Annotated in this window: 94 protein-coding genes and 2 pseudogenes (1 of these 96 running past the window's edge); 39 read left to right on the plus strand and 57 right to left on the minus strand. The window is 71.6% G+C overall.

Features of this window, described 5'->3' with window-relative positions; all coding sequences use genetic code 11:
• Window positions 1-298: 298 nt before the first annotated feature.
• Window positions 299-1,348: a hypothetical protein gene (locus tag O0S08_RS11100; RefSeq protein ID WP_269039051.1), complete on the plus strand. Its 1,050-nt coding sequence runs from the start codon at window positions 299-301 to the stop codon at window positions 1,346-1,348.
• Here the strand turns inward: O0S08_RS11100 and O0S08_RS11105 are convergent.
• On the minus strand, window positions 1,336-2,142 hold the full coding sequence (locus O0S08_RS11105; protein WP_269039052.1) for a class I SAM-dependent methyltransferase: 807 nt from the start codon (window positions 2,140-2,142) through the stop codon (window positions 1,336-1,338). The genes O0S08_RS11100 and O0S08_RS11105 overlap by 13 nt on opposite strands.
• Complete coding sequence (locus tag O0S08_RS11110; RefSeq protein WP_269039053.1) at window positions 2,139-2,621, minus strand: GbsR/MarR family transcriptional regulator; 483 nt, start codon at window positions 2,619-2,621, stop codon at window positions 2,139-2,141. The genes O0S08_RS11105 and O0S08_RS11110 overlap by 4 nt, the downstream gene beginning before the upstream one ends.
• Window positions 2,622-2,934: 313 nt before the next feature.
• Here O0S08_RS11110 and O0S08_RS11115 point away from each other — a divergent pair, with 313 nt between their 5' ends.
• Window positions 2,935-3,408, plus strand: coding sequence for a hypothetical protein (locus O0S08_RS11115; RefSeq protein ID WP_269039054.1), 474 nt, complete (start codon window positions 2,935-2,937; stop codon window positions 3,406-3,408).
• Between the two features lie 28 nt (window positions 3,409-3,436).
• Here the strand turns inward: O0S08_RS11115 and O0S08_RS11120 are convergent, their stop codons facing one another.
• A complete protein-coding gene (locus O0S08_RS11120) occupies window positions 3,437-4,054 on the minus strand; it encodes a glutathione binding-like protein (protein WP_269039055.1) in 618 nt (205 codons plus the stop codon).
• A 66-nt stretch (window positions 4,055-4,120) separates the two neighbouring features.
• On the opposite strand from O0S08_RS11120, the gene O0S08_RS11125 reads away from it, so the two are divergent.
• The 3 genes from O0S08_RS11125 to O0S08_RS11135 are packed head-to-tail and all read left to right on the plus strand — an operon-like array spanning window position 4,121 to window position 6,552.
• The gene (locus O0S08_RS11125; protein WP_269039056.1) at window positions 4,121-5,053 is read left to right on the plus strand and encodes a LysR family transcriptional regulator; all 933 of its coding nucleotides are present in this window, start codon (window positions 4,121-4,123) and stop codon (window positions 5,051-5,053) included.
• Window positions 5,017-6,087: a hypothetical protein gene (locus O0S08_RS11130; protein ID WP_269039057.1), complete on the plus strand. Its 1,071-nt coding sequence runs from the start codon at window positions 5,017-5,019 to the stop codon at window positions 6,085-6,087. The genes O0S08_RS11125 and O0S08_RS11130 overlap by 37 nt, the downstream gene beginning before the upstream one ends.
• A 45-nt stretch (window positions 6,088-6,132) precedes the next feature.
• Window positions 6,133-6,552, plus strand: coding sequence for a DUF6508 domain-containing protein (locus O0S08_RS11135; RefSeq protein ID WP_269039058.1), 420 nt, complete (start codon window positions 6,133-6,135; stop codon window positions 6,550-6,552).
• Window positions 6,553-6,701: 149 nt separating this feature from the next.
• Here O0S08_RS11135 and O0S08_RS11140 read toward each other — a convergent pair whose 3' ends face one another.
• From O0S08_RS11140 to O0S08_RS11155, 4 genes are all read right to left on the minus strand, one after another.
• Window positions 6,702-7,706, minus strand: coding sequence for an alpha/beta hydrolase (locus O0S08_RS11140; protein ID WP_269039059.1), 1,005 nt, complete (start codon window positions 7,704-7,706; stop codon window positions 6,702-6,704).
• A gap of 264 nt (window positions 7,707-7,970) precedes the next feature.
• Complete coding sequence (locus O0S08_RS11145) at window positions 7,971-9,014, minus strand: protein kinase family protein (RefSeq protein WP_269039060.1); 1,044 nt, start codon at window positions 9,012-9,014, stop codon at window positions 7,971-7,973.
• 238 nt (window positions 9,015-9,252) lie between these two features.
• Window positions 9,253-10,485 carry an ADYC domain-containing protein gene (locus O0S08_RS11150; RefSeq protein WP_269039061.1) on the minus strand — a complete coding sequence of 411 codons (1,233 nt, stop codon included), beginning with the start codon at window positions 10,483-10,485 and terminating at the stop codon, window positions 9,253-9,255.
• Between the two features lie 270 nt (window positions 10,486-10,755).
• A complete protein-coding gene (locus tag O0S08_RS11155; RefSeq protein WP_269039062.1) occupies window positions 10,756-13,887 on the minus strand; it encodes a serine/threonine-protein kinase in 3,132 nt (1,043 codons plus the stop codon).
• A gap of 412 nt (window positions 13,888-14,299) precedes the next feature.
• Between O0S08_RS11155 and O0S08_RS11160 the strand changes: the two genes are divergently transcribed.
• On the plus strand, window positions 14,300-14,641 hold the full coding sequence (locus O0S08_RS11160; RefSeq protein ID WP_269039063.1) for a response regulator: 342 nt from the start codon (window positions 14,300-14,302) through the stop codon (window positions 14,639-14,641).
• A 170-nt stretch (window positions 14,642-14,811) separates the two neighbouring features.
• Here the strand turns inward: O0S08_RS11160 and O0S08_RS11165 are convergent, their stop codons facing one another.
• The 4 genes from O0S08_RS11165 to O0S08_RS11180 all read right to left on the minus strand — a co-directional run bounded on the left by O0S08_RS11165 (window position 14,812) and on the right by O0S08_RS11180 (window position 19,320).
• Window positions 14,812-16,272, minus strand: coding sequence for an SBBP repeat-containing protein (locus O0S08_RS11165; RefSeq protein WP_269039064.1), 1,461 nt, complete (start codon window positions 16,270-16,272; stop codon window positions 14,812-14,814).
• 720 nt (window positions 16,273-16,992) lie between these two features.
• Complete coding sequence (locus O0S08_RS11170; protein WP_269039065.1) at window positions 16,993-17,526, minus strand: hypothetical protein; 534 nt, start codon at window positions 17,524-17,526, stop codon at window positions 16,993-16,995.
• Window positions 17,527-17,980: 454 nt separating this feature from the next.
• Entirely contained in the window at window positions 17,981-18,364 is a 384-nt protein-coding gene (locus O0S08_RS11175; RefSeq protein WP_269039066.1) for a hypothetical protein, read from the minus strand.
• Window positions 18,365-18,978: 614 nt separating this feature from the next.
• Window positions 18,979-19,320, minus strand: a complete 342-nt coding sequence (locus O0S08_RS11180; protein ID WP_269039067.1) for a hypothetical protein — start codon at window positions 19,318-19,320, stop codon at window positions 18,979-18,981.
• Window positions 19,321-19,674: 354 nt separating this feature from the next.
• Between O0S08_RS11180 and O0S08_RS11185 the strand changes: the two genes are divergently transcribed.
• Together O0S08_RS11185 and O0S08_RS11190 are read left to right on the plus strand one after the other, a co-directional pair.
• Window positions 19,675-21,081 carry a multicopper oxidase family protein gene (locus O0S08_RS11185; protein WP_269039068.1) on the plus strand — a complete coding sequence of 469 codons (1,407 nt, stop codon included), beginning with the start codon at window positions 19,675-19,677 and terminating at the stop codon, window positions 21,079-21,081.
• Between the two features lie 23 nt (window positions 21,082-21,104).
• Window positions 21,105-21,554 (plus strand): fibronectin type III domain-containing protein, encoded by a 450-nt coding sequence (locus tag O0S08_RS11190; RefSeq protein WP_269039069.1) that lies wholly within the window; start codon window positions 21,105-21,107, stop codon window positions 21,552-21,554.
• A 200-nt stretch (window positions 21,555-21,754) separates the two neighbouring features.
• Here the strand turns inward: O0S08_RS11190 and O0S08_RS11195 are convergent, their stop codons facing one another.
• The 3 genes from O0S08_RS11195 to O0S08_RS11205 all read right to left on the minus strand — a co-directional run bounded on the left by O0S08_RS11195 (window position 21,755) and on the right by O0S08_RS11205 (window position 23,363).
• The gene (locus O0S08_RS11195) at window positions 21,755-22,189 is read right to left on the minus strand and encodes a hypothetical protein (RefSeq protein WP_269039070.1); all 435 of its coding nucleotides are present in this window, start codon (window positions 22,187-22,189) and stop codon (window positions 21,755-21,757) included.
• A gap of 102 nt (window positions 22,190-22,291) precedes the next feature.
• The gene (locus O0S08_RS11200) at window positions 22,292-23,095 is read right to left on the minus strand and encodes a hypothetical protein (RefSeq protein WP_269039071.1); all 804 of its coding nucleotides are present in this window, start codon (window positions 23,093-23,095) and stop codon (window positions 22,292-22,294) included.
• A gap of 13 nt (window positions 23,096-23,108) precedes the next feature.
• Window positions 23,109-23,363 carry a hypothetical protein gene (locus O0S08_RS11205; RefSeq protein WP_269039072.1) on the minus strand — a complete coding sequence of 85 codons (255 nt, stop codon included), beginning with the start codon at window positions 23,361-23,363 and terminating at the stop codon, window positions 23,109-23,111.
• Here O0S08_RS11205 and O0S08_RS11210 point away from each other — a divergent pair.
• Window positions 23,244-25,826, plus strand: coding sequence for a serine/threonine-protein kinase (locus O0S08_RS11210; protein ID WP_371879600.1), 2,583 nt, complete (start codon window positions 23,244-23,246; stop codon window positions 25,824-25,826). The genes O0S08_RS11205 and O0S08_RS11210 overlap by 120 nt on opposite strands.
• Window positions 25,827-26,009: 183 nt before the next feature.
• Here the strand turns inward: O0S08_RS11210 and O0S08_RS11215 are convergent, their stop codons facing one another.
• On the minus strand, window positions 26,010-27,164 hold the full coding sequence (locus O0S08_RS11215) for a hypothetical protein (RefSeq protein WP_269039074.1): 1,155 nt from the start codon (window positions 27,162-27,164) through the stop codon (window positions 26,010-26,012).
• Window positions 27,165-27,297: 133 nt separating this feature from the next.
• On the opposite strand from O0S08_RS11215, the gene O0S08_RS11220 reads away from it, so the two are divergent.
• From O0S08_RS11220 to O0S08_RS11230, 3 genes are all read left to right on the plus strand, one after another.
• Window positions 27,298-28,131, plus strand: a complete 834-nt coding sequence (locus O0S08_RS11220) for an alpha/beta hydrolase (RefSeq protein WP_269039075.1) — start codon at window positions 27,298-27,300, stop codon at window positions 28,129-28,131.
• A 67-nt stretch (window positions 28,132-28,198) separates the two neighbouring features.
• Window positions 28,199-28,660 (plus strand): hypothetical protein, encoded by a 462-nt coding sequence (locus tag O0S08_RS11225; RefSeq protein ID WP_269039076.1) that lies wholly within the window; start codon window positions 28,199-28,201, stop codon window positions 28,658-28,660.
• Window positions 28,661-28,982: 322 nt separating this feature from the next.
• Window positions 28,983-30,725 carry a hypothetical protein gene (locus O0S08_RS11230; RefSeq protein ID WP_269039077.1) on the plus strand — a complete coding sequence of 581 codons (1,743 nt, stop codon included), beginning with the start codon at window positions 28,983-28,985 and terminating at the stop codon, window positions 30,723-30,725.
• An 82-nt stretch (window positions 30,726-30,807) separates the two neighbouring features.
• Here the strand turns inward: O0S08_RS11230 and O0S08_RS11235 are convergent, their stop codons facing one another.
• From O0S08_RS11235 to O0S08_RS11245, 3 genes are all read right to left on the minus strand, one after another.
• The gene (locus O0S08_RS11235) at window positions 30,808-31,332 is read right to left on the minus strand and encodes a hypothetical protein (RefSeq protein WP_269039078.1); all 525 of its coding nucleotides are present in this window, start codon (window positions 31,330-31,332) and stop codon (window positions 30,808-30,810) included.
• A gap of 375 nt (window positions 31,333-31,707) precedes the next feature.
• Complete coding sequence (locus O0S08_RS11240; protein WP_269039079.1) at window positions 31,708-34,206, minus strand: FG-GAP repeat domain-containing protein; 2,499 nt, start codon at window positions 34,204-34,206, stop codon at window positions 31,708-31,710.
• Between the two features lie 802 nt (window positions 34,207-35,008).
• On the minus strand, window positions 35,009-35,932 hold the full coding sequence (locus O0S08_RS11245) for a terpene synthase family protein (RefSeq protein ID WP_269039080.1): 924 nt from the start codon (window positions 35,930-35,932) through the stop codon (window positions 35,009-35,011).
• A 300-nt stretch (window positions 35,933-36,232) separates the two neighbouring features.
• Between O0S08_RS11245 and O0S08_RS11250 the strand changes: the two genes are divergently transcribed.
• The 3 genes from O0S08_RS11250 to O0S08_RS11260 all read left to right on the plus strand — a co-directional run bounded on the left by O0S08_RS11250 (window position 36,233) and on the right by O0S08_RS11260 (window position 40,573).
• Window positions 36,233-36,985, plus strand: coding sequence for a hypothetical protein (locus O0S08_RS11250; RefSeq protein WP_269039081.1), 753 nt, complete (start codon window positions 36,233-36,235; stop codon window positions 36,983-36,985).
• Window positions 36,986-37,054: 69 nt separating this feature from the next.
• Window positions 37,055-38,497, plus strand: a complete 1,443-nt coding sequence (locus O0S08_RS11255) for an IS1380 family transposase (RefSeq protein ID WP_371879576.1) — start codon at window positions 37,055-37,057, stop codon at window positions 38,495-38,497.
• Window positions 38,498-39,178: 681 nt separating this feature from the next.
• Complete coding sequence (locus tag O0S08_RS11260; RefSeq protein WP_269039082.1) at window positions 39,179-40,573, plus strand: hypothetical protein; 1,395 nt, start codon at window positions 39,179-39,181, stop codon at window positions 40,571-40,573.
• 171 nt (window positions 40,574-40,744) lie between these two features.
• Here the strand turns inward: O0S08_RS11260 and O0S08_RS11265 are convergent, their stop codons facing one another.
• The 3 genes from O0S08_RS11265 to O0S08_RS11275 form a co-directional block, all read right to left on the minus strand.
• Window positions 40,745-41,368, minus strand: a complete 624-nt coding sequence (locus tag O0S08_RS11265; protein ID WP_269039083.1) for a hypothetical protein — start codon at window positions 41,366-41,368, stop codon at window positions 40,745-40,747.
• Between the two features lie 54 nt (window positions 41,369-41,422).
• A complete protein-coding gene (locus O0S08_RS11270; RefSeq protein ID WP_269039084.1) occupies window positions 41,423-42,772 on the minus strand; it encodes a cytochrome P450 in 1,350 nt (449 codons plus the stop codon).
• A gap of 332 nt (window positions 42,773-43,104) precedes the next feature.
• Window positions 43,105-45,075 carry an ATP-binding domain-containing protein gene (locus O0S08_RS11275; protein WP_269039085.1) on the minus strand — a complete coding sequence of 657 codons (1,971 nt, stop codon included), beginning with the start codon at window positions 45,073-45,075 and terminating at the stop codon, window positions 43,105-43,107.
• 278 nt (window positions 45,076-45,353) lie between these two features.
• Between O0S08_RS11275 and O0S08_RS11280 the strand changes: the two genes are divergently transcribed.
• The 4 genes from O0S08_RS11280 (at window position 45,354) to O0S08_RS11295 (ending at window position 51,879) form a co-directional block, all read left to right on the plus strand.
• A complete protein-coding gene (locus O0S08_RS11280) occupies window positions 45,354-45,848 on the plus strand; it encodes a hypothetical protein (protein ID WP_269039086.1) in 495 nt (164 codons plus the stop codon).
• A gap of 528 nt (window positions 45,849-46,376) precedes the next feature.
• Window positions 46,377-47,804, plus strand: coding sequence for a group II intron reverse transcriptase/maturase (ltrA, locus tag O0S08_RS11285; RefSeq protein WP_269039087.1), 1,428 nt, complete (start codon window positions 46,377-46,379; stop codon window positions 47,802-47,804).
• A 131-nt stretch (window positions 47,805-47,935) separates the two neighbouring features.
• On the plus strand, window positions 47,936-49,336 hold the full coding sequence (locus O0S08_RS11290; RefSeq protein WP_269039088.1) for a 3' terminal RNA ribose 2'-O-methyltransferase Hen1: 1,401 nt from the start codon (window positions 47,936-47,938) through the stop codon (window positions 49,334-49,336).
• Window positions 49,333-51,879 (plus strand): polynucleotide kinase-phosphatase, encoded by a 2,547-nt coding sequence (locus tag O0S08_RS11295; RefSeq protein WP_269039089.1) that lies wholly within the window; start codon window positions 49,333-49,335, stop codon window positions 51,877-51,879. The genes O0S08_RS11290 and O0S08_RS11295 overlap by 4 nt, the downstream gene beginning before the upstream one ends.
• A gap of 30 nt (window positions 51,880-51,909) precedes the next feature.
• Here the strand turns inward: O0S08_RS11295 and O0S08_RS11300 are convergent, their stop codons facing one another.
• The 6 genes from O0S08_RS11300 to O0S08_RS11325 all read right to left on the minus strand — a co-directional run bounded on the left by O0S08_RS11300 (window position 51,910) and on the right by O0S08_RS11325 (window position 59,584).
• On the minus strand, window positions 51,910-52,347 hold the full coding sequence (locus tag O0S08_RS11300) for a hypothetical protein (RefSeq protein ID WP_269039090.1): 438 nt from the start codon (window positions 52,345-52,347) through the stop codon (window positions 51,910-51,912).
• 141 nt (window positions 52,348-52,488) lie between these two features.
• On the minus strand, window positions 52,489-54,333 hold the full coding sequence (gene ligD, locus O0S08_RS11305; protein ID WP_269039091.1) for a DNA ligase D: 1,845 nt from the start codon (window positions 54,331-54,333) through the stop codon (window positions 52,489-52,491).
• Window positions 54,334-54,657: 324 nt separating this feature from the next.
• Window positions 54,658-55,506 (minus strand): ADYC domain-containing protein, encoded by an 849-nt coding sequence (locus O0S08_RS11310; protein ID WP_269039092.1) that lies wholly within the window; start codon window positions 55,504-55,506, stop codon window positions 54,658-54,660.
• Window positions 55,507-55,813: 307 nt separating this feature from the next.
• Complete coding sequence (locus tag O0S08_RS11315) at window positions 55,814-57,658, minus strand: putative metal-binding motif-containing protein (RefSeq protein WP_269039093.1); 1,845 nt, start codon at window positions 57,656-57,658, stop codon at window positions 55,814-55,816.
• Between the two features lie 143 nt (window positions 57,659-57,801).
• Window positions 57,802-58,344, minus strand: coding sequence for a hypothetical protein (locus O0S08_RS11320; protein ID WP_269039094.1), 543 nt, complete (start codon window positions 58,342-58,344; stop codon window positions 57,802-57,804).
• A gap of 319 nt (window positions 58,345-58,663) precedes the next feature.
• Window positions 58,664-59,584 (minus strand): LysR family transcriptional regulator, encoded by a 921-nt coding sequence (locus O0S08_RS11325; RefSeq protein ID WP_269039095.1) that lies wholly within the window; start codon window positions 59,582-59,584, stop codon window positions 58,664-58,666.
• Between the two features lie 109 nt (window positions 59,585-59,693).
• Here O0S08_RS11325 and O0S08_RS11330 point away from each other — a divergent pair, with 109 nt between their 5' ends.
• Entirely contained in the window at window positions 59,694-60,308 is a 615-nt protein-coding gene (locus O0S08_RS11330; protein ID WP_269039096.1) for a glutathione S-transferase N-terminal domain-containing protein, read from the plus strand.
• Window positions 60,309-60,471: 163 nt separating this feature from the next.
• On the opposite strand, the gene O0S08_RS11335 is transcribed toward O0S08_RS11330, so the two are convergent.
• The gene (locus O0S08_RS11335; protein ID WP_269039097.1) at window positions 60,472-61,404 is read right to left on the minus strand and encodes a TetR/AcrR family transcriptional regulator C-terminal domain-containing protein; all 933 of its coding nucleotides are present in this window, start codon (window positions 61,402-61,404) and stop codon (window positions 60,472-60,474) included.
• 67 nt (window positions 61,405-61,471) lie between these two features.
• On the opposite strand from O0S08_RS11335, the gene O0S08_RS11340 reads away from it, so the two are divergent.
• The gene (locus tag O0S08_RS11340) at window positions 61,472-62,728 is read left to right on the plus strand and encodes an FAD-dependent monooxygenase (RefSeq protein WP_269039098.1); all 1,257 of its coding nucleotides are present in this window, start codon (window positions 61,472-61,474) and stop codon (window positions 62,726-62,728) included.
• A 120-nt stretch (window positions 62,729-62,848) separates the two neighbouring features.
• On the opposite strand, the gene ybiA (O0S08_RS11345) is transcribed toward O0S08_RS11340, so the two are convergent.
• Complete coding sequence (gene ybiA, locus O0S08_RS11345) at window positions 62,849-63,292, minus strand: riboflavin biosynthesis intermediates N-glycosidase (protein WP_269039099.1); 444 nt, start codon at window positions 63,290-63,292, stop codon at window positions 62,849-62,851.
• A gap of 278 nt (window positions 63,293-63,570) precedes the next feature.
• Here ybiA (O0S08_RS11345) and O0S08_RS11350 point away from each other — a divergent pair, with 278 nt between their 5' ends.
• Complete coding sequence (locus O0S08_RS11350) at window positions 63,571-64,464, plus strand: TFIIB-type zinc ribbon-containing protein (protein WP_269039100.1); 894 nt, start codon at window positions 63,571-63,573, stop codon at window positions 64,462-64,464.
• Window positions 64,451-65,434 carry a TFIIB-type zinc ribbon-containing protein gene (locus O0S08_RS11355; protein WP_269039101.1) on the plus strand — a complete coding sequence of 328 codons (984 nt, stop codon included), beginning with the start codon at window positions 64,451-64,453 and terminating at the stop codon, window positions 65,432-65,434. Before O0S08_RS11350 ends, O0S08_RS11355 begins: the two co-directional genes overlap by 14 nt.
• Before the next feature lie 575 nt (window positions 65,435-66,009).
• Here O0S08_RS11355 and O0S08_RS11360 read toward each other — a convergent pair.
• A complete protein-coding gene (locus O0S08_RS11360; RefSeq protein ID WP_269039102.1) occupies window positions 66,010-66,921 on the minus strand; it encodes an SDR family oxidoreductase in 912 nt (303 codons plus the stop codon).
• A 241-nt stretch (window positions 66,922-67,162) separates the two neighbouring features.
• Between O0S08_RS11360 and O0S08_RS11365 the strand changes: the two genes are divergently transcribed.
• Window positions 67,163-68,917: a thiamine pyrophosphate-binding protein gene (locus O0S08_RS11365; RefSeq protein ID WP_269039103.1), complete on the plus strand. Its 1,755-nt coding sequence runs from the start codon at window positions 67,163-67,165 to the stop codon at window positions 68,915-68,917.
• Window positions 68,914-70,053: a 3-oxoacyl-ACP synthase III family protein gene (locus O0S08_RS11370; protein ID WP_269039104.1), complete on the plus strand. Its 1,140-nt coding sequence runs from the start codon at window positions 68,914-68,916 to the stop codon at window positions 70,051-70,053. Before O0S08_RS11365 ends, O0S08_RS11370 begins: the two co-directional genes overlap by 4 nt.
• Before the next feature lie 37 nt (window positions 70,054-70,090).
• Here O0S08_RS11370 and O0S08_RS11375 read toward each other — a convergent pair.
• From O0S08_RS11375 to O0S08_RS51535, 6 genes and pseudogenes are all read right to left on the minus strand, one after another.
• Window positions 70,091-70,204 (minus strand): annotated as a pseudogene (locus O0S08_RS11375) (transposase); the annotation flags it as partial.
• Window positions 70,205-70,312: 108 nt separating this feature from the next.
• Window positions 70,313-71,554: a class I SAM-dependent methyltransferase gene (locus O0S08_RS11380; RefSeq protein WP_269039105.1), complete on the minus strand. Its 1,242-nt coding sequence runs from the start codon at window positions 71,552-71,554 to the stop codon at window positions 70,313-70,315.
• Between the two features lie 427 nt (window positions 71,555-71,981).
• On the minus strand, window positions 71,982-72,968 hold the full coding sequence (locus tag O0S08_RS11385; protein ID WP_269039106.1) for a sulfotransferase family protein: 987 nt from the start codon (window positions 72,966-72,968) through the stop codon (window positions 71,982-71,984).
• 772 nt (window positions 72,969-73,740) lie between these two features.
• Entirely contained in the window at window positions 73,741-74,031 is a 291-nt protein-coding gene (locus O0S08_RS11390) for a hypothetical protein (RefSeq protein ID WP_269039107.1), read from the minus strand.
• Window positions 74,032-74,139: 108 nt separating this feature from the next.
• A complete protein-coding gene (locus tag O0S08_RS11395) occupies window positions 74,140-75,750 on the minus strand; it encodes a leucine-rich repeat domain-containing protein (protein ID WP_269039108.1) in 1,611 nt (536 codons plus the stop codon).
• A gap of 209 nt (window positions 75,751-75,959) precedes the next feature.
• Window positions 75,960-76,070, minus strand: a pseudogene (locus tag O0S08_RS51535) (NADAR family protein); the annotation flags it as partial.
• Window positions 76,071-76,295: 225 nt separating this feature from the next.
• Here O0S08_RS51535 and O0S08_RS11400 point away from each other — a divergent pair.
• Window positions 76,296-77,108, plus strand: coding sequence for a hypothetical protein (locus O0S08_RS11400; protein ID WP_269039109.1), 813 nt, complete (start codon window positions 76,296-76,298; stop codon window positions 77,106-77,108).
• Between the two features lie 152 nt (window positions 77,109-77,260).
• Here the strand turns inward: O0S08_RS11400 and ybiA (O0S08_RS11405) are convergent, their stop codons facing one another.
• Both ybiA (O0S08_RS11405) and O0S08_RS11410 read right to left on the minus strand, forming a co-directional pair.
• Window positions 77,261-77,782: a riboflavin biosynthesis intermediates N-glycosidase gene (ybiA, locus tag O0S08_RS11405; protein ID WP_269039110.1), complete on the minus strand. Its 522-nt coding sequence runs from the start codon at window positions 77,780-77,782 to the stop codon at window positions 77,261-77,263.
• A gap of 249 nt (window positions 77,783-78,031) precedes the next feature.
• Window positions 78,032-78,229, minus strand: coding sequence for a hypothetical protein (locus tag O0S08_RS11410; protein WP_269039111.1), 198 nt, complete (start codon window positions 78,227-78,229; stop codon window positions 78,032-78,034).
• A 521-nt stretch (window positions 78,230-78,750) separates the two neighbouring features.
• Here O0S08_RS11410 and O0S08_RS11415 point away from each other — a divergent pair.
• Together O0S08_RS11415 and O0S08_RS11420 are read left to right on the plus strand one after the other, a co-directional pair.
• The gene (locus tag O0S08_RS11415) at window positions 78,751-79,572 is read left to right on the plus strand and encodes a GNAT family N-acetyltransferase (protein WP_269039112.1); all 822 of its coding nucleotides are present in this window, start codon (window positions 78,751-78,753) and stop codon (window positions 79,570-79,572) included.
• Between the two features lie 9 nt (window positions 79,573-79,581).
• Window positions 79,582-80,217: an alpha-ketoglutarate-dependent dioxygenase AlkB family protein gene (locus tag O0S08_RS11420; protein ID WP_269039113.1), complete on the plus strand. Its 636-nt coding sequence runs from the start codon at window positions 79,582-79,584 to the stop codon at window positions 80,215-80,217.
• A gap of 132 nt (window positions 80,218-80,349) precedes the next feature.
• Here O0S08_RS11420 and O0S08_RS11425 read toward each other — a convergent pair whose 3' ends face one another.
• From O0S08_RS11425 to O0S08_RS11435, 3 genes are all read right to left on the minus strand, one after another.
• On the minus strand, window positions 80,350-81,795 hold the full coding sequence (locus O0S08_RS11425) for a sensor histidine kinase (protein ID WP_269039114.1): 1,446 nt from the start codon (window positions 81,793-81,795) through the stop codon (window positions 80,350-80,352).
• A gap of 18 nt (window positions 81,796-81,813) precedes the next feature.
• Window positions 81,814-82,590, minus strand: a complete 777-nt coding sequence (locus O0S08_RS11430) for a response regulator transcription factor (protein ID WP_269039115.1) — start codon at window positions 82,588-82,590, stop codon at window positions 81,814-81,816.
• Window positions 82,591-82,745: 155 nt separating this feature from the next.
• Window positions 82,746-84,428: an MXAN_6577-like cysteine-rich protein gene (locus O0S08_RS11435; protein WP_269039116.1), complete on the minus strand. Its 1,683-nt coding sequence runs from the start codon at window positions 84,426-84,428 to the stop codon at window positions 82,746-82,748.
• Between the two features lie 286 nt (window positions 84,429-84,714).
• Here O0S08_RS11435 and O0S08_RS11440 point away from each other — a divergent pair, with 286 nt between their 5' ends.
• Window positions 84,715-85,365 (plus strand): SIMPL domain-containing protein, encoded by a 651-nt coding sequence (locus tag O0S08_RS11440; RefSeq protein WP_269039117.1) that lies wholly within the window; start codon window positions 84,715-84,717, stop codon window positions 85,363-85,365.
• On the opposite strand, the gene O0S08_RS11445 is transcribed toward O0S08_RS11440, so the two are convergent.
• The 5 genes from O0S08_RS11445 to O0S08_RS11465 form a co-directional block, all read right to left on the minus strand.
• Window positions 85,352-85,636 carry a hypothetical protein gene (locus tag O0S08_RS11445; RefSeq protein WP_269039118.1) on the minus strand — a complete coding sequence of 95 codons (285 nt, stop codon included), beginning with the start codon at window positions 85,634-85,636 and terminating at the stop codon, window positions 85,352-85,354. The genes O0S08_RS11440 and O0S08_RS11445 overlap by 14 nt on opposite strands.
• 194 nt (window positions 85,637-85,830) lie before the next feature.
• Window positions 85,831-86,340, minus strand: coding sequence for an SRPBCC domain-containing protein (locus tag O0S08_RS11450; RefSeq protein ID WP_269039119.1), 510 nt, complete (start codon window positions 86,338-86,340; stop codon window positions 85,831-85,833).
• A complete protein-coding gene (locus O0S08_RS11455; RefSeq protein WP_269039120.1) occupies window positions 86,337-86,678 on the minus strand; it encodes an ArsR/SmtB family transcription factor in 342 nt (113 codons plus the stop codon). Before O0S08_RS11455 ends, O0S08_RS11450 begins: the two co-directional genes overlap by 4 nt.
• The gene (locus tag O0S08_RS11460) at window positions 86,668-87,135 is read right to left on the minus strand and encodes a VOC family protein (RefSeq protein ID WP_269039121.1); all 468 of its coding nucleotides are present in this window, start codon (window positions 87,133-87,135) and stop codon (window positions 86,668-86,670) included. Before O0S08_RS11460 ends, O0S08_RS11455 begins: the two co-directional genes overlap by 11 nt.
• A 110-nt stretch (window positions 87,136-87,245) precedes the next feature.
• Window positions 87,246-88,547, minus strand: a complete 1,302-nt coding sequence (locus O0S08_RS11465) for a hypothetical protein (protein ID WP_269039122.1) — start codon at window positions 88,545-88,547, stop codon at window positions 87,246-87,248.
• Window positions 88,548-88,621: 74 nt separating this feature from the next.
• On the opposite strand from O0S08_RS11465, the gene O0S08_RS11470 reads away from it, so the two are divergent.
• Window positions 88,622-90,286 (plus strand): hypothetical protein, encoded by a 1,665-nt coding sequence (locus O0S08_RS11470; protein WP_269039123.1) that lies wholly within the window; start codon window positions 88,622-88,624, stop codon window positions 90,284-90,286.
• 3 nt (window positions 90,287-90,289) lie between these two features.
• Here O0S08_RS11470 and O0S08_RS11475 read toward each other — a convergent pair whose 3' ends face one another.
• Window positions 90,290-90,856 (minus strand): type 1 glutamine amidotransferase domain-containing protein, encoded by a 567-nt coding sequence (locus O0S08_RS11475; protein ID WP_269039124.1) that lies wholly within the window; start codon window positions 90,854-90,856, stop codon window positions 90,290-90,292.
• Window positions 90,857-91,321: 465 nt separating this feature from the next.
• Here O0S08_RS11475 and O0S08_RS11480 point away from each other — a divergent pair, with 465 nt between their 5' ends.
• The 3 genes from O0S08_RS11480 to O0S08_RS11490 all read left to right on the plus strand — a co-directional run bounded on the left by O0S08_RS11480 (window position 91,322) and on the right by O0S08_RS11490 (window position 95,734).
• Window positions 91,322-92,962: a hypothetical protein gene (locus O0S08_RS11480; RefSeq protein WP_269039125.1), complete on the plus strand. Its 1,641-nt coding sequence runs from the start codon at window positions 91,322-91,324 to the stop codon at window positions 92,960-92,962.
• Between the two features lie 550 nt (window positions 92,963-93,512).
• Window positions 93,513-95,159, plus strand: a complete 1,647-nt coding sequence (locus O0S08_RS11485; RefSeq protein WP_269039126.1) for a hypothetical protein — start codon at window positions 93,513-93,515, stop codon at window positions 95,157-95,159.
• 113 nt (window positions 95,160-95,272) lie between these two features.
• The gene (locus tag O0S08_RS11490; protein WP_269039127.1) at window positions 95,273-95,734 is read left to right on the plus strand and encodes a UPF0158 family protein; all 462 of its coding nucleotides are present in this window, start codon (window positions 95,273-95,275) and stop codon (window positions 95,732-95,734) included.
• Between the two features lie 12 nt (window positions 95,735-95,746).
• On the opposite strand, the gene O0S08_RS11495 is transcribed toward O0S08_RS11490, so the two are convergent.
• Both O0S08_RS11495 and O0S08_RS11500 read right to left on the minus strand, forming a co-directional pair.
• A complete protein-coding gene (locus O0S08_RS11495; RefSeq protein WP_269039128.1) occupies window positions 95,747-96,904 on the minus strand; it encodes a molybdopterin-dependent oxidoreductase in 1,158 nt (385 codons plus the stop codon).
• A gap of 564 nt (window positions 96,905-97,468) precedes the next feature.
• Complete coding sequence (locus O0S08_RS11500) at window positions 97,469-98,206, minus strand: VOC family protein (RefSeq protein WP_269039129.1); 738 nt, start codon at window positions 98,204-98,206, stop codon at window positions 97,469-97,471.
• 115 nt (window positions 98,207-98,321) lie between these two features.
• Between O0S08_RS11500 and O0S08_RS11505 the strand changes: the two genes are divergently transcribed.
• Entirely contained in the window at window positions 98,322-98,963 is a 642-nt protein-coding gene (locus O0S08_RS11505) for a hypothetical protein (protein ID WP_269039130.1), read from the plus strand.
• 131 nt (window positions 98,964-99,094) lie between these two features.
• Window positions 99,095-100,825: a c-type cytochrome gene (locus tag O0S08_RS11510; protein ID WP_269039131.1), complete on the plus strand. Its 1,731-nt coding sequence runs from the start codon at window positions 99,095-99,097 to the stop codon at window positions 100,823-100,825.
• A 9-nt stretch (window positions 100,826-100,834) separates the two neighbouring features.
• Here the strand turns inward: O0S08_RS11510 and O0S08_RS11515 are convergent, their stop codons facing one another.
• Window positions 100,835-101,677 carry an AraC family transcriptional regulator gene (locus tag O0S08_RS11515; RefSeq protein WP_269039132.1) on the minus strand — a complete coding sequence of 281 codons (843 nt, stop codon included), beginning with the start codon at window positions 101,675-101,677 and terminating at the stop codon, window positions 100,835-100,837.
• A gap of 114 nt (window positions 101,678-101,791) precedes the next feature.
• On the opposite strand from O0S08_RS11515, the gene O0S08_RS11520 reads away from it, so the two are divergent.
• Window positions 101,792-102,685, plus strand: a complete 894-nt coding sequence (locus O0S08_RS11520; RefSeq protein WP_269039133.1) for an NAD(P)-binding domain-containing protein — start codon at window positions 101,792-101,794, stop codon at window positions 102,683-102,685.
• A complete protein-coding gene (locus O0S08_RS11525; protein ID WP_269039134.1) occupies window positions 102,685-103,446 on the plus strand; it encodes an SDR family oxidoreductase in 762 nt (253 codons plus the stop codon). Before O0S08_RS11520 ends, O0S08_RS11525 begins: the two co-directional genes overlap by 1 nt.
• Window positions 103,447-103,551: 105 nt before the next feature.
• On the opposite strand, the gene O0S08_RS11530 is transcribed toward O0S08_RS11525, so the two are convergent.
• The 5 genes from O0S08_RS11530 to O0S08_RS11550 all read right to left on the minus strand — a co-directional run bounded on the left by O0S08_RS11530 (window position 103,552) and on the right by O0S08_RS11550 (window position 107,539).
• The gene (locus O0S08_RS11530; protein WP_269039135.1) at window positions 103,552-103,770 is read right to left on the minus strand and encodes a helix-turn-helix domain-containing protein; all 219 of its coding nucleotides are present in this window, start codon (window positions 103,768-103,770) and stop codon (window positions 103,552-103,554) included.
• Between the two features lie 96 nt (window positions 103,771-103,866).
• The gene (locus tag O0S08_RS11535; RefSeq protein WP_269039136.1) at window positions 103,867-104,868 is read right to left on the minus strand and encodes a hypothetical protein; all 1,002 of its coding nucleotides are present in this window, start codon (window positions 104,866-104,868) and stop codon (window positions 103,867-103,869) included.
• A 361-nt stretch (window positions 104,869-105,229) separates the two neighbouring features.
• On the minus strand, window positions 105,230-105,604 hold the full coding sequence (locus O0S08_RS11540) for a cupin domain-containing protein (RefSeq protein WP_269039137.1): 375 nt from the start codon (window positions 105,602-105,604) through the stop codon (window positions 105,230-105,232).
• Between the two features lie 176 nt (window positions 105,605-105,780).
• Window positions 105,781-106,866, minus strand: a complete 1,086-nt coding sequence (locus O0S08_RS11545) for an alkene reductase (protein WP_269039138.1) — start codon at window positions 106,864-106,866, stop codon at window positions 105,781-105,783.
• Window positions 106,867-107,254: 388 nt separating this feature from the next.
• Window positions 107,255-107,539, minus strand: a complete 285-nt coding sequence (locus O0S08_RS11550) for a hypothetical protein (RefSeq protein WP_269039139.1) — start codon at window positions 107,537-107,539, stop codon at window positions 107,255-107,257.
• Between the two features lie 16 nt (window positions 107,540-107,555).
• Between O0S08_RS11550 and O0S08_RS11555 the strand changes: the two genes are divergently transcribed.
• Window positions 107,556-108,215 (plus strand): ribulose phosphate epimerase, encoded by a 660-nt coding sequence (locus tag O0S08_RS11555; RefSeq protein WP_269039140.1) that lies wholly within the window; start codon window positions 107,556-107,558, stop codon window positions 108,213-108,215.
• Between the two features lie 169 nt (window positions 108,216-108,384).
• Here the strand turns inward: O0S08_RS11555 and O0S08_RS11560 are convergent, their stop codons facing one another.
• Together O0S08_RS11560 and panB are read right to left on the minus strand one after the other, a co-directional pair.
• On the minus strand, window positions 108,385-110,238 hold the full coding sequence (locus tag O0S08_RS11560; RefSeq protein WP_269039141.1) for an FG-GAP-like repeat-containing protein: 1,854 nt from the start codon (window positions 110,236-110,238) through the stop codon (window positions 108,385-108,387).
• 510 nt (window positions 110,239-110,748) lie between these two features.
• Entirely contained in the window at window positions 110,749-111,567 is an 819-nt protein-coding gene (panB, locus tag O0S08_RS11565; protein WP_269039142.1) for a 3-methyl-2-oxobutanoate hydroxymethyltransferase, read from the minus strand.
• 785 nt (window positions 111,568-112,352) lie between these two features.
• Here panB and O0S08_RS11570 point away from each other — a divergent pair.
• Window positions 112,353-113,362, plus strand: the 5' portion of a protein-coding gene (locus O0S08_RS11570) for an ankyrin repeat domain-containing protein (protein ID WP_269039143.1). It continues 484 nt past the right edge of the window; only the first 1,010 of its 1,494 coding nucleotides appear in the window; the start codon lies at window positions 112,353-112,355; its stop codon lies off the right edge, out of view.

Consider the following 113,362-nt stretch of genomic DNA (forward strand, 5'->3'; position numbering starts at 1 on the left):
AGACTGCACTCGCGGTTCGTGGCTGCACGCGCTTGACGAGGGCCTTGTCTCGAGGCCCTCGTTCGCGACAGGGTCGCTGCAAAGCTCGGCGGCGACCTGGCGATAAATTGCGCGAAAACGCTTGGCGCGAAAACGCTCATGGGCTATCGTCGCGCCCATGAGCCAGAAACAGCACCGTGGCGCCCAACGTCGGGCCGAGAAGCGACACCGTCGGGAGGTCGAGCGCAGGCGAGCCCGGACGGCTGCGCGCAAAGAGGGGTCCGTCGCGCACGACCGACCGCTCGCAGACGAGGAGCTGATGCCGAGCGCGGACGAGGAGACCGTCGTGCATCCGTACCTGACCCAGCGCTCGCGTGAACGCGCATTCCTGGTCGATGGCACACCGTGGCGCTGGCGGCGGGAGATGCCCGGTTTCTGGTCGCACGCCGAGGTCGCCGCGCTCGACGACGACGCCCTGTTCACCGCCCTCGCCGACCGCGGCCTCGTCGTCACGCGGACCGACGTCCTGGCCCACATCGCCCGGATGCCCGCCGGAGGCTCGGCCTGGCGAATGTCGCGGATCCACTGGTTGCCCAACATCTCCTCGCGTTCGCTGTCGGCGGCGGACCGCGACTTCCTCGGGCTCGCCGCCGTCGAGCTGTGGCGGCGCCTTCGTCCCGACGCTCCGTCGCTCGAGTCTCTGCTCGCGGTCCTCGCGGACGCCGAGGATTGCCAGCCGGGCGACAGGGCGGGATACCTCGCCGGCCTGATCCGCTTCTTCGCGGCCGTGCGCTCGCGGGGCGGGCCGGACGGAGCCGGCGAGATCGGCGGCGTCGTGGTTCCGCTCGGCGCTCTGCGCACGCGATTGGTCATGTTCGCCCTGGACCTCGTCGCCGAGCACCCGGAGCTCGGCGCCGCGGCGATCATCGAGACGGACCACTGGGCCGACCACGTCTTCGCCGACGACGGCGCCACGGAGCGCGATTTCCTGGCGCGCATGCTCGTCCTGATCTGCAACGATCTCGGCCGCCATTCCGAGGCGGAACAGCGCCTCCGGGCCGTGCTGGCGCGGCGGCCCGACGATCGGGCGACGCGCAGACTGCTCGCAATGCAGCTCCACGAGCACTCCGAGGGCGAGCGGGCGCGCCTGGCCGAGGCGCTCGAGCTGTGGGATTCGTCTTGCGACGACGACGACGACGACGACGACGACGAGCGTGAGGACTTCTTTCGGCGGACGCGCGACGAGATCGTCGAGAGCCTCCGCCTCCATGACGCCGCCGTGGGAGCCGCCGCCAGCGGGCCCGTCCCTGCGATGGCCGCGGCGTCTGTCCCTGAGGACAGCCGACCCGTCCCGCGTCAGAACGAGTAGCGGTACATCGGATTGAATTCTCGCATCGGCCGGATCGCCGCGCCGAGGCGGTACAGCAGGCGGTGGAACCGAGCGGGGACCCGCCGGTACTGCTGGATGCCCGACGTCGCGGCCAGGAAGCGGAGGCGAGGGTTCCAGCGCTCGATCAGGTGTGGGTCGGCGAGGCCCCAGACGAACAGTTTGACCACGCGGGCGACCCATGGCGCGACGCCGTCGAACATCACCTCGCCGGCGGGGAAGCGGTCGGTCACCCGCCGCAGCAGGGTGCGGGCCTCGGCCTCGCTGAGGTACGGCAACAAGCCCTCGGCGATCACCAGAGTGGGGCGGTCGTTCGGCAGCTGTTCGAGCCAGCCCGGCGCGGTCACCGAGGTGCCGAGCATGCGATAGCCGTCGCGCTCCTCGTAGAGCTGCCGGCGCAGCGCGATGACCTCGGGCACGTCGACGTCGAACCACTGGACCGTCGCCGGCGGCGCCAGGCGCAGCGCGCGGCTGTCGAGGCCGCAGGCGAGGTGAAGCACCGTCGCGTCGGGGTGGCGAGCGAGGAAGTCGGCGGCCCACTCGTCGAACTGGCGGGCGCGCAGGGCCACCGTGAACTGGTTCGAGCGCGGATTGGTCGCCTTGTGAATCTTCGCGAAGTCGTAGTCGATGCGCTCGACCGCCGCGGCGGCGAACCGGTCGCCGAGGATCGGCCGCGGCGACCGGCTCTCGTAGGCACGCAGGTAGAGCGTGCAGAGCATCGTCCATTGCACCGAGCCCCACGCGATGTGCGTGAAGTCGACCTTGTCGCCCGTCATCGCTTCCTCCGTTTCTTCGCCCGGTACTGCTCCCAGCGGGTCAGCAGCTCCTGGCCGACCTCGTCGGCGGTGAACTCGCAGAAGTCGCGGAACTCGGCCAGGCGCTCGCGCTGGGCGGCGCGGTCCTTGCCGAGCACCGACAGGCCGAACTCGGCCACCTCGGCGCCCAGGCGCATGCGCGCGAACTGGACCTGCAGCATGCGCGTGACCCCGCCGGGCGCGACCCGGTAGCTGTGCTGCCGCCCCGGCGCCGGCAGCCGGAGGGCCAGGCCGGCCTCCTCCATCGGCCGGATGACCGTGCTGATCGACGCCTTGCTGACCCCCAGCGCCGCCGCCAGCTCGGTCAGCGACTGCTGCTGCGCCCCGCAGATCATCAGCCAGGCGTAGATGCGCCCCATCGTCCGCGTGCCGCCGAGCTTCTCGAAGCACAGACCGAAGCGGTCGATGAACTCCAGCTCCTTCGCGGTGGGCCCCGGCATGCTGCGTCCTGGTCTGATCGTTCAGAACTTTCTAAACGTACGCTACGATCGCCGCGAACCACAGTCAAGCGCGGCGCGCTCCGATGAGCGTCGCTTCATCGAGCCCCTCCGTGATCGCCCGAGGCGCTCCGAGATCTCCGCTGCCGAGCCCGACGATGGGCCGCGATGATTCGCGACGATCGGGTGCCGGCGCAGCGGGAGCGCCCTGCGAATCGCCGGAGCGGCCAGTCCGCGAGCGCCGGACGCCCGAACGGAGCGGTTCGCGTGACGAGCCCGCTCCCCGGCGCCGCGGAGTCCGGTACCATCGCGCGCCATGGAGCTGGCCCCCGCGTTCTCCGAGCAATTCCCGATCTCCTCCGACCGCTTCGCGCTCGAGTTCAGCGAGGAGAAAGTCGGCGACGGCGAGGCCTGCGCCGCGTGCGTCCTGAACGAGCGGGGCGACCTGGTGGCGACGATTCGTGTGCTCGTCTGGGACGTGAGCGGCGACGAGCGATTGATCCGCGACATCAAGGAGCAGCAGGTCACCATCGTCCCCGCCGCGCACCTCGACGATCCGCGGGTCCCCGCCTACTTCGCCGGCTGGGCCGCCGCGCTCCGCTTCGCCTTCGAGCGCCTCAGCGACGCGATCGCCCAGGGCAGCGCGGCGCTGAGCGACAGGATCGAGAGCGCCTACCCGTACAAGATGTTCTGCCCGGAGGTCCTCGGGCTGAGCCGCCCGCAGACCGCCGACGACTTCACCGAGGTGCTGCTGTCGAACCGCAAGCGGCTCGGCTGGCTGCTGCCGTAGGCGCCGGCGGCGCGGGCCGCCGCCTCGCTCACGCCTTCAGGCCCTCGGCGGCGAACGCCGCGACCACGCTGGGCCGCTCGGCGACGCGGGCGAGGAACGCCGCGAGGTTCGGCGGCGGGGGGGCGAGCAGCTTCTGGTAGGTGCGCAGGGCGAAGAAGGCGTAGGCGTCGGCCACGGTGAACGACTCGCCGTGGAAGAACGCGCGCTCGCCGAGGTCGCGCGCCAGCACCTCGACGCGCGCGGCCAGGCGCTGGGCCGCCCAGCGCTTGGTCTCCTCGCCCGGGTTCGGCATCAGGGTGAACGGCGCGAAGCCCTTGTGCAGCTCGGTGGCGATGAAGAGCAGGCGCTCGTCGAAGCGGACCCGCTCGCGGCCGCCGTGGCGCGGCGCGAGCCCGGCCTCGGGCCAGGTGTCGGCGATGTACTGCAGCAGGAGCGCGGTCTCCGTCAGCACGCCGCCGTCGGCCAGGCGCAGCGCCGGCACGTAGCCCTTGGGGTTGATGTCCGCGAAGTCGTCGCCGGCCTCGGTCTTGCGGGTGCGCAGGTCGACGCGCACCAGCTCGAACGCCGCGCCCGCCTCGCGCAGGGCGATGTGCGGGGCGAGCGAGCAGACGCCGGGGGTGTAGTAGAGTCGCAGCGGTTCGGTCATGGGCCCGGTCTACGCCACCGGCCCCGCTTGAACAATCCTCGCGGATTGATCACATTGTTCAGCGCCATGAACAGCCGCCCCGACTTCGCCGCGATCGAGGCGTTCGTCCGCGTCGCCGAGGCCGGCAGCTTCCGCGCCGCCGCCCTCGCCCTGGGCGCGCCGGTGTCGACCGTCAGCGTCCAGGTCAGCCGCCTCGAGGAGCGCCTCGGGACGCGCCTGTTCGAGCGCACGACCCGGCGCGTGCGCCTCACCGACGAGGGCGAGCGTTACTTCGAGCAGGTCCGCGCCGGCCTCGACGTCGTCACCGAGGCGGGGCGCGCGATCGCGGAGCGCCGCGGCGAGGCGCACGGTCGCCTGCGGATCGCCGCGACCAGCGGCTTCGGCGAGGTGCTCGGGCGCGTGCTCGGGCCGTTCACGCGCGAGCACCCGCACGTCGACGTCGAGATCGAGCTCGCCGCCGGTCAGCTCGATCCGCTGCGCGACGGCTTCGACGTCGTGATCCAGGCCGAGCCGGCCGCGAGCGCGTCGCTGGTGGCGCGCAAGCTCGGCGCGCCGACCAAGTACCGCCTGGTGGCCAGCCGCGAGTACCTGGCGCGCCGCGGCACGCCGGCTCACCCGCGCGAGCTGGCGAAGCACGTGTGCCTGGTGATGGGCACCCGCCGCGAGGCGACGACCTGGCGCTTCGTGCGAGGCTCGGCCCGTCCTGCGGTGGTGCACCGCCACGCGACCGCCAACAGCTGGCCGCTGATCCGCGACCTCGCGGTCGCCGGCTGCGGGATCGCCAGGTTGCCCGACTACCTCGCCGCGCCCGCGGTCTCGGAGGGCCGACTCGTGTCGGTGCTCGACGACTACTGCCCCGCGGTCGAGCAGATGTACGCGGTCTACGCCCGCAGCCGCCACGTGCCGGCCCGACTCAGCAGCTTCGTCGCGGCGCTGCAGCGCTTCCTCGCGGTGTGGCCCGGGTGCCTGCCGCCCCCGCCGGGGCGCGCGAAGGCGTGAGGCGCGGCGGAATATCGCCGCGCGTGGCCGCGTTCGGGGCGACGATGCGCCTGGTGCTCGTCGGTCTCGCTGCCTCGCTGGCGTGCGTGCGTGCGCCGGGCGGCGCGACGAAGAGCGTCACGCCGACGGCGACCCCGCCGCGCGCCCCGGAGCCGGCGCAGGTGCCGGTGGAGACGGCGCCGAAGCCCGCCCCCATCCACGAGCCCGCGGAGCCGGTCGAAGCGACGGCCCGGCTGCTCGCCGAGGTCGAGGCGATGGAGGTCGCGGCGCGCTGGACGTGGGCGATCGCGACGATGCCCGAGCTCGCCGAGCACCGTGAGGCCGGGCCCGCGTCTGCGCAGTGGGCGGAGCTCCGTCGCCTCGCAGCCGGTCGATCCACGCTGTGGGTGCGGGCCCGCGGCGAGCGCTGCTTGTCGGTCCGCGGCGCGTGGGACGATGAGGGGTTCGCCGGCCGCGCGCGCGAGGTCGTCGAGATCGAGGGCGACGTCAAGACCGTGCGCTACGAGCTGATCGACATCACCGAACGCGGGATCTCGGCCTCCGGACCGCACGGCGAGACCTTCAGTCGTGACGCGCGAGGTCGCTGGCAGTCGGCCGGCGGCTACGGCCTCGGCTCGTTCGCCACGATCGTCGACAGGCCCATCTTCGAGGTCGCGCGAAAGGCCGCGTATTACGGCGCGACCACCTACACGTTGAAGATCGAGTGCAGCGAGACGAACGTGCAGGAAGAGCACTGCACGGACGGCACGACGCGTCGCTGCTCGCAATGCGTGGCCGTGCGGGCTCGCCGGTACGTTCCGGGCCTGGGCACGGGGACGACCGGCGTCTTCCGCACGAACCGACAGGTGGATTGCAGCCTCGCGTGTCCGCCGGATCTGCACACCCCGCAGCTCGCGGCGCTCAACCTGGCGGTGCAGGGGCGCACCTTCGTCACGGCCGAAGCACCGGGCGCGGCGGTGTACACGGACGCTCGCGCGTGTCGTGACGATCGACGGATGCGCCGGGCCGCGAGCGACGAGGCCGGCCCGATGTAGCGACGGCGGTTGTCAGGGCGGCCCGTCCGTGGTCCCCTCGGCTTCATGGTCCCTGCCGATGGCCCCCGGTCACCCTCCGCGGCGGACATCGACGCCGTCCTGGCCTTCCTCCCGGTCCTCGAGCGCGCGGACTTTCAGGCCAGCCGGTGGTCGCGCGAGGGCTCGTGGATCCCGCGCCTCGTCGATGCGCCCGAGGTCCGGCAGCTGCAGCAGGTGCTGGCCGAGCGCGGCTTCGTCGTCCGGTTCGATTCGCAGGCGTGGCGCGTCGAGGCGGAGCACTACCAGAGCGATCCAGAGGCGCTCGCCCGCGCTCCGCTGGTCGACGTGTGCAAGCTGTTGACCGTGCATCTGCGCACCGACCGCTTCGTCGGCGGGCACTTCGCATCGGCCGTCGCGTCGGGCCAGATCGCGGCGCTGCTCCGGCGCCTGCGGGCGATCCGCGACGAGGACCTCGCGGGGCGGTGAGCCCATGCGACGGCTCGCTCGCCGGTCACGCGAGTCGAAGCTCGCAGGAGATGAGGCCGCGGATCCTCGCGCTGATGTAATATGTCCTCAGGGACATGGTTGATGAACGCGCGCGACCGGCCGCCGCCGCGCTCGCGGTGCTTCGCGGCTCAGCCGCGCGGGACGCCGTGCTTGCGGACGAAGCCGACCACGGCGGCGGCGAATCGCGGGGCTGCGCGCTCGAGGTGGGCGGCGTGGTCGTAGCCGGGCAGGACCTCGAGCTGGGCGCCGCCGGGGAGCTGGGCCAGGCGCTCGTTCAGGCAGCTCTGGTCGACGACCGGGTCGCGGTCGCCGTGGATCGCCAGCACGGGGTTGCGCAGCGCGCTGAAGTCGATCCACGCGTCGACGTCGCGCCAGTCGGCCTTGATCGGATCGGCGGCCAGGGCCGCGGCGACGAAGGCGTCGGCGACCCCGGGCTCGAGCGCCTCGGGGGTGATGAAGTCGGAGCGCGCGGCGGCCTCGGTGTTGGCGGCCTGCGCCGGCGGCTTGGGCGGGCGGGGGGGCGCGGCGGACGGGCGCGCGGGGGTCTGCGGCGGGCACGGCGAGCCGTAGAGGATCAGCGGGCCGATGGCGTCGCGGTGGCGCTGGGCCGCGAGCGCGGCGATCCGGGCCCCGAGCGACCAGCCGAGCACGGCGGGCTTGTTCGCCAGATTCTCACCGGCGAGGCCGACCACCGCCGCGAGATCGTCGGCCGCCTGGAATGAATCGGTGTAGCCGCTGGGGTCGCGCGCGGTGGCCCCGTAGCCGCGCAGGTCGACGGCGTAGACCGCGAGGCCCTCGGCCGCGAGGTTGTCCATCAACGACACCCGCGCGCCGGGCACCTGCAGGTCGAAGTCGGGCAGGGCGCTCCACGTGCGGCCGTGGACCAGGACGATCGCGCCCCACGGCGCCGGCGGCCGCTTGACGTGGACCTGGATGCGGTGGCCGCCGACGGCGACGCCGAGGTGCTCGAGCGCCGGCGGTGAGATGTCCGCGGGGACAGGTGCGATCGGGGCGGCCGCGGGCGCCTCCGGCGGCGGAGAGGCCGGCGGCGGCGCGACCTCGGGGGGCCTGGTGGCCTCGCCGGCGCAGGCGAGGAGCGAGGCGGTGACGAGCGCGGCGACGCGGCGGAGCATGCCGCGAGGGTCGCAAGGACCAGCGGCCGGACGCAACGGCGATCCGACGACCGGCGACGACGGCCAACGAGCCATCGACCGGTTCGCCACGCAGGAGCTTGCGGCGCATGCCGAACTCACAGGCGCGTCACGCCGCGTCGCGGGTCGCGACAGGCCGACCGCGGCGGGTCGTCCTCGACGCCCGATCGGCGCCGCGGAGGTGCGTCGAGACGAGAGAACGACGAGCGCGAGGGGCCGCGGGCCTTGGGGTGGCGGAGCCGCCGATCAGCGCAGCAATTCCTCGCCGCAGCGCCGCAGCAGGGCCGGCCACGAGTCCTCGGGCCAGTCGGTGTCTCCGGGCGCGATCGAGATCCACGCGCCGTAGGCGATCCAGTACACCGCCCAGGCGCGGGCCGCCCGGTGCTGCTCGCGGGTGAACGGCTCGCCGCGCGCGGCCTCGTAGTCGGCGATGAAACCGAGGATCCCCTCGGGGGTCGGCACGCGCCGGACCTGCTCCTGCGACCAGTCGGCGGTGTGCCCGTGCGCGTCGACGCCGACGATGCACACCTCCGGGCGCGCCGCCAGGGAGTCCCAGTCGTAGGTGGCGACCAGGCGATCGTCCGCGAAGCGCAGGTGCTCGACGCGCCAGTCGCAGTGCCCGAGCACGAGCGGCGAATCTGCGGCTCGCGTGATGTCCCGCGCGCGCCGGCCGAGCGCACGAACCCAGCCGGTGTCCGATTCGCTCGGGCTGAAGATCTTGCCGTGCGGCGTGGGGAACAGGCGTTCGTCGGGCACCGCGAAGTGGCCGATTCGCGGCGGGTCCGGCATGTTGCGGAGCAGCCCGATGTGTTCGACAAGGGCGGCGGCGATCAGGCGCCGCCCGCGAGGATCGTGACCGTCGACGAGCCGGCCGGCGTCGAGGTAGGTCTCGATCGTGGCGAGACCGCGACCGATCGGCTCGGGCTCGAGGATCGGCTCCGGGCACGGGTAACCGCGCGCGGCGAGGAATCGCTGGACCCGCGCGACCTGCCGCAGCGACTCGCGGTCGAGCGGGAGGTCGGGGTTGGTCTCGGCCGGCGGCCTGGCCTTGAGCACGACCCGGCGGCCGTCGGCGAGCAGCAGCCCGTGCGTGCTGCCCACGCTCGAGCCGCAGAACAGGTAGGCGGCGACGCCAGTGCCGAGGTGCCGCCGGACGAAGCCGTCGACCTGCTCGACGATCGCCGCGGCGTCGGCGGTGCCGAACACGTCGAGCTCGACGTGGGGCACCTCCCACTCGGCGAGGTTCTCGCGGACGACCGCGACCGGGTCGCGCGCTTCCCGAGAGGTCATGGCCAGGGAGGATAGCCGGTGACGCGAGCGAGCAGGTTCTTTATTTCAGGACATGTTCGTAAAGACTTGCCTCGGCCGCGGCTCCCCCGCGATCTGCGAGGCGCCATTCCTCAAGGACATGTCGCAAGGACCGGCGGCCGGACGCAACGGGGACGCGACCGCGAGCGCTCGCTCTCGGGGTCGCTGCCCGCGGAGAACCCGGCGAAGCGCCAGGGCTCGCGCTCACGGTGCTCGCGTTCTAGGAGCCGTCGTCGACGTTCGTGGCGACGAACTCGATCACGTACGCGGCGACCGAGCCGTGATCTGCGAGGTCGTGGGTGCTGTCGTCGCAATTGTCCATGGCGTCCCAGGCGTCATGGGCCGGAGGGGCGAACACGAGGCCGGGTGGCGAGTAGGAGGCGTTGCGATGGACGCCGAGGGGAAATGCGGCGGTGTACGCTCTGCATGCCGCGCCGGACGTGCCCTCATAGACCGACTCGAGGAAGAAGTCGTAGTACCCGAGGAGCGAGTTCGGCGGGAGGTAGCCCGGGTCGACCTGGTCGAACAGCGGCGGGCTGTTCGCCACGTCCTTGAAGAAGACCTGCGTCCCCTCGAGCGTCCTCGCGTCACCGGAGTAGAACGCCCTGTACGCGTTGATCAGGGCGTTGTAGTTGCTGATACCGTAATTTCGGCTCACCGTGGCGCCGTCGTGAGCGATGTTCGACCCCGAGTTCGGCAGGACCTCCAGGTTCGTGGCGCCCTTGGCGAGCGCTTGCCGCTCGCAGGCCAGCACCACGGTCTGATCGTCGCTCGACAGCGCGGCCATGTTGTCGTCGTGCTGGAGGAGCACGTGCTTGAGCACGATCGCCTTGTTCGCGCCGTTCACCTGCGGGCAGACGTGATACCAGCCCGGGCGCTGCGGATCCTCGGGGAAGGTGTCGGTGTCGTCCGGGACGAGGTCCGTGAGGATCTCGTATCGCGGCACGTCGAAGTACGTGCCCGAGCTCGGCGTCGTCTCGCTCTTGATGACGACCTGCGCGGTGCTGCTCGGGTCGCCGTCGGTGGGGTCGATGGTGAACCTAAACGTGGTACCGGTGACGCTCACCTGTTGCAGGTTGTCCGTCCGCCGCGCCTTCAGCAGCCCTTCGTCGCCGACGACGAGCGTGACGTCCTTCTCCACGTCGTCGATGACCTTCTTCGCGGCGGTCATCTCGAAGGTCGCGTGGCCGTAGGGGTCGGGCTTGGGGTTGTTCGCGTACCAGGGGATGTTCGAGAAGGCGTAGCCGCCGACCCAGGGCTCGCCGATCCAGGGCGAGTTCTCGAGGCAACGAATGTCTCCCGGGCATACGTAGTCGCCGGTGTCGCGAAAGTCGATCGAGTCGTCGTCCGCTTGCCCGAAGCCGTCGGAGTCGGCAGAGAGGCCCGCGCAGGCGCCGGCGTTGAGGGCGAGCACGGTGTTGATGGCGAGTAAGGTATTGGTGAGTGTACGCATGGTTCGTGGTCTCGAAATGGTCTGTGAGAAGGTGCGTCGAGCGAACACGTGACTGGCCGAACGCCGGCGCGCCCACCTGCCGTCGGGCGAGTGTATCCGCGAGGCTCAACAATTTCTCCGGACCCGAAAGAGACGTCGATTCGGGCGTCGTGAGGGCGGTTCCGACGATTCGTATAGGGGTCCGCCGGGCCTGTCTGCTGCACGGCGGATGACAGGCGCAGAGGCGCGCAGCGAGAGGTCGGCGCGATGATCGTCGCCGATGGCCGATGATTACTTCAGGACATGTCCCGAGAGCCATGCGTCGAGTTCGCCGCGGAGCGGGGCGAAGGCGTCGCCGGGGCCGAGCAGGGCGCGGGCCTCTTCGACCAAAGCGTGGGCCTCGGCGCGGGCAGGCGGTTCGGGCCACAGCGCCTCGGCGAGGGCCAGGCGCAGGCGGGCGGACACCTCGGGGCGGGCGGGGGCGTGGTCCTTCGGCTCGGCCGCGAGGGCGCGGCGCAGCGGTTCGCGGGCGGCCGCGGGGTCGCCGGCGTCGAGGGCGGTGCGGCCGAGGCCGAGCAGCAGCGGCTGGACCCGCGGGTGGCCGTCGCCGCCGGGCTCGGCGATCGCCAGGGCGCGGCGGAAGGTCGCCTGGGCGGCGGCGAAGCGGCGCTCGCGGCGGGCGACCTCGCCGAGGTCGTGCAGCAGGTCGGCCAGCTCGGGGTGGGTCGGTCCGAGCATGCGCTCGCGGATCGCCAGGGCGCGGCGGAGGATCGCCTGGGCCTCGCCGAGCGCGCCCTGGCGCAGGCGGATCTGGGCGATGCTGCGGAGCGTGGCGGCGACCGAGAGGTGGTCCGGGCCGAACGCGCGCTCCTTGATCGCCAGGGTGCGGGCGTGCAGCGCCGCGGCGTCCTCGTCGCGGCCGGGGTCGGCCAGGGCGGCCGCGAGGTTGCCGGTGAGCACGGCGGTCTGCGGGTGGTCGGGGCCGAAGAACTCCTCGGCGAGGGCGACCGCGCGCCGGTGGCTGGCCTCGGCCTCGGCGCGCAGGCCGAGCTCGCCGAGGGTGTTGCCGAGGTTGCTGAGGGTGCCGATCAGCGCCGGCGGGTCGGGCCGCTCGGGGCGGTCGAGCAGGGCCAGGGCGCGCTCGTGGAGCTCGCGGGCGGCCGCGAACTCGCCGCGGATCTGGCGAACGATGCCGGTGTGGCCGAGCCGCTTGGCCTCGAGGACATGTCCTTCGGGACCTAGCCTTTGGACCATGGCGGCGGCGAGCTCGGACCAGCGCAGGGCCTCGGCGGTGGCGGTCTGGTAGACGCCGACGCAGGCGATCAGCTCGACCATGGCGCGCGCGGCCAGCTCGTCGAGCTTGCCGGCGACTGCGGCGAGGGCGGCGCGGGTCAGGGTGGCCTCGGCGGCGCGCGGGTCCTTGGCCCGGTTCTGCAGCAGGCCGAGGATGTAGCCCGCCTCGGCGTCCAGCGGGGGGTAGCCGACGCGGGCGGCGGCGGCGGCGGCCTCCTCGGCGCGGGCGAGGCCGTCTTGCAGGCGGCCGGCGTCGAGCAACGCCTTGGCGCCGGCGACCTGCTGGCGGACCGCGTCGATCTGCGCCGGCGCGGCGGGGTCGTCGGGCAGGGCGGCCGGGGCGGTCAGGACGGCCGGGTCGGCGCAGCGCTGCGCCGGGGTGAGGGCGGCGGCCGCCTGGACGGCGCGGTCGACGACGTCGGGACCTGTCCGAACGAGCAGGTCGGTGAGGGCCGCGAGCTCGCGCCGGCGCTCGTCGAGGCAGGTCATGCGCAGCTCGAGCAGCGCCAGCGACTGCTCGTGGCGCAGGTGGGTGGCCCGGCAGGCGTCGGCGTGGCCGGCCAGCCAGGCGACGGCCCAGGTGTCGAGGGTGGCGACCACGCGGTCGGCGGTGGCGCGGGCGTGGGCGCGGCCGGTGGCGAGCAGGGCCGCGTGGACCTGGGCGCGGCGGGTCGGGTCCCACGCGCCGTGGAGGGCCAGGGCGCCGCCGCGGCAGACTTCGTCCTGGCTGCCCGATCGGGCATAGCCCCAGAGACCTGTCCCGAGGAGCAGGCCGAGCGCGAGCCCGGCGACGCCGGCGGCCCGGGCCCGCCGCGAGCGCAGGGCCCGGCGCTCGAGCACGTCGAGCAGGGCGCCGACGTCGGGCCAGCGGGCGCGCGGGTCGACGCTGAGGCCGCGGGCCAGCGTGCGCGGCAGCCAGGCGGGCGTGCGTCTGTCCCGCGGGACAGGTCGCAGCTTGCCGCGGGAGATCGCCTGCAGCAGCGCCATCGCCCCGCCGTCGCCGAACGGGTGGACGCCGTGGACCGCCTCCCACAGGGCGACGCAGAAGCTGAACTGGTCGCTGCGCGGGCTGGTCGGCAGGCCCATGAACTGCTCCGGAGCCATGTACGCCGGCGTGCCGACCAGGGCGCCGACGCGGGTCAGGCGGCTGTCGACGCTGACCAGCGAGCCGATGTCGAAGGCGGCGCCCGAGGCCTCGGGGGGCAGGCGCTCGCGCAGGCCGGAGGCCTCGAGCGGGAGGCGCTCGCGCAGGCCGGAGGCCCACGCCGGCGGGGTGTCGGCGACGGCGTCCGGGGTGTGCATGCTCGCGGCTCCGGGCGGCGCCTCGCGCAGATCGAACGGCGGCGGGGTGACGCCGAGCTTCGGGTTGCGCGCGCCCTGGGCCTCGAGGAGGCGCTCGCGCAGGCCGGAGGCCCACGGCGGCGGGGTGACGTCGATCTTGGGGTTGCGCGCGCTCGAGGCCTCGAGGAGGCGCTCGCGCAGGCCGGAGGCCCAGGCCGAAGCGTCGCTGGCTTTTGGGACATGTCCATGAGGACCTGACTCTTCGGCCTCGCTGGCGCGCGCCAGGCCGAAGTCGAGCACGCGCACGCGGCCGTCGTCGCCGACCAGGACGTTCTCCGGCTTGAAGTCGCGGTGGACCAGGCCGGCCGCGTGGGCCGCCTGCAGGCCGCGGCCGGCGGCGACGAACAGCGCCAGGACGTCGCGCCAGTGGAGCCTCCGTTCGGCCAGGTAATGGCGCAGGGTGACGCCCGGGACGAACTCCATGGCGACGTACACCCGGCCGTCGACCTCGCCGGCGTCGTGGACGGCGACCACGTTGGGGTGGGCGAGCCGGGCCAGCGCCTTGGCCTCGCGCCGCAGGCGGGCGCCCGGGCCGTGGGTGTCGCCCTCGGGCGCGCTCTCGGGCCGGTCGAGCAGCTTGATCGCCACCTTGCGGTCGAGGCCGGGGTCGAAGGCGGCGTAGACGACGCCCATGCCGCCGGCGCCCAGCCGCTCGAGGATGATGTAGCGGCCGAGCAGCTGCCCGGGCTCGAGCGGGGCGTCGGGGTCGAGCGGCGCCGGCACCACCCGATCGTCGGCGACCGCGGTGCGCGTCAGCGCGAGCGTCTCGGCGTAGGCCCGGTCCTCCACCAGCGAGGTAGTATATCGGGGCCGCCGACGGCCGGCGGTTTTACTTGGCCCGTGATTGCGAAGGCGGACCCTGTCCGCATGCAGGTACGCGAGGTCGGAAAAGGTGCGTCGCGCGGCGCTCGGCGGGCTCGAACCCGCGGGGCACGGATGAGGCCGGCGCGGTGAATGGGCGGTGTCGGGCCGCGAGGCCGTCGCGAGGACGCGGCCGCCGCCGCGCGAGCGGTTGCGCGGCGGGCCGGAAATCTCGGCGCTGAGAGTGTGTTCGGCGGAGATCGGCGCTCGATCGAGGTTGCCTGTTCGGACATGTTCAAAAAGTCATGTCGCCGCGAGCGGTCGGGGTCTGGTCGAGACATGAGGCGCAACCGGACGCCGTCGTCCGCGGCGGTTCGGTGCTATCCTCGCGGAACCCGGGATGCGCATCCTGTTCGTCGAGGATCACCTGGAATTCGCGCGCACCGTCACGGGGCAGTTCCTCGCCGAGCACGAGGTCACGCTCGCCGCCGGGGTCGCGGAGGCCAGGGCGCTGCTGGCGGCCGAGGCCTACGACGTGCTGCTCGTCGATCACGACCTGCCCGACGGCAGCGGCCCCGAGGTCCTGGCGTACGCGCGCGAGCGCGGCATCCCGAGCGTAGCGATCGCGGTGTCGTCCCACGAGGCCGGCAACGAGGCGCTGGAGCGAGCAGGCGCGCTCGCTCGCTGCCCCAAGGGGCGGTTCCACGAGATCGGCGTCGTGCTCGCTTCGATCGGGCGGTGAGGCTCCGCGAATGGCCGCCTCCCGCCGGCGAGCGGCGCGGAGGCTGCGGCACGCTGCGAGCCCCAGCACACGGAAGGTGCAGCGGCTCGCAGCTCCGAGGTGACAGTGGTACCAACCGCTCGAGCGTCGCAAGAGCGGCGACGCTCGCTATTCGCGGCCGGCGCGGCCGATCACAGCGAACCGATCCACTGGACCATGGCGTCGAACGGGTTGATCAGGGTGCCGCCGTTCCACGAGGTGTCATGGGCGCCCGGCGTTGCGACCCCCGACAACGAGCCGCGGGTGTAGCCCGAGACGGCGGCGTTACCGACCTCCGCGGCGACACCCATCCCGTTCTCTCCGTGGTCGCCGCCGATGTACGTGGCGTACGTGACGCTGGCGCTGTCGTTCATGATCACGAAGACCGCGTCGGTCGTGCCGAGGCCGCCGCCGAACGTGGGCTGGAAGGCGTCGACGGTGGCGATGCCGCTGCTGCTGCCGGTCCAGCCGCTCAGGTGCAGGGTCGAGCCGACGACCTCGATGTCGTCGAATTCCTCCTGGGAATCGGCGCCCCAGTAGCGGGCCCATCGGCGCGCGCCGGTCGAGGGGAGGAACTTGGCCACGAACGCGTCGCGGCCGGAGATCGTGGTGTCGACGATGTTGGCGATGTCGGTGGCGGACTCGGTCCACCCCGCCACGAGGAGATCGCCCTCGTCGTTGATGTCGATCGCCTCGGCCCAATCGGGCCCGGTGCCGCCGTAGTAGCGCCCCCACTGCCGGACGCCGCTCGTGTTGAACTTGACGATGAACGCGTCGCCGCTGCCGCCGTAGGTGGCGTCCGCCGACACCAGGCTGGGGATCCCCACGTCGCCCGTCGAAGCCTCGGTGTACCCGACGACGTAGACGTTGTCGGACGCGTCGACCTCGCAGTCCCGCGCCTCGGTCCGGCCGTCGCTGCCGCCGATGTAGGTCGCCCACTGCACCGTCCCGGTGGACGACACCTTGGCGACGAACCCGTCGGAGACCAGGTTATTGAGGGAGTGGTCGTGCACCATGGTGTCGTCGAGGCCCGTGGTCGACGTCGTCATGCCGACGATGAAGAGGTTGCCGGTGGGCCCGATGCAGATGCCATAGCCCCAATCCTCGTTGTTCCCGCCGAGGAAGGTGCCCCAGGTGCGACCGCCGGTCGAAGTGAATCGGACCAGCATCGCGTCTCGCGCCCCCTGGAGCGCGGTCTGATCGGCCCCGAGCGTGGCGACCCAGTTCGTCCCGTCGGGCGAGGTGGTCTCGCCGACGGCGAAGATGTCCTCGTCGTCGTTGTGAACGAGCGCCCAGAACTGGTCGAACCCGTTCCCGCCGTAGTAGGTGGCCCAGGACAGCGTGCCGTCCGGCCGCCACTGGGAGATGAAGCCCTCCTGGCTGCCGACCGGGGTGTCACGATGCGAACCCGGGGTGGCGATTCCGGGGAACGACTCCGTCCCGCCGACCACGTCCGCGAGGCCGCTGGCGTTGAAATCGACGTCGGACGCGTATTCGTCGGCCCCTCCGCCGTAATACGTGCCGAAATCATGCGAGGGCACCGCGAGGGCCTGCGGGGCGCCGGCGCCCAGCGCGGCCGCCGCGCTGCCCACAACCACAAAGAACCGCCCCATACCCCATCCTTTATCCATGCTCCGAGTCACAAAATGTCTCCACGAAAACGTCTGCGAAGATCGATCGGCACAACCGCCGAGTCGATTCGTTCACCCGACAAGTAGTGAGGGCGCGGCGTGATGTTGTCAAGCCGATTTTGCCCGCGCCTCACGCGCTGCGCGGGTGCATGACCGCGCTCGTATTCTCCTATGCGAATTCACCGCAGACGACAACGATTGTGATTCGCCTTACGTGTGTTCGACGAAGCGCGCGGGCCGTGAAGGAGAGGCGCCGTCATTCGCCCCATGTCCCGCCCCCGCCGAGACCGTGCGCAAGATTGCCACCCGGAGCGCCCTCAATATGAACACCCAGGTCAGCCCCGACGGATCGTCGGGCGCCGACGGCCAAGCAGAAGGCTCGACGACGGTAATGCCCCGAGATCTCGCCGCGGCCGCCCGCCGAGTCGGCGTCGGAGTCGCGTGGACCCGAGGGCGACATGTCGGCCGCGGCGGTGTTTCTTCCTCCCCGGATTCCCAGCACTCGAAGACATGTTTTTCGCGACCTGTCCTGGCACGCCGCTGCCGGCGTTCCCCGGGGCACGGGTCCGCTCCCGGACCGGTACGCTCCATGCCGACGGCGACAGCTCCAGCTCATGAGTGTGTCCGTGATCTCCGTCGAGCGTCAGCCCAGGGGAGGGTCTCATGGTCGGCGGCGCGGCAAGGAGAAGTGGAGGGCCCGGATCATCGTCGTGATCGGCCGACAGCCGATCGTCGCACCGCGGACTGCCAGCGAACGACCGCGTAGACGAACCCCGCGAGGACGGCCGCACCATGCAGCTTGAACTGGAGGAGCGTCAATTCGGTGGTCTCCTGAACCCACGCGCCGAGTCGCTCCACGCCGAGGGTGTCGATCGCCTGAGCGACCCTGGCCGGGAGCCAGATGCACGCCAGGGAGCCCCCCACGGACGCTCCGACGAACACCGCGAGGGCGATCCACCCGAGCACCGACAGGGGACGAGGCTCCGCGCGTGGTTCGCGGGACGCGAGGTGCACGACCAGGAGCAGCACGACGAGCTCGAGGAGCGTCGTGCCCACCGACAGGGTGGCGCGGACCGTGAAGGAGGGAATGACGCCGCGGGGCACGTCGAAGAGCGCGTACTCGAGTCCGGCCGCGAGCCCTCCCAGGATCGGCCAGGAGACCACGACGCCGAGCACGAGCACCGCGGCCCTCGCCGCGAGGACGCGGCGCTCTTCCGCGCTGATGGGGGGAAGCATGCCGAGACACTCTCTCACGGCTCCGGTGCTGTCCAGAGCCAGCGGAAATGGAAGGCTCACTGGATGCTGACTCGACGCCTCTCATTGTCGTATGCCTCGCCGACTTGCTTCTTGAGCGAGCCGTTCTCACCCCCCACGCGAGACCTCGCTGAGCAGCCCCCCGAGAAATCGCCCGTCTCTACCCCACCCAGGGCGGGACAGGCCGCGCAAGCTGCGGTGAAGCCCAGGACGCACGACCTCGCCGACGAGGCGGAGCGGGTGATCCAGCGCGAGCTGCGGAGAGACAGCGCCACGAATGTCAGGGGATACCCGACATCATGAGCCTGCACCTGCGGTTTGCGCCGGGCGGAGAGTGGTTCGCTCCGGCCCAGGATGTCATGCACCCCCTCGATTCCGGCCGAGACTGCGGACCTGTGTTGCCTGTGAGGTCGCCCCGCGAGGCGTCACGGGCCGGTCAGATGCAATTCTGCGCTGCGGCCTCGATCGCATCGCCGCAGAAGGGCGTACAGCCGATGAGGGCAGTGCCCCATCCGACGGAGTAAATGCAGACCGCACACTCGGCCGACACCGCGCCAATGGTGGCGGTGACACAATCCAGGATCGCAGCCTTGCAGGCCTCGACCCTGACCAAGCAGACGGGATCGTTCGGACACTCTTCGCACATCCTGCCAGGATCGTCCCAGGTCGGGCACGGGTACTCGAAACAAACGCTGCAGTCTTCGTTCGGGTCGCAGCTGCGGGGAGCCAGCACCTCGCTGTCCGCGATCGACATGTCGGGCGCGTCGGGCTGCGCCGCGAAAGAGAGGACGGGCAGGGCGAACAAGATCTCATTCAGCATGACGAACTCCTTGGGTCACATCCAGGCTTGATCATACGCCAATCCGCGATCGCGCAAAGCGAGCCGAAGTACGATCGTGGGGTAGTCCATGGCGACCGGCCGAGCATCCAATCCATCGACTGCTCGCCCGCTTTGCCTGCATCGTCCTCGTCGTGCAGATGCACGATAGCAAGTGGCGACGTGCGCCGTGGCTCGACAAGCCAGCGCGTCCTGCCTGCGGCTGCCGGAGAACGACGACTCAGGAGGGCGACACGGACGCCGGCCTCGTCGGGACTACCCGCGCCGACACCCGGCGATCGACCGGCGACGGTGGACATCCGCGGGTTCTTCGACGCCATCGATCACACGTGAATGGTGAAGTTCATCGAGCACCGTATCGCGGACAAGAGGATCGTGCGGCTCTCGAAGAAGGGAAGCGGTCGTCCACGGCCGGACCGCATCGGCTTCTTGCTGGAACCCCAGCACGAAGTCGTCGGCACGAGGCGCCGACGAGGTGCGGTCGATCGGCGCATGTCCAACGGGACATGTCCATTGTCGCGGCGCAGGCAAGGGACGAGGTCGCCAGGAGGTGCGGTCGATCGGCGCATGTCCCACGGGACATGTCCAGGCCCGCTTCACAGTCGGAGGACGAGGATGTCCAGGTAGACGACGGCGGCGGCGACGGCGAGCCGCGGGGGCCAGCGGCCGAACCTCGACAGCCGCGGCACGACGAGGCAGCCGAGCTTCCACAGGGCCCACACCCCGGCGGCCTTGCCGAGGAGGGTCAGGGCGTACGCGCCGTCGAGGTCGGGGACCCGGATCGGCGCCGCGCTGCGGACCGAGACCGCCAGGTCGAGGTGGAAGCGGTGGTTGAGGTACCCGAGCACCGCGCAGAGGACGAGGCCGAAGGTGACCGCGTAGACGATGAGGTGAGCGAACAGACCTGGGACTGTCGGCTCCTCTCGTTGCTCTGCCACGAGCCGATGATCGTCGCCGCCGCGACCGGGTGCGGGCCTTCGAGGGTGCGCAAACCCACGGCTCGTGGGCGAGCACGGACGGGTTCGCCACGCGCTGCGGCCCGCGGGGGCATCGAGCGGTGCTTCGCGACTCCGGGCCGTGACCTCGCGAGACGGCGAGACGACTTCACGGGGATCCGCCAGCAGGGCTCGCGGCGCTCGGCGCATGCGCGCTGCCGGGGCGGCGCCTCACAATAGTCTCAGGTTCTTCAAGAATATTCGCGAGCGAGGCCATCGTTGCTCGCGGGCGGGTGCGAGATCACGAGCACCACGAGGCTCGGCGGTTTGGCACGCCTCGTGCTGAGGGCGGCGCGCATGCGACGAGCTCCCGTGGCGCTGCCGATCGTGATCCTGCTGCTCGCCTGTCGTGAGGGCGCCGAGGACGGGCTCGTCGCGCCGCTCGGCGCCGTGCCGCTCGTCGACGTCGATCCCGATCCCGACGCGATCGAGGTGAGCGTGATCGCGGCGCCGGCGAGCTGGGCGTTCTTGCCGGGCAAGCCCGCGGAGGTGTGGGCCTACCGCGACGGCAACGCCGAGGACGCCGCGGCGCGGGTGCCCGGGCCGATGTTGCTCGGCAAGCTCGGCGACCGCGTCACAGTGCACTTTCGCAACGAGTTGCCCGAGCCGACGACGGTGCACTGGCACGGGCTCAAGGTGCCGGCCCGGCACGACGGGAGCAACGTGTCGCAGACGCCGGTGGCGCCGGGCGAGGGCTTCACCTACGAGTTCACGCTCACCGACGCGGGGCTGTTCTGGTTTCACCCGCACGTCGAGGCCGACGCGCAGATCGAGCGCGGCCTGTACGCGCCGATCGTGGTCCGCGGGGCGGACGAGGTGCCGGTCGACGCGGAGCGCGTGCTGGTCCTCGACGACGTCAAGCTCGAGTCGAGCGGCCTGTTGTCCCCGACGATCACCTCGCTCGACCTGATGGTCGGTCGGCAGGGCAACGTGCTGCTCGTCAACGGCGAGTCCCAGCCCCGCGTGGAGGCCCGGGCCGGGGCGCGCGAGCGCTGGCGCCTGCTCAACACCGCCAACGGGACGTTCTTCAACGTCGCGCTGGCGGGCCGCAGCCTGCGGGTGATCGGCTGGGACGGCGGTCTGCTCGCGCGCCCCTACGAGGTCGAAGCGCTGGTGATCGCGCCGGGCGAGCGCTACGACGTATTGGTCGAGCTCGGCGGCGCGGCCGGGGACGCGATCGAGCTGCAGACGCGCCATTACGATCGCGGGCACGACCTGCCCGATCCCGGGCCGCGACGACTGGCGACATTCGCGTTGCAGGCCCCGGTGAAGGCGCCGGCGCCGGCGTTGCCGACGCGCTGGGGCGAGGTCGCGGCGCTGCCGATCACCGACGCCACGCCGCGCCGGTCGATCCGCCTCGGCGAGCAGGCCGCAGCGGGCCCCGCCGACGAGCCGCGCTTCTCCATCAACGACGAGCAGTACCCCGCGGTGACGCCGCTGGCGATCGGGGCGGAGGCGCTCGAGATCTGGGAGATCGAGAACGGCGCGGAGATGGACCACCCGTTCCACGTGCACGGGGTGTTCTTTCAGGTCCTCGATCAGCCGCACCTCGGCTGGAAAGACACGGTCAACGTGCCGCGCGACGCGACCGTGCGGATCGCGGCCCGCTTCGACAACCCCGGCACGTGGATGTACCACTGTCACATCCTCGAACACGCGGAGCGCGGGATGATGGGCGTGCTCCGCGTGGGCGCGACAAAGTAGCGACAGGATGATGCGAGCAGACCATGCGACGATGGATCCGACGACTCTCGATATTCGTATTCTCCACCGGCCTCGCCGCCTGCGGCGGTCATGACGGCGGCACCACCGACGGCGAGACGCACGCAGCCTCGCACGGCGGCGGGACCGACGACTCGACCACGTCGGCGACGGCGGCCCCGACGACGGGCGCCGCGACCGAACCACCGGCCGCGCCGACGGAGCTCGCGGCGAGCATCCTCGAGGGCGGGGTGCACCTGACGTGGAAGGACGCGTCGGACGACGAGGACAACTTCGTGCTCGAGCGCAGGGCGGCGAGCGAGGCCGAGTTCTCGCCGGTGATCGAGCTGCCCTTCGACACCTCGACGTATCACGACCTCGCGGTGACTGCGGGCACGGAGTACGTGTACCGCGTCCAGGCGGTGAACGCCGCCGGCGAGTCGAGCTCGAACGAGGTGACGATCCTGGTGCCTTGATCGGGAACCGGGTGCGCGCGACTTCGAGGTGACGATTTTGTCGCGGCGACGTCGGCGGCTCGCCGCACACCGAGGATCATCGCCCGTACGAGGCTCGGTAGCAGGCGTCCGCCGACGTCGAGGACGACGTCGACGGGACCGCCCGGACGATCACGTGGCGGCGGATCGTCGCTTTCGTCGCGCCGTTGCGCCGCGAGCGATCAGACGCAGGACCCACTCTGGCTGAACACGGGGCCGCAGGCGCCGTCCTCGGCGAAGGCGCCGCAGGCGTCGACCTTGGCCGCCTTGTAGCAGTCGATGAGATCGCCGACGGTGATCGGACAATCGGCAGAGACCTCGTTGGCGCGGCATGCCTCGGCCGTGTTCACCGTCAGGTACGTGCCGTCGGCGTCGCACGTGTACTGCGTGCCGGGTTCGTCGTCGATCGCGGCCAGGAGCGTGTCGCAGTAGGTGGCCTGCTGCTCCTCCGAGAGCTCGGCGAGGGGGCAGTCGGTGATGTCGCCGTCGCAGCCGCCGCCGTTGCCGTTGCCGCTGTCGGTGTCGGCGTTGGTGTCGCTGTCGCCGCCGTCGTCGCCGCAGGCCGGCAGGGAGCTGATGAAGGAGAGGGCGAGCAACGAGAGCAAAGTGATTCGCATGGAAAGGCCTCTTGGGACTGGTTCGCCGACCAGACGGAGCCCGGGCTCCGCGGTCGCGGCGAAAAAGACACGCGCGAGAATTTGGCCGCGCGCGCGGTCCGATCAGGCCGGTTCGATGGGGAGCGGCTCGGGGCCGGCGTCCAGGCGGGTGGCGATCAGTCGGAGGATGCTGTCGACCGTGCGGGTGCTCACCCCAATGGCGCGTCCGAGCTCGGCACGCGTGCCGGCGACCAGGCGCTGGCGGGCCGAGGCGCAGCGGCGCGCCGCAGTCGAGCGATGGATCCGGTAGATGACCGCGAGCTCGTCGATGCCGACCTGATCGAGCAGGTGGTAGCGGAGGAGCAGCCGCTCGGCCATCGGCAGCCGCGCCCACGCGGCCTCCAGCGCCTCGGTGAAGCGGGTGGTGTAGAGCTCCTTCTGATAGTCGACGTCCGGATCGCTCAGCGGTGTGATGAGTCGCCGGGCCAGCTCGCCGAGGTCGGGCGGTTGCCGGGCGCGCTTGCGATCGAGCGCCAGCCGGACCGCGACTGTCCGCACGAAGCCTCCCAGCGCGCCGCGCCCGGTGTAGCGCGCGAGCTTCGGCTCACCCCCGGGCGCGCCGATGAACAGGGCGACGCGCAAGGTCTGGACGACCTCGTCGAGCTCGGCCCCGGCGAGGTCGAGCGCGCGGAGGTTCGGCAGCACGTCGCGGATGTAGCGGACCTCGGCGTGGCGGACGGCGTCGCGGTCGCCGAGCAGGCAGGCCCAGGCGAGCAGGAGCTCGGCGCGGCGGTCCGCGGCGGACGGCTCGGACCACAGCTGCGGGTCCACGCTGGCCAGCCGGCGCGCGACGTCCTCGAGTTGCCACGCTGCCCCTGGCCACGCGACGCGCGCCTGCTCGAGAACCAAGTCGACCAGGTCGTTCACCGGCGTGGCGATCCTAGATCTGCGGCTTCGCGCAGGTCAACACTGCGGCCTCGGCGGCGGTTGACTCGTCGCGTCGACCTCGACGACATTGCGCTCGTTGGACGGCTGTCCGGAAGAAGAGACAATCTCGGCGTATCTCGAGGGTGATCTGGGTGCGGCCGAGCGCGTCGCCCTGGACGGTCACCTCGAGGCGTGCACCGATTGTCGCGTGCTGGTCGCCGGGCTGGCGCGGGGTCAGGTGGGCGTTCGGGTCGAGGATGACCGCCATGCAGACCCCATGACCGGCGTGGTGATCGGTCGTTACACCCTCGCCGATCTCCTCGGCTCGGGCGGGATGGGGCTCGTCTATCGCGCGCACGACCCGGTCCTCGACCGCGACGTCGCGGTCAAGCTCATTCACGCGCTCGACGTCCTCCCGGCCGATCGCGAGCGGCTGCTGCGGGAGGCGCGGGCGATGGCCCGGCTGTCGCACCCGAACGTCCTCACCGTGTTCGACGCCGGGGAGTCGGGCGACGAGCTGTTCGTGGCGATGGCGCTGGTCCGCGGCAGAACGCTGCGGGAGCACTGCGCGCGCAAGCGGCCTGAATGGCGCGAGGTCGTGGCGCTGTGCCTGGGCGCGGCCCGCGGTCTCGCCGCCTCTCACCGCGCCGGCGTGCTCCACCGCGACGTCAAGCCGGACAACATCCTGGTCGGCGAGGACGGCAGCGTGCAGGTCACCGACTTCGGGCTGGCCCGCGAGATGACGGATCCGGTCGCGCGGGTCTGGCCGGTGAGCCGTGAGAGCGGGCGGGCCGGTACGCCGGCGTATCTGGCCCCCGAGCTGCGCGCGGGCGGCGAGCCGACGGCGGCGAGCGATCAGTACGCGTTCTGCCTGACCTTGAAGGAGTGCCTCGGGCGGGTCCCACGCCGGCTCGAGCGGATCGTCCGCCGCGGCCTCGCCCAGCGGCCGACCGATCGCTATCCGTCGATGGATGCGCTGGTGGTCGCGCTCGCGGCGACGACCGAGCGCCGGTGGCCGCGCGTCGCCGGGCTCCTCGCGTTCGCGGCCCTCGTCGCGCTGGCGCTGGCGTGGACACTGGCCGGCACGGCGGACCCGCAGGTGGTGGGCGCGGTCGATCCGTGCGACGAGCCGCGGGCGCGAATGGACGGGCTGTGGGACCCCGCGCAGAAGCAGCGGCTGCGCGCGGCGGTCGCTCGCAGCGGCCTCGCGCGCGGCGAGCTCCTGAGCGATCGACTGGAGGCCCGCCTCGACGAGCACGCCCGCCGGTGGATCGAGATGCGCACGGACCTCTGCCGCGACACGAGCGAGGACCGGGCGATCGCGGCGCGCCGGATCGCGTGTCTCGAGGAGGGATTCGGCGAGCTCGAGCAGTTCTTCACCACCGTGGGTGATGCGGAGCGCGCTGTCTTGCAGCAGGTCGAGTGGCTCTCGTACGGCCTCACGCCGCCGGATCGGTGCGCGGCCGATGCACCGATCTCGCTGTTACCGAGCCCCGATCCGGCGGTGCGCGAGGAGGTCGCGCGCGCGCGCTTGGAGCTCCGCGAGGCCGCCGTCATGGCCGACGACGGTAAACTCGAGGCCGCGATGGCGTCCGTGCGTGCGATCGAGGCGACGGCGCGGCGGGTGGGCTACCTGCCGCTCGAGGCTGCCGCGATGAGCGACGAGGCCGAGCTGCTCATGAGGTCCGGCGATCTCGCGGGCGCGAGGGCCCGGTTCGAGGCCGCGGCCGAACTCGCCGAGGCGTCCGGCGATGACACTCGCCGGGCGATGGTGTTGGTGAACCTGGTCGTGTTGGTCGGCGTCGGGTACTGGGAGCCCGACGCGGCGCTGGCCTACGCGGCGCGAGCGCGGCCGCTGGTCGAGCGGTTGCAGACGCCGATCCTCGCGGGCGAGCTGTGGCGCGTCGAGGGGCAGGCACTGCTCTACAAGGGCGACGCCGCCGGGGCGCGCGACCGGCTCGAGCGCGCCCTCGCAGTGTGGGATCGGACGCTGGTCGGCGATCACGATGCGACCATGGCGACGTTGATCTTCCTCGGCGCGAGCGCGCAGCAGCTGGGCGCGTGGGAGGCCGCCGACGACTACCAGCGGCGCGCCCACGAGATGGCGATCCGGCTGCACGGGGAGCACCATCCGACGACCGCGGCCTTCTTGAGAGATTGGGCCAACAGCGTCCTCAACCAGGCCGAGGCGGCCGACGCACCCGGCGAGCGCGAGCGCCTCGGCCGGCTCGCGCTCGAAAAAGCCGACCGGGCCGCGGCCGACCTCGAGGCGTCCCTCGGGGTCGAGAACCCGGAGAGCGCCCAGGCGCAGCTCACCCGGTGCCGGACGTTGTGGGTGCTGCAGGAGCTGGGCCGTGCCGCCTCGGCCTGCCAGCAGGCGCTCTCGGTGTTGCGGCGGGCCCACGGCGCAGACAGTCCGCTGCTGACGGAGTCGCTGCTCGTGCTCGGCGTGGTGAAACACGCCCGCGGCGAGCTCGAGCCGGCCCACGCCGCGCTCGCGGAGGCGCTCGCGCGCGGCGCCTCGGGCGACCCGACCTTGCTGGCCGACGTGCAGTTCAGCCTGGCCAAGGTCCTCGGGGAGCTGGGGCAGTCGCGCCGCGCGGTCGAGCTGGCCCGCGCGGCGCGGCCAGCCCTCGCCGCGGATGCGAGGACCGTCAAATCCCTGGCCGAGCTCGACGCGTGGCTGGCCGCTCACGATCGCCCCCGGCGCGCGCGCCCGGTGAAGAAGTGAGGCCGTTCGCGGCGCTCACGACAATGCGTGTTTGGTGAGTATGTAATTTTTGATCACCGCGGTGCATCGGGCGACCAGCGCGTGTACCGGATAGAGTGCAATGATTCTCCGACGGTCCGCGCGTCACTATCCCCCCACTTCATCCGCGGTCGCAGAGCGCTGCGAATCGGATCGAGGCGAGCGCTAGCGAATGAAGCGCAATTCGCCGTCGACGACGACGCCGAACACGCCGTCCGCGACCGGGAAGACTGCGCCCGCGACGTCGCCGAGCCGCAGCTCGAACAGCCGGCGGCCGCGCGGATCGAGGCCGAGCAAGGCGCCGTCGTCTTGCACGTACACGCGCCCCTGGCGATCGACGATCGCCCCGTACACCCCCCAACGCAGGCCGTGCGCGAGGTCGGCGGTCCACATCGATGCCCCGCGCGGATCGAGCCGGGCCACCTGTCGCTCGCCGACGGCGATCCAGCCCATGTCATGGTATTCGGCGAACACCGCCGGGACGGGGTGCTCCCCTTTCGGCCGCCCCTCCGGCGAGAGCAGCAGCGAACATTCATCATTGAGGCTGCCGACCGCGCACACCTGGGCGCGATTGACGGTCGGCAACAGGTCCGCGTCGCGCGGACCTGCCCGCCACAGCCGCTCGCCCGACGGTCGCACGCGACAGAGGCCGTCGCCCGCGTAGCACGCCAGAGCCAGCGAACCGTCGGCGAACAGCGCCGGCGGCAAGATGTCGTAGGCGCCGGCAGAAAGCACGCGCGCCGTCGGCTCCTCCCACACGATCCACTCGCCGCCAGGGGTCGTGATGATCGGCGCGCCTGCGTGGGTCACGTTGGGCGAGATGCCGGAGTCGTCCGGACCGCAGCAGAGGTGCTCCCAGGACAGCCACCGATCCTCGACGCGGCCGTCGGGGTCGACGATCAGCGCGGCGTGGCGCACGGTGATCAGCGTACGGCCGCCGCGGAGCGCCGTCGGCAGCGAGTGTGACACTCGCTCCTCGTCCTCGTCCTCCGCGTCTTCGCCGGGCGGTGGGTCGTCGTCCTCGTCGGGCTCGGGCGGCGGCGTGAGCTCGAGCTCGATGGCTCGCAGCGACAGCGACCAGCGCACCGCGCCGGCGAGCGTCACGCGGCTGAGGAAGTCGCCGTGCACGAGCCGCAGGTCGCCGTCGTCGCCGAGCACCCCGCCGCTCACCACGTGCAGGTCCGACGGCGAGCGCGGCAGCTCGAGCGGCGGCGACAGTCGCGGCTGCGTCGGCCCGTCGGCGGCGAACACTCGACGATTGCCGGCGTCGCCGGCCGAGCGCGGCCAGAGCGAGTCGGCGAGCGTCCGCGTCGGCGCCATGGCTCACGATAGCATCGGTCACGAGGTGTTCGCAGGCGACCTCGCGGGCGAATGCGCGAGGCGATCGGCCCGGCCTGCGACGAGTCGGCAGCGATCGCGGGCGCGGGCGGCCTGGCGGTGGTAAAAGGCCTCGATGGTGCCCGTTCCCGGCGTCCTGGCCGTCCTGCTCGTCACCGGCGTCCTCGTCTACAGCGCGAGCTGCACGCTGCAGGAGCGGGTGATCTTCCCGCGGGAATACGCCAACCAGCGCGCGCTCGCGAGTCCGCCCGCCGGCGTCACGCCGCTGTGGAGCCCCGCGGCCGACGGCACGCGGGTCGAGGCGTGGTTCGTCCCGGGGCGGGGCGCGAGCGCCGAGCGGCCGGGGCCGGCGGTGATGTTCTTTCACGGCAACGGGGAGCTCATCGATCATCAGCTGGCGCTGGCGGCGTCGTACGCGGCCCGCGGGGTGTCGGTGCTGCTGCCCGAGTACCGCGGCTACGGGCGCTCGCAGGGCAAGCCGTCGCAGGCGGCGATCGTCGGCGACATGCTGCGGTTTCACGACGAGCTCGCGGCGCGGCCCGAGGTCGACCGCGCTCGCGTCGTGTTCCACGGGCGGTCGCTCGGCGGCGGGGTCGCGTCGGCCCTCGCGGCGGTCCGTCCGCCGGCGGCGCTGATCCTCGAGTCCACCTTCACCAGCCTGGCGGCGCTGGCCCGCAAGCACGGCCTGCCGGAGGCGCTGTGCCGCCACCCGTTCCGCACCGATCGCGTGTTGCCGGCGCTGCAACGGCCGGTGTTGATTCTCCATGGATCGGAGGACGAGATGATTCCGGTCGCGCACGGTCGCAGCCTGCACACGAGCGCGCCGGGCTCGACGTACGTCGAGCTGCCGGGCGGTCACAACGACTTCCCGCGCGATCGCCCGGCGTACGAGCGGGCGCTCGACGCGTTCCTGCGCGCGTCGGGGGTGCTGCTCGAGGATCGCCAGTGAGCGCGGACCTGGCCGCCGGTGACGACGCGTAGAGCGGCGGCGGGGGCGGAGCGTACGAGGCGATCGCATGCGCCTCCGCATCCTCGAGCCCTGCCGCGAGAACTGGGACACGATGGAGCCGACGGAGGTCGGTCGACGCTGCGAGGCCTGCAGCCGCGAGGTGCACGACTTGACCGGCCTCACCGCGCGACAGGCGAAGCGGTTGCTGACGCGCGCGGGTCCGCGGCCGTGCGTGCGCGTGCGGGCCGACGAGGACGGCCTGGCGGTGTTCCGCCGCGAGCCGCCGCGGCTCGCTCCTGCGGCGGCGGCGATGGCCCTCGCGGCCTGCGCCCCGCACACGCCCGAGGCGCAGCGGCTCGCGCCCGCGGTCGAGGTGGAGCCGGCCGCGCCCCCGCGGCCGTCGCCGGTGATCCCCGAAGCCGCGCGGCGGCCGGACGCGACCGCGGAGCCGGGCCCGCCGAAGCCGGTCAAGGCGCCCGCGAAGAAGCCCGAACGCGAGCGCGTGCTCATGGGCGACCCGTGGGATTGACGGAGTCGCGCGGCGGCCGAGAGCGAGAGCAGGGTTCGTGATGCGGTCACTCGCTCCCGCGGCGTCGCCCCGTGCGAGCGAAGAAGTCGTCCGCGAACGCGCCTGGCGTACGTCGCGGTGCGAGCGGCGGCGGACCGAGGCGCCGGCGCTCCGGCCCGCGAGCGATCGTTCCTGCGGCGCAGCGCACAATCTGGACACGGGCGAAAACGCGCGGGAATAGATCCGCGAGCGAAGCGGACGGGTCGGCGGAGCGAGGTCGACGGGCCTTCGCGAGGTACCGGGTGCGCGCGGCCTCCTCATCGTGAATACTGCGTACCCCGCCATGAGACGCCCTTGCTGTGCTCTCGCCGTCCTGCTCCTCCTCGCGGTCGGGTGTTCGCGGAGCGGCCTGCAGGACGCCAGCGATCTCACCGCGGACCAGCTCGAGGCCGCGGGGCAGTCGCGGTGTAGCGTCGTCAAAGATCCGGACAAGCCGCTCATCGTCGAGTGGTCGGGCATGGACGCGGCCGAGCTCGAGGCCCGGCTGCTCCGCGGGGTGGTCGCGGTCCGCTACGAGGATTGCGAGATGGAGGTCCTGCGCGGGTGTACTGCGCCCGGGCAATATTCGTACGCGCAGACCACCACGGGCTCCGAGAGCATCCACATCGGCTCGCTCGACGAGCTGTTGATCAATATCCCGCTCGGCCTGGCGCAGCTCGGCGGGCGGGTCGAGCGCGGTGAGGCGCTCGAGCTCGACATGGTGGTGGTCGGCCGCTACGAGGCGCCGCGTCCGGCGTACACGGCGGCGGAGCTGAGCGGCGGGCCCGAGTGCGCGCGCGCGACCCACGTGGTCACCGGCGTGAGCCTGGGGGCGTTTCGCCTGTCGTCGGTCGAGGACAGCGCGCGCAGCGGGTCCGGGGCGGGGCTCGGCGGGGCGTCGGAGGACACGATCGAGGTGCTCAAGGAGTCGCCGCCGAACATGCTCGAGGCGTGTGCGCAGGTGGCCGCGGCCGACGACCCGCGGCGCAACGTCTGTACCGCGCCGATCCGCCTCGAGGTGGCGCCGATCTCGGCGCACGCGGCGGCGCTGGCCGAATCACAGCAGTTCCTGCGGCCGCCCGACCTCGACAAGCGCGAGGTGCAATCGATGGACCTGTCGGGCGGCCTGGCGGCGCATCAGGCCTACGACGCGGCGGTCAAGGTGCAGGCCGACCGGTGGGCGACGCCGGAGCGGCGCACGGAGGCGTGGTGCGCCCTGGCGGCGATCGAGCAGGACAACCCGTACCTGGCGCAGGCCCGCGAGCTGTGCGACCGCTGGCGCGATCACACGACTGCGCTGCGCGGGAGCGAGGCGCGGATGATCCGCGACTACGACGAATTGCGGGTGCTGCTCGAGCTGCGCGGCGTGCCGGTCGAGGTCCAGGAGCGGGCGGCGGCCAGCTTCCTGGTGACGCACTCAGGGCTGTCTCCGGAGGCGTATCCGCGGATCCGCGCTGTCGAGCGGGCCAAGCGGCGCCTCGGTCGCGGCGACCGCACGAGCCTGCCGTCGTTCTCGGCCGCGGCCGCCGGCGAGCCGCCCGCCGTCGACAGCCAGGTCCGCACGAGCCTCGTCGACCGCCGCTCGTACCGCAAGGCGCTCAGCATCGGGTTTCAGCCGCGGTGGATCCCGCAGGGCTACGCGCTCGGCGGGACGGTGCTCGGTCGCGTCAATTACGTGCACGAGGTCGGCTTCGAGGTGGCCTATGCGCAATACGCCGGCTACGGCCCGCGCTGGCGCTACATCCTGGCGATGGCCCGCTACGAGCGGGTCTACCGCCCGCACAAGGTGTTCCGCCCGTACATCGGCGCGTCGTTCGGGGCGCTCATCCCGATCGGGCCGATGGCCTGCTCGCAGGTGCCGCAGCCGTGCGCGGCGCCTGCCGGGGTGGTGACGCTGAACGGCGGGGCGCGGGTGTCGCTGACGCCGTGGCTGTCGCTGGTGGCCCAGGGGTTCGCGGGCGCGATGACTGCCCGGCCGTTCTTCGTCGGCGGAGTGTCCGGGGGGATCGAGTTCACGATCCCCACCGGCCGCGACTGGCCGCAGTGAGTCACGCCCGCGATTCGCCGCGGCGCCCGTCGGGCCCGCCGCGGCTTTCGCCTGCAGGCCACGGTGCGACGCCGGTCGCCGATCAATCGGTACAGGTGGCGATGCCGTCGTCGAAGGTGCAATTCGCCGTCAGCACGATCGTTCCGGCCGGCTGTTCGACGGTGATCTTGGCGCTGGTGAAGCTGATGTCCAGGATTCTCTCGGTCCACTTGGTATTGGGGCAGTCGGGGGCGCCCGGGATCGGACTCACGGGCTGTGCGGTGGTGACATCGAAGGACACGTTGCCGTTCTTGATCGCGCTCGCGGGGATCGACTGGACACCCGTCAAGGTCACCTCGGCGGGGTTCTGCCCCGGCGGTTGTGTGCTACCCGCCGGGTTGGTGCAGGTCGCAGTCGGGTCCCCCGTGGCCTCGAGCGTGATCAGGAGGTCTTCGTTGCCGAGCCCGGCCAGGGTGCCCCTCGCCTCCAGCGTCACGCCGAGGTCCTGAAAGCTCGGCCCGGCGTTCTTGCCGCCCTTGAAGTGCACGCTGGCGGCCAGGGCCACCGAGGTCCCGATCACGCCGGCGAGCGAAAGAGCGGAGGCGATCGTAAAGAACTTGTTTCGCATGGAACGTACCATCATGCAGAACACTGTGTCCGAGGATTGCGGCGGGTCCGGGTGATCCGGGCGGCAGTTCGATGCCGGTCACCGGCGCCTGTTCGATGATTGGAAGCCCCGGCAGTGTGTTCTACGGGGAGCCGCGGTGGGGCATGGACGCGTGCTACCACCGGGACCGCGAGGTCCTTGCTGCGCTCGTGTCGTCGTTCCTCCTCCCGTCGGACGAGCTGAGGTTCGGCTCCGGACTGCGCATTGAAAGCGAGGTCGCGGCGCGTGATCGCCATGGGCGAATGCGGGGATCGGCCACGGGCGAGGAGGTCCACCAGGGGCCGGGGGCGGCTCGCTCCGTCGCGCTCCCTGCTGGCGATGGAGCTGTCCGAAGGGTCATGTCATGATACGCCGGCGCCGGGCCAGCGCGACCAGGCCGAGGAGCATCCACGCCGCGCTCGCGGGCTGCGGTCGCGTTGAGCAGTTGCAGGCGGAGTCGTCGTCCATCTGCCCGCCGCTTGCGGCGGCTCCGCTGTCCGGGGGCGGAGCGGGGCAGTCCGAGGGGCAGTCCTCCGAGTTCTCCGGCGGGTCCGTGCAGATCTCGTCACCACACACCGCGCAATCGTGCGGGCAGCTCGCGATCGTCTCACCGGCATCACATACGCCGTCACCGCAGACCTCGCCGCCGGTCGGGTCGGCCCCGTCTTGCGGGCAGTTCTCCGGGGTCTCGGGCGGGGACTGGCGGATGCCGTCGCCGCAGATGCCGTCGTAGTCGCAATCGTCGGGGCAATGGGCGGAGTTCTCGGGCGGCTCGCAGGCGCCGTCGTGGTCGCAGGGGCCGCAGTCCTCGAAGCAATTGTCCTCGTTCTCCGGCGGAACCTGGCAGGTGCCGTCGCCGCACACGCCGTCGTAGTCGCAGTCGCCCGGGCAGTTCTGCGGGTTCTCCGGCGGCTCGCACACGCCGTCGTCGTCGCACAGGCCCGAGTCCTCGGGGCAATTCTGCGGCGTCTCGCCTTCATCGAGGATGCCGTCGCCGCAGGTCTGCTCGCACGCGACGCAGGTCGGCGAATCGTCGTCGCAGGTCTCCCACGGCTGCACCACGCCGTCGCCGCAGTCGATCGGGTCGGCCAGGAGCGTGACCGAGAACGGACCGACGCAGGCCTTGTTATCGGCGGCGTCGACGGCACAGTACTGCCAGGTCAGCGTGTCCTCCTCCTTGCCCTTGTAGGGCACGGTGAAGCCGACGCGCCACAGCGCCTCGCCGAACCAGATCGACGGGGCGATGAACTTGTTCGGGTCGCCGTCGGCCAGCGCCAGCAGGTCGTTCGGGTCGTCGAGGCCGAGCGCGAACTCCAGGTACGGCAGGCGGCGGTTGTGGGCGGTGAGCGTCGCGCCGTCGCCGATCAGGTCGAGGTCGCCGAGGTTCGCGTCGATCTGGAAGTCGTGCCAGCGCACCGGCGTCTTCGAGTCGTCGACGCGGGCCACGAAGCGGGCTTGCTGGCCGAAGTACATCAGGGTGCCGAGCTTGTCGGCGAAGCCGTCGTCGTAGATCCGCGGGGGCGTGGTGTCGATCGCCACGCCGTCGGCAGGGTCGTCGCGGCCGAACAGCACGAAGTTCGGCAGCGCCGCGTCGCGCGTGACCACTGCGACGTCCTCGCGCCGGTCGTGGTCGAAGTCGGCGAACTGCAGGCCGAACGTCGCCGCCAGCTCCGGCACGATCGGGAACGCGGCGTCGAGCGGGACCGGCGCGGGCTCGACCGCCGCGCCGTTCTTGTTGAGGAGCAGCCGCGAGTTCCTGTCGTTGGCGCCCAGGCGCAGGCCGGTGGTCACGAAGTCGGGCCGGCCGTCGTTGTCGAAGTCGAGGGTGGCGGCGTCGAAGTCGAGCTTGGCCGGGTTGTCGGCGGTCGCCCAGAAGTTGCCGGGGTTGTCGGTGACGTAGTTGCCGGTCCCGTCGTTGAGCAGGATCGAGTTGCGCCGGGCGCAGGTGGGCACGCCCATGACGTCGACGCAGTTGCCGCCCTGACCGGCGCCGTCCTGCAGGGTGACGAGGTCGAGGAAGCCGTCGCCGTTCAGATCGGCGGGCGTGAACGCGGCGTTGACCTGCTTGGCGACGTTGGCCGCGAGCGCCGGGATCGTCGAATGGGTGAAGGTGCCGGCGCCGTCGTTCTTCAGGCCGAAGCCGAAGCCGGGGCCGCGGCTCGAGACGAGCACGTCGAGGGCGTAGTCGTTGTCGAGGTCGACGAGCTCGACGTCGAACGACCAGGACGCCCAGGTCTCCATGCCCATCGGCAGGTTCAAGTCGCCGTCCTCGAAGCTGCCGTCGCCGTCGCCGAGCCACAGGCGCAGCGGCTGGCCCGGATCGGTCTGCTGGCCGTAGGGCTGGCTCGCGCCCCAGTCGGCGGCGACGACGTCGAGGTCGCCGTCGCCGTCGACGTCGCCGAGCTCGAGGTCGCCGATGCTCTTGCCGGCGCTCGCGGGGATGTCCTGGCGCGTGAAGACGCCGTCGCCCTCGTTGAGGAGGGCGTAGCTCTGGCCGCCGAAGTTGACGCCGACGACCAGGTCGGCGTCGCCGTCGCCGTCGAGGTCGCCGGCCTTGATCGCGTAGGCGTTGTCGGGCTCGTCGAACAGGCCGGCCAGCTCGGTGAAGCCTGCCCCGTCGTTGCGCAGGAGCTGGTTGGGCTGGGCGTCCTGGGCGTCTCCGAGCGCGTCGCCGGCGCTGTTGGCGAACACGAGGTCGACGAAGCCGTCGTTGTCGATGTCGACCAGCTCGACCTTCTGAGACACGAAGCCGGAGTCGGAGAGCTGCACGTCGGGGTCGAGCTGCCACGGGGCAGCGGCTGCGACGCGCGAGGCCAGAGTGACCGCCACGAAGGCTGCCGGGGAAGGGCGGGACATGTTCCTCCTGAGGAGCGCTGGCGACGGCGGCGAACGAAGCCGGCCTGCGGGGATGCGGCCGCGGATCGGCGCAACCCATCATAGCCGGGCAGGCGGCAGTCTGTTCACAGGAGTGCATGGATTTCGTCGCGAGCGGTCGTCGTGGCAGCGAGGCAAGGCCGGCAGGAGCGTCGGGCCTGCGCGGCGCCGAGCTTCGTCTTGCATCACCGGCCGCAGTGCGGGAGGGACGCGCTGCCCGGGCAAGTGTGTGGACGAACCCCGTGTCCTGCTCGTGCCCGTTCTTCCTCTGGGGAGGCTGTCCTCGACCACCGCGGGATCGTCCGCCTCCACGCGCGGGCTTCCGGGCGGCCACGAGGGCACGAGCGCGGTGACCGTCGATTTCGCCTCCAAGCAGCGGACCGACGCGTCGCCGGCTCCGCGGCTCGCGGCGCGAAGTTTTTGGAGGTGACGACTGCGGCGCTCGAGCCAATGCCGTCCCGGGATGGAGCTCGTCACGCCGGGGCGCGCGCTGTCGTCGGCGCAGCCACACGAGGCTGTCGGTCGGTGACTGTCGAGGAAGCGCCGCCCGGTTCCGAAGTCGCTGCTTTCTTGACTGGCTTATAAGACATGTCTCCAGGGACATTCCATCGACGGCGCGGCGCCGTCAGCTCGCGGGGCGCAGGGCGAGGGCGCCGACGCGGGCGCCGTAGCGGCGGCTGTGGGCGTACCAGTCGATGTGGCCGTTGACGCTGTTGACGATCGTCTCGACGTACGCGGCGATCGCCGGCTCGTCGGGGTAGGCGGCCAGCAGGGCGCGGCGCCGTCAGCTCGCGGGGCGCAGGGCGAGGGCGAGGGCGTTGACCTCGCGCAGGAGCGCGTGGAAGCGGGCGCGCAGCGAGGCGTCGCGGCGGTCGGCCAGCAGGAGGACGTTGTCGAGCTCGGCGCAGGCCAGCTCCTTGGCCAGGGAGAAGATGTCGTTGACGAGGATGACGTGGCGGCAGGCGCCGGTCCGCAGCAGGGCGACGGGGTGACGCTCGCGCTGGGCGGGCGAGAGGTCGACGCGCTTGAGCAGGAGGAACGACTCGAGCGACTGCAAATAGGAGATCGTCTGCTCGCGGTTGCACAAATAGGTGGACAGGGTGCCGCGATAGTCGGCGTCGCAATGCGCGGAGTGCTCCCAGGTCATGGCCTCGAAGTAGTCGCGCATGGTGGCGACGAACCACCGCAGGTCGCCGCCCTCGTGCACGGCCTCGGCGCGGATGTCGACGAGGGCGGCGCGGAAGGCCGAGAAGCGGGGGAAATCGGCCGCCTTGCGATCGAGCTCCGGGTCGGCGGGCTGGCCGGCGAGGGCCCGCTGAAACGCCGCGAGCACGGGGGCGAGCTGGTGGTGCGCGAGCCAGTCGGCGCCGACGCGGATGTCGCCGAGGTTGTCGAGGGCGTCGTCGAGGGTGAAGATGAAGGCCTGGAGGCGGATGAACCACCGCGCCCTGGCCGGACGGACGTCGGGCAACGTGTGGGCCGACAGGGCGGCCAGCTGCGACAGGCGGAACTTGGCGGCGTAGCGCCCCCCCGCGTCGATGAGGCCGATCCGCTCGGCCCAGCGCACGCACTCGTCCTCGCTGGCGTCGATCTCCGCCGGCGTGCCGACCGGCTCGGCCCGCCCGTGGCCCGGCACCTCCATGCGCACCAGAGTGCCGGTCAGACGATTGCCGCGAACAGTCCCGAGGTCGAAGTCGATGCCAGTCATGATGTCCGGTCAGCGACCGCGAGGGCCGCAACGGATCAGCGACGTCCGGGCGAGGAACGACTCGGCCTGCGATCGCCGACGACGACCAGAGGTCGCTGCGGTCGGTTTCGTCGGCAGCGGTGATTTTCGCGGAGAGCTCGCCGGCGAGGCCGCACGGATTGCGGGCGACTCGACGTCGGGGCTCGGCCTGCGAGGCGACGGTCGCGGTTTCGGCCGCCTGCGCGAGCGTTCACCGGCGAATCGATGGACAAGGAGCGCGGGCGGCTTGGCTGCGTCCGGCTGGACGGCTACGCTCGCGCAATGAGCTCCGGACCGCTCGAGCACGCCGAACGGCGACGCGCGCAGATCGAGGAGGTCCGCGCGCTGAGGGCCGGGCTGGCGGCGTTGATCGCAGGGCGAACGACGCGCGAGGAGCTGTCGCGGTGGCTCCGCGAGCTGTGGCCGCCGGGCAGCGGGCAGGGCGGTCCGTTCCTCTGGCAGCCCGCGGCGTGCGTGTACGATTCGCTGCTGAGCCTGAACCGGCGCTGGGGCGAGCAGGAGCTGGTGCGGGAGGTCGAGCTGCGGGCGTACCTGCGCTGGCTCGGCGAGGGCGAGTGCTGCTTCACGGACGACGGTGACTCGCTGTTCGTGCTGCACCGCGACATCGACGAGCTCGCGGCCTGGGCGGGCGTCGAGGCGGTGCGCTGGTGGCACTCCGGGCTCGGCTGGTGGACGTCGCTGCAATTCGGGTCACCGGCGAGCCGCCGGGTCTTCGTCGTCCACTCGGCGCTCGAGCGCCCGGACGTGGTGGGTTTTCATCCGCAGCGAGGGGTCGCGCGCGAGGAGGCCATCCGCGAGCTGTTCGAGGTGCTGGCGATCGACGACGCCGACGTGACGCGCGTCGATCCGCAGATCGACCTCGAACGATTGCCGCGATGGGCGCTGATCCGCCAGGACGACAACGGCAATCGCTTCGAGATCGCCAGGTTCCGCAGCTACACCAAGGCTTACGCGCAGGAGCGGACGCTGACGGCCCGCGGGCACAAGCAGCTGTACTGGGTCGAGCCGGCCTAGCCCGGATTTCTCACCACGGGAAGGAATTCCGGCCGTACTTCCCGAGTTCGAGCGGGTGTGAAACGATTGCTGACCACCCAGGGGTACGGCCGGAACACGACAAGGTGTATCCGCACCGAGTTCGATTTTCAACCGGCCGGGCGGAGACGTGTCGAGGGCGCCTTTGACGGCGGACGGGTCAGCTCGGACGGCGGCCTGCTGTTGCTGCGCGAGCTGACCGAGAGTTCAGGTGTGTTCCGGGACTTCGCCTCCTGCTTCCGGGACCACCGCGACCCGAGCCGCGTCGAGCACACCGTCGAGGAATTGCTCGCGCAGCGCGTGCTGGGCCTGCTGTGTGGTTACGAAGACCTGAACGACCACGACATGCTCCGCGATGATGCCTTGCTCGCGCTGGCGGTAGGCAAGATCGATCCGACCGGCGAACAGCGCAAGCGGGAACGCGACCGGGGTCACGCGTTGGCCGGCAAGAGCACGCTGAACCGTCTGGAGCTGGCGAAGCCCACGGTGGCCGGCGACGAGCGCTACAAGAAGATCAGCTACGACGACCACGGCATCCAGCGCCTCTTCGTCGACACATTTCTCGCCGCGCACGATCGGCCGCTCGCCGAGATCGTCCTCGATCTCGATGCGACGGACGACCCCGTACACGGCAAGCAGGAGGGTCGCTTCTTCCACGGCTTCTACGACAGCTACTGCTACCTGCCGCTGTACGTCTTCTGCGGCGACTTCCTCCTCGGCGCCGCGCTGAACACCGCCGACAAGCAGCCAGTGAGCGGCGCGGTCGAGGAGCTCGAGAGGATCGTCAGCCAGATCCTCGCCCGCTGGCCCGACGTCCGGGTCATCGTGCGCGGCGATTCTGGCTTCTGCCGCGACGAGGTCATGCGCTGGTGCGAGGACAACGGCCTCTTCTTCGTCCTCGGCCTGCAGAAGAACTCGCGCCTGATCGTCGAGATCGAGGACGAGATGAAGCAGGCCCGCGCCATCTCCGAGCAGACCGGCAAGGAGGCGCGCGTTTTCAAGGATTTTCGCTACGAGACCAACCGGACGTGGTCACGAGAGCGCCGGGTGGTCGGCAAGGCGGAGTACACGACGGACAAGGAGAACCCGCGCTTCGTCACCACCAACCTCTCGCATGACGAGTACGACGCGCGCTCGCTCTACGAGGACCTCTACTGCGCTCGCGGAGACATGGAGAACCGGATCAAGGAGCAGCAGCTCGGCCTCTTTGCCGACCGCACCAGCGCCCACACGCTGCGCGCCAACCAGCTCCGCCTGTGGCTCTCGTCCGTCGCCTACATGATCCTCAACGAGCTCCGCCGACTCGCCCTCGCCGGCACCGAGCTCGCCCACGCCCAAGTCTCCACGATCCGCACGCGGCTGCTCAAGATCGGCGCCATCGTCACCGCATCGGTCCGCAGGATCCGCGTCTCCCTAAGCTCAGTCTTCCCACTCCAGCACGTGTGGTGGCGCGTCCTCGAGAACCTCCACCGCCATCACGTCATGAGACGCTGACGGCCCTCGCCATCCGTCACACAATGGTGCGCTGCGCTGCGCGCCGGGGTTCGTCTGTCCTTATGCTCAGGTCACCCAAAACGCGTAGCCAGCTTTGTAATCCCTCTTACAGCTCGATCTCGCGCCAGCCCCGAGCCTAACGAGCGCGGCCTCGCGGCTCACGTCGACGGCATCCAACAATCTCCCGCCACGCCGCCTGGCAGCCGCCTGGCGGGCCCCACCTATCCGTGGTGAGAAATCCGGGCTAGCCGGCGCCCCGGCCGGGGCCTCCGAAGGTTGACTTCGAGACCCGCGGCGGCGGAAGTCGCAGCAAGACGCCGGGTCCGCCGATCGCTCGGGAAAACAGGAGTGCGGCGGGGCGCGAGAGCGAGCGGCATGAGGCCGCGAGGGTCATGAAAAATTCTTCGACGGGAATCGGCGCCGCCGGAGATGGGACCGTCATGCACACGCGCCCTCCATCACGTCTTTCGTCCTCGCCCCTGAAAGTGCGGCGTGGGACGGTCTGGACGACGACGGCACCGCCTCCGGCGCCACGGCCGCGGCCTCGCCGATGACGACGAGCCCGACCGACGACCACCACCACGCCCGACGGCGACACGACAAACCTGGCAACCGGCGACGACGACGCTGACGGTGATACGACCGGCAGCGACGGGTCGTCCTGATTCGGAGTTCATTCCAATGCGATCCCTACGCGCCCTCTATTGCTTCGCCATCCTTTTAACTGCCTGCCCTGACCCGACCTCGGCCACCTCGGCCAGCGATTCCGGTGACGACTCGACCACCGGTGCGACCAGCGAGCCGACCACCGGTGCGACCAGCGATCCGACCACCGGTTCGACCGGCGATGACGCCACCGGCGTGGATACCGAGCAGTCCGTCGCTCCGGTCGACCTCGCCTGCGACCTCATGCGCGAGGCGTGCGAGCGGCAGGTCGCGTGCGGACACGCGATCGTCAACAACAACCCCGGCGGCGTCGAGGCCTGCCTCGCGGAGCAGCGGTGCGAAACTGTGGGCGAGCTGCTCGACTTGCCGAACATCGAGCTCGACCCCGACGCCGTGGAGGCGTGCATCGCGGCGCTCGAAGCCGCGAGCTGCGGCGAACTCGTCGCGCACGGGCTCGAGATCGATCCGAGCTGCTCGCTATACCTCGCCGGCACCCTCGGCGAGGGCGAGGCCTGCCACGGCGGTACCGTCTCCGACTGCGCGCCGGGTCTGTCCTGCGTGTTCGAGGGCGGCGCTTGCCCCGGCACCTGCGCGGCCCCGCCCGCGCCTTGCAGCGAGGGATCGTGCGGCGCCGACGCGTTCTGTACCGTGGACGGCACGTGCCAGCCTCGGGCAGCGCTGGGCGAGGCGTGCGACGAGACGAACATCGAGTTCGACAACCTGAGCGACAGGGCTTGCGCGGCCGGGAGTCATTGCCAGGACTCCGTCTGTGTGGCCGACCTCGGCGCCGGCGCGCAGTGCGGCGGACTGGACGTGCACGCCTGCGGCGACGGGGCGTGCGTGTGCGCCGATCTCGAGAATTGCGACGAGACGGCCGATTTCGCCTGCGGGCCCGTGCGCGGGGCGGGTGAGCCGTGCTCGACCGCCTTCGATTGCGCCGAGGGCCTCTATTGCGACTTCTACGCCGGGAGCCGCTGCGCCGCGCGCGGGGGGCGAGGCGAGGCGTGCAACGATTCGTTCGGCGCCTGCCTCCATTCGCTCGCGTGCGCCGACGGGACGTGCGCCGACGAACAGGAGAGCGTCTCGGACGTGTCCTTGCTCGAGGAGGACGAGAGCTGCATCGGCGGCGGCTCCTGCCCGCTCGGCACGGCGTGCACTTGTGACGACGCGGACTGCGTCGACAAGCACTGCCTGCCAGCGCCCGGCCTCGGGGAGAGCTGCGAAGCGCAGGACTTCGACGGCTACTCCTGCTCCGAAGGCCTGTGCGACATCCTCGCCAGCCACATCTGCGTGCTCCCGGGTGCCGCGGGGGAGGCCTGCCCCCTGGACGGCTTGACCTTCGCCTGCGCCTCGCTCTTCTGCATCGAGGGCCATTGCGCGTCCGTGGAGCAGACGCTCTGCCAGGAGTGACGATCGTTCGGCCGCGGTCCGCAAGGGGCCGCCGCGGTCGGGGTGGGTGACCAGGGCGCGCTGGTGAAGGGCTGCGCGGATCTCCGCGACAGTGGCCTGAGCCTCAAGGCATGGGAGACGCGCTGTGACAGCAGGTGTCGCGCGCCTCGGGTCGCGCGCACGTGGAGCCGCTCACTGGCGCCTGGGGCGGCCCGCCTCGCACACCGCGGCCGGGTCGGCGCGGGTGAACTCGGCGGTCCAGTTGGTCTCCCAGGCGCGGCCGTCGTACGAGAAGGCCTGCTCCCAGCGGGCGTGATCGGCGTCGAGCTTGGTCCAGCGATAGCGGACTGCGACCGGGCGGCCGCCGTCCTCGTCGGGGCCGTAGAACTCGCCGCGGTCGCCCTCGAAGCCGCCGACGACGGGGGTGCCGAGCAGGCCGGTCTCGCTGCTGACCCAGTAGATCGACCACTGCCGCCTGGCGAGGTCGAAGGTCCGCAAGGTCAGGCCGGCCCAGCCCTTGGTCGGGAAGTGGAGCTCGTCGACGGTGGCCATGCCGCCGAGGTACGGGGTCATGCACAGGGTCGCGGGGAACTCCTCCCATTCGTCGCTGCCGACCCCGCGGGCCTTGAGGCGCCGCTGCGCGGTCGTCCACCCGCCGGCGAAGTAGTCGAAGTCGTGCACGTCGCCGGTGCGCGCGGTGGTGTAGTCGGGCGGCAGCGCCGGTGCGTTCACGGGGGCGTCGGTGCCGGACTGCGCGGGGCGGGCACAGGCCGCGCCGCAGACGACGAGGAGGAGCAGCGGTCGAGGAATGCGCATGCCGCCGGCGAACCTCTCACACGCGCTCGCGCCGGGTCAAGCGAGGCCCGCGCCTCAGCGACGGCGATAGCTCAGGCTGAGCTCGCCGATCGGTCGGGACAGGCCGCCGGTGAGCAGCGTGAACCACCGACGCGGCCTCCGGACGACCTGCCACTCGTAGTCGCGGAGCAGCGGCACGAGGATGGCGGCCAGCATCGCGTAGGCGAGCGGCCTGCCCGAGCACAGGTTGCGGCCGGTGCCGAAGGCGCCGAATTGCAGCGGCGTGGAGCCGACCGAGGGGCTCTGGTAATTGTCGGTGGTCATCGCCTCGAATCGCGCGGGTCGATATTCGTGCGAGCCCTGGTAGCGCGCGGGGTCGAGGTTGACGAGGCCCATGCTGGCACCGACGACGCTGCCCTTCGCCAGGTGGTAGCCGCCGAGGTCGATGTCGGACATCGCCATGCGCCACAGGCCGCCGTTGCTGCGCAGGCGCATGCTCTCGTTGATCGCGCGGTGCAGCTCCACGAGCGTGCGCATGGCCGCGAGGTCCATCGGCGCGTCCGCGGGGAGGGCGGCGATCTCGGCCCGCACGCGGGCGAGCGCCTCGGGGTGCTCGACCAGGTCGCTCAGCGTCGAGGCGACCGACATCGCGGTGTTGGTGTGGGCGCCGAAGATGGTGCCGAGGACGCGCAGGCCGAGCCAGCGGATGTCATCGTGCTCGGCCCCGTCCGAGGACATGTGATCGATGGCGAATTGCAGGAAGTCGTCGTGCTGCCCGCGGTCGGCCCGGCGCGCCCGCACCTCGGCCTCGATGAGGCCGATCATGCGGTCGAAGGCGGCGCGGCGGCGGCGGGCCGAGGCGGTCTCGATCGGCAGCATCATGCCGAGGATGCTAAAGTCGCTCTCGAGCACGTGCATCGCCTCCGCCAGCTCGTCGGCGTGCCGCTCGGCGCCGCCGTGGCCGAGGACGTAGTGGGCGACGACGTGGAGGACGACGTCGTTGGCCATGCGCAGGCCGTCGACCGTGCCGTGGTCGCCGGGCAGCCGCCGCGCGAGCACCTGGGGCACGAAGGCGACAGTCGGCCCGACGTGCTTGCCGATGTACTTGACCGAGAGGCCCTCGCGCATCGGCTTGTCGATCTCGGTGAACAGCTCGGGGCCGAGGATCCGGCCGACCAAATGCTTGTAGGCGGCGACGAGGCTGAGCTGATCGGTGGGGGTGCGAATGACCTGCTCGAACAGCTCGGGCGCGCCGACCGGGTCGACGAAGGTCAGGGTGGTGCCGAAGATCCGCGCGGAGAAGACCGGGCCGTGGCGGCGATGCCCGCGGCGCTGAAAGTCGATCGGGTCGCGCATGATCCCGAGAGTGTTGCCGACGAGCGGCAGGCCGAAGGTGCGGGGCGGAGGAGCGTCGGGCTGCGGCACGCGAGGACCGTAGCAGTCCGCGGCGAGGCGCGCGTGCGGCTGGCGAAACCCACCTCGATCGCGCGGAGGCCCGGGGTCGCGTGCGAGGGGTCCGCGAGGATGCCGTGCGTTTCGTCAAGCATCGACGCGCGGCCCGAACCGCGTTCACAGCGAACGGGTTCGACTCGACCATCCTTGCGCCGGGTCGCGCGGCGAGGCCGGGCGGAGCGGCCAGGGGCGATTCGCTCCGCCAGGGAAGCAGCCGGGCGGCTCGCGTCGTTCTCGAGATGTCCCTGGGGACAGGGAGAGCCAGGCGCAGGTTCGGTTCGTACAGCTGTCCTTGGGGACAGGTGTCACGAGGCCCGTCGCTCGGACGAAGGATCGTGGGATACATGGGTGTCCTCTCGGACATGTCCCCCGAGCCATGACGGCAAGAGCGGCGACCACGGGCCGGCGCTGGCCAGCCACAGCCGGTGCAGGGGGCGGGTGGCGGCGACGTAGAGGGCGCGGCGGGCGTCGGGGCGGTCGGGGTAGGTGGCGGCGTCGAGGTCGGGGACGACGACGACGTCGAACTCGAGGCCCTTGACGTCCTGGACCGTGGTGACCTCGACGCCGGGGGCGAACAGGAAGTCGCCGTCCTCGACGACCAGGCGGGCCGGGAGGGCGCGGGCGAGGGTGGCGTGGAGCGACAGGGCGGTCTCCGTGTGGCGACAGACGACGGCGACGTGGACGTGCGGGTCGTCGCGCGTGAGGGCGAGCAGGGCGTCGACGAGCGCGGCGACGAGGTGGCAGGGGCTGTCGTGGCGGGTGACGAGCAGGTGGTCGCGGTGGGCGACGCCGCGGGGCCGCTGGGCCGGGTCGAGCACCGCGCGGGCGACGTCCTCGATCGGCGGCGGGCAGCGGTAGCTGACGGTGAGCGCGGCGGTGGTGGCGTCGCCGCGCCCGAGCTCGGCGAGGACCGCGGGCCAGCCGGCGAACGCGGTCGAGGCGTCGACCTGCTGCCGCTCGTCGCCGGCGACCGTGAGCGTGCCGTCGGGCGCGACCGCCCGGCCCAGCAGCTCGAGCTCGATCGGCGCCAGCTCCTGCGCCTCGTCGAGCAGCAGGTGTTGATAATGCGACAGGGCGCCGTGCGGGGTGCGGTCGCCGCCGGTGAGCCGGCGGTGCAATGCGAACACGACCGCGAAGTCCTCGACGTCGATCGAGTCGGCGTCGGCGAGCGGGGTGCCGGCGTCGATCGAGCGGCCGTCGAGGGTCCTCAGCCGGTCGGCGTCGACGTGGGCCATGGCCCGCTCGGTGGTGGCGCTGAACTGGATCTTGGTGTGGGCGAGGACGTCGCTCAGGACCGAGGGACCGAGCTCGTCCGGGGCGGCGGCCGCCGCTTCGGCCAGCAGCTCGCGGTCGCCGTAGAGGTGCAGGAGGAGGTCGCGCAGGCTCTCCGGGTGCTCGCGGTAGCCCGCCGCGACGTCGCGCATGGCCGCGGTGCCGGCGACGATCCGCGGCAGGAGGTCGCGCAGGGCGGGGTGGCGCTTGAAGGTGCGGACGCCGGGGCCGGCGGTCGCGCTGAGGCGCCGCGGCAGGTGCGGGAACAGGCGCCGCGCCTGGGCGGTGACCCATTGCTCGAAGGTGTCGACCTGGACGCGCGAGGCGCCCAGCTCGGCGAGCATGCGCACCGCGAGCCGCTGCAGGCCCGGGGTCGGCACGAGCATGAGGGCGCGGAAGGGCCGGCGGGCCTCGTGGGCGGCGCGGGCGAGGAAGGCGAGGCGGTGCAGGGCGACGGTGGTCTTGCCGAAGCCGGCCTCGCCGAGCACGAGCAGCGAGCGCTCGACGGCGAGCTCGACGGCGGCGCGCTGGTTGGGGTCGAGCTCGACCTTGGCGGGCGAGAGCGGGCGGCCGCGGTGCGTGGGCGAGCGCGGGGCGACGCGCGGGCCGGGCCGATCGTCGGCGTGCCAGAGGTCGCCCGCGCCGCGGCGGAGCCGGCGATCGGCGAGGTCGACGCCGACGAGCGCGCCGTCGTGGAGGTGGACGAGGTGGCGGCGGACGACGACGCCGCGGAGCTGGCGATCGTCGCGCTCCAGCTCGTAGTCGTCGCCGAGGTCGCAGGTGAAGAAGACCTCGGCGAGCGGGGCGGTGCGCCAGTCGATCAGCGCGAGCTCGTCGCCCACCCACGTGCGATCGGCGAGCAGGACGTCGCGCTCGCCCGCGGCCGTGCGCACGCGCAGGCGGCCGAAGTAGCGGGCGCCCGGCAGCGCGGCGGCGAGGCCTTCGAGCACGTGGTGCTCCTCGGCGACGAGTTCGGACTCCGGCGGCGCGAGCGGTCGAGTCATGGGCGAAACATGACACCGCGGACCTGTCGCGCGAGCGCGGGGGCGGACGAGAGAGGTGCGGTTCCTCCGCGGCAGGACGGCGAGCGCGAGAGGTTGGCGGCTGGCTGGCGGTGAGAATGGTGCTATGGTTGGATCGGTGGGCGGTCGAGGCGACGTATTCGCGGGTTGCGAGGTACGGCCGCGCGAATGACGAGAATCGAGCCCGGAGATCGCCGCCGGCCGGGGTTTCCGAGCGGCCGGAGATCGCTTCGGGGTGGCGAGGCGGGTGGTGTTCGCAGGTGTGGCGAATCGGGCGCGATTCCTGCGTCGACCTGGCCAGCGATCCGCTCCACTGCGGCAGCTGCGACGAGGCGGTCGACCCCGGCTTCGTCTGTGTCGACGGCCAGCCCGGGTGCGCGGCCCCGCAGCTGCTGTGCGACGGGAAGTGCATCACGCCGTCGAGCGACGACGACAACTGCGGAGCGTGCGGCGCGACGTGCCCGTCCGGTCGCTGCGCCGGCCTCGGGCTCTGCCTGCTCGAAGTCGGCGATCCGGCCGTGATCCCGCTGTCGTGCGCGGCGATGTGCGAGGCCGCGGGAATGACCTGCTGGTCCACGGGCTCGGAGGTGGGGACCGCGTATTATGTCGGCCCGTGTGACGAGTTGCAGACACCGATCCTCACCTGCGACGCGGTGCCGGCGGAGAAGGACGCGGACCAGGACAGCCTCTGCGGGTTCGACTGCACGTGCGGGCTCGCCGGGCAGGCCTGCCGTTGTGACGCCCAGGCGCCCTGAGTCGGGCGCGGGTGCACCCGTCGACGCGGCGCGAGGCTCTGGTACCCTCACGGGGTGGTGCGTCCTGAAGACACGGACGAGCAGGACCCCGGAGGGGGCGGGTCGGCCGCGTCATGCTGCACCGTTCCAGCGGGTGAAAGTCCCGTCCGGGTAAGCGCCGGAGCGCCCGGTAGCAGGCCCCAGGCGCGAGGAGAGATCCTCGCGGCCCGAGCGGGGCGTCAAGAGCCTCTACGGAGGGAGCAAGAACGCGGGCCGCAACATCAAGTGAAGCCTGCAGCCTCGTCAGAGAAACAATGGGGGAGCCGAGCCGATCACTTCGCGGCGAAGGCCACGTCCACCGCGCACGAGTCCGGAACAGAAAGCGCGGGGGGTCCACCCGGGGTAGGGGGCGCAGCACGCGTTCAAGGAGCGATGCGGAACAGGAGAGGCCCGTCTGCACGGTCCGTGTCGGGGCAAGGTGGCTCGTATAAGCCGAAGGCGAAGTCGAGCGCTGTGCAGCGGGAGTCCGAGGGGGTCGTAGTACCGGCGATGGCGGCGCAGAACAACGCCGCCGGAGGGAAGGGCCCCTGGGGTGGTCGTGTCGGAGAAGAAGGTAAGCGCGAGGGCATGGCCTGCAGGACAGGTCCCAACAACCCCATGCGGCGCAGGCCGCGTGACAAAGTGCGAGAACTTCGACGCCGACTGTGGGCCGCAGCCAAGCGGCATCCGGGAAGACGTTTCCATGCGCTGTACGACCGCATCTTCAGGCGTGACGTCCTGAAGGAAGCATGGAGGCGGGTGAAGAAGAACAGGGGGTCAGCGGGCATCGATGCCCAGACGCTGGCCGAGGTGGAAGAGCTCGGCGTCGATCGCTTCCTCGAAGCGATCGGTGCAGAGCTCGAGGCGGGGACGTACCGGCCGAGCGCGGTCATGCGGCGGTACATCCCGAAGGCGGACGGGAAGAAGCGGCCGCTGGGGATCCCGACAGTCCGGGACCGAGTGGTGCAGATGGCGGCGAAGCTGGTGTTGGAGCCGATATTCGAGGCGGACTTCCTTCCGTGCTCGTATGGCTTCCGGCCGAAGCGCAGCGCGACGCAGGCGCTCGAGCGCCTGCGCGTGTTGGGAGCGCGAGGTGGAAACCATGTGCTCGACGCCGACATCCGCGACTACTTCGGCAGCATCGATCACGAGCGACTCATGAAGCTCGTCGAGATGCGGATCTCGGATCGAAGGGTCCTCAAGCTGGTGCGGCAATGGCTCGAAGCCGGCGTGATGGAAGACGGCGAGGTGACGGCGATGCTCTCGGGGACACCCCAGGGCGGGGTCATCTCACCGCTGCTGTCGAACATCTACCTCGGCATCCTCGACAAGTTGTGGCAGCGACGGCACGCCCACCTGGGCGAGCTCGTGCGCTACTGCGATGACTTCGTGATCCTGTGCAGGACCAGGAAGGCGTGCGAGGAGGCCGAGGTCAGGGTCCGCGAGATCCTGCGTCGACTTCGACTCGAGCTGCATCCCGAGAAGACGAGGCGCGTCGAGCTGAGCCGGGGACGGCAAGGCTTCGACTTCCTCGGCTGTCACCTGCGTAAGCGCATGTCCGGTCCGATCTGGGAGAAGGAACGCCGCAGGGCGTACTTCCTCCAGCGCTGGCCTTCGACGCGCAGCTTGACGCGGGTGCGACAGCGTGTGAAGGAGCTGACCGGTCGTAACCGCCACGGGGTCAAAGATGTGCGGGTGATCATCCGCGACATCAATCCGGTGCTGCGCGGCTGGGCCAACTACTTCCTCACCGGGAACGCCGCCGCGAAGTTCAACCAGATCGACACCTACGTATGGAGTCGACTCCGCGCCTTCATGGTGAAGCGCAAAGGTCGACATCTCCACGCGGGGGAGGCCAAGGTCTGGACACGCGACTTCTTCCACAACCACGGCCTCCATCGTCTGCGGGGGACCGTGCAGTACCCGGAGGCAGCGTAATGCAACGGCCCGAAAGTCCACCGGTAAGCCGTGTGCGGGAAATCCGCATGCACGGTTTGAACGGGGGTCCTGCCCTTCCTCCGGGGCAACAGCCGTACTCGGCAAGACCGAAGGAAGGGTAGGATCTACCAGTGCTCCTCACGATCCGCAACACCCAGGCGCCGGCGGACGAGCTCGGGTGGCTGTTACACAAGCATCCGGAGAAGCTGCAGAGCTTCGACGTCAGCTTCGGGCGGGCGCACGTGTTCTACCCGGAGGTGAGCGAGGCGGCCTGCACCGCGGCGCTGCTGCTCGAGGTCGATCCGGTGCGGCTGGTGCGGGGCGCGCCGGAGCAGGCCGAGGGGCTGCTGGCGCAGTACGTCAACGACCGGCCGTACGCGGCGTCGTCGTTCATGAGCGTGGCGATCGCCCAGGTGCTGCGCAGCGCGCTGACGGGGCAGGCGAAGACGCGGCCGGAGCTGGTCGACAAGCCGCTGGCGCTGGAGGCGTCGCTGCCGGTGCTGCCGTGCCGCGGCGGCGAGGGGCTGCTGCGCGCGCTGTTCGAGCCGCTCGGCTACGAGGTGGGCGCCGAGCCGCTGGCGATCGAGGACGGCGATCGTGAGTGGGGGCGGACGCCGTACTTCGCGGTCCGCCTGCGCCGCACGGCGCCGCTGCGCGAGCTGCTGGCGCACCTCTACGTGCTGATCCCGGTGCTCGACGACGACAAGCACTACTACATCGGCGACGACGAGGTCGACAAGCTGCTGCGCTTCGGCGAGGGCTGGCTGGCCGGACACCCCGAGCGCGAGGCGATCGCCCGCCGCTACCTCAAGCACCGCGCCAGCCTGACCCGACGCGCGCTCGAGCGGCTGGCCGAGGGCGAGGCCGACGCGGCGGCCGAGGAGGCGGCGACGGCCAGCCGCGACCGCGCCGAGGAGGCGCTCGAGCGGCCGCTGTCGCTCGACGAGGAGCGCCTGCGGGCCGTCACCGAGGTGCTGGCGGGCAGCGGCGCGGCCCAGGTGCTCGACCTCGGGTGCGGCAGCGGCAAGCTGCTGGCCCGGCTGGTGAAGCTGCGCCAGTTCACGCGGATCGTCGGGGTCGACGTGGCCCACACGGTGCTCGAGCGGGCGGCGCAGCGGCTGCACCTCGAGGACATGTCCGAAAGGACACGCGATCGGGTGACGCTGCTGCACGGCTCGCTGGTCTACCGCGACGCGCGGCTCGACGGCTTCGACGCGGCGGCGGCGGTCGAGGTGATCGAGCACGTCGAGCCGTCGCGGTTGGCGAGCTTCGAGCGGGCGCTGTTCGCCGGGGCGCGGCCGCGGGTGGTGGTGATCACGACGCCGAACGCCGAGTACAACGCGAAGTTCGCCGGGCTGGCCGCGGGCGCGTTCCGCCACGCCGACCACCGCTTCGAGTGGACGCGGGCCGAGTTCGCCGCGTGGGCGCAGGCGACCGGCGAGCGCCACGGCTACGCGGTCGAGCTGCGGCCGATAGGTCCGGTCGACCCGGAGCTCGGGGCGCCGACGCAGATGGGAGTGTTCCGCCGATGACGCAGCTGGTGATCCCCGAGCTCGCGGTGGTGGCGATGATCGGCGCCAGCGGCTCCGGCAAGAGCACGTTCGCGCGCAAGCACTTCAAGCCGACCGAGGTGCTGTCGTCCGACTTCTGCCGCGGGCTGGTGTCCGACGACGAGAACAATCAACAGGCCACCGGCGACGCGTTCGAGCTGCTGTTCACGATCGCCCGCAAGCGGCTCGACCGCCGCCTGCTGACGGTGATCGACGCGACCAATGTGCAGACCGAGGCGCGCAAGTCGGTGCTGGCGCTGGCGCGCGAGAAGCACGCGATGCCGGTGGCGATCGCCCTCGACGTGCCGGCCAAGGTCTGCCTCGAGCGGTCGCAGCAGCGCAGCGATCGCTCGCTGGGGCCGCCGATCATCCGCCAGCAGTGCAGCCAGATGCGCCAGTCGCTGCGCGAGCTGAAGCGCGAGGGCTTCCGCTACGTGTACGTGCTGCGCGGCGAGGAGATCGAGGCGGCGACGATCGAGCGGGCGCGGCTGTGGAGCGACCGCCGCGAGGACCGCGGGCCGTTCGACATCATCGGCGACATCCACGGCTGCTTCGACGAGCTGCAGGCGCTGCTGGTCCGGCTCGGCTACGCGGTCGAGGACGGGGGCGACGCGTTCCGGGTGACGCACCCGCAGGGCCGGCGGGTGATCTTCCTCGGCGACCTGGTCGACCGCGGGCCGAAGATCGCCGAGGTCCTGCGGATCGTGATGGACATGGTGGCGTCGGGGGCGGCGCTGTGCGTGCCCGGCAACCACGAGTTGAAGCTGCTGCGATACCTGCGCGGCTCCGACGTGAAGCCGACCCACGGGTTCGCCGAGACGGCGGCGCAGCTGGCCGCGGCGCCGCCGGAGCTGGGCCGCCGCGCCGAGCGCTTCATCGATTCGCTCGTCAGTCATTACACTCTGGACGGCGAGCGCCTGGTGGTGGCGCACGCGGGGCTCAAGGAGTCGCTGCAGGGCCGGGCTTCGGGGGCGGTCCGGCAATTCGCGCTGTTCGGCGAGACTACCGGCGAGACCGACGAATTCGGGCTGCCGGTCCGCTACGACTGGGCCCGCGAGTACCGCGGGCGGGCGATCGTGGTCTATGGTCATACGCCGGTGCCGAGCCCCGAATGGCTCAACCGCACGATCTGCGTCGACACCGGGTGCGTGTACGGCGGGGCGCTGACGGCCCTGCGGTACCCTGAATTGGAGTGGGTGTCGGAGCCGGCGCGGCGCGTGTACTGCGAATCGGTGAAGCCGCTGAAGCCGCCGCCCGAGCGCTCGGCCCAGCAGGAGCACGACGAATTGCTCGACCTCGCCGACCTGCTCGGCAAGCGCAACCTTTCGACGCGGCTGCGGCCGAACCTGACGATCTCGGCCGAGCACAGCGCGGCCGCGCTCGAGGTGATGAGCCGGTTCGCGGTCGATCCGCGGTGGCTCGTCTACCTGCCGCCGACGATGTCGCCGAGCGAGACGTCGCAGCGCGAGGGGCTGCTCGAGCACCCGGCCGAGGCGCTGGCGTACTACCGCGAGGCCGGGGTGGGCGCGGTGGTGTGCGAGCAGAAGCACATGGGCTCGCGCGCGGTGGTGATCGTCGGCCGCTCGGCGGGGGCGCTACAGCGGCGCTTCGGAGCCAAGGCGAGCGCGCGCGGGGTGATCTACAGCCGCACGGGCCGGCCGTTCTTCGCCGACGCGGCGATCGAGGCGGCGCTGCTCGAGCGGGTGGCGGACAGCGCGACCGCGATCGATCTGTGGGCCGAGCTCGACACCGACTGGCTCTGCCTCGACTGCGAGATCTTGCCGTGGTCGGCCAAGGCGCAGGCGCTGCTGCGCGATCAATACGCGCCGACCGGGGCGGCCGGCGAGGCGGGGCTGCAGGCGAGCGTGGCGGCGCTGCGGGCCGCGGCGGGGCGCGGGATCGAGGTGGACTCGTTGCTGGCGGCGCACGTGCGCCGGCTCGAAGATGTCCGCAAGTACAGGCAGGCGTATCGCCGCTATTGCTGGCCGGTCGAGGGCCCGGGTGACTACCGGATCGCGCCGTTCCACCTGCTCGCCAGCGAGGGCCGGGTGCACGCGGACCGCGATCACGTGTGGCACATGGAGACGCTGGCCCGCCTGTGCGCGCCGGCGCCGGAGCTGCTGCTGGCGACGCCGTACCGCGTGGTCGACACCGACGACGAGGAGAGCTGCGAGGGGGCGATCGCGTGGTGGGAGGCGCTGACGGCCGCAGGCGGCGAGGGGATGGTGGTCAAGCCGTTCGACTTCGTGGCCAAGGGGCCCAAGGGATTGATGCAGCCGGCGATCAAGTGCCGCGGGCCGGAGTACCTGCGCATCATCTACGGGCCGGAGTACACCGCGCCGGAGCACCTCGATCGGCTGCGCGCCCGCGGCCTCGGGAGCAAGCGCTCGCTGGCGATCCGCGAGTTCGCGCTGGGGCTCGAGGCGCTCGAGCGGTTCGTCCGCCGCGAGCCGCTGCGCCGCGTGCACGAGTGCGTGTTCGCGGTGCTGGCGCTCGAGAGCGAGCCGGTCGACCCGCGATTGTGAGGTGCGACGAATCGCGGTCCCGCGCTCCGTTCATTCGCCGCGCCGCTCGCCCGGTTTCTGCGGGGGCGGTCGCAGGGTCCGGAGCTCCGCGCAAATGTCGTCCTCCGGCGAATCGAAGTCCCAGGCGCGCGAGCAGACCTGCAGCCGATCCTCCGTGCAATCGATCATGTAATGGTTTTGCCATGGATCGGCGCGGACGCGATTCGCCATCCCGTGCGCGACCATCTCTCGGAAGTCGCGCGGGCAGCGGCCCTGCGAGGCTCGAAACTGCTCGGCGAGCTTCGCCACCTCGGCCACCTCGTGCGCGACGACTCCGCGATGCTGCCCGCCCGAGCCCCCGCACCCGGCGGCCAGGCTCGTCGAGGCGGCGAGGAGCGCCAGGGCCACCGATTCGAGCAGCCGGCGGTAGCAACGACGCTTTGGATGTGCCGGGAGTTCGGCGATCGGGGGCGCGAGGAGGCTGGCCATTGCCGTCGACTCAAGCACATCGCGTGCCGCCCGTCATTCTCCGTCCTTCCACTCCGCGTCACCCGCCGACGTCGCCAAACTGGCCCGTGCTCCAGGGCCGCGAGGACGCCGTGACGAGCGACGATGTGGGCGGCAGAACGGTCAATGCTTCGTCCGCCCGAGCTGCTCGGCCGCGGCCACGAGCGTCTGGTCGTCGCGGTATCCGGCCCAGGGGTCGCCACGCAGCGCCCGCAGTCGCGCGGGGACGCTGAAGATGTTCCACTGGTCGCCGGCGGTGAGCCGGCCCAGCTCGGACCACGCGACCGGCACGCTGACGCCGAGGCCCGGCCGCACCCGGGCCGAGAACGCGGCGATCGTCGTCGCAGTCCGACCGTTGCGCAGGTAGTCGACGAAGATGCGGCCGCGCCGGTTGTGCGCGCCGCTCTTCGCCACGAACAGTTTGGGCAGGGTGGAGGCCAGGTGCTCCGCCACGTCGCGCGAGAAGTTTTTCACGGGGTCGTACGACCACGCCGGCCGCAGCGGCACCACCACGTGGAGGCCCTTGCCGCCGCTCGTCTTGAGGAAGCTGCGCAGGCCGAGGAGCTCGAGGAGGCCCCTCGTGAGCTGCGCTGCGTCCCGGAGCGACTCCCAGGCGACACCTTCGCCCGGGTCGAGATCGAAGATGACGCGGTCCGGGTGCTCGATGTCCGCGGCGGTCGAGTTCCACGTGTGAAACTCGATCACGTTCATCTGCGCGGCGGCCACGAGGCCCTCGTTGCTGGCGATCTCCAGCATTCGCGGGTGACCAGGACGCAGGGACGCGCTGAGCTCCCGCACCCCCGGGATCCGGGTGTTCTCGGAGTGTTTTTGAAAGAACTGCTCGCCGGCGACGCCGGTCGGCGCGCGGACCATGGCGAGCGGGCGGCCCTCGAGGTGGGGCAGCATGTGCTCGGCGACAGTTTCGTAATAGCGGACCAGGTCGAGCTTGGTCGCTCCGCTCGACGGATCGATGACGCGCTCCGGGTGCTTGACCTTGATCGGCGACGCGGACCGGCGCGCCTTCGGCAGGCTCGTCGACTCGACCTCTCGCGGCCGCTCGCGCACGATCGTCGCCGGATCCTTGTCCGACCGCAGCCCCTGAAACACCGGGTGGCGCACGCGGCCGTCACTCGTCCACTCGCTGAACGACACCTCGGCGACGAGCACGGGCCGCACCCAGTGTCCCTTGACCTCTCGCGGCCGGACGTGGAAGGGCGAGCGGTCGGCCTCGATCGCCCTCAACTTCGCGTGGATCGACCGCAACAGCGCGGCGTCGAATCCGGTGCCGACCTTGCCGGCGTAGACGAGTCGGCCCTGTTCGTCGTGCACGCCGAGCAACAGGCCGCCGAAGCCCGCCCGGCTGCCCTTCGGATCGGAATAACCGCCGACGACGAATTCCTGGCGCTGCGTGCATTTCAGCTTGATCCACGAGGGCGACCGCGCGGAGGTGTAGAGGCTGTCGGCGCGCTTGCCGATGAGCCCCTCGAGGCCCCGCTTGCAAGCGTCCGCGAGCAGGCGATCGACAGGGCCCGCGAGCGTCTCGCTGTACCGCACGTGCTCGCCCGGCCGCGCGGCGCCGAGGACTTGTTCGAGGAGCCGACGGCGCTCGACCAGCGGGACGCGCCGGAGGTCGTGGCCGCGCAGGTAGAGCAGATCGAACACGAAATAGACGATGTCGCGGCTGCCGTCGCCGTCGAACGCCTGCTGCAACCGTTGAAAGTCCGGCCTGCCCCTGGGATCGAGTACCGTGATTTCGCCGTCGAGCCAGGCGGACTCGAGGCCGAGCGCCGCGAGCTCGCCGCGCAATGGCAGCATGCGCGCGGTCCAGTCATTCCCGTTGCGGGTGTAAAGCGCGACCTCGTCGCCGTCGATGCGCGCGAGGACGCGATAGCCGTCGAACTTGGCCTCGTAGACCCAGCCGGGGCCGCGGGGCAGGGTGGAGGCGGGGGTGGCGAGCTGGGGCAGCAATTGGGCCGGGAGCGCAGCTTTCCTGCCGATGGCGTTTTCGCGCCTGGTTCGCGGTGGCGGCATCGCGCCGAAGGTTTGAGGCCCCTTCGCGCGACCGGAGCGCACCCTGCCGGGCGCGGACGAGGAGCCGCGATTCCGAGCACCACGCGAGTGAAATCGCGCTCTCCGGGTTTTCGGCGCATGCGGCGACGTCACTCCCGCTCGAATGCCGCGCGAATCTGCGCAGGCGCGAAAATGATAGTCGCCCGGCGAAATGCGCGAGGACGCGCTCTCGGCCGGGGACGGCGGGAGGTTCGCTCCCGGCGCGGCGACGAATCGCGCACCTCAGATTGATGGGACCCCGGTCTGAATCAACCCACCCGAGGCGAACGGCTCGCCGCAGGCGGGCAGGCCGCACGGGAGCTCGGAGACCCCCATGCGGGTGTGCGCGAGGTCGAGGCAGGCCGCGCCCTCCGCCGTCCATTCGGCCTCGATGGCGTAGCTGGCGTCCGGCTCGGCGTCCTCGACCCCGATCTCGTCGAGGACGTGGATCAGCACTCCGTCGACCGTGTGGGAATTGCCGTCACCGCAATAGTCGGCCCGGACCATCCGAGTGCACGCCTGGTGGTACTCCGGCATGAGCCACGGGTAATAGCCCCACTCCGCGCACTTGCCGACGGCGGCGTTGCGGCACGCCAGAGTCACCAGAGCGCTGGCCGCCGCGACGCGGTTGCCGGTCGACGGATCCCACACTTCCCCGACCAGGATCGCCTGCGTCGGCTGGCCGAGGGCGTCCACGCACAGCGGCTGCCAGGGCCCGGCGCTGTCCTTGATCTTCAGGTCGTACAGCCAGACCTCCGAGGCGGGGCCGGGCGGGGTCACGCCGGCGATCCTCACCTTGCGCTTCTTTGGCGCCCCCTCCACGAGGCCGAAATGCAGGACCGTGCCGACGAGCTGCGTGCCGGCGAGCGTCGATCCGCCGGTGGTCGTGACGCGGAGCTCGCTGCCGGCGAGCCAGGCGTCCGCGACGGTGCCGCCTTGCGCCAATTCGAACGACTCCAGGTCGATGAAATCACCGCTGCCGTCGCCGCCGTTGAGGCGGAATCCGTTGAGGCGGAATCCGTTGAGGCGGAACCCGTTGAGGCGAAAGCTGTTGAGCTGAAACCCGTTCGTCTCGAGCTCGCGCGCGCTCACCTGGGCGGATGGGTCATCGAGGGGAAATCCGTGGTCCTCGTCACACCCCACCATTGTCGCCAGCAATGCTCCCACCACCGCTCGCCGCATCGTCGCCATATCCTCCGCCTCCACGCCGAAGATGAGGGCGACGAGCGGGCTCGGGCTCGCGGTGAAGGGGACATTGTCCCGGGTGGCCGTCGCGGAGCGCTGCAATCTCCGGTTCGTGGGCTTTTCGGAGTGCGCAGGGGGCGCGAACGCCGGCTGTGCCCTGCGACCGCCGATTTCGGGAGGTGCGACCACTTTCAGCGCAGCAAGAGACCGGCCGTCAGAACGCGAACGCGCCGCGGTCCCAGGGCCCCTGCGGCGGCCGGAGCTGCTGGGCGATGTCGGTCGTGACGACGCCGTGGGCCGGCAGGCCGAATACGTTGAGCCCGGTGTCGACGCCCTGTCCGCCCTCCTTGAGGTGGAGGTCGCCGTTCATCGCGTCGACGAACACCGACGCCTGCGTGGCCGCGCCGCTGAGGTCGTCGCCGGCGCTCATCAGCGGCGCCGGGAGGATCGCGTTGTCGGCGAAGCCGAAGCTCAGGTTGCCCTCGCTGCTGGTGATCTCGACGCCGACGTCGCCGGCGTCGACGGCCGTCTGCCCGCCGCCCGCGCTGAAGAAGATGTTGTTGGTCAGCTTCCAGCGCATCATCACCGCGGGGTCGCCGGAGCCGTGGATCGCCTCGCTGACGCCGATCACCGTGTTGTTGGTGAGGGTGAGCGACATGTCGTCGTTGCCGCAGCTGTAGAAGTCGATCGTGTGGCCGCCGGCGCCGGCCTTCTCGATCACGTTGTTGCGCAGCAGCAGCGACACGGGATTGGGGAAGCACGAGCCGTAGCCGCCGACGGCGTCGGTGGCGAAGCCGCCGCCGTCCTGGCAGATCCGGTTGGCGTCGAGCACCCCCTGGCCGGCGTGCAGGGCGTGGTTGCCGTACTCGACCGCGCTGACGACGAAGGTCTGCGGCGCGTCCGAGCGCACGTAGATGTCGTTGCAGCGCAGCACCGAGACGCCGCCGGGGCACGCGCTGGCGACGATGCCGTACAGGTTGAGGGTGTTCGGGTCGCCGCCGGAGGTGGCGACGATCTCGACGTAGTTGCGCACCAGAGTGCCGGCGCCGACGAAGTGGTGCGGGTAGCTCCACGCGTCGGCGTGCAGCGGGTTGGCGATCATCCGGAAGCCGCCGAACACCGCGCCGTTGTGGTCGAGGTTGAGCCGGCCGTAGAAGGTCGACGGGTGGGCGTCCGGGTCCCAGGTCGTGAAGGTGCCGTCGAAGCCGCCCTTGATCGTGAGCTCCTTGCCGACGTAGACCTCGGCCGAGGCGTACTTGCCCTCGGCCACGCGCAGGGTGCTGCCGGCCGGGGCGGCGTCGACTGCGTGGCACAGGGTCTGCCAGGCGGTCTCGGGGGTGGTGCCGTCGTTGGCGTCGTCGCCGGTGGCAGCGCTGAGATGGAACACCGGGCCCGGCTCGGCGATCGGGCACTGCAGGCTCTGGGGCGGCGGGAACTGCTGGCGGCAGCCGGACACGAGCGGGTGCTCGTCGGGGATCGTCAGCTCGACGCACGCGCCGCCGCCCCCGCTGCAGCTGCCCGCGGGGCACACGCCCGGGCCGTCGGCGACGCCGTCGCAGTCGTTGTCGAGCCCGTCACAGATCTCGGGCCCCGGCGACACGCAATCGAGGCAGCCGACGCCGTCGACGCACAGGTGCTCGCATTCCTCCATCGACGGGACCTCGCCCTCGCAGATCACCGCGATGTTGCCCTCGCAGACGACGCCGTCGACGCACAGCTCGCCGGTGGTCGTGTCCTCGCCGGTCGTCGAGCTCGTCGTCTCGCCGGTGGTCGAGGTCGAGGTCGAGGTCGAGGTCGAGCCGTCGCCGGTGGTCGAGCTCGAGGTCGGATCGACGCTGCCGGTCGTGCTGGTCGTGCCGGTCATCGAGTCGGTCCCGCCGGTGTCGGTCGTCGTCGTCGGGTCCGACGACGTCGAGCTGGTGCTGCTGCTCGTGTCGCTGCCGGTGGCCGTCGAGGACGCGTCCGACTCCGAGGCGGTGGTGGCGGTCAGGTCGTCGCCGCAACCGGCGAGGATCACGAAGACGGACCATCCGAGGACGCGAGAGGCGAAGATGCGCATACCATCACCGATGGTACCGCGGCGGGCCGCCGGCGGGAGCGTGCGCGGACACGAGGTCACGCGACACCGCTCGCAATGCACACACGGACTCACGAGCGCTCGTGCGCCGGTGATCGCAGTGCGCGAGGGCGCAAGGACGCGCTTCAGGCGATGCGCGCGGCGGCCACTGCGACGAAGGCCGAGTAGGGCGCGAGGGCGGCGTCGAGGGCGGCGTCGAGGGCGTCGTTGCGAAACTCCGCGTCGGCGGCGGGCCGGAGCTCCGTCGTGAAGAAGGGGCGCCCGACGTGCAGGCCGGCGTGACTCGCGGCGACGAGAGCGTCGCCGGAGCGCGCGTCGTGGACACCCGCGGCGAGCTCCTCGAGGACGCCGTCGCGTTCGCGATAGCAGCGCGCGCCGCCGGTGGTGGCCACGTGGGCGAGGCCGTCGAACAGGAGCACGACCCCCACGCCCGAAGCATAGGGTGGAGGAGGTGCCGCTCCTGCCAGCGCTCCGGCGGCGCCCTCGGTCACGCGAGCCACGCGTGCGAGGGCCCCCTTGACGCTCTCGAGCGAGGGGGTGGCGAGAGTCCCTTGCACCGCGATCAGCGCGACGACGCGGCCGCCTTCGACCGCACGCGCCTCCACTGTGGACGTCACGTCGGTGTCGACTCGCCGCCCGTGCACGATGGCCCCGTACTGAGTTCCCATGGCGCCCATCGTACCCGGATCGCCGCGCGGCTGGCCATCACCCGCGGCAGGTTCATGTCCGGGGCGTGGCGAGGTCCGCACGTCCGTCTCGACTCCGGCGACCGCAGTGGACGCGCCCACGAGCGCCACGGGTCCGAGCGAACGCGCCTCGTCGCCCGGCTCCCCGGGCCAGCCCGCGGCCGCGCACGCTCGCCCTCGACCGTGCGATGCTGCGCGTCGGCGCGGAGGAGCGGCGAGGGCAGCGTCGGACATCCGGCGCGAGGCCGACGACTTGGTCGGCCGGGTGCGGAAGATATAACATGTCCATAGGAGCATGTCCCTAAGAGCAGATACGCTGTCGCGCCCGCGCTGCCGGGCAGCTGGCGAGCGCTGCCTCGCGGATCGCCTCGCACACCAGGCGGACCCGGCGCGGCACGTGGCGCGCGGCCGCGTGGAGGATATGGACCGGTTCGCCGCGCACCACGTGATCGGGCAACACTCGCACGAGAGTGTCCGCGCGCTCGACCGAGCGTGACAGGTGCAGCGGCAGCACGCCGATGCCCGCGCCGGCGAGCACCGCCGCGGCCGCCGCCGAGCGGTCGTCGACGCCGATCCGGCCGGACACGCGCACCGTCGCCACGCCATTCGGGCCGGCGAGGACCCAGCGTTCGCGCGAGCCCTCGGCGCGGCAGGACACGCAGTCGTGGCTGGCGAGCTCGGCCGGCGCGTGCGGCGTGCCGCGCTCGCGCAGGTACGCCGCGCTGGCGAACAGCCCGCTGTCCATCGCCCCGAGCGGCACGCGGATCAGCGACGAGTCGGCCAGCGGACCGACGCACACCGCGAGGTCGAACCCTTCGCGCACCGCCTCCGCCTGGCGACGCCCGAGGGACAGCTCGATCCGCAGCTTCGGGTGCGTGCGCGCCAGCCTGGCCGCAGTCCCGGCCACCAGCCACACGCCGAGGTCCGACGGCGCCGCCACGCGCACGACCCCACCGAGCTCGCTGCGCCCGGACTGGATCTCATCGCGGGCCTCCTCGAGCGCCGCGACGCCGCGCGCCGCCGCGTCGAAGAAAGTTCGGCCGGCGTCGGTGAGGCGGAACTGACGCGTGCCGCGGACGATCAACTCGCAGCCGAGCTCGCGCTCGAGGCGGGTGAGGTTGCGGCTCACCGACGACTTCGGCAGCTTCAAGCGCGAGGCCGCCGCAGTGACGCCGCCGGCCTCGACGATCCGGACGAAGAGCGCCGCGCGGTTGAGATCCATGCGTTCCATTTCTGGCAACGAAGGGTTCATGGGTCGCCATCTTGTTCCAAAACTGCGCCGGCGTCATCGTCTCTGCGGCGCGCCGGTGCGGCGCGTCCTGGAGGAGACGATGAAGCTGTATTACTCGCCCGGGGCTTGCTCGCTGGCCCCTCACATCGCCCTGCGCGCGGCGGAGCTCGCGTTCGAGCCCGTGCGCGTCGACCCGTACCGCAAGATCGCCGCCGACGGCCGCGAACTCGCGGCCCTGCACCCGGGGGCCTACGTCCCGGTGCTCGTCCTCGACGATGGCGCGGTCCTCACCGAGACCGCCGTGCTGCTGCAGTACATCGCCGACCTCGCCCCGAGTTCGGGCCTCGCCCCGCCCGCCGGCACCTTCGCCCGCGTGCGAGTGCAGGAGTGGCTCAACTTCATCGCCACCGAGCTGCACAAGGGCTTCGCCCCGTTCCATCCGGTCCACCCCGCCGACGTCGACTACCGGCGGGGGGCGCGGGCCCGCCTCGCCTCGCGTTTCGCGTACCTCGCCGCTCGCCTGGAAGGCCGCGAGTACCTCGCCGGAGACGCGTTCACCGTCGTGGACGCCTACGCCTTCATCACGCTGCGCGCGTGGGTCCTCAACCTCCAGGAGCGCCTCGACGGCCAGCCCGACCTCGCCGCCTACTACGCGCGACTCAAGCGGCACCCGGCCGTGTGCGCCGCCCTCGACCTCGAGGGCGTGCCCACGTAGCCCTCAGGTCGGCGCCGCGGATCTGTCCGCCCGATCGCAGGCGCGGCAGCTGCAGCGCCTCGGCCTCACCGCGACGACGCCACGCCTGTCTCACGGGACTCGTCATGCTGGCGCGAGGTGGCCTCGCGTTGGCGGGGCGCGGCGTTCGTGCGCCGTCGTCTCGTCATCGTCGAGGCGAGGCGCCGCGGGGCTTCGGCGCCTCGGCCTCGGACGCGCGCAGCTGCACCTCGATGCCGGCGAGGAAGCACGCGAGGCCGCACTCGAACAGCGCGTCGAGGCTCATGTCGAGGTCGGCGATCTCGCTGATCCGCGCGAGCGCGGGGAAGCGCGGCATCACGGCCGCGAACCTCTGCTCCTGGTCGGCCATCCACTCCTCGCTGTTCATCCCGGTGTCGCGCTCCGCCTCGCGCTCGGGCTCGACGCTCATCGCCATCCCGCGCACATGGGCCATGAACGCCACGCAGGTGCGCATCGCCGCCGCCGGCGAGAAGCCGGCGTCGAGCAGCGCCGCGAGGACCCACTCGGTGTGCTGCATCCCGCTCACCGACAGCTGTGGCCGGGTCATCGACAGCGCCGGCGCCAGCCACGGGTGGCGCGTGTAGAGCTCCCAGTGCATCCGGGCCAGCTGCTCGAGCCGCGCGCGCCAGCCGACCTGCTGCGCCAGGGCCGGCCGCGAGGTCACCAGCGAGTCGTTCATCACCGCGTCGATCATCGCCAGCACCAGCTCGTCCTTGCCCGGCACGTGGCGGTACAGCGACATCGTCGCCACCCCGAGCTCCGTCGCCACCGCGCGCATCGACAGCGCCGCCAGGCCGTCGTCGTCGGCGATGGCGATCGCCGCTCGCACGACGCGCTCGCGCGACAGCTCGGGCCCGTCCTCGCGCCCCCGGACCACCGTGCCGACCCCCGGCACCACCCGCACCAGCCGCTCGCGCTGCAGCTGCGACAGCACCTTCATCGCCGTCGCCAGCGCGACCGCTTCGTCGCGCGCGAGCTGCCGCGCCGACGGCACCCGGTCGCCCGGTCGCAGCGAGCCGCGGCGGATCTGCTCGCGCACCCGGTCGGCGATCCGGCCCGCCGTGGTGTTCTGTTTCATTCCTGGTGTTCTAGTACACCAGCGCGCTCCTGTCGACGGATCCGTCCTGGGCGCGTACACCGTACGCATGCACGTCCTCGTCACCGGCGCCAGCATCGCTGGGCCTGCCTTCGCCTTCTGGCTGAACCGTCACGGCATCGACGTCACCGTCGTCGAGCGGGCCCCCGCGCTGCGCGAGGGCGGCTACTGCGTCGACATCCGCGGGGTCGCCCTCGAGGTCGTCGAGCGCATGGGTCTGCGCGACGTCCTGCGCCCGCTCGCGGCCGACACGCTCGAGAACGTGATGGTCGACGAGCGCGGCCGTCGCTTCGGCCGGACACCGCGCGGCTTCGGCGTGATCGACCCCGACGACGTGGAGGTCCTGCGCGGCGACCTGGCGCGGGTCCTGGTCGAGTCGACGCGCGAGCGGGTCCGCTACCGCTTCGGCGACTCGATCGCGGCGCTCCGGCAGCACGACCGCGGCGTCGACGTGACCTTCGCCGGCGGCGACACGGCGACCTTCGATCTCGTGGTCGGGGCCGACGGCGTCCACTCGCAGGTGCGCGCGCTCGCGTTCGGCCCCGAGCGCGAGTTCCTGCGCGACATGGGCAGCGCGATGGCGATCTTCACCGCGCCCAACCACCTCGGCCTGCACCGCCAACAATTGCTGTTCAGCGGCCTGCGCCGGATCGCCAGCGTCAAGAGCACCCACGGCGACCGCGACCTCATGTGCGCGGTGTTCTTCGCGCATGGCGATCGCTTCGACCACCGCGACGTGCCTGGCCAGCGGCGCCTCGTCGCCGACGCCTTCGCCGGCGCCGGCTGGGAGTTCCCGCGGCTCATCGCCGCGATGCAGCGCGCCGACGACTTCTACTGCGACCTCACCTGCCAGATCCGCCTGCCCACCCTCTCGCGCGGCCGCGTGGCCCTCGTCGGCGACGCCGGCTATTGCCCCTCTCCGCTCAGCGGTCAGGGCACCAGCCTCGCGCTCGTCGGCGCCTACGTCCTCGCCGCCGAGCTCGCCCGCGGCGCCGACCTCGCCACCGCCCTGCGCCGCTACGACGAGCGCATGCTGCCCTTCGTCCGCAGGAACCAGGACATCGCCTTGAAGCTCGCAGGCGGCTTCGCCCCCGAGTCGCCGTTCCAGGTGCGCATGCGCCGACTCGCCATGAGATTGCTGCCGTACGTGCCCGGCAGCAGCCTGTTGATGCAGGTGGCGATGCGCGGCATCCGCGAGGCCGCCCGCGACCTCGAGCTGCCGCCGGTGTCGCGGCCGATTCACGGCTCGAGGGCCGGCGGCGTCACGCCGGGCGCAATCGTCACAGGAACTTCGGGACAGGTCTGAGGTTCACGCCGCGACGTGGGCCGCCTGTGCTCCACGCCGGCGCGGCTCATGACCCGGCACGTCGACTGGCGGTTCGCCACGGCGGGACCGGGCGCGCTGCGGACGGCGGCGAGGAGCGATTCAGCGGTTTCGCAGCTCGGCGCGGAGCTGCATGAGCAGGTGGCCGAGGCGGTTCTTGCCGCTGCCGTCGCCGGCGTCGCCCCAGTAGGCGTCGTTGGCGGTGTGCTCGACGAGGCGGGCGTCGCCGGTGCCGAGCAGCAGCTCGCGCAGATCGGGGTGCTGGGTGAACTTGGCGCGCAGAGCCGCGAGCATGACGCTCTCTTTGACGGACTCCCAGTCGCGCCGCAGCGGCCGCTTGCGATCGCGGCCCATCTCGGCCGCCAGCTTCGGCTTCTTGGCGCGACGGATCTCCTCCTCGTGCGAGGTGCCGGCGAACTTCTGCGCCTGGAAGTAATGCTCGCTGGTCGACCAGCGCTTGCCGCCGAGCTTGATCGGGAACGGGGCGAAGTTGGACAGCTCGCCGTACGGATCGGCGGGCAGGTAGAACTCGATCACGTCGGGCATGGCCGTGCCCGGGAGGATCGCCGAGGCGGCGCGGGGGCGCCAGCCCCGCGTGGGGGTTGATGAGCTGTCCAGGAGGACATGTCCTCGAGGTCACTTCGGCCGCCGATGGTGTTCGGCCACGACCTCCCGACCCGTGGGCAGCAGGATCGTCGACGCGCCCGTGCGCCGGATCGAGCGGTCCGGTCGTTCCCGCGCGATTCGCGGCGTCCGTGCGCGGACTCGGACATCGATCATCGCAGCCGCGGGACGACGACCTGTGGCACGATCGCGGGCCGGGCGTGAGCGAGGTCGTCGAATTCTCGTGCGGGTCGTGCGGCTCGCAGATCCAGGTCGAGGCCCACCTGCGGACCGCGACCTGCCCGTACTGCGCGTCGCCGGCGGTGGTCGAGCGGCCGCGGGAGGCCGGGCGGCCGCAGCCGGACTTCGTGCTCGCGTTCATCGTCCCGCACGAGCAGGCGCTGGCGGCGGCCCGGCGCTGGGTGAGGCGGGCCTGGCTCGCCCCGGAGGCGTTCCGCAAGGCCAAGGTCGACGCCATCCGCGGGATCTACGTGCCCTCGTACCTGTTCTCGGCGGCGGCCCACGCGGAGTACACCGCCCGCATCGGCGAGAACTACACGGTGACCTACACGACCACGGACTCGAAGGGCCGCACGGTCACGCGCACGCGCACGGAGACCGAGTGGCACACGCTCGCGGGGAGCTACTCGGCCTATGTCAGCGACGTCGTCGTCACGGCCTCGCGGGGGATCGGCAACCACGAGCTCGAGGGGGTCGAGCCGTTCGACCTGCGCGCGCTCCACCGCTATTCGCCGCGCCTGCTCTCCGGGTGGATCGCCGAGGAGGCGTCGATGACGGCCGAGGTGTGCCGCGAGCTCGCGGTCGCCGAGGCGATGGCCGAGGTTCAGCGGCGCATCATGACGATCCTGCCCGGCGACCGGCAGTCGGACCTCCAGGTCAGCGCCCGCCTCGCCGACATCGCCCAGATCCTGATGCTCGCGCCGGTGTGGGTGCTGCCGGTCCGCTTCGCCGACGACCGCGTGGTCCGCCTGCTGGTCAACGGCCAGACCGGCAAGGTGTTCGGCAAGCCGCCGCGCTCGTGGGTGAAGATCGGCGCGCTGGTCCTCTTGAGCGTCGGCCTCGTCGTCGGGGGGGTGCTGCTTGCCCAGCGCTGAGATTGCCGCGACGCCGGCCCGCGCTGCCTGCGGCCGCTGCGAGTCGCCGGTCGAGGCCGGCGATCTCCGCTGTGCGGTGTGCGGGCTGCCGACGCCGGGTGAGGTGTTCGTCGGCGCCGCGACGCACGTCGAGTTCCTCCGCTGCGAGGGCTGCGGCGCGGCGGTGTCCTACGACGTCGAGGTCCGCGCGCCGAAGTGCTCGTTCTGCGGCTCGCAGATGCACGTCGAGCGCCCCGAGGACCCGGTCGAGGAGGCGTCCGCCTACCTGCCGTTCGCGGTCGACGCCGCGGCGGCGGCCGAGGGATTGCGGCGCTGGCTCGGCACCCTCGGCTTCTTCCGCCCGAGCGACCTCCAGGCGGCGGCGACGATCGGCGAGTTGAAGCCGCTGTGGTGGGTCGGCTGGGTGTTCGACGCCGAGGTGCTGGTCAGTTGGGCGGCCGACTCCGAGGTCGGCTCCCGGCGCGCGTCCTGGGCCCCGCACGCCGGCCAGCAGTCGTTGAACCTGCGAAACGTGCTGGTGCCGGCGTCACGCGGCCTGAGCGCTGCGGAGTGCCAGGCGATCGCCCGCGGTTACCGCGTCGACTCGGGCGGCCCGCCGCCGGAGGCCCGCCCGGGCGTGCTGATCGAGCGCTTCGACGTCCAGCGGTCGGCGGCCCGCCGGGCGATCGCCGAGGGGCTCGAGCGGGCCGCGCTGGCGCAGGCGAGCACGTGGGTCCCCGGCAGCCGCCAGCGCAAGCTCTCGGTCGCGGTGCTGCCCAGGCGCCTCGGCTCGCAGCGACTCGCCTTCCCCGCCTACGTGCTCGCTTACCGCTACCGCGACAAGCTCTACCGCGCGGTGGTCAACGGCCAGGACATGGCGGTGGTCACCGGCAAGGCGCCGCTTTCGATCGCGAAGATCGTCCTCGTGATCGTCGGGGGGCTCGCCGCGCTCGCGCTGATCGTCGCCCTGATCGTGGTCCTGGCCAAGTGATGAGAGGGGCCGATCGACGCCTTCGTCGGCGGGCCTTCGAGCGAAAGCGATTCGCGTGACCGTGCTTCCACGACCGGCTGGCGCGGCAGTCGGCGTCGCCGTCTGGTCGATGGCTGACCCCATGTGCACCGAGTTGTCCTCGGCGCCGAGGAGCGCGCTGGGAGCCCCTCTCGACGATATTACCGCCGGGCTGGGAGCGCCGCCAAGCGCTGGGCGGCCGGACGGTGGAGCATCATCATGACAAAGGTGGCAAGCGCGCCAAAGCCGAGTACGCTGCGACCACTGACTTGCGAACGCGCTGAGCAACTGCAGTCCGGGTGAACCCCTCGCCATCCGGAATGATGCTCACTACGAACACGACGCTGGCGGCGGGTGCCAGTAGACATGAAGCAATCAGCAGCCGCAGCCGAGCCCGGCTGGGCCGTGTCAATCGGAACAGCACTCCGGCCGGCACGAGCGCCGCCAGCCCATCGACGGAGAGCGGGGCCACTTACTCCGGACGCAACCACTTCGGCTTCTGCGCCGCCGTCCACCAGGTCTCGAGCCGCGGGACCTCTCACTCGGCCGGGCACGCGTCAATCGCCCGACGTGGCCCTGCGAAGCAGCCACCGGAACACTCGCTCGAACCGGCGGGCTGGCAGCAGGCCGCGCAGCAAGGACAGCACCTGCGCGTCGTTGCCGACCGGGTAGCGCAGGCGCGGGTGCATCGCGGTCGCGGCGTGGGCGATCGCCAGGGCGACCGCGTTCGGGTCGGGATGGCCGCGCTCGAAGCCCTTCTGCATCGTGCGGGTGAGCGCCGAGCAGAGCGCGCGGTACGGCGACGCCGGATCGCCCGCGCGTGTGGTCCAACGCCGCTTCTGCGGGCCGATCAACTCGGTGGCGAACGTGCCCGGCTCGACGATCACGACGTCGATGCCGAACGGCGCGAGCTCGTGGCTGAGCGCCTCCGACAACCCCTCGACCGCGAATTTCGACGCACTGTAGCCCGCGGCCGCTGGCGCACCGATCCGGCCGCTCATCGAGGCGACGTTTACGATCCGGCCGCGGCCCCGTGCTCGCATCTCGGGGATCACCGCGCGGGTCACCGCGCCCAGGCCGAAGAAGTTGGTCTCGAAGAGCGTTCGCAGCTCGACTTCGTCGGTGTCCTCGAACGCCCCGATAAGGCCGATGCCCGCGTTGTTGATCAAGATGTCGACGCCGCCGGCGCGCGCGCGGATGTCGGCGAGGGCCGCCGCGATCGTCGCCGGTCTGGTGACGTCGAGCACGACGACCTCGACCTCGATCCCGGCCGCTCGTGCGGTGGCGTGCAGGGGCGCCTGGCGCGACGGGTCGCGCATACTGGCGAACACCCGCAGACCGCGGCGCGCCAGTTCGACGGCTGTGAGCAGGCCGAAGCCGCTGCTCGCCCCGGTGATGAGGACTACCTCGCCCGACTCATGAGCGCCCGACATGACCACTCTATGACTCGCAGCGCTCGGGCCGTCCATTCGGGCGAGCAACGGCCGACCACCACCGCATGGCGTCCGAACCACCCGTAGAGGCCGCAGCCGCCGGGCTGCGCCGGTGGCTCCGCGGATGTGCAGTGCGCAAGCCCGACATCCTCGGCCTCGAGGAGCCATGATGCCGCGCGCCGTCGGTCGTCGGCTCGCAAGAATGGGACGTTGGTGCCGGCGATCGGCGAGCCGGCGCGGCTGGTCGGCGGGGCGAACTCGGGCCAAGAATGGATCGATGCCGGAGACACCCGTTGGTGCCATCGAGCTCGTGCTCGATTACCTGGTCGGCGAAGGGGTCGAGTACGTATTCGGGGTACCTGGCGGCGCGCTCGTGCCGCTCTACGAGGCGCTCGCGGGCCGTGAGGCGATTCGCCCGGTGCTGACGAAGCACGAGGCGGGCGCTGCCTTCATGGCGGACGGTTACGCTCGCGTCCGCCGCGGCCTCGGCGTCTGCTGCGGCACGACGGGCCCAGGTGCGACGAATGCTCTGACCGGCGTCGCGTGCGCCCACGCCGATTCGATCCCGCTGCTCCTGCTCACCGCACAGGTCTCGACCGCCGGACTCGGCCGCGGAGCCGCCCAGGAGTGCTCGCCGTTCTATGGCGATACCGTCGCTCTCTATACCGCCGTCACGAAGCTGTCGGCCGTCGTCCCCGACGGGACGAAGGCCGGCGAGCTCGTCCGACGTTCGCTGCGCGCTGCGCTCACGGGCCGGACGGGCGCCGTGCACCTGAGCGTCCCCGGCGATGTGGCGCGCGCCCGCGTCCCCCGCGATCTGCGACCGGCGAGCGCCTATCGCCCGCTTTCCCGACCTGTCGACCGCGACGGCGTGCGGCGCGTCGCCGACCTGCTCCGGCGCGCCGAGCGGCCTTGTCTGTTCGCTGGGCACGGCACCAACCTCGCGCACGCAGGGCCCGCGCTGGCACGGCTGAGCGAGCGACACGGCCTTCCCGTCGCCACGACGCCGAAGGCCAAGGGGGTCCTCCGCGAGGACCATCCGCTCGCGCTCGGCGTGTTCGGCTACGGAGGATCGCGGTGGGCGGACCGGTACCTCACGGACCACGACGTCGATGTCCTCGTCGTCGTCGGCAGCAGCCTCGGGGAGCTGGCGACGAACGCGTGGGACCCGAGGCTGCAGCCGACGCGAGCGCTCGTCCAGATCGACGTGGATCCCGAATCGGTCGGGCTTAATTACCGGGTCCAACTCGGCCTCGTCGGCGACGCACGTGCGACCCTCGAGGCGCTCGCTGCCGAGCTGGGCGACGAGCCGCTGCCGTCAGCCGAATCGTCGCGCGTGCGGCTGAGCGTCCTGCGGCGCGCCATGCCGCGCCGCCACGAGGTCGACCGCGCGACCGGGCCCGGTACCGTGCACCCGGTCGATCTCGTCGACGGCGTCGCGCGGGTGATGCCCGCCGATGCGATGCTGTTCGTCGATATCGGCAACTGCATGTCGTGGTTCCTGCACTACCACGAATGCCGCCGGCCCGACAGCTTCTTCATCAGCCTCGGTTGGGCGAGCATGGGCTCGTCGATCGGCATCGCCATCGGCGGTGCAATGGCGGCACCCGGCCGCCGGGCACTCGTCGCGGTCGGTGACGCCGCGTTCGCGATGAGCGGCATGGAGGTCCACACGGCGGTCGAGTACGACGTCCCGGTTACCTTCATCGTCCTCAACGACGGTGGCCACGGGATGGTCGCTCACGGTGACGAGTTGCTGTTCGCCCGGAGTGTCTGCCCTGCCCGGTTTCGTGGTCCCCTCGACGTGCGGCAGATCGCCGAGGGCCTGGGCGCCAGGGCGTTCGCGGCGCGCTCGCCGATCGAGCTCGACCGGGTGCTCGCGGCCGCGCTCGCGGAGCCGGGCCCATCGGTCGTCGACGTGGCGATCGATCCGCGCGTGGTACCGCCGCCGCTGCGCACCCGTGCCGACACTCTCAAGCATTATTTCGCGAGCAGAGGTACCTCTCATACCACAACCACGAGCGACAAATGATGGCAGAGCACGCAGACATCGACACGAACCGGCGGCCCGTGGGGATCCGTTCGCTCGCGCTGGCCGATCCGCGCGGGATCAGGACCAATGCGTTCTGGCATCGCCGCCATCCCGACATGATCGCCGCCTGCGAGGAATGGGCCCTGGCGCGCCTCTACGCGCCCCACCCGTCGAGCCCTGGCGCACGTCTATTCGACGCGACGATGGCCCCGTATCTCGCGGATCCGTTCCGCGGCGCCGTCGCGCGCCGCCTGCTCGCTCCCGGTGAGACGACGCTCGCGCTCGAAGCACGCGCCGGACGAACCGCGGTCGCGGCGGCGGGCCTCGAGCTGCAGGACATCGATCTCCTGATCTGCTGCTCGTTCCTGCCTGAATTCTTCGGCCCCGGCAACGCGGCGTTCCTGTGCGACGAGCTGGGCCTCGGCGGTACTGCCTGGAACCTCGAGTCGACGTGCTCTGGTGCTTTCCAGGCGCTCCGGACGGCCACGAGTTTGATCCGCGCCGGCGAGCACCGCAACGTGCTCGTGGTGGTCTCGTGCACCTACTCGCGCGTGGTCGAGCCGACCGACACACTCGCGTGGAACATCGGCGACGCCGTCGGCGCGTTCGTCGTCGGCGAGCTCGCGCGCGGGGAGGGCGTTCTCGGAGCACACTCGATCCACACCGCGTCGACGTGCGGGAACATCTGGACTGAGATGGTCGCTGGTGCCGGTGGCGAGGCCCAGGTCCGGTTGCGGGTGGGCCCTGATTCGGGACGGACGCTGAGCGAGCACACCGGGCGCTCGATCGTCGCCTGCTGCCGCGGCGCGGCCGAGCGCGCCGGTGTCGCGCTCGAAGCGATCGATCGCTTCATCTTCCCGACGCCGGTCCCGTGGTGCGCCGACCTGGCCTGTCGTTCGCTCGGCGTCGACCGCGTGCGCACAATCTCCATGCACGCCGAATACGCGAACGTGGGACCCGCGCTTCCCCTGGTCAACCTGTTCCACGCGGCGCGCTCCGGGCTGATTCGTCGGGGTGACCTCGTCCTGGTGTCGACCTTCGGCGCGGTCGGCAGTGCCGGCGCGGCCGTGATGCGCTGGGGCGAGGTCGGTCTCGGCCCTGGAAGGGAGAGCGCGGCGGACGTGTCGCTTGATTGAGCGCTTGGGCGCAGTCGCCGCGCGCGAGGCCGAGGCCGCGAAGGGCGGTCTTGATTTTCGACCAGGCGAGCTCGATGGGGTTGAGGTCGGGCGAGTACGGAGGCTGGTAGACGACCGTCGCGCCGCGCGCCTCGATGCGCTCACGGACGCCTGTCGCGGCGCCCGCTGCTCGCCATTATCGAATATGGCCACCTCTTCGCCCTTGCGGAGGGCGGCGTGCTGTTGACGTACAAGGATCGGCGCAGCGCCGACGACGGCTTCACGCCCCGGTCTTGTGCTTGAACACGTACGCCGTCTGGAGCCCCGCGTATGCGTTGGGAAAGCGACCTACGAGCTCGAGGAACGAGGACGTCCAGAATTTCACGTAGGCCTGAGTCATGAAGACCTGATTGTTCGCGCAGAAATAGTCGAACGACCCATCCAGCACGCGCCGACCCTCAGGACTGTGCTCGAGCGCCTTGGCCCTCGCGTGCGATCTTGCCTTGAGCCATGTCAGCGTGTCCTCGTCGTGCAGTGTGATGTACATGAGGCCACGAGGCGACAACACGCGCCTGAGCTCCAGCAACCAGGCGGTGTGTAGCTCGCCGATGTGAGTGAAGATCGATCCGGCGAAGATGAGATCGAAGTGGCCGTCCGCAAAGGGCAGGTGGGGAACCGTCGTCGTCGTCGCGAAGTTGAGCGGCGGACTGAGGTTTTCGGATGCCCACAAGATCTTGTCGGCTTGAATGTCCACGCCCCACATCTCTCGCCCCTCGGCATACGGCATCAACCAACGCAAGAGGCGCGCGTTGGCACAACCGAACTCGAGGACCCGCTTGCACTGGGCCCAGTCGAACCCGCACGAAGCGATCATGCCGAGCAGCGCATCGACGTCCGCCTTGCCGCTTTCCAGGTGCCTCGCGGCCTGCTCGCCGTACTGCATGGCGTCAGCGGGCGGTGCGGGACGCGTCGCAGGATCCTGGGACGCATGGAGCTGGGGGTGGATTGCGAACTCGCGCCGCTCTCCTCCCCGCTGGCTCGCAGCAAACAACATCTGTGGCAGCGGCGCAGCGGACGCCCGGCTGATTTTCTTCAACGCCACGTCGCACTCGGCGACGAGGTCGGCGCGACCACGCTCGGCTGCGATGTCGCGAGCCGACTGCCACCAGTCCCGCCGATCCGGCTTGAGTCGTGCGGCCTTCATGCCGAAGTCGAGCGCCTCCGCCTTCTCTCCCGCGGCAACGAGCAAGCGATGCGCGGTGTGATAGGACGCCGCGGTGTTGGCGGCATCGGGATACAGCGCAAACAGCTCCCGACAATCCGCCAGCGCCTCGGCAGGTCTTTCGAGCCCTTCGAGCGCGATCACGCGCAGGTGCCTCGGCCAGAATGATTTCGGCCAGCGCACGAGCTGCTCGTCGAGAAGCGCCAGCGCTTCGTTGAAATGCCGTTCCTCGATGAGGCGGCGACTCTGTTCGACGGCCTGCTGGATAGGTCTCGCAGGGGCTATGTGAGACTTCGTCATAGGTCGGGGGCATGGTCCTTCGGCGGGACGTCGTCGTCGCGCGGCATACTCGACGACATGGGGGCCGAGCGAGAGCACACTCGCCCGAGCGGCGCGCTGCGAAGCTAGCGCTCCATTAGCACGGTTCGGCTGGGCCGCCCCGCAACCCTTTGGCAAGAAACCGGGCGATGAATCTTGGCCGGGCGGTCAGCGCGAGCGGCCTTCGGCGCAGATTACGCGGGATTGTCGGCGCCGGTGCGCAGGGCCGACCGCCCGGGGGTCGAGGGCCTGCGTCAGGGATGGCGGCGGTCAAAAAGAACCTGGAGAGCTCTGAACGGCCGATGGGTTCTCCATCACACTCGCGATGAGGTGATGTCAGCGCCGGTCGGGATCCGCGTGGATTCAAAGATGAGGGCGGCGGGTCCGCGTAGCAGCTTGGGACGCTCGGTCAGAGGGTGAAGCTGAGATCGTGACCCAACAGATCCCGAAGCTCGCTGCGGAGCGGTGCGTAGTACGCCTGCAGTCGCCGTATCATGTCTTCCGGCGGCTCCGGGTACTCGTTCCCGAAGATCTTCGTCACGTGAAGGCCTGGTGGTACATCGAGTCCGACGAACGCGAACAGGTCACGGAGTAATCCGGCTGGTCGGCGTTCGAGGTCGTGGAAGTCGAGGACCAGAACCTGCTGTCGCGGAAATGCAGCGAGCCACGGTCGAAGGCACTCGGCGTACCTTCCGTAGCGGAGGTAGGCCGATTGATCTACGGCATCGGTGAACTCGGCCTCGGCGAAGACGGCTTCGAGCGAGCGGGACTCGGTGCCTAGCATTTTTGCGTTGTGATAGTAGTGCGAGATCGCGCGTTCGACAGGATCGCGCAACGACACGACGATCCGCACGTGGGGCGCGAACTCGCGAAGCCGCGCCGCACACTCCGGATGGTATGGCGACATGTATCCGGGCGTCCCGTCACCCGCTAGAACACCCGCTGCGAGCGGATGCGCCAGCTTTCCAGCGAAGCACGAGCGGTAGTAGTCGAGGCCGAGATCGAAAGACTCGTTGAAGAAACGGATCTCCTTGGGCATCCGAGGGAGAACCTGCGGGTGTCGCGTGAGAAAATCGTAGAGTGCGGTCGTCCCCGCCTTCATCGCACCGATGATTGCGAAGTCCGGTTTCAGGCGGTCGGTATCCTCCGTCGAGAACGTCGCCTCCCCGCAATCGAACTCGGCGCACGTGTCCGTCGATCCAGAGTCGTCCTCAAGGACGACGGAGATGACCGATGCGTTGCGGATCGCGCTCGTCTGAATCTGGAACGCGAGCCGCGTCTTACATATCGCGCCCGGTTCGACGGAAGCGTCGGCCGAGGTCGGTAGCGAAATCCTCGTGACTTCGTCACCATCGAGTCGGATGGATGCGCGCGTGACGGCGCGCGACGAGAGCACCCGGAGATCGAACCGAAGGTCGGCTGTGGAAATTGGTAGGTGACGCCACGGCCGATCGACCAACACCGAACTCCATCCCTGTCTGGCCGCCGACGACCCTCGAATTCGAAGAATACGCAGCATCTAGAACCTTCCTGTCGAGGACGCGACGGCCGTGTTTGCACTGTCCCGTGGAGCTATCGAACGAGTTGGCCGGTCCCTCCAGAGTGGGTCGTACATAGCTTTTGGTTCGACAGAAACCTTCACGGACTCGACGCAAGTTGCGGCGTCTCGTCGCATCCGATCGACGCCGCATTCGAGCGCTGCGTAGAGGCTCCGCGCGCGAGACGAGAGACCGAGCCAACGATTGGGGTCGGCGCGGATTTCCTCCAGGTTCTCCACGCGCTCGCGGACACCGTGAGGCCGGACCTCCGCGAGCGATTGGTCTTCGGGCAGGTGACGTGAGGTCCGGGCACGTGTCTGGAAGGAGACGGGAACGCACGCGGCGCCAAGAGCCCTCGCTCGCCCCAGATGACTCGAGAGACGGCTGCCAAGTGCCGTCTCGATCACGAGGCTTTCGATCTTTCGCTCGAATTGCCGCAGACCGCGCCGACGCCGGCTCCTTTCGTCGTGAAAGCTGAAGGTGCTTTGTGAAGTGGTCAAACCGGATCAGGCAGAGACAAGGAAAACGGCGTTCGACGCAATTCGAGATCCAGCCGCTCGAAGTCAATCGGACGGAGCGCGGCTCGGGCCCGAGTACGTCGTGTTCGTGCTGCTCGGAATTGACGGAGGTTTACGCCGGGGCGAGGTCCTCGCGCTTCAGTGGTCCGACGTCGAGTTCACGCGCGGCGTCATCGCAGTACGTCACAGCCTCGTGCGTGGTCATGTCGATCTCCCGAAGGGCAGGACTGAAGAAGAGATCGGCATGACCGGCCGACTCATGGGCGCCTTGCGCGGAATCCCGCGAGGGGCCACGTTCGTGCCTGCAATCCGGATGGGCGCCACTTTCAGGAATCGGCGGCGCGTAGGTGCCCGCGAGGATCGCCGAGGCGGCGCGGCGGCGCCAGCCCGCCCGGGGGTTCATGAGCTGTCCATGAGGACATGTCCCCGAGGTCGCTCCGGCAGTGTGCCGGGCACCGGGTGGCGCCGCTATCCTGCACGGCGCTGGCTCGCAGGCCATCGTCGACGTCGATCACATGCAGTCTTCCATGTCGCTGCCGGCGACGCAGAGGCCGATCTTCTCGTCGCACTCCCCGTCGTTCGGCCACGGGCACGGGTCGGCGGGGCCTGGCGCGTCCTTGTTGCCGGCGATCTTGACGGTGCCGGCCACGTCGACGCCCGCGCCCCAGGCGGCCGCGTCGGCCTGCGGCAGGGACGAGTTGAAGAGGATGTTAAGACGGTCGCCGACCTTCGTCAGCGCGGTGAGTCCGGCGACCGATGTGAGGGCCGGGTTGTCGCGGATGTAGAGCTGGCCGTGGACCTCGGTGAGCGCACCGAGGCCCACGAGGTCGACGAGGGCGGCGTTGTTGTAGAGCACCAGCGACTCGGCCGTGACCACCTCGGCGAGATCGCCGAGCGTCGGCAGTGCTTCGTTGTCGGAGATCTCGACCCGGCCCAGCGAGCTGATGCCGCTCAGGCCGGCGAGGTCGACGAGGGCAGGGTTGGAGTGGAGCTCGATGTCGCCGACTTGCTGCAGCGCCGGCAGCGGCCCGAGGGTCGCGATCTCGGTCGACCACACGAAGAGTTCGCGGGCCTCGACCAGCGAGGCGAGGCCCGCGAGGTCGGAGATCGGCAGCGAGTTGAGCAGCAGGCGGTCGACCGACTCGAGCTCGGCGAGCGCGCCGAGGTCGGCGAGCGCGAGGTTCTCCGAGAGGACGAGGCCGATCTCGACGTTCGTCAAGGACTCGAGGCCGACGAGGTCGGTGAGGCCGTTCTTGGTGAGATTGATCGAGACCATATGCTCGACGCCCGTGAGCGCCCCGAGGTCGGTGAGCACCGGGTTGCCGGTCAGGCTCAGCGAGAGGCCGTTCCAGTCGACTGCCTCGAGGCCGGCGAGGCTCTGCAGGTTCGGGTTGTCGTTGGCGCTGAGCTCGACAGTGAGCTCGGTGAGCGCCTCGAGGCCCTGAAGGTCGGTGATGCCGACCTGCTCGAGGTGGATTCTGCTGGTGGCCTCGACGCTGCGCAGGCCCGCGAGGTCGGTGAGCGCGGGCAGGCTGACCAGGACGATGATCCAGACGGTGGTGAGATTGTGCAGGCCCTCGAGCGAGCTCAGGTTCGGCATAAAGCCGAGGTAGAACCCGCCGAGCTCCTGCAGGCCGGACAGCGGCAACAGAGAGGTGAGTCCCGGCATGTGCCCGAGGCGGACGGCGCCACCGATCGACGTGAGGCCCTCGAGGCCGGTGAGCGTCGTCAGCGGCGGCGCCTTGCCGCCGTCCTCCGTCGTGATGGCCAGGTCGAGGTCGATGCGCGTGAGCGCGGCGAGCGGGGCCAGAGACGTCACGTCGTCGTAGATCAAGAGGGAGCCGGTGATGTGCGTGCAGCCGGCGAGGGCCTCGAGGGCGGCCTGGTTATGCACCACGACGTCGCCATCGGGACAGGAGCCGGCGGCGCCGGTGGTGAGGTCCCCGGTGGTCGAGTCACCGGTGGTCGGTTTGCCAGTGGTGGTCTCCGGGGCGCTCGAGCCCGTCGTCGAGCCGGATCCGGTGATGTCGACCGTCGTGTCGGTCGTGCCGTCGTCGTCCAGCGTCGAGGGAACACACCCGCCCAGCAACAGTGACCCGATCAATCCATGGATAAGTCGCATCCGGATACGGTAGCACGGGGCGGGCACGGTGCTCGGCAGTACGGGCGTACGATCGATCGTCGATCACGGTCGGCCAGGACGGTGCCCCAGCGCACGGCTCGTCGAGCTCGCCAAGCCCGGTTCGTCTCTTCGGCGCCATGATCACGATCGGCCTTCGGCGTCTTGGCGCGGCGGATCTCCTCCTCGTGCGGGGTGCCGGCGAATTTCTACGCCTGGAAGTAGTGCTCGCTGGTCGGCCAGCGCTTGCCGCCGAGCCTGAGCGGGAACGGGGCGAAGTTGGACAGCTCGCCGTACGGATCGGGGGGCAGGGAGAACTCGATCGCTTCGGGCCTGGCCGCGCCCGGGAGGAGCGTCGGGGCGGCGCGGGGGCGTCAGCCCGCGCGGGCGTTCATGAGCTGTCCATTGGGACATGTCCTCGAGGTCGCTTCGGTAGTGTGCCGGGCACCGGGCGGCGCTGCTATCCTGCACGACGCTGGGCTCGGCGTCCCCGGACTCGCCGACTCGGCGGATCGTCGACCTCACGCCCCGGGATCGGAGGAGTCCATATGTTCTGGAAGAAGTCGCCGCGGAAGCGGCTCGAGAAGCTGCTCGTCGACGGTGGTACGGCCATGAATGAAGGCGACCTCGACGGGGCCCTCGCGCTCTTCGAGCAGCTCGTCCGCGACGCCGTCGCGGCCAAGGACCAGGTCCTGGAGGCCGCCGGCCTCCAGCGCCGCGGCGTCATCAAGGACCTGCGCGGGGACGCCGTCGGCGCCGAACACGACGTGCGGGCCGCCCTGCAGTTGAACCGCTCGCTCGAGGGCGCCGACGGACCGACCGTCCGCCAGGACCTCTTCACCCTCGGCGTCATCCTGGCCCGCCGGGGCGACAGCCTGGCCGCGGAGGCGCCGTTCCTCGAGAGCGCCCGCATCGCGGGCTTGAACGACCAGGACGCCCACTCACGGGCCCTCCATTACGTCGTCGCCGGTCGCCTGGAGCGCGAGGACCGGGCCGGCGCCCTCGCCCTGCTGTGGGAGGTGCGGCCCGGCGGGGACGGCCCCCGCTGGCTGGTGGGCAGCATGGACGCGCCCATGCTCGTCCAGCTCCTGCTCGAGGATGGCCGGCTCGACGACGCGCTGTCGCTGCTGCCGGAGTGCATGACCGCGCAGAGCTACTGGTCCGCCAAGAGGGGTTTGGGGCGCATCGACGAGGCGACGATGAAGGCCATGGGGCAGGCGACCTTCCTCGTGGCCGTGGTCTGCGCCCGGGGTGCCGCCGCGGCCGGACGGCGCCAGGCGGCCGAAGACATCCTGCTGTTGCTCGAGCATCTGCTCGGCGCCGACGAGGTCGCGCAGCTCCGGGCGGAGCTGTTCGGGTAGCGGGCGGGCACCGCGGCCCGGTCGGGTGCCGTGGAGCTGTCCGTGAGGACATGTCCTCAAGGTAACTTGGGCGACGGCGTGTGACGGCGCTCGCGGCTCTGCGGCAGGGCGGGCGGAGGGCGTTACCTGTTCGTAAGGACAGGTGGCAACGATCACCGCCCGGCCGCGGCGAGCTCGGCGCGCACCCGCATCAGCGCTTCGCCGAGCAGGTTCTTGCCGCGCCACCGGCTCCGGTCGTGGATCCGCGGGTCGTCGGCGCGCAGGCCGACGCCCCACACCCGGTCCAGCGGGCTCGCCTCGACGAGCAGCTTGTCGCCGGTCGCCAGCAGCGCGGCGCGCAGCTCCGGGTCTTGCCCGAACTTGGCCCGGTTGCCGCGCACCACGAGGTCGAGGCACTCGCGGTCCCACACCTCCTGGACGAAGCCGGCGACCGTGCGCCCGAGCGCCTTGTGCTGCCGGGGATCGTCGGTAGCGAGGATCTTCGCCCGCGTCGCGTCGTCGCCGAACAGCCGCGCCTTCTCGGCCATCATGAACTGTTCGGCGCAGCCGTAGGTGACGCCGTCGACCGCGAACCGCGACGGGGTCCACTGCCCGAACACGGCCGGCGGCTGCCAGAACAGCACCATCGTCTCGGTCTCGATCACCTGCGAACCATCGAAGTCGTCGCGCCGCATCGCGCGAGCACCATATCAGCGACCTTCCCGCGCGGTCGACGGTGCGGCGCGACGCGAAGCGCGAAGCCGAGGACGGAGGTGCTGCGGCGGCGGCCCGAGAGAGCGGGCCTTGCCGGCTGCGCCGACGCGGCATCCTCACCTGGGAGGCGGCGCGGAGCCGCGTCCGAACGAGACGGCGGGGGAGGCTCGGCGCGGCCTGCGTGGGATGGCCGCCACGGACAGCGGGTTGCGAGGTGCGCGGGCGGGGGACTACGAGTCGCCGCGACGCTGACGCCGTCGCTCGCGCACCCGCATCCCCGCGGCGGCGACGATGACGAGCGCGAGGGCGATCGGCGGCTCCGGAACGGTCGTGCTCGCCGAGTACCAGCCGGTTCCGCGGTGAACGGCCGCGTCGGCCGGCGGCACGTCCGCGGCGACGAGGAGGTTGACGAGCGCGAGGCTGAGCATGTCCCCAGCGTACTACGCCTCGCGCCGGCGAGCGAGGCGGCAGGTCTGGTCGTGCAGGACGCGGGCAGAGCGAGCCCATCCGGGCCGGGGCTCCTTCGCGCCGCGCGCCGCGGCTACGCCCCGATCCGTGCCGATGAAGCGCGAGGCCGAGGCGGCGCGCGAGGCCGAAGAACCGGCGCAGGCGGCGGAGCGAGCGCTCGCTGCGGCGTGTTGGCGTCGCCGAGATCCCGGTCGGGTTGCGAGAAGGCCGGGGTCGACCTCGCCGATCGCGGTTCCATCCGTGACGGCGGGTCCGCGGTTCTGCGACGGGATCCGCGACGTCGCGGGCGACGGGCTTCGACCTGTCTGAAGGGCCAACCAGGCGCGGCGGCCTCGGCCGGGGGGGGAGTCGGCGCGCCGGGCCGCGACGCCTGGTTCACCCTCGCCGATCGGTGGTCGCGGCGGTGGTACGACCTGTCCGAAGGGGCATGTCTTTTGCGCGGCCTTGGCCGGGCCCGCGAGTTGGCGTACCCTCGCGCGCCATGTCGAGTCTGACGCCGAGGGACATCGCGGTGCTCGAGGAGCGCCGCCAGGCCGAGTGCACCGTGACTGCCGCGCTGGTGTCGGAGCCGATCGCGGGCGGGTTCATGTCGGTCAGCGGCGTCGGCTCGTGGACCAATCAGGCGTGCGGGCTCGGCCTCGCGGGGCCGGTCGCGGAGGCGGAGGTCGACCGCCTGGTCGAGTTCTACGCCGGCCGCGGCATCGAGCCGAAGATCGAGGTGAGCGCGTTCGCCGACGAGACGCTGCTGGCGGGGCTGGCGGCGCGAGGGTTCGTGCTGCGCGAGTTCGAGGCGGTGCTGGCCCGCCCGCTGGCGCCGGGCGAGGACTTCGCGCCGGCGCAGGGCTGGCCGCCCGGCATCACGTTCGCCCGCGTCGACCCGCGCGACGCGGCGCAGGTCGAGGCGTTCGTCGAGGCGTCGACCTGCGGCTTCCGCCCCGAGGGCTCGCCGGTGCCGGAGGAGCTGGCGGCGGCGTCGCGGCGGATGATCGCGCAGCCGCGGACGGAGTGCTTCCTCGCGCTCGACGGCGCGGTGGCGGTCGGCGGCGGCTCGCTCGACGTCGGCGAGGGGGTGGCGGCGCTGCTGGGGACGTCGGTGCGCGCGACCCACCGCGGGCGGGGGATCCAGCAAGCGCTGATCGCGATGCGCCTGCGCGCGGCGCAGGCCCGCGGGTGCGCGGTGGCGTGCATCCATTCGCGCCCGGGCATCCCGACCGAGCGCAACGCGGCCCGCATGGGGTTCGCGCTGGTCTATCACAAGGTGGCGCTGGTACGGCCGGGGCCCGGCCTGGCGCCGTCGCCGTGAAGGACGGCGATGTTCACGAGCCTGCTCGACGACCGGATCCGCGTGGCCCGCGGGTCCCTGGCGCCGGCCCGCGCGGCGGAGCTGATGGCGGCGCTGCTGCGCGACACGCCGTGGCTGGCGGTCCGCTACGAGAACGACGGACGCCCGCGCGAGCTGCCGCGGCTGACGGTCAACTACGGCGAGCGGTCCTATGATTATTCGGGGCTGGTGTTCACGCCGCTGCCATGGACGCCGCTCCTGGCCGAGCTGCGCGCGCTGGCCGAGGCGGCCGCGGAGACGCGCTTCAACGCGCTGATCGTGCAGCTGTACCGCGACGGCGAGGACGGGGTGAACTGGCACGCCGACGACAGCCTCGGGGTGGGCCGCGATCCGATCATCGCGTCGCTGTCGTTCGGGGCGACGCGCAAGTTCCTGGTGCGGCCCAAGGGCGCCGCCGAGCCGTGCCTGACGCTCGAGCTGCACGCCGGCGACCTGCTGGTGATGCGCGGGGACCTGCAGCACTCGCACCAGCACAAGGTGCCGCGCGAGCCGGAGGTGAAGGCGCCGCGCATCAACCTGACCTTTCGGACATTGTCAGGACCGGCGCCGCAGCCGGCGGTGGCGCACGCGAGCCGGGTGGTGCGCTGGCCCGAAGACGGCGAGTGAGGCGAGCGCTGGCCGGGGCGATGGTGCACGGATCGTTCGCCTCGTTGCGAGGTCTCCTCCCGTCCACGGGCGGTCGTCCCGAATCCGCCGGGGCCCAATTGCGGCTGCTCGCGCCGCCGTCGGCGCCTCGGATCAACCCTGGAAGGGCGCGGCGAGCGGCAAGGTGATGACGAGCGCGGCGCCGCGGCCGGGGTTGGCGTCGACGTGGATCGTGCCGCCGTGGGCGTCGACGATCCGGCGCGCGATCGCCAGACCGAGGCCGGAGCCGCCGCGCCGGCGCGCCGGGTCGGCGGTGTAGAACTGCTCGAACACGTGTGGGCGATCGGCGTCGGCGATCCCGGGGCCCTGGTCGCGGACGACGATCTCGACGCGCGCGCCGTAGCGGCGGGCGACGACCTCGATGATGCCGCCGCACGGCGAGAACTTGAGCGCGTTGTCGAGGACGCACAGCAGGGCCTGGGCGATCCGCTCGGGGTCGATGTGAACCGTGAGCTCCTCGGCGAGGTCGAGGACGAGGGAGACGCGGCGGTCGAGCGCGCGGCCCTCGATGGCCCGCGTGGCCCGCTCGAGGACGGCGCGCAGCGAGGCGTCGACACGCTCCAGCCGGGTCGAGCCGGCCTCGAGGTGGCCGAGGTCGAGGAGGTCCTGGATCAGGGTGCGCAGCCGCGTGGTCTCGTCGACGGCGGTGCGCAGGAACCGGGTGCGCAGCTCGGGGTCGTCGCCGGCGCCGCCGTCGAGCGCCTGCAAGGTGACGTGCAGGTTGGAGACGGGGGTGCGCAGCTCGTGCGAGGCGTTGGCGAGGAAGGTGCGCCGCTCCTGCTCGAGCGCGGCCAGCCGCTCGGCCATGCGGTTGAGCTCGGCCGCGAGCTCGCCGAGCTCGTCGGGGCGGGCGATCGCCAGCCGCGTGCCGAGCTCGCCGCGGCCGAGAGCGACCGCGAAGTCGCGCATCTGCTGGATCGGCCGCCCCAGGCCGCGCGCGAACCAGGCGACGAGGCCGGCGCCGACGGCGAGGATGACCGCCAGGGCGACCAGCACCGTGACGATGGTCGCCCGCAGGTGCGCCTGCAGCTGCGCGAGCGACCGCGACATGCGGACGGCGCCGAGCAGCCGCTCGTGCCGGACGATCGGGACCGCGTGGTAGATGCGATCCTCGTTGTCGCTGAGGCCGACGGCGATGCCGGTGACGGCCCGCCCGGCGAGCGCGTCGGCCATGCCCGGGACGGCCGGCCAGACGATCGCGTTCTCGGCCGGCTCGTGCTGCGAGGTGGCGAGCAGCCGCCCGTCGGGCGCGATCACCCGCAAGGCGATGTCCTCGGGGGCGCCGTAGCGCTCGACCAGGACGCGCAGGCGGACGAGGTCGCCCTGCTCGAGCAGGTCGCCGGCGGTCTGGGCGATCGCGTGGGTGCGGGCGCCGAGGTCGGTCGCGGCCGAGGCGAGGTAGAACCGCTGGAAGGACCACAGGACGACCGACACCAGGGCGCCGGCGCACAGCACCAGCAGGCCGAGGGTGGTGACGAACAGGCGCCGGCGGACGCCCATGCGCCCGAATCGTCGCTGCACGCGCGCGTGGGCCGGCATGACGGGCTCCGGAGGCGATCAGGACGGCAGGTCGTAGCGGAAGCCGATGCCGGGGACGGTGAGGACGAGGCGCGGGTGGGCCGGGTCCTCCTCGATCTTCTCGCGCAGGCAGCGGATGTGCACGGCCAGCAGGGTGTGGCCGTCGGGCGCGCCCGGGCCCCAGGTGCGCTCGATGAGCTCGGTGCGGGTGACGACGCGGCCGGGGTAGGAGAGGAGGAGCCGCAGCAGCGCGTACTCGGCGGCCGAGGTGGCGATCGGCCGGCCGCGCACGAGGATTGTGGCGCTGTCGAGGTCGACGACGACGCGGCCGCCGTCGAGGCGCCCGCGCGCGGGGGTCCGCTCGTGCGCCGCCATCCGCGGGATCGGGGCGTGGCGCAGCAGCTCCTCCATGCGCTGGACCAGCAGGCGATCCTCGTCGAGGAGGCGCTGGGCCTGGTTTCGCCGCCGCAGCACCGCGCCGACGCGGGCGACCAGCTCGGGGGTGTCGAACGGCTTGGTGACGTAGTCGTCGGCCCCGACGGTGAGGCCGTCGACCTTGTCCTGGCCGCGGTCGCGCGCGGTCAACATGACGACCGGGACGTCCGAGACGGCCCGCAGCCGGCGGCAGACCTCCATGCCGTCGATGCCGGGGAGCATGAGGTCGAGGATGACGACGTCGGGGTGACGGCTGTTGGCCTGCTCGAGCGCGCCGGCGCCGTCCTCCGCGGTGGTGACGCTGTAGCCCTCGCGCGTGAGCGCGTAGGTGAGGCTGGCCCGCAGCGGCTCTTCGTCGTCGACAATGAGGACTCGCGGCATGAAGTGTTGATTGGGGGACGAGCGCGCGGGCGCAAGGTGAGTTATGCGTCCGCGGCCGGGCCCGGCGCCGAGGCCAGGCTCGCGGCGGCGGTCCGGGCGCGGTTCAGGAGTGGCGTGAACTGCGCCGCATTTCGGCGCTGGAAGCGCAGGGTGCGTCACTGCACCGGTTCGTCGAAGTGGACCGCCCAGTTGTGGAGCGTGTACCCGTGACGGCTGACCGTGGCGTCGGAGTCGCGCAAGTTGCCGCGGGCGCCGGTCGTCGGGCCCGCGCTCTGGCCGGGGACGCCGGTGGCGGCGTAGCGGACGCGCTGGTTGCCGCCGACCGGCTCGCCGGCGAGGGTGAGCTGCACGCGGGTCGGGCCCGCGAGCGCGACGGCGGCGATCGCCGGCGGTGCGCCGCTGCTGTCAGTGAACTCGAAGCCGTAGTTGCCGGGGTTGGTGACGAGCACCTCGTCGAGCATGAGCGGCGGGACGGGCACGTCGAAGTCGACGGTGACGACGGCGCCGGCGCGGGTGACCGCGCGCGGGGCCAGCGGCCGCCACGGGACGCCGTCGATCAGGACGGAGCGATAGACCTTGGCGTAGTACTCGCCGAGCCAGCGCTCGCCCTCACCGGTGAGGTGGACGCCGTCGACGTAGGGGAAGACGTACTTGGGGCCGACGACGTGGATCCGGTCGGGACGGGCCCGCGCGGCCGCCAGCTGCTCGAAGGGGATCCGCGAGACGGGGCTGCCGTACATGGTCCAGCTCGACATCTGACACAGGAACATCGACACCGGGTAGGGCTGACCGGTGAGCGCCTTGACGTCGGCCTCGTAGTCGCTCTGCCAGGCCAGCAGGTCGTCGGCGTAGGCGAGGTTGTTGCCGACGTGGTCGCTCTCGCCGTGGATGATGGCGACCGCCCGCACCGCGTAGACCTCGCCGCTCATGGCGGCCAGGGCCACGCCGGCGCTGACCTGGGCCAGGCCGTCGGCGTACGGGGCGGTGCCCTTCTTGAGCGCGGCGTAGGGCTGACCGCCGACGCCGTGGGCGGAGGCGAGGATCTTGTGGCTGCTCCCGCGGGCCTGCTCGAGCTGGCTGACGAGGTTGGCCGCGCCCGAGGCGATGGTCTCGCCCTCGGCGCCGTTCCAGGTCTCGACCAGCGGGATGAAGCCGGTCAGGCCGACGCCGCCGGCCCGCACGCCGGTGTTGAAGGAGACGTTGGTGAACGGCTGAATGGCGCTGACGACCGCCGAGCCGGAGCCGGTCGACAGGCTCTGGCCGCTGATCAGCAGGTGGTGCAGGCCGACGCCGACGCACTGGCCGTGGACGCACGGCTGTCCCGAAGGACAGGGGCTGTCGCAGCCGCCGCAGTGGGCCTCGTCGTTGTCGACGTCGACGCATTGCTCGCCGCACAGGGCCTGCTCCGCGGCGCAGGTGGGCGTGCACGCGGCCGCGACGCAGGCGACGCCGGGCGGGCAGGCGCGGTCGCACTCGCCGCAGTGGGCGGGGTCGTTGTCGAGGTCGACGCAGCCGCCGGCGCAGGCGGCCCGGTCCGCGCCGCAGGCGACGCTGCACTGTCCTTCGAGACAGGCGAGCCCGGGGTCGCACGGCTGGTCGCAGCCGCCGCAGTGCGCGGGGTCGTGCGCGAGGTCGACGCAGGCGTCGCCGCAGACCGCCAGGGGCGCCGGACAGGCGCCCTCGCCGGTGGTGGGGACGCCGCTGCTCGTGGTCGAAGTCGGCGGGCCGCTGACCGCGGTGGCGCTGCCGGCCTCGCCGGTGCCGTCCTCGGTGGACGTGCCGGCAGCGGAGGGACAGGCGCACAAGAAGGCGAGCAGGAGCGAATGGCGGGCGGACACGGCCCACCATCGATCGGTTGCGACGGCGGTGCAAGCCGACGGCGCGCAGGCGCGCCCGCGCTGCGGTCCATGTCTCGACGGACATGTCATGGGGGCCATCCGGGGCGCCGGCCCCGGGGCCGACTGAGCGCCTGCGCTCGCGCTCGTGCGCGTCGCTGCGCGCGGCTCAGGGCGCCCCGTCCGCACGTTGCCGCCCGATTTTCCCGGCGTCGCCGCGCGCTGCGAGGATCGGCGCCCAATCATCGATCGCCCGCCGGCGGCGGGCGCACGTCCCACGCTCCCATTCATGCAACCACGAGAGTTCGTGAACACGAAGAAGATCGAGGCGACCGGGAGCAGCGTCGTGCGCGCGGAGCCGGACGCGGCGATCCTGCGGCTCGGCGTGACGACGCAGGCCGAGCACCCGGCGGAGGCGGTGGAGGAGAACGCCGAGAAGATGGCGAAGGTGATCGCGGCGGTGAAGAAGCAGAAGCTCGGCGAGGCGGCGATCCAGACCGCGGACCTGCAGCTCGAGTCGGTGACCAAGTGGGACGAGGACACTCAGACCGAGATTTTGGTCGGCTATCGGGCCACCAACGTGATCAGCGTGACCGCGCCGATCGACAAGGCGGTCGCGGTCTATGACTCGGGCGTGGCCGCCGGGGCCAACACCGCCGGCGGGCTGCGCTTCATCGTCAACGACGACAAGAAGTACCGCCGCGACGGGCTCGGGCAGGCGACCAAGGTGGCGATCGACGAGATCCACACGGTCGCCAAGGCGCTCGGGACCAAGATCGAGGGGCCGCTGATGGCGGAGGTGCTGGAGGAGGTCCCGCCGCCGCTGATCGACTACCACTTCTCGGCGGCCGAGGAGGTCGGGGCGGCGACGCCGATCATCCCGGGGCGGATCGAGATCACCTCGCGCGTCCGCGTGGTCTACGAGATCAAGGCGACTTGACCGGCTCGCCGTCGCAGTGCGGCCGCAGCTGCTCGAGCATGCGCTTGCAGGCGTCGGCGAGGCCCGGGTCCTTGTGCTCGTCGTGCATGTACTTGAGCCAGGCGGCCTCGTTGACGGCGAAGCGGCGCCGTCCGCTCATGATCTCGGGCTTCAGCCGCTCCTCGCAGGCGGCGTAGCGGAGGATGTAGACGTCGCAGGCGGGCGCGCCGATCGGCAGGTGGGCGCGCAGGTCCGGACGGACATGTTCCGAAGTTCCTGTCGCTTCGGGCATGTCCGAAGGGGCCTGTCCCGAAGGGCCGACCGCGGGCGGCGTCCTGTCCGACGATGCAGGCTCCGGCGGAGGCCCTCGGGGAGGATCCTCTCCGGCCGGCGTCGGGGTGGCGGGGCCGGCGGGTTCGGGGGCGCAGGCGGAGCCGGCGACGAGGAGGAGGACGGCCGCGAGCGCGCGCACCGGGCGAGGATAGCTCAGGGCGGGGGTGGTCGCGCGGCCGCGTGTTCGCGCAGGGCGGTCATCAGATCGCCCCACCACAGGCCGATGCCGCGGAGGAACGCGGGCGCGGCCTGGCCGTGGCGGACGGGGTGGTCGGGGCGGAGCTCGCTCCAGCCGCGGTGCTGGACGTGGACCATGGTGCCGTCGCCGCTGGGCGTGAACACCACCTCGACCTCGGTGCGCTCGCTCGGGGCGAAGTTGCTCGCGCGCCACTCGAACACCAGGCGGGTCGGTGGTTCCCACACCAGCACGCGGCCGGTCTCGACCACGCGCTCGCCGTCGTCGGTCGTGAACGACTCGAACAGGCGGCCGCCGACCTGCGGCTCGAGGTGGATGATCCCGCGGTGCTTGCCCGCCACCCGGTATCGGCTGCCGCGGCGCCACCATTGATCGATCTCCTCGGTGAAGATCGAGAACGCCAGCTCGGGCGGCACTGCCACCGACACCGTCACGTTGGCCGCGTCGCCGCGGATCCGCGCGCTCATGGTCTTCGCTCCCGGGCCCGGCGCTCGGCGTGGGCCTTGAATGCTTGCAGTTGGTCGGTCCAGAAGCCCTCGACCTCGTCGAGCCAGCCGCGCAGGCCGGCGAACGGCTCGCGCTCGAGGCGGTAGACGCGGACGCGGGCGTCGTCGTCCTGGGCGTCCTCGCGGACGAGCCCGGCCTTGCGCAGCACCCGGAGGTGGCGGCTCATGGCCGGGCGCGTCATGTCGAGCGCCTCGGCGATCTCGCTGGCGCGGCGAGGGGCGCGGCGCAGCAGGTCGACGACCCCACGGCGGGTGGGGTCGGCGAGCGCGGCGAGGGTGCGGTCGAGGTCAGCTGCCACGCGGCCTCGGGTCGCGGATGCGCTGCATGAACCACCACTGGTGGCCTTCTGGGTCGAGCGCGCCGTAGCTGCGGTCGGACCAGTACTCCTCGCCGTAGTCCGAGGTGGTGGGCTCGCGGAACACCCGGGCGCCGCTGGCTCGCGCGTGGGCGCAGTGAGCGTCGACGTCGTCGACGAAGACGCACAGGGTCTGGGTGTTGCCGCCGCCGACGCTGCGCGGGCTGACATGGTGCTTCTGGTAGCTCTCGCGCTCCGGGTCGCGCGCCCTGGTGCCGCCGACCATCACGAGGCCCTCGCCGAACACCAGCTCCGAGTGGACGATGTCGCCGTCCTCGCCCTCGACCTTGAGGCGGACCTCGAAGCCGAAGGCGCGGCACAGCCAGTCGATGGCGGCGGCGGGGTCGTCGTAGAAGATCGAGGAGGAGATGCGGGGCCATCCGGTCGGCGTGCTCTTCATGAGGTGCTCCGTTCGTTGCAGGTTCGAGTAATAGTTAACCCAACAGAGAATCATTGTCAAGCGCGTGAACTCCAAGGCGTCGGGCCCCGGAGTTCGCTCGGAGGCGCGAATCACTTGGCGGGGGCGGGGCCGGCGAGGGCCTCGTCGAAGCGCTTGACGTAGGCGGCCTGGGCCTTGGCCTTGGCCGGCGCGTCGTCGGCGACCGGCTCGATCACCGCCGCCAGCGCCTTGAACAGGGCCCGCCGCTCGCTGCCCGAGGGGGTGCCGGAGATCCGGCGCAGCAGCTCGACGATCGCGGCGAAGTGGGCCGCGTGGCGGTCGACCGCCTTGCCGATGTCGGTCAGGTGCGTGCGCAGCAGCGCCGCGTTCTTGGGGTCCTCGGGACCTGTGCTTTCGGCCAGGTCGACGATCAGCGCGTGGGCGATCCCCGACGGGTCGTCCTTGACCGGCTCGAGCTCGAGCAGCAGCGACGCGCCGCGCGGGGCGGCCGAGGCCTGGGCCGGCTTCTTGCCCCTGGCCTTGCTCTGGGCCTGCTTGAGCTGCGGCTGCAGCCTGGCGGTGTCGGCGGCGCCGCGGACCGCCGCGCCGGCGAGGCGGCCGAAGCGGAGCTCGAGCTCGGTGAGCGGGCGACCCGGCTGCTCGGCGCCCTCGCTGGCGGCCAGCACCGCGGCGAGGTCGGCCTCGGTGACGGGGGCGTCGTCGGGGCTGATCAGCAGGTCCTGCACGCCCTGCAGCTCGCGCACGAGGTCGCGGGCGCGGGCGTGGACCTCGTCGCCGCGCACGACCTCGTCGACGCCGCTGCCGGCGAGCAGGCGGAAGTGGTACGGCGACGGCTCGCCGCGGCGGAGCAGGCCCCACACCTCGGCGCGCGTCTGCTCGTGGCGCAGGCGCGGCTCGTCGGGATCGCCGCCGCGCTGGATCACCGCGTGCTCGAGGCGCAGAACGTTGGCCGGCGCGTCGTAACCTGCGGGCCGCCCGGGGTGGTCGCGGAAGTAGGCCAGGTCGTAGACCGTGCGGGTGTCGCCGGCGGCGCGCAGCTGCTCCGACAGGCGCCCGAGCGGCGAGCCGCTCTCGGCCTTGATCCACAGCGCCGCGACCTTGTCGCCGCGCTCGACGTCGTGGACGATCGACAATTCGCCGAGGCGCTTGGAGGCGGCGTCGAGCAGCGGGGGCGTGAGCTTGTCGAGCTCGGGCTTGCCGGCGCCGCCCGGCTGGGCCGCGGCCTGCTCGAACTGGCCGGCGAGATCGGCGTAGCTGCCCTTCGGCGCCGGCTTGCCGGCCGGGGCCGCGCTGCTCGGGCCGGCCCCGCCGCCGGACTCGGGCGCGGTCGCGGCGGACTTGTCACATGCTCCGAGAGACAGGGCCCAAAGCGCAGATGCGAGGCATGACGAAAGGGCAGGGGATCGTCGCATGCGGGCGACTATGCCACACGCCCGGCGGGCGAGGACGCGCGCATGCGCACGGCGCCGCGGGCTATCATCGCGCGATGATTCGTGGCCGTTCGTCTCTGGTTTTGTCCGTCCTCTTGCCCTGCGTCGCCTGCGGCGACGACACCACCGCCACCACCGAGTCGGTGTCGACCACCGACACGAGCCCCGGCACCACCGACGACGCCAGCACCGGCGCGCCGACCACCGAGGCGCCGACCACCGGCGAGCCGACCACCAGCGCAGTGAGCGACAGCGAGACCGGCACGACGACGACGACGGGCGAGACGACGACGACCACGACGGGCGAGACGACGACGACCACGACGGGCGAGACGACGACGACGACGGGCGAGACGACGACGACCACGACGGGCGAGACGGCCGCGGACACCAGCACCAGCAGCACCACCGGCGGCGAGTGCGAGGACGGGCCCGACGGCGACGGCGACGGCGTGCCGGACGCGTGCGACGTGTGCCTCGAGGGCGACGACACCGTCGACGGCGACGGCGACGGCCTGGCCGACGCGTGCGACCCGTGCCCGAGCGACGCGAGCAACGACAGCGACATGGACGGGGTGTGCGACGGCGAGGACCTCTGCCTCGAGGGGCCCGACGACGTCGACGTCGACATGGACGGCACGCCGGACGCGTGCGACGACGAGGTCGACCTCGGCATCGACACGCCGATCGACGACTATGACGTGGCGGCCGACGGCGCGCTGGTGATCGTCCGCGGCGACGCCGGCGCGCTCAAGGTGACCTGCTGGAACGGCGACGGCACGGTGCGCCGGCCCGAGTTCACGGCCGGCACCTACAACGCGGGCCAGGCCCTCGGGGCGAAGCCGGAGATCCACATCGCCCGCGAGGCGCAGAAGGTGCTGGTCACGTGGTTCGACGACGGCGGCAACCCGGTCAACAACCGGATCGCCTACTCGCTGCTGTCGAACGAGTGCCAGCCGATCGTCACCGGCGAGACGGCGATCGCCCTGCCGGAGGCCTACTTCGAGTTCCACAACGCGGCGATCGACGCCGCCGGCAACAGCGTGATCACGGTGTCGCCGAACCAGACCCTGATCACCTTCGTCGACGCCGACGGCCTGGCCGGGGCGCAGCAGGAGGCGTTCGACATCGACGCGACCTACGGCGACCACGTCGCGGTCAACCAGGCCACCGGCGAGGGCATCGTCGCCGCGCAGATTCACAGCGGCAACGGGATCTACTACCGCCGCTTCAAGGCCGCCGGCGCCGGCTGGATCGACCCCGGGCCGGTGCAGCTGCCCGTCAACTATCACTACTGGTACGACGGCTACACGGTGGGCATGAACGACCAGAGCGAGTTCGTGTTCCTGTGGCGCTCCGACGGCACCACCCTCGACATGCGGTTCTTCGCCGCCGACGGCATGGCGGTCGAGGACGTGCAGCGGACCACGATCGACTTCGAGGGCTGGAACGGCGGGCACTGCTACGATTCGTTCCGCCGCCGCCACCAGGAGATTCCGCTGCGCGGCGACGACTTCGTGCTCGGCGAGGTCTACAACTGGATCACGCCGCAGCAGAACCGCGTGGTCCACCACTTCGCGTACTCGCCGGCGGGCGAGCTGCTCGGCGAGGGCGAGACCGACGTGAACCTCGACGAGGGCCTGACGATCCGCGTCGACGGGCTCGGCCGCAGCTTCCTGCGCGGGCCGAGCGGGATCGTGGTGCGCGCCGACTACCCGTGAGCCTCAGGCGGCGTGAGTGGTCGGCTGGGCGGCGGCGAACACGTCGATCATGGTGCGGTTGAACGCGGGGATGTCGTCCGGCTTGCGGCTGGTGACGAGGCCGCGGTCGAACACGACCTCCTCGTCGACCCAGGTGGCGCCGGCGTTGCGGAGGTCGCTGCGCAGCGACGGCCACGACGTCAGCTTGCGCCCGCGCACCCCGCCCGACTCGATCAGCGGCCACGGGCCGTGGCAGATGGCGGCGATCGGCTTGTCGCTGGCGACGAAGTGACGGATGAACTTGATCGCGGCCTCGTCGATCCGCAGCTTGTCGGGGTTGATCACCCCGCCGGGCAGGAGCAGCGCGTCGAAGTCGACCGCCCGCGCGGCGCTCAGCTCGAGGTCGACCGGGAACGAGTCGCCCCAGTCCTTGAAGTTCCACCCGCGCACGCGGCCCGACTCGGGCGAGACCAGGACGGTCTGCGCGCCGGCGGCGTCGAGCGCCTCGCGCGGCTTGACCAGCTCGACCTGCTCGAACCCCGATGCGACCAGGATCGCGACCTTCTTGCCCTGCAGCGGTGTGGAACCCATGTTCGAAGTCTCTCCCGCCCATGGCATGGGCGAGTTCCGGCGACGCGCAAGCGAGCGGGCCGCGCGGCAGGCTCGGCCGTCATGCGAGGTCGGTCGCATGGATCGCCGTCGTCGCAGGTCCACCCGATGCTCGCGTGGGTGAAGGAGACCGTCGCGCCCGGCGAGCTGCGCGTCCTCGGGACGAGCGCTCAGCGAGCTCGACGGTATCGCGAGGTCCGGGTGCGGACAATGCGGGGGGCGTCACGCGACCGGCGAACTCACGGGGCGCTGTCGCCCTTCGAGCGACGGATCGGTGAATTCGCAGCGGTGCCCCGCGCAGTGGATCATGGGCCGCTCAATTCGATGATGTGTGCATTCATCGGTGTACGGGTATTCGTCGGTTCGAGGGCTCCGCGCGGTGACGCCGCCGGGCCGTCCGCAGCGCGCGGCTTGCCGGCGGCGGGGCGGCCCGCGTACCCTCCGCGAATGTCCATTGTCTATCGTTCGACCGCGATCCTCGTCGGCGGGCTGCTGACGGCCTGTCCTTCGCAACCTGTCCCCGGGGACACAGACACCGAGACCGAGACCGACGGCGCGACCGCGACCGACTCCGGCGGCGAGACCGAGACGACCTCGAGCGGGGGCGTGCCGACCACCGGCGACCCGACCGAGGGCCCGGGCGAGACGACGACGACGACCGGTGAGACGACGACGACGACCGGCGAGACGACGACGACGACCGGAGGCGAGAGCACGACCACCGAGGGCGTCAGCGCGACCGAGACGTCGACGAGCACGGGGGAGGAGACGGCGACGAGCACGGGGGAGGAGACGTCGACGAGCACCGGGGAGGAGACGTCGACGAGCACCGGGGAGGACACGTCGACGAGCACGGGCCCGGACACGAGCACCTCGGGCGGCTTGCCGACCTGCGGCGACGGGGTGGTCCAGCCCGGCGAGCAGTGCGACGACGGGGCCAACGCCGACGTCGACGACGGCTGCCTGCCGAGCTGCGAGCTCGGCATGGGCGCGCCGCTCGACCCGCTGGTGATCCCCAAGCCCGAGCAGGCTGACGACCTGCGTTGCATGGCGCCGCTGCCGGGATGGTTCCTCGACGCGTCGGCGATGATCGTCGGTCGCGCTCTCGCGGACTTCGGGCCCGAGGGCCAGACCGCGTCGCAGCTGTTCGAGGTGTCGCTGCCGTGGGGCGACGACCCGGCGCTCTGGGACATCACGGAGTGGGCCGGCGAGCACGGGCGGGTGCCGCTGCAGGCGCAGGGGGTCCAGGGGCACGCGGTGTTCGCCGGCCTGGTCGACACGGAGGCGCAGCAGCCGGGCTCGGGCGGCCACCTGTGGCTGGCAGGCGTCGGCGGCGACGGCACCACCGAGTTCTCGCAGGACTTCGAAGACCTGCCGATCGCGGTGACCGACATGCAATGGTCGGGCGGCGACATCGCGCTCGTCGGCAACGACGCGGCCGGCGGGGCCGGGGCGTGGGTGCTCCGCTTCGACGGGGCGGGCGCGCTGATGTGGCAGCACGACGCGCCCGTCGGCGTCGGCTGGAGCATCCGCTACCGCGGGGTGGCGATGGACGACGGTGGCACGATCTACGCGGTCGGCGAGCGCCACGCCGACGACGCGTCCTCCGACCAGCTGTTCCTCGAGGCGCTGTCGCCCGAGGGCCTGCCGCTGTGGGACGTGATGCTGCCGTCGCCGACGCACGCGCACGCGCTGCCGAGCGACGTGGTGGTCACCGGCCAGACGACGCTGGCGGTGGCGATGTCGCAATTCGACACAGATGTCCTTCAGGACAGCGTGCTCGGCTACGCGATGTTCGCCGCGGCCGACGGGGCGCAGGCGTGGTGGCAGGAGTGGGCGCCCCCCGACGGCTGGTCGGTGGTGGCCGGGCCGGTCGACGCCGAGCCGTTCGGCGGGCTGTTCGTCGGCGCCGGCGAGCACGACGGCGACCAGTCGCGCACGCGGGTGCTCCGCGTCGACAAGGACGGGGCGGTGCTGTGGGCGACGAAGCGCCCGGGCGGCGACGTGCGCGACCTGCTGTTCTTCGGCCCGCCCGAGCGGGTCTACGCGCTCACGAAGGACGCGATCCTGCCGTTCGAGAGCTGGTGATAGGCTGTCCTCGAAGACATGTCGGCGGAGCGCGCGGCGCGACAGCCGCGGTCGCAAGGGGTCGAGCGCCGGCACGGGGTGCAGGCGCTCGCATGTCGGGCGCTCATCGTCGGGCCGCGAGGTCGGATCATCCCGCGGCGAGCGTGAATTTGTGGATGTCCTGAAGGACATGTCCGAAGAACGCCGCGGCGCGCCACCCGGCGGCGCTCCGGTCGCGGGGTAGCGAGGCCGGTGCAGCCGGCGCCGGCCTTTCACCCGCGCCTCGCTCTGCGCCGTGTCGGACACCCGGATGCGTGCTGCCACGTCCGTCGCGGACATCCGGCCGCCGACGCGGCGGCGCTCCGGATCGCGAGCCGCGACGCGTGCAGCGGGGCTCGTCGTGCCGGATCGACCGTCACTGTCGTCATCCCACATCCGTCGCGGCGCGACACGGCAGCGACCGCCGCGCGAGCGACGGCGGGGCCGCAGTTGTGGTGGATCCGACAGCGGTCGCCTCCGCGGGGCTCCGTCGCCTGGACAGATTTGCCGGCGGTGTGACGCTTGGAATCGTATGACCGCATCGACTCGATCCGTCGGCGCCGTGCTCCTCGCCAGCGCGGCGCTCGCCGCCTGTCCGGACGACTCCGGCCCGCCGATGTCCGACCCCACCGATTCGGCGACCACGAGCAGCGGCGCGGTCACGTCCGGCGGCGATGTCGACACCGAGGCGACGACGGCGGGTGAGCCTGTCCCCGAGGACAGGCCAGATGTCCCGCAGCGGACGCGCGTCGAGCGGCTGCTGGCCGCCCTCGACGCGGCGATGTACGGGTGCCCCGAGCGCGCGTGGCCCGACGTGGCCGACAACTACCGCACGCGGCAGGTGGTGCTGACGTCGGAGGCCGACGACCTCGCCTGGGTGTGGAACGACCAGAGCGGCGAGGGGACGCCGCCGGTGGTCACGGAGCGCGAGCTGGGCGAGCTGCCGGACGAGTGGACGTCGTACTTCAACGTCGGCGAGCTCGACGGCGTCAAGTCGCTGGGGATCTCGCTCGACCAGACGCAGGCGCAGAACGACTGGTGGCTGAACCAGGGCGGGATCCTGTGGCCCGATTTCGCGGCGTCGCTGATGTTCCACGAGGGCTTCCACTTCCTCGCCGATCAGGACGACTGGAGCGCCGGCGACGGCAGCCGCTCGGCGCCCTATCCGGAGCCGTGGGAGCCCCGCTATCTGCGCCGGCAGCTGATCCAGGCGCTCGCGGCGGAGCTGGAGGCCGAGGGCTCCGCCATGACCGCGGCGGCGCACTGGCAGGCGCGCCTGCAGTCCGAGTACGCGGCCGAGATGACGGCGATCCGCAGCTATGATTGCACCGAGGGCTCGGCCGAATACGTCAGCCTGATCATGAGCGCGATCGCCGAGCTCGGGTGCGACGCGGCCGACGCGGACGTGCTGGCCCTGGCGCGCTCGCACCTCCCGGACGGCCTGTTCCTCACCGACGGTTCGGTGTTCGACAGCGACCTCGAGCCCTACGAGCTCGGCGTGGTCGCCGGCCTGCTGCTGCGCCGGGCCGGCGCGGCCGGCTGGGAGCTGGCGGTCGAGAAGGGCGCCGCGCCGGCCGACCAATTGCTGGACGGGGTGGTCCCCGCGCCGCAGCCCGACGACCCGGCGGTCCAGGCCGCCGCGCAGGAGGTGGTGGCGGCCCGCAACGAGGCGGTCGCAACGGAGATCGAGCCGATGCTGGCCCGCATGAAGGACCCGACGTACACGCGCGTCGCCGTCCGCTTCGACTGGATCGCCGGCTCCTTCGGCGTCGGCGGGTTCTACTACCTGGCCGACGACCCGCTGCAGTCGGAGGTGATGCAGAGCTTCTCGGCGGTGTTCAGCACGCCGTCGCAGGTGACGATCGACGTCACCGAGCAGACAGTACTGACCGGCGTGGCGACGCCGTGCGCGCTCCCCCAGGGCTACTCGATCGTGTTGACCGTGCCGACCGCGGCGCTGACGATCACCGGCAGCGCCGCGACCTCGACCGACGCGGCCGTGTCATTCGCCGCGCTCGCGGTCGAGCCGACCATGGGCGCCGACAATCTGCCGTGGCTGTGCCCGATCGAGGCCGGCGGCGCGAATGGTGCCCCGGCGCCGGCGCCCGGCAATCTGCACACCCTGCGCCACGGCGACCCGCCGCTGCGGGCCCGGGTCCGCGTCGACCCGGCGGGCTGAATCGCCGACGAGAGGGCGAGTTCGCGCGGACTTTGCGCGAATCTGCGCGTGTTCTGCGCGATCTCGCGCAAAAATACTTGACACCGCGCGCGGTTCCGCGCCACGCTCGGATCATGCGCCTCGCCGCCGACGCCCCCACGCCCGACTGGGACTCCTTCGAGTTCGCGTTCGAATGTGCAGACCTGGAGGTGCGCTCCTACTACGATACCGTGACCGGAGAGGTGTGCGTCACCGGCCCGTTCGAGGACGACCCCGGGGAGCGCGAGCGGATCGACGCCGACCCCGGGCGGTACCTCGAGATCGATCGCCTGCCCTTGCGCGAGCAATTTCAATGGATGGAGCGCTTCGCCCTCGAGGAGGTCGGCGACGGGCGGCTGCGCGAGCGACTGCTGCGCGCGCTGGGCGGCCGCGGCTCGTTCCGCCGCTTCAAGGACGCCCTGCTGGCGGATCCGCAGGAGCGCGAGCGGTGGTTTGTCTACCACGCGAGCGCGCTCCGCCAGGCGATCGAGCAATGGTTCGCCGAGCGCGACCTGGCGGTCGGCGCGGCGCCGCCGTGGACCCGCGTCGCCGATTGAGGGTCGGCGCCGCTACGGCATGTTCGACATCGGGCTGATCGACAGCTCGAGCGGCGCGTGCCCGTTGTAGCCCAGGCCGTGCTGGTTCCAGACCATCTCCTCCGGCGGCGGCTGGATCCGCCCGGCCTCGTCGGTGGCCCGCGTCATCAATCGATAGTGCCCGGGCTCGGCGTTCTTCCACCCGATCTCGAAGCGGACCCACATCATGGGTTCGGCCTCGTGGAGCAGCTTCGCCGCGCGCCAGGCCGGATCCCAGACGGTCATCCATCGGCCCGGCGCCATCTCTCGCTCGATACAGACCTCCACCTGCTGGATCGCCCCGGCGCCCGACCACGCGCGGCCGTGGAGCGTCTGGTCGCCGGGAAAGATCGTGATGTTCTCGGCCAGCTCGAGGGCGCTGCGCACGGGGCCCACCGTGGCGAGGATCTCCTCGGGGTAATCCGGGCCGGCGAGGACCTGGTTGCGCTGGAAGTGCGAGAGCGGCAGCGGGTCCTTCGAGACCTCGATGCGGCCGAGCCACTTGACCGCAGAGTTGCCGCCCCAGCCGGAGAAGATGGCGCGCAGCGGGAAGCCGTGATCGATCGGCATCGGCTCGCCGGCCATCTCGTAGGCCAGCAGGGTGTCGTCGGCGAGGACCTTGTCGATCGCGATCACCTGCGAATACGGCAGCTTGCCGGCGGTGGTGGTGATCGAATCGAGGCTGATGAACTCCGCGTTCGCGGCCTGTTCGAGCCCCGCCGCGTCGAGCACGTCCTTCACCCGCACGCCCGTCCACTCGGTCGCCCCCACGGCGCCGAAGTGCCATTGAGTCCAGCCGACGGGCAGCCACTTCAGGCTCCCGTACGGCGAGACCTTGGGGAAGAAGGCGCGACAGTTGACGCCGCAGTCGAGGACGCGGCGGAGGGTGACGGAGGGGAGGGCGAGCAGCTCGTCGTAGGTGAACGAGCGCGGCTCGGCGACGGCGCTGCCGCCCACGTGCAGGCGCCAGGCGGCGACGTCGAGCTTCGGCGCGGCCGCCCGGCTGTGGATGTACATGCGATCGTTGGGGACGAAGTCGCCGTACTCCTTCACCGCGCCGAAGTTCATCTCCTCCGAGCCGTTTCCGCGCGAGATGAAATAATCGGAGGGCGTCGGCTGGACGACATAATTGATCGGTGGCTTCGGCGGCACGGGTCCCCCTTGCGCTCTCGGATGGCGAAATTGCGCAATGTCGACCTCCAAAGCTATCACCGGGCGACGTCGCGTCAACGCGGCGAGGCAGCGATCGGACGGGGGGGAAGTCGCCCCGAGGCGCTTCGTGGGTGCCCCTATTTCGTCGCCGTCCAGGCCGACGAATGCCGCACGAGCGACTCGCCTCTCGATGCAACGAGGAGGGCTCGATCCTCGCGGCTGCGGATGCGCGGCTGGCGCGAGCTCGATCGCGGTGCAACGGCGTAAAAGCGCGGTCTCGCCCGCGAGCGTCCTGGGCCGGAGAGACAGGGGCGCTCGTCGTATGCGCTGGCCTGGGCGGACCCGTGAATCGTGAATGAGCGGAGTCGGTGTGAACCTCTCGAGTCATTCGGCGTGCGGGCGAGGGCCGTGATTCGCGGCGCCCCTGCGACGTGAACGACGAGCGCAAGCTGGTCCGCGAGCGGAGTATCATCCCCGGGCCATGTCCGCCACGTCCGGCCGACCGCCCCTCACCGTGTTCGTCCTCGGCAGCGAGCTCGAGGCGTGAGCGCGCCGGCCCGCAGATCAGCGCGAGACGGCCTCGTGCAGCGCGAACGCGGCCCCCTGCGGGTCCTCGCACTGGGCCACGCGGCCGCCGCCCGGCACGCGCATCGGTTCGCCGGCGACGCTGCCCCCGCCGGCGCGCACGCGTTGAAGGGCGGCGTCGAGGTCGTCGACCGCGAAGTGGAACAACCAGTGAGTGTGGATCTCCGGGCGCAGCGCCGCGTCGGACATGCCGCCGACGCTCGCGCCGCCGGGTCGCCACGCGAACTCCTGATAGGCGCCGAGCGCGGGCCCGAGGTCGTGCCGCTGCGTCGGCGACCAGCCGAACATGCTGTGATAGATCGACGAGGCCTGCGCAGGATCGCGGGTGTGCAGATCACACCAGGCGAGCGTCGCGGTCGGTGATGCATGGGTGCGCGACGTCACCGCCAGGACGGCGCCCAGCGGATCGCGCAGCGGCGCGACGAGGCCGTCGGGGCGGGTCTGCGTCGGGCCCAGCGGGCTCGCGCCGAGCGCGACGAATCGCTGGACCGCGGCCGGCACGTCGGCGACTGCGACGTGACCGAGCCAGTGCGCCGGGGCGCCGCGGGCGGCCGCCTGCGCGGGCAGGACGGCGAACTCACCCAGCTCGGGCCCGTCCGGGCGCAGGCGCCAGCAGGCGTCGGCCGCGGCGACGACGAGCCCGACCGCGTCGACGTAGAAGGCCCGTGCGGCGGCCGGATCGGTGGTCCTGAGCTCGTACCAGCAGAACGTGTGCATCGGCGGTGTTCCTCGCGTGTCGGCGGCCAGCCTACCAGAAGCGCGGCTCACGGAGTGCGGTGCGGCGATTGCCGCCCGGGGGCGCGGTGGTACCAATGACGCTGGGACTCCTCGCATGCGCTCATCGAACCTGTCGTGGCTGTCGTCGTCGCTCCTGCTGCTCGTGAATTGCGGTGAGCCCGCCGCTCGCGCCACCGTCGCGACCGAGACCACGAGCGTCGCTCCGGCCGTCGAGGCCAAGGCGGTGCAGGAGGAGCGCGGGGCGCAGCCGGCCGCGGACGAGGCGGTCGCGGCGGAGCCCGAGGCGGGCAAGGCGGAGGAGGACGAGGTCGTGCCGCGAGCGCCCGCGCCGGCGACCGCCGAGGAGGCCGCGCGACAGATGGCGACCTGGCTGGCCGAGCGCGACGCGCCGGTGCCGGCGCTGCTCGACGACGAGTCGGAGATCGAAGTGGTGATGAATTGCGGCACCTGCGACGGGACGGAGCCGGGCAAGTCCGCGAAGGCGGTCGGCTTCGACGCCCTGATCGCGCTCGACCGCAGCCTGCGCAAGGGCGCCATCCTCGGCCTGTGGGACTTCGGCGACCAGATCGAATGCAAGCAGGGCTGCTGCCGCTTCCTCATCGATCCGGAGGTCGGCCTGCAGGAGCACGTGCTCGGCCTCAAGAAGGTGTGCGTGCGCATCGACGCGGCCGGCAAGCCGATCGACTACACCCGCATCGAGGGGGTCGGCGGGCACCCGGGCGCCGAATTCAAGTGAGCCCGGGCGGCGGTGCGAGATCGCGCCGCTCTCGAGGTGGCCGGAACGTGCCACCGGTTGACCGATCTTCCGCCATTCTCGCGCCGCGGCCGGAGTGTTAAGCCTTCACGGTCCGTATCGAGGAGCGTGTCGTGGCGCGATTGGTCGTTGGGATCCTTCCATTGTTGTTATCGCTGGCGTGTTCGCGCGGGGCGGCCGATTCGGCCGACGAGGGCGGCCCTGGGCTGCTCGAGGGCATCCGCGATCGCGCGGGGCGGGTGCTGGCGCAGGACGCCTACGGCGACGGGGCGACCGAGCTGGTCTACCTCGATCAGGGCTGGGGCCCGGCCGAGACGCTGTGGTTCTACCACGCCGATCAGGGCTCCGTGCTGATGCCGTACGACACTCTGGTCCACCTCGAGCAGGCCGGCAGCGAGCGGCCGTTCGTCAGCCCCGAGCACATGACGCGATTTCGCTTCCTCAATCAGTACCCGACGCCCAACAACCCGGACGGGCTGCCGGTCGGATTCACGCGTCACGACGACCAGGTCGGCCTGACCTGCGCGGCCTGTCACACGACGCAGATCAACTACCGCGGGACGGCGGTCCGCATCGACGGCGCGCCGGCGCTGGCCGACGTGGCCGGCTTCCTGCGCGAGGTCGAGGCGGCGCTGCGGGCGACGCTGGCGGACGCGGCCAAGCTGGCGCGCTTCGCCGCGGCGCGGACGGGCGGCGGCACCGACGAGGCGGCCCGCGCGGCGGCCCGCGCGAGCCTCGAGGCGACCCTGGCGTGGTTCGAGGATTACAACGCCGCCAATCGCTCGCCCACGATCGAGGGCTTCGGCCGCATGGACGCGATCGGGCGGATCATCAATCAGTCGATCCGCTTCACCAGCGGGCCGCAGAACAGCCTCGAGCCGAACGCGCCGACCAGCTATCCGCTGCTGTGGGACGCGCCGCGCCACGACTATGTGCAATGGATCGGCTTCTCCGCCAACGCCGAGGCCGGCTCGCTCGGTCGCAACGCCGGCGAGGTGATCGGCGTGTTCGGGCGGGTCGAGGTCCAGCACTACGAGACGGAGAAGGAGGCGAAGCGCGGCTACGAATCGACGATCGACGCGAACGCGCTGGTGGCGATGGAGGAGAGCCTGCGCCGGCTGCAATCGCCGGTGTGGCCGGAGCAGGTGCTGCCGGCGATCGACCGCGGTCTGGCGGCCCGCGGGGCGGAGCTGTACCAGCAGCAGTGCGTGTCCTGCCACGCGCTGATCGATCGCGCCGACCCGCAGCGGCGGGTGGTCGCGCAGATCACCGGCCTCGACGTCGTCGGCACCGACCCGACCAGCGCGCGCAATGTCGCCGACGCGCGCGTGCCCGCGGGCGTGCTCGAGGGCGCCATCTCGCCGCAGGGCCAGCGCTACGGGGCGAAGCTGACCGCGCTCGCGCTGCTCGGCGACCTGGTCGCGCGCTCGCTGGCGGCCAACCCGGTGGCGGCGACGCGGGCGATCGTCAACGCGAAGCGGCACCAGATCGAGAAGACGCCGAAGCAGGGCGACCACCCGCGCAGCGACAGCGACCCGACGGTGTCGCTGCAGGCCTACAAGGCCCGCCCGCTCAACGGGATCTGGGCGACGTCGCCGTACCTCCACAACGGCTCGGTGCCGAGCTTGCACGACCTGCTGCTGCCGGTCGCGCAGCGGCCCGCGCGCTTCAGCGTCGGCCGCTGGGAGTTCGACCCGGACAAGGTCGGCCACGTGAGCGACGGCGAGGGCCCGTTCGTGGTCGACACCACGGTGACCGGCAACTCGAACCGCGGCCACGAGTACGGGGTCGACCTCGGCGAGGATGACCGCCGGGCGCTGGTGGAGTACTTGAAGACGCTGTGATTCGCGAGATCACAGGTCGGGCTGCGACGCGGCGATCGACCTCGCCGCGCCGCGCGTGAGCGAGGTCGGCGTCACGCCGAGCACGCGCCGCATGCAGCGGGCCATGTGGCTCTGGTGCGAGAAGCCGACCTCGAGCGCGACCTGGCTGGCGGCCATGCGCCCGCGCAGCAGCAGCGCGCGGGCGCGGTCGACCCGGCGGTGGATCACGTAGGTGTGGACCGGGAGGCCGAGCGAGCGGCGAAACAGGGTCTTGAGGTGCGAGGCGCTGATGCCGGCGACGTCGGCGAGGGTCGCGAGGGACAGGTCGCGATCGAGGTGCTCCTCGATGTACGCGGTGACTGCCCGCAGCTGCTGCGGCGTCAGGCCGGGAGCCGGGCGCGGCGGCGCGGCGATCGGCCCCAGCAGGCGCACCGCGAGCGCGAGGCCGAGGCTCTCGCCGAACAGTCGGCCGCCGGGGTGGCCGGCCGCGCGCTCGGCGTCGAGCGCCGAGACGATGTGCTCGATCTGCGGATCGCGGATCTGGTGGCGTGAGTGCACCTCGACGTGCGCCGGATCGCGGCCCGTCTCCTCGGCGGCGCGGCAGATCAGCGCCGGCGTCAGCGAGACGACCAGCGACGTGCTGGCGTCGGCCTGATGCCATTCGTCGGCGATGCCGGCGGGGAACACATCGATCTCGCCCGCGGTGTGGACGAATCGATGGTGGCGACATCGCCCGCGCGCGGGCCGGCCGACGTGGACGCGCACGCGGTGGTCGGCGGACTCGGGCAGCGTGGCCACCCCGGCCGTGAAGGTCTCGAGGGCGAGACGCGGAGAGAGTGGGGCGCGCGCCGTGAGCGTCTCGGTCCCGGTCATCGCGCGATCCTACCCGAAGCCGCCGGCGGCCTGACCACGCGTCGCCGTCCGATCGTGTCCTCGGCGCGTCCGAACGTGCGCGACCGCGGCCGCCGGCGGACCTATCCCTGGGGCATGCAATCGCAATCCACAACGAACGAGGCCAGCCTGCTCGGCCTGGGGGCGATGGGCGCGGCCCTCGCTCGCGCGGCGGCGACGAAGGGCCGGCGCCTCACTGTCTGGAATCGGACTTCGGCCAAGGCCGCGCCGCTGGTGGCTGCGGGCGTCACGGTGGCCGCGAGCGTGGCCGCGGCGGTGGCCGCCAGCCCGGTGGTGATCGTGTGCGTCACCGACTACGCGGCCACGCGCGCGCTGCTCGAGGCGGCCTTGCTCGCCGGCAAGACCGTGGTGCAGCTCAGCACCGGCACGCCGCAGGAGGCGCGCGAGCTGGCGGCGTGGGCCACGGCTCGCGGGGCGCGCTACCTCGACGGCGCGATCCTGGCGGTGCCGAGCCAGGTCGGCGGGCCGCACGCGAATCTCATGACGTCGGGCTCGCGCGAGGCGTTCGCGGCGGCGGAGGGCGTGCTCGCCGAGATGGGCGCGGTCCGCTTCGTCGGCGAGCCGCCGGGCGCCGCCGCGGCGCTCGACCTCGCGGTCCTCTCGAGCCTGTTCGGCGCGCTGCTCGGCTTCTACCACGGGGCCCGGCTGATCGAGGCGGAGCAGATGGGGGTCGACGGCCTGGGCGAGCTCATGGCCGCGACCGCGCCGGCGATCGGCGAGATGATCCGCATCGACGCCGAATCGATCCACCACGGCCGCTACGAGGCGCCGGAGGCCTCGCTCGAGATCTGCTGGCGCAGCATGGATCTGCTCGGACGCCACGCCCGCGAGGCGGCGATCGACGGCAGCTTCCCCGGCTTCGCGGCGGAGATGTTCCAGCGCGGGATCACTGCCGGCTTCGGCGACGAGGCGCCGGCGGCGATGATCAAGGTGCTGCGCGCCGCGTCGGCGCAGAAAGGAGCGCGGTGATGACGGAGCACGCTGGCAAGCAGGCGGTGATCGTCGGCGGGACGCACGGGATCGGGCTGGCGACGGCGAGGCTATTGCTGGCCGGCGGCGCCGAGGTGCTGGTCACCGGGCGCGAGGCGAGCGCGGCGGCGGCCAGGTCCGAGCTCGGCGAGCGGGTCGTGGCGTCGGACATCGCCGACCTGGCGGCGATCGACGCTCTGGTCGGGCAGGTGCGGGCGCGCCTGGGGGCGATCGACCTGCTGTTCATCAACGCCGGGGTCGCGGAGCTCGAGCCGTTTGACCGCGTGACCGAGGCGTCGTACGACCGCACCTTCGATATCAACACCCGCGGGGCGTTCTTCACCGCGCAGCGGCTGGCGCCGCTGGTGCGCGAGGGCGGGTCGATCGTGTTCACGACCTCGATCGCCAGCATCACAGGGACGCCGGGGATGGCGGTGTACTCGGCCAGCAAGGCGGCCCTCGGGGCGTTCGCCAAGGTCATGGCCGCCGAGCTGCTGCCGCGAGGCGTGCGCGTCAACACGGTCAGCCCGGGGTTCATCCGCACGCCGACGATGGGCACGGCCAGCAGCACGCCCGAGGAGCGCGCGGCCTTCGAGCGCGAGGGCGACGCGGTCACGCCGATGGGCCGGATCGGCACGCCCGAGGAGGTCGCCCGCGCGGTGCTGTTCCTGGCCTTCGCCGCGACGTTCACCACCGGCACCGAGCTGTACGTCGACGGCGGCCTGGGACAGCAGCTCCCGCCGCCGCACCATGTCCATTAGGGCATGCTTGAAAGGTCATGACCTGAAGAGCATGCCCTCATGGGCATGTTCATAAGGTCACGTCTCTCGAGGCCGACCGCGCCGACGTCGGGCGAGTCGGCTCGGCTAGGCGCTCGCCGAGATCGACAGCGAGACGGCCTGGAGCTGGGCGGCGGGCCGCGGCCAGGGGATGCGGAGCTTGACGATCCGGCGCTTCATCGCGTGGCGGGTGATTCCGAGGAGATGAGCGGCGCCGACGATGTTGCCGGCCTGCTCGAGCGCCGCGACGCAGAGGCGCCGCTCGGCGGCTGCAAGGTTGAGGTCTTCGAGGACGAGCTGAGGCATGACGAGCTTTTACCCCGCCAGCATGGTCTCGCGCAGATAAAGCCGCTCGCTCCGGTTCGTCCCGCGTGGGTGGGGCGGCGACCCGACGGCCCGCGCTCAGCGGATCTCGAAGGCCGCCGAGCCGGACGTCAGCGAGCCGGTCCATGTCGACATGTCGCCCGGGGGCAGGCCCACCTCGAGGGGCGGGTTGGTGATGCGCACCCGCGCCTCGTAACGGCCCGGCGGGAGCTTGTACGTATAGGCGTGGCAGCACGTGTATCCGGTCAATCGCTCGAACGCGTGCGCGCGGCGCTCGCCGGCCGCGAGCTTCATCCACCTGGCCACCGCCTTGCGCTCGGCCTTGAAGGTGCTTCTGGCGACCGTCGCCCCGGATTCGTCCACCACCTCGAGCTCGCTCACGCCCCAGTAGTCGGGGTGCACGAGCGTGATCGGGTCGGTGCCGACGTTCTCGACCTGCAGCACCGCGTCGACAGGCTCGCCCGCCGAATAGGAGGTCCTGGACATCGCCAGCGAGAGCGAGAGCGGCGGGGCTGCGGCGGCGCTCGGCGACGCCTCCCGCGCTCGCTCCGCTCCGACGGCCGCGGACGGCCCTGTCACGTCCGTTCCGTCGCTCGCAAGCGCGAACGCGGGCCCGGTGAAGCGTTGCTTGCCGTCGCAGCTCGTCAGGACGAAGCGGTGTGTGCCGGCTGCATCGGGGTTCTTCTTGCAGTTCGTCGTCTCCGGGCATTGCCCGGAGCAGAGCAGTCCGCTCCACGCGGGCGGGCGCAAGCGTTCCCCTGGATCGAGGCGCACGCACCGGGGAGCCGGCCGTCCGCAGGCCTCGATCAGCTCCACGCGCGACGCCGGGCCTGCGCCCCACGTACCCGAATCCATCGATTCGATGGCCACGGTCGACGCGAGCTCGATCGACGCACCGCTGACATTCGTCACTTCGAAGGCGCCCGGCGGCTCGAGGTTGGTCAGCTCGATGCCGGCGGACTCCACTGCGTCGGACGCCGGCTGCTCCGAACCTGTGGGTGTGCCGTGCGGGCATGCGGCGATGATGGCGAGGACGACGGACAATAGGAGGACAGTGAGCGGCGGGGGACGGGTGTTCACGGTGTGCACCTGTAGGAACACGCTCCCGCGAGGAGCGCCATTACATGGACATGCGTGCAGCATCGCGGCGCGGGACTGCTCGCCAGGGAGCATTGCGAGCCGTCGCCTGGCCGGTCCACAGGGGGGCGGCCGTGAGCTCGCTCCCTCAGGTCGCGCATGAGGCGATCATTGCCGTGGCCGCAGCCGAGCCTGTCGCTTCAGCTCGGTCCGTCGAACGTGCGCCGGCGCTGGGCCAGCGCGACTCCATACAATCGCCTGCGCCGCCGGCCACTGCTCGCTGGGCGGCGGTGCATCGTCGGTGATCCGGCGGGCGGCGTCGAGGACGAGCGTCACGCCTCGACGCAGTGGAGCCATTACGGGCCTACGGCGTGCCGTCGGCGTGGGGCGGGTCGTAGATGACGAGGAAGACCAGGTCTTCGGCGCCGATGTTGGTGACGCTGTGCTGCGCGTGCGCGGGGACCTTGACGAAGGTGCCTGGCCGGATCTGCCAGGTCTGCTCGCCGATCTTCACCCTGCACGTGCCGCTCAGGAAGTAAAACGCGTGGTTGTACGTGTGGCTGTGCGGCGGGGAACCGCCGCCCGGGCCGAACTTGGTGACCTGGGCGCTGTAGGCCGAGGTGTAGTCGGTCGCGACCAGATCCTGGCTGAGCGAGAAATTCCGCCCGAGCTCGGTCTCGTGCCAGGCGAGGTCCTCTGGCGCGAGGACGTAGTGGGTCGCGGTGCCGCTGTCGCTCATCGTGAATCTCCCTTCTGCGCCGCCGACCGACTCGGCTCTCCTGCAATGGGGCCGCCTGGCATGACGAACCTCTGGCACTGCACAGCTCGGACACCCTGGATCGGAAGCCGAATCGGTGCACCCGAGCTCGCGCGGTGAGTGCCGGCGATCACGTGCCGCTCGGCGGTGCCGGGAGCTCATCCCGATTGCGAGCTCAGTGGCGGATAGTCCACGTAGCCCCTGTCTTCGCCGGCGTAGAAGGTCGCGAAGTCCGGCGCGCTTAGCGGCGCATGGACCCTGAAACGCTCCGGGAGGTCGGGGTTCGCCACGAACGGGACCCCGTAGGCGACGAGATCGGCCTCGCGGCTCTCGATCACCCGGTTGCCCGTCTGCGCGTCGTAGCCGCCGTTCACCATCAACGTCTGGTGAAAGAGCGTACGCAGCAGCGGGCCCAGGCGGTCCTCCGCGCGCGCCGGGGGCAGGAGGCCGCCCAGCGGCTCCATCAGGTGGAGATAGCCGAGCTTCCTCGCGTTCAGCTCCTTCGTGAGATACGTGAACGTCTCCTTCGGGGCGGAGTCGGACATCGAGGCCATCGTCATGTGCGGCGAGATTCGATAGCCGACCCGCGCGGCTCCCCAGACGCGGATCACTGCGTCGGTGACCTCGAGGGGGAAGCGCGCGCGATTGGCGATGCTGCCGCCGTATTCATCCGTGCGCTGGTTCGAGCCGTCCCTCAGGAACTGATCGAGCAGGTAGCCGTTCGCGCCGTGGAGCTCCACGCCGTCGAATCCGGCCGCCTTCGCGTTCTCGGCGCCCTTTTCGAACTGTTCGACGATGCCGGGGATTTCGTCGCGCCGGAGCGCGCGCGGGGTGACGATCTTCTTTCGGCCCTCGTGGGTGAAGGCCTCGCCTTCGACGGGGAGGGCCGAGGGCGCCACGGGGAGCTCGCCGCCGTGAAAGTCGGGGTGCGAGACGCGGCCGACGTGCCAGAGCTGGAGGTAGATGCGCCCGCCGGCCTGATGGACTGCGTCCGTCACCCGCTTCCACCCGGCGACCTGGGCCGCGGAATGAATGCCCGGAGTGCGCACGTAGCCGACCCCCTGCGGGCTCACCTGGGACGCCTCGGTGATGAGGAGGCCGGCCGACGCTCTCTGCTGATAATACGTCGCCGCCAGCGGGTTCGGCACGTTGCCCTCCACGGCCCGGCTGCGGGTCATCGGCGCCATGACGATTCGGTTGGGCAACTCCAGGCCGTCCAGGTCGTATTGATCGAAGAGATTCATCGCTCGAATCTCTAAGTTCGTAGCGAGGTCCTGCCAAGAAGGCACATTGCTGTGCGCTGGTCTCATCCGTGTAACCGCGCGCTGTTCGGTCGTGTAGGGGGTGTTCGTTCGTCGCTCGACCACGATCGAGGAGCTCCGCGTCGAGTCGGCCGAGGGCGGGAGGTGGCGCGCGCGGGCGAGCCGGGCCGGACCGGCCCGGAGGTCGGCGGGCCCCCGCTCGGTCCGTGGGACCCGCGGATCCGCGCCATAAATCGCAATTCTTGCGAAGTTTTGCCGGTCTTGTTGTTTTTCGGAGGAGGTGGCGGTACCGTCGTCCCATGAAGCCTTGCCAGCGCTGTGATCGCCACGTTCGTGTCTCCGAGGTCGTGTGTCCGTTCTGTGGGGCGACTCAGCACGAGGTGAGCGCGACGGCGCTGAGCTGGGCGGTCGGGCTGGCGATGCTGGGCGCGGCGTGCGGGCCGGCCAAGGAAGATTCGGCCTCGGGCAGCACGAGCGAGGCGACCACCGAGGCGACGAGCACCAGCAGCGGCGGGATGACGACGACGAGCGCGCCGACGACCAGCGGGAGCGACAGCGAGTCGGGCACGAGCACGAGCACGAGCACGGGCGGGACTTCGAGCAGCAGCACCGAATGCGCGAGCTGCAGCGATTCGACCGAGGGCGGGGCGTTCATCTACGCGGCGCCCGACATGGGCACCCAGGGGGTCAAGGAGTGCGACCCGTGGGTGCAGGACTGTCCGATCGGCCAGAAGTGCGTGCCGTTCCCGAGCGCCGGCGAGGGCGCCCTGGACTCGCTGCATTGCGCGCCGGTGGCGGAGTCGCCGGAGCAGGCCGGCGATCCGTGCGTGCTGCAGGGGACGGGATCGGAGCTGACGGACAATTGCGACGTCGGGCTGTTCTGCTGGGACAGCAGCTGTGTGCCGCTCTGCAGCGGCAGCCCCGACGCGCCGGTGTGCGACGATCCGGCCGACGTTTGCCTCATCGCCAACGATGAAGCGCTGACCCTCTGCCTGCCGAAGTGCGACCCGCTCGCGCAGGACTGCGAGGCCGACGAGGTGTGCCTGAGCGTCGGCGATACGCGGGAATTCCTGTGCCTCCGCGACGCCAGCGGCGACGGCGGGCAGGAGTTCGACGCGTGCGAGCTGGTGAATGGCTGCGATCCCGGGCTGGCCTGCCTCGGCCCGGCGCTGGCGACCGAGTGCGACGACGCGGCGTTCGGGTGCTGCCTGAAGTTCTGCGACCTGACGATGCCGACGTGCGCGGGCGCCGGGGCGGAGTGCCTGCCGTGGTTCGAGGCGGGCATGGCCCCGGCAGGGCTCGACGACGTCGGGGTGTGCGGGCTGCCGTAGCTAGCTGTCCTTCGGGACAGATGATGCGGAAGACCGGCGTCACGGCGATGACGAGCGACGCCGGGCAGACGACGAGCGGCGACGTCGTCGGCCGCCGCGACCGCGCCAGCGGGTCACGACCGGCCTGTCGGAGGCTCGCGGGTCCTCGGCTGCCGCTGCCGTCGCGGGCTCAGCGGCGGCGGCGGCGGAGCAGCGCCAGCGCCGTGAGCACGGCGAGCCAGCCGGGGCGGCGGTCGCCGTCGCTGGCGCAGCCGCAGCCGCTGCTGTCGGTCATGCCGGAGCCGGTGGCGCCCGCGGAAGATTCGTCGCCGCCGCTGCTCCCGTCCGACGAGCCGGCGCTGGCGGTGGCGCCGGTGGTGGGAGTCTCGCCGGTGGTCGGAGCCTGGCCGGTGGTCCCCGGCGCGCCGGTGGTGCTGTCATTGCCGGTCGCCGCGGTGGTGTCGCCGTCGGTGGTGTCGCCGGCGGTGGTGTCGCCCGTGGTGCCCGGGTCCTCGCCGGCCTGATACGATTGGTCGGCGGCGCAGGCGGTGTTGCCATTGTCGTCCTCTGCACATACGCGGAAGACCACGGCGCCGCTCGCCGGCGGGAGGACGACGCGGAACAGATCGCCGCCCATGAAGGTGGCGTCGATCGTGGTCGCCTCGCCCTCGGGGTCGATCACCGCATACGCGCGGGCGAGCCGCGGCCCCTCGTCGGTGACGGTGCGGTCGCTGACCGCGAAGCGCACCACCGGCGCGGCGTCGACGTCGACCGGGCCGGCGACCTCCTCGACCGCGATCAGCTTCGGCGGCTGCGAATCGACGGGGTCGGCGTCCCCGGCGAGGTAGACCTCGTCGGAGCTGCTGCACTCGCCCTGACCGGTGACGAGGTCGAGGCGGCCGTCGTCGTCGAGGTCGCCGAATTCGGCCCACAGGCTGCAATCGGTCGGCCCGGGGAACACTCCGGGCATGAGCGAGAAGTTGCCGGTGCCGTCGTTGACCAGGTAGCGCTCGGCGCTGGACAGCGCGACGATGACCGCGTCGAAGTCGCCGTCGTCGTCGATGTCGGCGCAGATCACCCCGTTGTCGTCGCTGCCGGCGTTGTTGCCGCTCACGCGCGCGACGGTCTCGTCGGTGAAGCCGCCGGCGCCGTCGTTGATGAGCAATTGCTCGAGGTAGTTGCCGCCGATGTTGTCGATCCAGACGTCGAGGTCGCCGTCGCCGTCGACGTCGCAGACGCCCGGGTTGTAGTGAAAGCCGCTGTTGGCGTTCGGCGGGAAGTCGGCGGCGGTGAACTGACCGGCGCCGTCGTTGATCCACAGGTTGCCGCCGCCGCCCGAGTGCGGGTTGACGAGCAGGTCGAGATCGAAGTCGCGGTCGACGTCGAGGAGGTCGAAGTCGTCGACGTCCTCGCCACCGAGCTGGGTCGGGAGCGCGTCCTCGACCTCCTCGAAGTTGCCGCTGCCGTCGTTGCGGTACAGCCGGGCGACCTGGGCGGGGGCGTTCTGCGAGTAGCCGTCGCCGGCGAGGAGGTCGAGGTCGCCGTCGCCGTCGACGTCGCCCATGCGCGCCGCGGCCCCCTGCGGGAACGAGCCGGCCGGCAGGCGCTCGGCGGCCTCGTCGGTGAACACGCCCATGCCGTCGTTGATGAAGAGGACGTGCGGACCGCCGGCGCCGTCGGGCGCGTAGAGGTCGAGGTCGCCGTCGCCGTCGACGTCGCCGACGGCGACCTGGCGGACGTTGCCGACGTAGTCGCCGAGGGCGGCGGCCGACTCGTTGCTGAACTCGGCGTCGCCGTTGTTGAGGTAGACGACCAGCGGCTCCGGCTTGTCGGCGCCGCCGAAGAAGTCGGCGTAGTTGGCGAGCAGGATGTCGAGGTCGCCGTCGCCGTCGAGGTCGGTGACGCGGAGGTGGTTGGTCCAGCAGCCCTGGCCCTGGCAGGCCTGCGGATCGAGGGCGCCGGGGACGAGCTGGTAGGCCGACGCAGAGGAGGTCGAGAGCAGGGCCGCGAGGGTCGCGGTGAAGGCGATGGTAAGTCGAGTCAAGGTAATGGCCTCCGGTGTTTCGCAGGTGCGGCCGCAGTCGAACAAGAGCAGCGGCCGACCGGCGCAGCGCGGCGGACGGCGTCGCGCGGGGGCATGATAAAGCCTGGGGCGTGGCGGAGCGAGCTCTGCGCGGGCGATGGTTGTGGGGTCGAGCAGCACCACGCCGCGACCGAATGAGCACAATCGATGCGAGCCGGGCGCGCTCGATCGATCAGCGCGGTGCGGCCGGCCGCTCGCGCTCGCGTGGGCGCTCTTGCCCGTGAAAGCGCGTGCAGTGCCTCCGGCGGGGAAGGAGCGCAGCGACACTGTCGAGGCGTTCAGGTCGCGCCCGCGACCCGGGGTGATCACGAGGCGCGATTCAGGCGATCACGATGGTCCGAATACGCTCTCGGAGCTCCAGAAGCTCCGGCGACCGTGCTGGCACGATTCATACGTCCCACGCTGCGATGAAGCGCAGGCGTGCGGCGGGGAATCGTGGGAGTCGCCGCGCCGCAGAGGGAGGCGCGCCGATCAGGCGTAGCTGTGCTCGACGCCCGGGAACGAGCCGTTCCGCACCGCCTCCACGTAGGCCCGCACTGCGCCGGCGACCGAGCCGTTCTCGGCCAGGAAGTCCTTGACGAACTTCGGCCGGCGAGTGCCGGTGTCGAGGCCGAGGAAGTCGTGCAACACCAGGACTTGACCGTCGCAGTGCGGCCCGGCGCCGATGCCGATGGTCGGGATCGGTGAGGCGTGGGTGATCTCCGCCGCGAGCGCGGCGGGCACGCATTCGAGCACCAGCAACGATGCGCCCGCTTCGGCCACCGCGAGCGCGTCGGCCCGCAGCTGCTTCGCGGCGGTCTCCTCGCGCCCCTGCACCTTGTAGCCGCCGAAGCGCAGCACCGACTGGGGTGTGAGGCCGAGGTGCGCCGAGACGGGGATCTCGCGCTCGACGAGGAAGCGGATCGCGTCGAGCTTGTGCCGGCCACCGCCCTCCAACTTGATCATGCCGGCGCCGGCCTGCAGCAGGCGAGTCGCGGCATCCAGGGCGCGCTCGGGCGTCGCGTCGGCCTGGAACGGCAGGTCGGCGAGCAGCAGCGCCCGGGACAGGGCCCGCGCGACGTTGCGTGTGTGATATTCGATGTCCTCCACGATGACCGGGAGCGTCGATGGATGCCCCTGGACGACCATGCCCAGGGTGTCCCCCACCAGGATGATGTCCGCGCCGTTGGCGTCGAACACTCGCGCGAAGCCGGCGTCGTAGGCGGTGAGCATCGCCAGCTTGCGTCCAGCTCGCCGAGCCTCGAACAGCTCGGGGACGGTGACGGGTTTGGAAGGTGGGATCGTGGTCATCGTGGGCCCGGGCGGAGCGTGGCATCGGGCCAGACCGGCCGTCAAGGTTGCGCGGCACGTGCCGGCGGAGGCCGGTCGGCCCGGGGACGATGCGCCGCGCCGGTCGCGGCGCGCGGCGATTCTCCCGCCACCGGATCGCCGGCGTGCCCGCGTCGAGCGAGCGCCGCGGCGCTCGCGGGCTCGCGTCGTGGCGCGGGGGCCAGTCGTCCGCGAATGCACGGACTGCGAGCAATGCTCATGGAGCCCGCGGGGCGGCGCGGCCAGCGGCTCCGCAGCGGTGAGGAGCACCGCGGCTTTGCGATCCTGGTCGGCCGCGAACGTCGGGCTGGTCCCCTGTGAATCGATCGTCACGGACGAACAGCGTGATCGCCTCGTGTTTCGTCGAAATCGAAGCCCAGGCTCGCGAGCAGACTCTGCGCCCGATACGTCATGCATACCATCAAGGATTCGGGGGACGATGGATCGAAGACCGCTCGACGAGTTTTGCGACCTCGTGCGCCACGAGCCCGCGATGCCCGGCAAAGCGAGGCGCGCCACGCCACCGACTCGAGCCGCGGGAGCGACGACGGCGTGACTCGAGCGGAAGTTCGGCGAGCCGGTGAGCGAGGACGCTGCCCATCGCCGCTCACCGTCGAGTCTGGACGGCGACCGTCTCGCCGTCGACCGTGCGCGCGCCAGGATCGTCGTCCGCGACCCCGACCTGCGAGCGCAGCGAGCGTGGCGTGCGGTCTTAAAAACATGTCCGAAGAGGCAGATCGGGACGGGCTCGGCTGTGATACTCAAGCATGGTGACCATCGATCCCCAGCTCGCGCTGGTCGAGGCGGCGGCCGACGGCCTCCTCGACTCGATCGCCGCGGCGCTGGGTCGTGGTGCGCAGGTCGACGGGGTCGCGCAGGTCAACCGCCACGGCGTGATCGACCCCAAGACGGCGCTCTACGAGGCGGTGCGGCACCTGCAGGTCGAGGCGGTGCGCCTGCTGCTGTCGCGCGGGGCCCGGCCGGAGCGCACGCCGCCGGAGCTGCTGCGGGCGTCGTTCTGGCGCACGCTGTCGCCGGCGTTCGCGGCCGCGTCGGCCGGGCCGGGCTCGCTCGTGCACGTGGCGGCAGGGGCCCACGTGTTCCACTGCGACGGCGACGAGCGCTCGCGGCGGACGCTGGCGATCGTGGCGATGCTGCTGGCCGCGGGCGCGGACGCGACGGCGCGCGACGAGAACGGGGCGACCGCGCTGCACCACGCGGCGAGGGTCGGCAAGAGCGGCGAGGTCGCGCGGGCCCTGCTGGCCGCGGGCGTCGCCGTCGACGCGGTCGATCGCGCCGGCTGGTCGGCGCTCGATCACGCCAGCGACGTCGGCTTCGCCACGGTGCTGCTCGACGCCGGCGCCGACCCCGACGGCCACGCGCCGGAGGAGGGGCCGCTCGATCGCTTCTTCAGCGGCGCCCGGCTGTCGCGCGTCGAGCACCGCCGGCGGCTCACCGCCCAGGTGGAAGGTCGGCAGGTCGACCTCGCGCTGCTGCGGCTGGCTCGCGGCGCGCGGGCGACCGCGGGCGCGCTGTTCTTCGCCGCCGGCTGCGGGCGGCCCGAGCTGGTCGAGGCGCTGCTGGCCGCGGGGGCCGATCCGCGCGACAGCGAGCCGAACGGCCACACCTCGGCGCTGAGCGTCGCCGTCCGGTCCGGCGATCTGCGGGCGGTCCAGGCGCTGGTGGCCGCGGGCGCGCCGATCGACGCGGCGGCGTTCTGGGGCACGCGGTCGCAGGCCGGCGCGGCGATCTTCGCCTGGCTGGCGGCGCGGGCCGA

The organism is Nannocystis punicea (genome assembly GCF_026965555.1).
Lineage (GTDB): Bacteria > Myxococcota_A > Polyangia > Nannocystales > Nannocystaceae > Nannocystis > Nannocystis punicea.

Coding starts and splice junctions, on each gene's coding strand:
- O0S08_RS11100 (WP_269039051.1), top strand. CDS start 299: ATGCCGAGCGCGGACGAGGAGACCGTCGTGCATCCGTACCTGACCCAG.
- O0S08_RS11105 (WP_269039052.1), bottom strand. CDS start 2,142: ATGACGGGCGACAAGGTCGACTTCACGCACATCGCGTGGGGCTCGGTG.
- O0S08_RS11110 (WP_269039053.1), bottom strand. CDS start 2,621: ATGCCGGGGCCCACCGCGAAGGAGCTGGAGTTCATCGACCGCTTCGGT.
- O0S08_RS11115 (WP_269039054.1), top strand. CDS start 2,935: ATGGAGCTGGCCCCCGCGTTCTCCGAGCAATTCCCGATCTCCTCCGAC.
- O0S08_RS11120 (WP_269039055.1), bottom strand. CDS start 4,054: ATGACCGAACCGCTGCGACTCTACTACACCCCCGGCGTCTGCTCGCTC.
- O0S08_RS11125 (WP_269039056.1), top strand. CDS start 4,121: ATGAACAGCCGCCCCGACTTCGCCGCGATCGAGGCGTTCGTCCGCGTC.
- O0S08_RS11135 (WP_269039058.1), top strand. CDS start 6,133: ATGGTCCCTGCCGATGGCCCCCGGTCACCCTCCGCGGCGGACATCGAC.
- O0S08_RS11140 (WP_269039059.1), bottom strand. CDS start 7,706: ATGCTCCGCCGCGTCGCCGCGCTCGTCACCGCCTCGCTCCTCGCCTGC.
- O0S08_RS11145 (WP_269039060.1), bottom strand. CDS start 9,014: ATGACCTCTCGGGAAGCGCGCGACCCGGTCGCGGTCGTCCGCGAGAAC.
- O0S08_RS11150 (WP_269039061.1), bottom strand. CDS start 10,485: ATGCGTACACTCACCAATACCTTACTCGCCATCAACACCGTGCTCGCC.
- O0S08_RS11160 (WP_269039063.1), top strand. CDS start 14,300: ATGCGCATCCTGTTCGTCGAGGATCACCTGGAATTCGCGCGCACCGTC.
- O0S08_RS11165 (WP_269039064.1), bottom strand. CDS start 16,272: ATGGGGCGGTTCTTTGTGGTTGTGGGCAGCGCGGCGGCCGCGCTGGGC.
- O0S08_RS11170 (WP_269039065.1), bottom strand. CDS start 17,526: ATGCTTCCCCCCATCAGCGCGGAAGAGCGCCGCGTCCTCGCGGCGAGG.
- O0S08_RS11175 (WP_269039066.1), bottom strand. CDS start 18,364: ATGCTGAATGAGATCTTGTTCGCCCTGCCCGTCCTCTCTTTCGCGGCG.
- O0S08_RS11185 (WP_269039068.1), top strand. CDS start 19,675: ATGCGACGAGCTCCCGTGGCGCTGCCGATCGTGATCCTGCTGCTCGCC.
- O0S08_RS11190 (WP_269039069.1), top strand. CDS start 21,105: ATGCGACGATGGATCCGACGACTCTCGATATTCGTATTCTCCACCGGC.
- O0S08_RS11195 (WP_269039070.1), bottom strand. CDS start 22,189: ATGCGAATCACTTTGCTCTCGTTGCTCGCCCTCTCCTTCATCAGCTCC.
- O0S08_RS11205 (WP_269039072.1), bottom strand. CDS start 23,363: ATGGCGGTCATCCTCGACCCGAACGCCCACCTGACCCCGCGCCAGCCC.
- O0S08_RS11215 (WP_269039074.1), bottom strand. CDS start 27,164: ATGGCGCCGACGCGGACGCTCGCCGACTCGCTCTGGCCGCGCTCGGCC.
- O0S08_RS11220 (WP_269039075.1), top strand. CDS start 27,298: ATGGTGCCCGTTCCCGGCGTCCTGGCCGTCCTGCTCGTCACCGGCGTC.
- O0S08_RS11225 (WP_269039076.1), top strand. CDS start 28,199: ATGCGCCTCCGCATCCTCGAGCCCTGCCGCGAGAACTGGGACACGATG.
- O0S08_RS11230 (WP_269039077.1), top strand. CDS start 28,983: ATGAGACGCCCTTGCTGTGCTCTCGCCGTCCTGCTCCTCCTCGCGGTC.
- O0S08_RS11235 (WP_269039078.1), bottom strand. CDS start 31,332: ATGCGAAACAAGTTCTTTACGATCGCCTCCGCTCTTTCGCTCGCCGGC.
- O0S08_RS11240 (WP_269039079.1), bottom strand. CDS start 34,206: ATGTCCCGCCCTTCCCCGGCAGCCTTCGTGGCGGTCACTCTGGCCTCG.
- O0S08_RS11245 (WP_269039080.1), bottom strand. CDS start 35,932: ATGACTGGCATCGACTTCGACCTCGGGACTGTTCGCGGCAATCGTCTG.
- O0S08_RS11250 (WP_269039081.1), top strand. CDS start 36,233: ATGAGCTCCGGACCGCTCGAGCACGCCGAACGGCGACGCGCGCAGATC.
- O0S08_RS11260 (WP_269039082.1), top strand. CDS start 39,179: ATGCGATCCCTACGCGCCCTCTATTGCTTCGCCATCCTTTTAACTGCC.
- O0S08_RS11265 (WP_269039083.1), bottom strand. CDS start 41,368: ATGCGCATTCCTCGACCGCTGCTCCTCCTCGTCGTCTGCGGCGCGGCC.
- O0S08_RS11275 (WP_269039085.1), bottom strand. CDS start 45,075: ATGACTCGACCGCTCGCGCCGCCGGAGTCCGAACTCGTCGCCGAGGAG.
- ltrA (WP_269039087.1), top strand. CDS start 46,377: ATGGCGGCGCAGAACAACGCCGCCGGAGGGAAGGGCCCCTGGGGTGGT.
- O0S08_RS11295 (WP_269039089.1), top strand. CDS start 49,333: ATGACGCAGCTGGTGATCCCCGAGCTCGCGGTGGTGGCGATGATCGGC.
- O0S08_RS11300 (WP_269039090.1), bottom strand. CDS start 52,347: ATGGCCAGCCTCCTCGCGCCCCCGATCGCCGAACTCCCGGCACATCCA.
- O0S08_RS11315 (WP_269039093.1), bottom strand. CDS start 57,658: ATGCGCATCTTCGCCTCTCGCGTCCTCGGATGGTCCGTCTTCGTGATC.
- O0S08_RS11320 (WP_269039094.1), bottom strand. CDS start 58,344: ATGGGAACTCAGTACGGGGCCATCGTGCACGGGCGGCGAGTCGACACC.
- O0S08_RS11325 (WP_269039095.1), bottom strand. CDS start 59,584: ATGGATCTCAACCGCGCGGCGCTCTTCGTCCGGATCGTCGAGGCCGGC.
- O0S08_RS11330 (WP_269039096.1), top strand. CDS start 59,694: ATGAAGCTGTATTACTCGCCCGGGGCTTGCTCGCTGGCCCCTCACATC.
- O0S08_RS11335 (WP_269039097.1), bottom strand. CDS start 61,404: ATGAAACAGAACACCACGGCGGGCCGGATCGCCGACCGGGTGCGCGAG.
- O0S08_RS11340 (WP_269039098.1), top strand. CDS start 61,472: ATGCACGTCCTCGTCACCGGCGCCAGCATCGCTGGGCCTGCCTTCGCC.
- ybiA (WP_269039099.1), bottom strand. CDS start 63,292: ATGCCCGACGTGATCGAGTTCTACCTGCCCGCCGATCCGTACGGCGAG.
- O0S08_RS11360 (WP_269039102.1), bottom strand. CDS start 66,921: ATGGACGGCCCGAGCGCTGCGAGTCATAGAGTGGTCATGTCGGGCGCT.
- O0S08_RS11365 (WP_269039103.1), top strand. CDS start 67,163: ATGCCGGAGACACCCGTTGGTGCCATCGAGCTCGTGCTCGATTACCTG.
- O0S08_RS11370 (WP_269039104.1), top strand. CDS start 68,914: ATGATGGCAGAGCACGCAGACATCGACACGAACCGGCGGCCCGTGGGG.
- O0S08_RS11380 (WP_269039105.1), bottom strand. CDS start 71,554: ATGACGAAGTCTCACATAGCCCCTGCGAGACCTATCCAGCAGGCCGTC.
- O0S08_RS11390 (WP_269039107.1), bottom strand. CDS start 74,031: ATGAACCCCCGGGCGGGCTGGCGCCGCCGCGCCGCCTCGGCGATCCTC.
- O0S08_RS11395 (WP_269039108.1), bottom strand. CDS start 75,750: ATGCGACTTATCCATGGATTGATCGGGTCACTGTTGCTGGGCGGGTGT.
- O0S08_RS11400 (WP_269039109.1), top strand. CDS start 76,296: ATGTTCTGGAAGAAGTCGCCGCGGAAGCGGCTCGAGAAGCTGCTCGTC.
- ybiA (WP_269039110.1), bottom strand. CDS start 77,782: ATGCGGCGCGACGACTTCGATGGTTCGCAGGTGATCGAGACCGAGACG.
- O0S08_RS11410 (WP_269039111.1), bottom strand. CDS start 78,229: ATGCTCAGCCTCGCGCTCGTCAACCTCCTCGTCGCCGCGGACGTGCCG.
- O0S08_RS11415 (WP_269039112.1), top strand. CDS start 78,751: ATGTCGAGTCTGACGCCGAGGGACATCGCGGTGCTCGAGGAGCGCCGC.
- O0S08_RS11420 (WP_269039113.1), top strand. CDS start 79,582: ATGTTCACGAGCCTGCTCGACGACCGGATCCGCGTGGCCCGCGGGTCC.
- O0S08_RS11425 (WP_269039114.1), bottom strand. CDS start 81,795: ATGCCGGCCCACGCGCGCGTGCAGCGACGATTCGGGCGCATGGGCGTC.
- O0S08_RS11430 (WP_269039115.1), bottom strand. CDS start 82,590: ATGCCGCGAGTCCTCATTGTCGACGACGAAGAGCCGCTGCGGGCCAGC.
- O0S08_RS11440 (WP_269039117.1), top strand. CDS start 84,715: ATGCAACCACGAGAGTTCGTGAACACGAAGAAGATCGAGGCGACCGGG.
- O0S08_RS11445 (WP_269039118.1), bottom strand. CDS start 85,636: ATGCCCGAAGCGACAGGAACTTCGGAACATGTCCGTCCGGACCTGCGC.
- O0S08_RS11450 (WP_269039119.1), bottom strand. CDS start 86,340: ATGAGCGCGCGGATCCGCGGCGACGCGGCCAACGTGACGGTGTCGGTG.
- O0S08_RS11460 (WP_269039121.1), bottom strand. CDS start 87,135: ATGAAGAGCACGCCGACCGGATGGCCCCGCATCTCCTCCTCGATCTTC.
- O0S08_RS11465 (WP_269039122.1), bottom strand. CDS start 88,547: ATGCGACGATCCCCTGCCCTTTCGTCATGCCTCGCATCTGCGCTTTGG.
- O0S08_RS11470 (WP_269039123.1), top strand. CDS start 88,622: ATGATTCGTGGCCGTTCGTCTCTGGTTTTGTCCGTCCTCTTGCCCTGC.
- O0S08_RS11475 (WP_269039124.1), bottom strand. CDS start 90,856: ATGGGTTCCACACCGCTGCAGGGCAAGAAGGTCGCGATCCTGGTCGCA.
- O0S08_RS11480 (WP_269039125.1), top strand. CDS start 91,322: ATGTCCATTGTCTATCGTTCGACCGCGATCCTCGTCGGCGGGCTGCTG.
- O0S08_RS11485 (WP_269039126.1), top strand. CDS start 93,513: ATGACCGCATCGACTCGATCCGTCGGCGCCGTGCTCCTCGCCAGCGCG.
- O0S08_RS11490 (WP_269039127.1), top strand. CDS start 95,273: ATGCGCCTCGCCGCCGACGCCCCCACGCCCGACTGGGACTCCTTCGAG.
- O0S08_RS11500 (WP_269039129.1), bottom strand. CDS start 98,206: ATGCACACGTTCTGCTGGTACGAGCTCAGGACCACCGATCCGGCCGCC.
- O0S08_RS11505 (WP_269039130.1), top strand. CDS start 98,322: ATGCGCTCATCGAACCTGTCGTGGCTGTCGTCGTCGCTCCTGCTGCTC.
- O0S08_RS11515 (WP_269039132.1), bottom strand. CDS start 101,677: ATGACCGGGACCGAGACGCTCACGGCGCGCGCCCCACTCTCTCCGCGT.
- O0S08_RS11520 (WP_269039133.1), top strand. CDS start 101,792: ATGCAATCGCAATCCACAACGAACGAGGCCAGCCTGCTCGGCCTGGGG.
- O0S08_RS11525 (WP_269039134.1), top strand. CDS start 102,685: ATGACGGAGCACGCTGGCAAGCAGGCGGTGATCGTCGGCGGGACGCAC.
- O0S08_RS11530 (WP_269039135.1), bottom strand. CDS start 103,770: ATGCCTCAGCTCGTCCTCGAAGACCTCAACCTTGCAGCCGCCGAGCGG.
- O0S08_RS11540 (WP_269039137.1), bottom strand. CDS start 105,604: ATGAGCGACAGCGGCACCGCGACCCACTACGTCCTCGCGCCAGAGGAC.
- O0S08_RS11545 (WP_269039138.1), bottom strand. CDS start 106,866: ATGAATCTCTTCGATCAATACGACCTGGACGGCCTGGAGTTGCCCAAC.
- O0S08_RS11550 (WP_269039139.1), bottom strand. CDS start 107,539: ATGAACGCCCCGCCCTCGGTCGAATCGCTGCAGCTCGCGCATTCGGTG.
- O0S08_RS11555 (WP_269039140.1), top strand. CDS start 107,556: ATGGGCACCCAGGGGGTCAAGGAGTGCGACCCGTGGGTGCAGGACTGT.
- panB (WP_269039142.1), bottom strand. CDS start 111,567: ATGACCACGATCCCACCTTCCAAACCCGTCACCGTCCCCGAGCTGTTC.